Below are 115,343 nucleotides of genomic sequence, written 5' to 3' on the forward strand. Positions count from 1 at the left end.
ATCGTGCTTCGACAGCTTCTGAATGCCGGTTCCATCCGTCTGAAGCAGATTTTGGGCCAGTTCATTTTTCTTTTTCTGAAGACTTAGAATCTTTTCTTCCACCGTATTGGAACAGATCAGCCGTACCGCAATCACATTTTTGGTTTGCCCGATCCGGTAGCTTCGGTCGATTGCCTGGTTTTCAGCCGCAGGATTCCACCACGGATCTACCAGATAGATATAATCTGCCTGCGTAAGATTAAGCCCTACGCCGCCAACTTTTAAACTGATCAGAAACACCCTTACTTCTTCATTCTCCTGAAAATTATTAACAGTTTTACCCCTGTTTTTAGTCTGCCCGGTAAGGTATTCAAATGGAATTTTTTTACGTTCAAGTTCAGCTTTAAGTAAGTCCAGCATCTCTACAAATTGTGAGAATACCAGGATCTTATGATCTTTGGATTTACTCTGGATCTGCTCCATCAGTATTTCTATTTTCACGGCATGCTCATTGGAGTATCCTTCTTTTAAAAGCACCGGAGAGTTACAGATCTGTCGTAGCCTGGTAAGTCCTGTAAGAACGTGCATGCTGTTTTTATTCAGGTCATCGTCATCATTGGCGGCAATAAACTCACGGAGCTCTTTTTCATAGGCATCATAGATCTTACGCTGCTCAGTATCCATTTCACAGTAAATAACCATTTCTGTTTTATCAGGAAGCTCTTTGGCAACCTGCTTTTTTGTTCTGCGGAGAATAAAAGGCTTTATTTTCTGCTGAAGTTCCTGAGCACGCTTACCATATTCAAATTTATCAATCGGAACCGCATAAATGTCTTTAAAATACTGCTTGCTTCCCAAAAGTCCCGGACATGCAAAAGAAAGCTGGCTGTAAAGATCAAAAGTATTATTTTCAATAGGAGTTCCCGTAAGAACGATCCTGTTTCTTGAATTCAGCAGACGTGCTGCCTTGTATCTTTCCGAATCAGGATTTTTAATCGTTTGTGATTCATCAAGGAAAACACAGTTGAAACGGAAGTTTTTCAGAAAACGGATATCCGAAAGTAACATTCCGTAGCTGGTAAGGACCATCTCATATTCAGAAAAATGTTCTGTAGTTTTCAATCTGCCGGCTCCATAATGGGTCATTACCTTTATTGAAGGAGCAAATTTGTTAATTTCTTCCTGCCAGTTGAAGAGCAGGGAAGTAGGCACTACCACGAGGTTGGTAACATGCCCTCTTTTTTCCCGTTGGGAAAGAATAAATGCGATCACCTGAAGCGTTTTCCCAAGGCCCATATCATCTGCCAGGCATCCGCCGAAATTAAAACCGTCTAAAAGATTCAGCCAGTTCAGTCCGTCATGCTGATAGTCCCTCAGCACTGCATTCAACCCGGAGGGGATACTGATCTGAGGAATATCTTTAACGGATGAGAACTGAAGCGAATAAGAAGAAAGCTCTTCCTGTACCTCGTTGCTTAAAATATCCTTTTCAAACAAAGTGGAGACTTCAGTAAAATTGATCTTCGGAATTTTAAGATCTTCTTCGTCAATTTCCCCGATCCGGAAAAACTCATTCATTCTGTCGATCCATTCCTCCGGAAGAACACCAAGCGTGCCATCGTCCAGCTGTACAAATTTACTTCTGTTGCGGATCGCGCGGTGAAGCTGTTTCAGGGCAGCATCTTTCTGGCCGAAGCTTACCTTTAGCTTAGCATTGAACCAATCCAGCCCACTGGTGATCTGAATATTGACCTTTGCCTTGTGAGAGTTGAGTTTTGTGCTCTTAAGCTCATTGAACCCAAGAATAACCACGCCTTCACGTCTCCATATTTCAAATGCGTGCAGAAACCAGTCCTGATCCAGAAATTTATCTTTATGCAGATAAAAATAATCATAGCCATCCATCTGTGCTTCAAAATCCGGATGCTGCTTCATGATGAAAGACGTAAAACGGGCTTCTTCTGCCTCATTTCTTTCAATTTTAAATACATTTCCATTCTGATCCGTATCAAAAAGCTGTTTTCTGGAATACACGGGAACTTCTACCTGTCCGTATTTCATAACGGGAGTCAAAGCAACATAATTTCCCTGCTGGCGGAGGTAAATGATCCGCTCATTCTGATGATTTTTCTCTTCAAGCTGTACTGGCGTTGCAGGCTGTATGTAGCTATAATTGATGTGGATACGTTCTTCCAGAGAAGAGAGAACGTTCTTCATGAATGCTTCGTATTTTGAGGCATGAACAAGCAGAATCTCATTATTGGCTTTGAAAAACTTAATTACCCGGAGCATATCAGGATCATCTGCAAAACTGAAAGTATTCCTGCTATAAACAAAATATTCATTCCTGATCATTATGTTTTTAAAAGGAATAGATATATCATTGAATTCCAACGCTCCGGTCACCTCATAAAAAGGTTCCTTTCTAAATACGCTAAGCTGTATTTCCGCCTGTAAAATTTCAAGATGTACCGGAACAAGAGATTTTGATGAAACAGCCTCGGACAGTACACGGTCATGATAATAGGTTTCCAGTCCGAGCGGATTCTGTACGATCAGCTTGAGGGCTTCCAGTTCGGCTGTATTGTAATCTTCGTTATAATTATTCTGAAACGCTGAAACTGCAGTGAAAAATTTGATATGCTGCGGTTTTTCGGCTTTCCAGATAAGCTGCATGGCATCAACAGGCTGTACAGGGTTTTTGAGTTTTCCAGCCTGCGTACGTTCAGCTTCCATGAGCGAAAAATTCAGATGGCTGTAATAGCGGTGTCTTCCGATGACCAGTATTTTTCTTTTTCCACTGTCTTTTAATGCTAATTCATCGACTATTGAAGAACGTTGGGGAAGAAGCTGCTGCTTAAAAACATCTTCATCGATAGGCAACATTTCTTTGATCTTAGGCCTTACTTCAATTTTATCATCAGCGTATACCAGTTCGAAATAGCGATCAAGATCGGGATCATTTTCTAATCCATAGCTTTTGGCTTTAGCAATAAACAGTTTCTTACGAAGGAACGGATCAAAAAAAGTCCTGAATTTTTTCTCCTCTATGATGCAGTGAATGATTTCTGCCTGATGCTCACAAAGTTTGTCTTTAGGACTGTGACAGGTACACGTGCTTACTATAGAGCTGTCTATCTGGCTGACAGAAACTTCCGGAAAATCTTTTAACGGAGATCTTTTGGTAAAAATCCCGGTATTATTTTCGATGGCAGCAGGATAAATATCATGAAAATCCCTGAGCTCCAGGAATCCACTGCCCCAAGTATGTTTCAGAAGATCATACACAGAAAGTATACTGATGCTTGTATTTTCAAGAATAAAGGCTGCCATAAGCACGCGAATTTACAAAAAATGGCAACAACAATCTAAAGTATTGAGGATGAAGTGAAAATCCAATGGCAGAAAGCGATTTGAGGGATGCTGGCGTTTCATTCTATGCTCTGAATACCAATATAAATATTCAATTCTATTTTATCATACGATTAATAGATATTTTATCGTTATTATTGTACAATATTTGAATTCATGAAAAACCAAATGAATTTAAGAAGATTATAATTTTTTTTTAATGACAAGCAAGATTATAGGAGTCGGCAATTATATTCCGCCGGAAACAATTACAAATTTATTTTTTGACCAGCATCATTTTATTAATAAAAACGGAGAGTCATTAAAGGAAGCGAATGATATTATTGCCAGAAAGCTCAAGGAAATTACCGGCATCGAAGAAAGAAGATATGCATCTGAGCATCAGGTGACCTCTGATCTGGGACTGATTGCGGCCCAGAGAGCAATAGAAAATTCAAAAATAGATCCGGAAACCCTGGACTATATTATATTTGCCCATAATTTTGGAGATGTCCGCTTTGGTACTGTTCAGTCGGATAGTGTTCCCAGTCTGGCTTCAAGAGTAAAGCACCTGCTGAAAATCAAAAATAATTTCTGTGTGGCCTATGATGTGCTGTTCGGGTGTCCGGGCTGGATTGAGGGAGTGATACAGGCTAATGCATTCATCAAATCCGGTATTGCCAAACGATGCCTTGTTATTGGAGCAGAAACCCTTTCAAGGGTAGTAGACATTCATGACAGAGACAGCATGATTTATGCTGACGGTGCAGGAGCTGCTATCCTGGAAATCAGTGAAGATGACAAAGGAATACAGTCCCATTTATCTGCTTCTTACACCTTAACTGAAAAAGACTTCCTCTTCTTTGGCAAGTCATACAATAATGAAAGCTGTCCTGATACGAAATATATCAAAATGGACGGCAGGAAAATCTACGAATTTGCCCTTGTGAATGTAGCAGATGCTATGAAGAAATGTATGGATGCAAGCGGATATTCTATAGACCAGCTCGACAAAATTATTATCCACCAGGCTAATGAGAAAATGGATGAGGCCATTGTAAAACGTTTTTACCAGCTTTATGATTTGCCAATGCCGGAAAATATCATGCCGATGGTTATTAATAAATTAGGAAACAGCAGCGTAGCTACCATTCCGACTTTGCTTACCATGATTTTAAATGGAGAACTTCCTTCCCATGAAATAAAAGAAGGACATGTGGTTTTATTTGCCTCTGTAGGAGCAGGGATGAATATCAATTCATTTGTCTATAAATTTTAATATAACCTACTGGAACGAGAATTACAGTGATATACTGCTCATTTCTCTTCTTTTGAAAAAAGACCCGGATTTTATAATCCGGGTCTTTCATTATGGCTCAGTAAGCTGTTCCGGAAACTATAAATTATTTTAAAATCCATTTTGGCTACACGTTAGTCCAATTTGGCAACTTCAGCCTTTATTCTATTCCTGACCTTTGTCCTGTTAATTTAATACAGAACAAAAATGAAAACAATTTTTATAACAGGCGCTTCAACAGGATTAGGAAAAGCGGCTGCCCAATTATTTCAAAGCAGAGGCTGGAACGTTATTGCAACCATGAGAAACACTGAAGCAGCTTCTGAGCTTGCCGATTTAGACAATGTAACCCTGCTTCCTTTGGATGTTACCAATCTGGAGCAGATAAAATCGACCGTAAATAAAGCCCTTGAACTGGGGGATGTGGATGTGGTGTTCAATAATGCCGGATATGGGCTTATTGGTCCTTTGGAAGCATTAAAGGATGAGCAGATCTTAAAGCAGCTGGATACCAATCTTTTGGGGGTGATCCGGGTAACGCAGGCTTTTATTCCATATTTCAGAGAGAAAAAGAGCGGAATGTTTATTTCTACTACCTCAATCGGAGGACTTATTGCATTTCCTTTGGGTTCAACCTATCATGCAACCAAATGGGCGCTGGAGGGTTGGAGCGAAAGTCTATCTTATGAACTGAATAAATTCGGCATTGATATCAAAACCGTCTCTCCGGGAGGAATTAAGACCGATTTTGTAAGCCGTTCTTTAGATTCGGCAACGAGTCCGGCTTATGAAGAGATTACCAATTCCCTTTTTTCCAGTATGGAAGAAATGATGGAAGCGGCTTCTACACCGGAACAGATTGCTGAAGTGGTATATGAAGCAGCTACAGATGGCAAGAAGCAGTTAAGATACGTAGCAGGAGAGGATGCAAAAGCATTATATGCCCAGCGTCTTGAACTGGGAGCTGAAGCTTTCAGGGAGCAGTTTGGCAAACAGTTTATTTAAGGTATTTTTAAATATTGAGACGGCATAGATTTTATTTATGCTGTCTTTTAATTCAAATATTTAATACATTTATATCATGGAAAAGAAGGATAATACACCTATGAAAATTTCGTCCATATCGGAGCTTCACGACCTGCTGAAGCTTCCCAAACCGCTTCATCCGTTGGTAAGCCTGGTAGATAACACGAAAATGATTGTGAATAAGGAATTGCTGAACAGAAGCTTTTACCTGAATTTTTATAAGATTTCGTATAAGTTTTCTGAACATGGAAAAATGGGCTACGGACAGGGATATTATGATTTTAATGAAGGAGGCATGATGTTTACAGCGCCGGGACAGATTCTTTCTACCGATGCGGATGCAGAATACTGTGGATATACGCTGCTGGTACATCCGGATTTTATACGGACCTATCCTTTGGGCAAGAACATTAAAAAATTCGGGTTCTTTTCCTATGATACCAATGAGGCACTGCATCTATCTGATCAGGAAAAAACAATTATCACCGGATTACTGGATAATATCAGGAATGAGTTGAATACAGCCATTGATGAAGTCAGCCAGGACGTTATTGTGTCTTATATTGAGGTTCTGCTGAATTACAGCAACCGCTTTTATAAAAGACAGTTTATCACCAGAAAAGCAGTCAACAGTGATGTTTTATCTAAAATGGAAGTTATACTGGAAGACTATTTCAATAAACAGGAAACATTAACCAAAGGAATTCCCACCGTGGAATTCCTAGCCTCAGAAATGAACCTTTCACCCCATTATCTGAGTGATATGCTCCGGAATCTTACGGGACAGAATGCTCAGCAGCACATTCATGAAAAACTGATCGAGAAGGCTAAAGAATATCTTACAGCTACGAATTTTTCCGTATCGGAAGTGGCATATGCTTTAGGGTTTGAGCATCCTCAATCATTCAATAAACTTTTTAAAAAGAAAATGGAAAAAACTCCTTTAAGCTACAGACAGTCATTTAATTGAGATATTTCGTAGTGTGAGTAATAATGGTAATCAAATTGTGGCCTCACCAGGAATCGAACCTGGATCTAAAGTTTAGGAAACTTCTATTCTATCCGTTGAACTATGAGGCCATGGAAAAATAAAAATACTAATTAATTTAAATAAATAAAAATTTTTCACAGATAATGGCTTATTAAAAACTGAATAGGTATAAAAAAGAATCCGCTCTTTAGGAGCGGATCCAGTAGATAAATACATCTCATTTTTTTAATTAGACAACAATAAAAAAGCACAGCCGACGATGCTGTGCTTAAATTTTTATTTCAAATTTAATTGCAATTTCAAAGCTGAAAAAAGCAAAAAATGATTTCATTTCAGTTGTATTACATAGTAAATGTAGTACAATTTTTAATACAAAACATGAATTTAAATGTTAAAATTCACAACTTATCCACAATTTACTGTGGATAAGCTTGTAAGTTATTGTTTTTCAGTATGATTTGAAATGTTTTTTTTCAAAATAGTTTTCCTCTTATAAATAAATACTTATCTTTGAATCATTAAAATCTCTTTATAAATATCATTATTTAATCAAGTGCATTTCTAGTACCTGATCCTAAGGTTCAAATTTCTGAACCCTGTTATTCTATTATTTAAAACCCAAAAGAAATCTGACAATAAGTGAGGCATTTCTCATTCACTATTGGGTCATATTTACAACAAAAAGAGATCATTATGAAAACAAATACAATAGCCGTAATAGGCGGCACAGGAAAAACAGGACATTACCTTGTCCAAGAGCTTCTGAAAAGAGAATATTCCATGAAGCTGTTACTCCGGACTCCTGAAAATTTCACTTTTAAAAGCCCTTTAATTGAAGTCGTAAAGGGAGATGCAAGAGATTCTGAAGCTGTGGACCGTCTTATTAAAGATTGCAGTGCAGTAATCAGCAAAATAGGACAGCCTGCCGGAGAAGAGCCGATATTTACGGATGCTACAAAAAATATCATACAGTCGATGAATTCTCACGGAATTAAAAGATATATTGTTACCACCGGTTTGAACGTCAACACCCCTTTTGATCATAAAAATGATAAGGTGAAAATAGCAACGGACTGGATGTATCAGAATTATCCAATGACTACAAAAGATAAACAGGACGAATATGAAATTCTTGTAAATAGTAATCTGAATTGGACATTGGTAAGGCTCCCGTTAATGATTCCTACTTCGGAACATTTCAAAACAGAAACGAATCTGACAGATTGTTTAGGAGAGAAAATCGGTGCGGCAGACCTTTCCCGTTTCTTGGTTTCTCAGATCGATGATGAAACTTATATTAAAAAAAGTCCGTTTTTGTATAATGTTTAAGAATTCAAAGTTCAAAGTTTAAGATTGTTAGATTTAGAACAAAAATTTTTGACCTTTATCAGAACTTAAGCGACCTTCTTATTCACAAAACATTAAATCTTTAAATCACTCAGTGTCAAAAAACTTTTTGTGTCTTTTGTGGTTTAAAAAAAGAGAGCCGGTAAATGGCTCTCTTTTTATATTTAGTTTTCAAGTTTTTCCTTGATGTACTTTGCTGTATGCGATTTTTTATCTTTCGCCAGGTCTTCCGGGGTTCCGGCAAAAACAACTTCGCCACCATATTTTCCTGCCTCCGGACCGATATCTATAATATAATCTGCAGATTTGATAATATCCGGCTGATGTTCAATAACAATTACAGAATGCCCGAGATCAATCAATGCCTGCAGGGATTTCAGTAACTTCTGGATATCATGGAAATGAAGCCCTGTAGAAGGTTCGTCAAAGATAAACAGAGTTTTATCCGTCGTCACTCCCTTGACAAGGAATGATGCCAGTTTTACACGCTGTGCTTCACCACCGGAAAGGGTAGAAGAGCTCTGGCCCAGCTGCAGATAGCCTAATCCGACTTCCTGAAGCGGTCTCAGTTTTGTGACGATCTTTTCTTCGTTATTGTCTTTAAAGAATTCCAAAGCTTCATCCACTGTCATATGAAGAATATCGGAAATGCTTTTCTCATCGAACTTCACTTCCAGGATTTCATTTTTAAAACGGGTACCTTTACATACTTCACATTCAAGCTCAATATCTGCCATGAACTGCATGGATACGTTGATAACGCCTTCTCCTTTACATTCGTCACATCTTCCGCCGTCTACGTTGAAAGAGAAATGTTTAGGCTTATAGCCCATCATTTTTGAAACTTTCTGCTTGGCAAAAAGATCCCTGATGTCATCATATGCTTTCAGGTAAGTTACCGGATTGGAACGTGAAGATTTCCCGATCGGATTCTGATCGATGAGCTCAATATTTTTAATCAGTTTCTTTGGAAATTCTACAGAGTCGTAATCTCCCTTTTTGCCACCCATTCCAAGCTGGATCTGGATATCATTGGTTAAAATTTCCTTCATCAGCGTAGATTTTCCGCTTCCGGAAACTCCAGAGATCACCGTAAGGCTTTCCAGAGGAACATCTACGTCTATATTTTTCAGGTTATTCTGTCTTGCTCCCTTGATGTAAATCCATTCCTTGGCTTTTCTGCGCTTTTTAGGAACCTCAATTTCCATTCTTCCGGTTAAATATTTTGAAGTAAGTGTATCAGCATTTTTAAGATCATGATAATCTCCGGCAAATACAAGTTCACCACCCAGATAACCTGCTTCCGGGCCAATATCTATAATATAGTCAGCAGCTTTCATGACGTCTTCGTCGTGTTCAACCACGATTACGGTATTTCCCAGGTCACGGAGGTTTTTTAAAACTCCGATCAGGTTTTCGGTATCTCTTGAGTGAAGTCCGATAGAAGGTTCATCCAGTATATAAATAGAGCCTACCAGTGAACTTCCCAAACTTGTTGCAAGGTTAATCCTCTGACTTTCACCTCCTGAAAGGGTATTGGAGGTTCTGTTTAATGTTAAATAACCTAAACCGACTTTTAATAAGAACTCAATACGGGTTTTGATTTCGTACAATAATCTTTTGGCCACATCCTGATCATGTTCAGAAAGTTTCAGTCCGTCTATTAAAGGATACAATTCATCAAGAGGAAGCTCGATCATAGACTGGATATTGTGTCCGTCTATTTTTACCCAGCTCGTTTCTTCGCGCAATCTCAGGCCTTCGCAGGTAGGACAGAGCGTTTTTCCTCTGTATCGCGAAAGCATAACGCGGTACTGAATCTTGTACAGATTTTCTTCAAGCATTTTGAAGAAATTATTAATAGAAGGAAAGCTGCTTTTACCGTCACCTTTCCATAGATAATTTTTCTGCTCCTTGGTTAATTGATGATAGGGCTTATGGATAGGGAAGTCTTCCGCTTTTTTAATGAATGCTTTTTTCCATTCACTCATGCTTTCTCCTCTCCAGGCAACGACTCCATCTTCATAAACGGATAGTGTTTTATTGGGAATAACCAGATCTTCATCTATTCCAATCACTTTTCCGTATCCTTCGCATGCCGGACATGCTCCGTAAGGATTGTTGAAACTGAAAAAATGAACATTCGGTTCAAGAAATTCCATACCATCCAGCTCAAATTTATTGGAAAATTCTTTTATTTTTCCGGTATCTGCATTTTTCAGAGCACAATAGCCGTGACCTTCATAAAATGCCATCTGGATAGAATCTGCCAGTCTTTGAAGGAAGCTTTCGTCTTCTTCATAAGAAAAACGGTCGATCACAAGATTAATGATCATTCCTTTTTCAGGAGTAAAGCCGAAGCTTTCCAGATCTTCAATACCGGCTACATTACCGTTGATTTCAAGTCTTGTGAAACCGGCAAGTTTTAAAACATTCAGGGCTTCTTTAAAATTATCTGCATCATATTCCAAAGGAGCGGTCAATAAGAACGAAATATCTTTTTTTGATGCTTTGATAAAATCGATCACGTCAGAAACAGAATCCTTTTTCACTTCCTCGCCTGAAACCGGAGAAAAAGTTTTCCCGATCCTTGCAAAAAGAAGCTTCATATAATCGTAAATTTCCGTTGAAGTTCCCACCGTAGAACGGGGATTGGAAGAAATCACTTTCTGCTGAATGGCAATGGAAGGAGCGAGCCCTTTGATATCATCCACTTTCGGTTTTTCCAGTTTACCCAAAAACTGACGTGCATAAGAACTTAAACTTTCTACATATCGTCTCTGTCCTTCTGCATAAATGGTATCGAATGCCAGGGAAGATTTTCCGCTGCCGGAAACCCCCGTGATCACGATCAGTTTATTTTTCGGGATCAGTACATCTATGTGTTTCAGATTGTTAAGATGGGCATTCTTAACGAAAATCTGTTTTTTTATATCTATTTCTACTGTTTTAGTCATGTTTTATTTATTCATAAAAGTATTACTGACTGTGGTCAGTGTGACTGTTTTTTGCCGTAATTCTGCCTTCTGATAAACTGTTTTGTATCCTTCCGGAAAATTGGCATCGATGAAAATACCTGTAAGTATGGAAAGATGAATATTCAAAGCAAAATTAAGACCCACAAAATTACGAAATTTTAGCGAAAATAAGACGTTTAATATTTACTGACAGATAATTATATTCAATAATAAACCAGCCCATAAAAGTAAAATATTTCCATTTTCAGGCAGAAAAAAAATAGATGGATAAGCCGTTAACAGCCATAAGATTGTATTAATCACTTCATGATTATTAAATTGAAAAATAATTTATGATTTTCGTTATGTTTTTGCACTTTGCTCTTGTTTTGTATTTTAAAATTATTTAAAATTGTATTTATAAATATGTAATATAGAAATGAGAAAGTTATTCAGAGATCTTGTTACACATTTAATGAGAAAAAGATAAAGTTACTACCCTCAAAAGATGCAGTATATCCTACTGCATCTTTTTTATGATATCTATCATTTGTCTTTCTTCGGGAACTCCCTTACTTTTGGGTCCGTTATTAAAGAAACTGACTCAAAACAAAACGGGACTATTATGATCAAGAAGATTGGAAGTATATTTTTATTAGGTTCAATGCTCTGTGCTCATGCGCAGGAAAAAACTACAGATATTGAAAGCATTGAATTTCAGGGGAAATTTATTACTACTCCTTATAAAAGCGCCAATCAGAATATTACGGTTATTACGAAAGAAGATATTGCCCATTCTCCTGCGAAAAGTATTGATGAAGTTCTTCAGCAGGTTCCGGGAATGGACATCAGAAGGAGAGGAGCGAATGGTGTACAAAGTGATATAGGCTTCCGGGGAAGTTCTTTTGAGCAGGTATTGCTGTTGCTGAATGGCATCAGGATGAATGATTCCCAGACCGGGCACAATTCCATGAACATACCGGTAGATATGGATGATGTGGAAAGAATTGAGGTCATCAAAGGTCCGGCTGCCAGAAGATTCGGGCAGAATGCTTATGCCGGTGTCATCAATATCATTACGAAAACAACTCCCGGAAAACGGGTGAAAATAAGTGCCGAAGGCGGAGATTACGAAACCTACGGCTTCGGATTCAATGCGCAGCTGGGAAATGAAAAATTTTCCAATTCACTTCAGGCTAATTCCGCCTCATCACAGGGCTATATGTACAATACGGATTATGAGATCCGAAATGTTTTCTATCAAAGCAAACTGAATATTAAAAACGGTGATCTGAAGCTGCAGGCGGGTTTTTCTGAAAAGAAATTCGGGGCTAACGGTTTTTATGCCTCTAAAAGTGCTACCGAACAATATGAGGAAACGCAGGCTTCTATTGTAAGTTTAGCCCATCAGCAGACTTTTGGCAATCTGAAACTAAGCTCGAATGCATACTGGAGAAGAGGACAGGATATGTACCTGTATGACAGGAATAAGCCGAATGGTTACAGAAATATGCATATTGGGAACAATGTAGGCGGAGAAGTGAATTCCAGCTACCAATGGGGATTGGGAACTACCGGTGTCGGTGTGGAACTGAGAAAGGAGTTTCTGGCCAGTAACAATTTAGGAGAAAGAAACCGTTTTGTTTCGCAGGTTTTCTTTGAGCATCATTTTTCATTATTGGATAAAAAGCTGAACATCAGTCCCGGAATCTCCTGGGCCAATTATTCCAAAGAAGGAAATTTCTTTTATCCCGGTTTGGATGTAGGATATAATTTCAATCAGAACAATAAAATCTACGGGAATATTGCCAGAGTTCACAGGGTTCCTACATTTACAGATCTTTATTATGTAAGTAAAACGGAGCAGGGAAATCCTGATCTGCTTCCGGAAAATGCGGTTTCATCGGAAATTGGTTACCAGTACCAGGACAGTAGGATTTTGGCAAAAGTGAGCGGATTTATGAGAAACTCCAACAATTCTATCGACTGGGTTAAAAAAAGCATGACCGATCCGGTATGGTACGCTCAGAATGTAGGAAAAATAGATACAAAAGGAATTGAAGCAGAATTGAGCCACAGGGTTTTTGACTGGCTGAAGTATACAGCAGGATATACTTATCTGGATAGCAAAATGAAAGAGTCCAATGAGTTTGTCTCCAGGTATATTCTTGATAATCTGAAGCATCAGGTTGTTGCAAAGCTTGAAACCAGATTCTTGCAATATTTTACGAACGAGCTGGTTTACAGGTATAATGAAAGAATGAATCTCGGAACTTATAACCTTCTTGATGAAAAACTGAGTTTTGCGAAAAAAGATTTTTCAGTATATGTGCTGATCAATAATTTGACGAATACAAAATATACGGAAGCTTTCGGAGTTGAAATGCCTCAAAGATGGTTTCATTTAGGCTTCTCCTATACGATCAATATTAAGTAAATGTTAATTTGAGATGAATGAAAGTTAATATTAACAAATTGTTAAATAATTTATTTTTGCAAAAATTTTTTATGAAACTTTTTTTAAGTCTGAGTTTACTTTTGAGTATGACCTTTTTAAAAGCACAGGACCACGTTTCCAGCTTCAATGCAGTGACTCTAACCTATAAGTTTCATCCGAAATTTTTCCTTTATGCCGAAGGTCAGCTGAGAGGCAACGAAGATTATACCTACCCGGATTATTACGAGATCAAAGGGGGAGTGGGATACAATCTGACCAAAAATCATAAGCCTTTTGTTGGCCTTGGGAGATACGTGAACTATAAAGAACACAGCCTGAGCAGAGAGGAGTTCAGGGTATGGTTACAGGACGTGATTGATCTCAAAAAAGGGATCGTCAAGTTTGAAAACCGTTTCCGTGCAGAGAAAAGCTGGTTCTATGAGCCGGCAACAGATAAAGCTTCTCAAAGAATGCGTTACAGATATCGTCTGAACATCAGTGTTCCTCTGAATGCAAAAACCGTTAAAAAGGGAACTGTTTTCGTGAATGCTTATGACGAAATCTTCCTGGTAAGCCCAATGAAGCCTACTTTCGCGAGAAACAGGGTATACGGTGGTTTTGGCTATCAGATTGATGATTATTTCGGGATCCTGATGGGGTATCTTTGGCAGCGCGAATTCGAAGCAAAAGGTAATAAAAACCTTCACTTTATCTATCTGGCTTTAAATATTAACATCGACGGTACAAACCATCCTACAAAAACATATGATTTCCCTGGAGCGGATTAATATTTCTCTATCAGATAATGGTAGGCTTTTAAGTATTTGTTGAACCTTTTGATATCTTTAGGGGTAAGCTCCCTGTTTACTCTTCGGAGATCCATATTGTCGCGGAGATCATTAAGCTTTACAGCGACCGCCAGAGATGACCTTTCTGTTCTTTTAACGAATTCATCGTAATCTTCTTCAGGGTCGAATTTGGTAAGGCAGCTGATGGCAAAAATAATGTATTCCGGAAACCCCTCGGTTCTTAGATAATCCAGACTGAATTCTTCAGGGTGGTCCTCTACAACGTCGTGCAGTACACCAACGATCTTTTCGTCTATTGTTTTACCGTATTCCATTACGCGCATCACGTGAGCTATGTAGGGAACGTGGTATTTGTCGGTTTGACCTTTATGTGCTTTATCAGCTATTTTTATGGCTCTGTTGAGCATTTCTTCTTTTGTCATTTCTAATAGAAAATAGAATACAAAAATAAAAAATGCCTTAAAAAATAAGACATTTTTATTGAGAATATTTTAAGGAATATCAAATAAGCTGATTTAGAGATAAAAAGTTAAGAAAAAGGCTAGAAGATGGAAGCTGGAGGATGGAAGTTACTATTGGCCGGTATTAACAATTTCTTTTAAATTTATTGAAGTAGTTTTATAAAGATTACTAAAAAACACCCTGTGTTTCTATCTTTGGACTTCAATAACCTCCCTCTTCCAGCTTCTGACTTCCTTACATCATGATAAAAACTGAAATGTCTTATCCCGGACTCAGTTTAAATAACGGTTTCATCCTCTACTGAAGCACCTGGCGCGTTGTTTTTTACAGATTCTATACCGTTTTCCATTCCATTTTCAGATTCATACATCTGGCTGGTGCCTATGATCTGCCCGTTTCCGGCTTTTAAATTGAAATAGCAGCGGCCGTCCTTAGCTGTATTTCTTTCAAATTTTGAATCATCCTGTGAATTGGTGCGTACAGATTCTATTCCGTTTTCACATGAGGATTTTGAGCCATACCCCTGGCTGGTTAAGATCACCTGTCCGTTTCCGGCTTTCAGATTGAATTTGAAGTCACTGTCTGTTCTCTTCGAGATAATAAATTTTCCCATAGGTTTTATTTTTGTGTTTGATGTTTGTTAGCTTTTTATAAAATTAGCAAAAATTATTGAAATTTAAAGCGATTTGAAATTCCATTGAGTATTAAATGTTAATTTATATTCCTTAATGATCACTTTTTTCGGAAAAGTAATGGTAAGTTTTAAATTTTCATTATTGTCATCAATTTTATTTGAAATGATGACTGCAGAAAAATAGGCGTTGTTTTTTTGAGCCCTCCATTTTTCAAATTCCTGTTTATCTTCTTTAATGAGTCTGAAAGCTTCGTCATTCATTTTGACCTTTTCCTTTTTGATCCAAAACATATTTAAGCTTAAATAATTGGGATGTTCTGCCGCCAGTTTTTTTATTTCATCTATAATAAAGGATATTTAAAAAGCGCCTCAAAAAAAATGAGACGCTTCAATCAAAATTTATGTTATAAAAGACTAATAAGCTCCTTTAGCAATATAGTGTGCTGCTACTTTTTCAGTTAAAGCCACTACATTCGGATGGTTGGTATATTTTGTGAATCTTCTTAATCCTGAAAGCATCATTCTCTGCTCGTCACCTTCAGCGAAAGAAATAATTCCCTCTTTAGCGGCTACGATGATCTTTTCAACTGCTTTGTAAAGGTTAAGCTGAGCCATTGCTGCTTCTACAGAATCAGGAGAGAAATGTTTCTCAGCTCTTAATATAGCAGATTCTGCCATGTAGATCTGGTTAAGAATTTCTGAAGCATTCAGTAATAAATGCTGTTGTTTCTCAATATCCGTCATGAATTTCTGAAGAGCGGCACCGGAAACCATCAGGAATACTTTCTTAAGGTTTGCGATAATAGCTTTCTCTTCACTCATGAATGCTGAATAATCAGGAACTTCAAATGAAGGAATTCCCATTAATTCTTTGCTGATGGCCATGGCAGGAGAAAGCAGATCCAATTCTCCTTTCATTGCTTTTTTAATCAGCATTCCAACAGCTAAAAGACGGTTGATTTCGTTGGTTCCTTCATAAATTCTTGCAATTCTTGAATCTCTCCATGCTGCTTCCATCGGCATGTCTTCAGAGAATCCCATTCCACCGTACACCTGGATTCCTTCGTCAGCAGTATGTTGTGTTAAATCTGATACGAAAACTTTCAAAATAGAAGCTTCCACAGCAAATTCCTCAACACCTTTCAATTCAGCCTGCTGGTGATTCATTCCACCGGCAACCAATTCATTGATTTTATCTTCAACATCTTTAGCTGCTCTGTAAGATCCGGCCTCCGCAACGAAAATTCCTGTTGCCATTTCTGCCAGCTTCTTTCTGATTGCTCCGAAAGTAGAGATAGAAACGCCAAACTGCTTTCTTTCGTTGGAGTATTGAAGAGAATGGTTTAGGATTCTTCTCTGCCCGTCAAGGTTGGCAGCTGCCAGTTTAATTCTTCCAACATTCAATGCATTCAGAGCGATTTTGAAACCGTTGTTTCTTTCGCCTAAAAGATTTTCAACAGGAACTTTCATATCATTAAAGAAAACCTGTCTTGTAGAAGATGAGCGGATTCCTAATTTATGTTCTTCTTCACCGAAAGTAAGCCCTTCGGTTCCTTCTTTTTCTACGATGAAACCTGTGATGTTCTTATCATCATCAATTTTAGCAAAGACAATGAAAATTTCCGCAAAACCAGCATTGGAGATCCACATTTTTTGTCCGTTGATGATATAATGTTTCCCGTCTTCAGAAAGTTTTGCTCTTGTTTTTCCTGAATTAGCGTCTGAACCAGCATCAGGCTCAGTCAGACAGTATGCCCCGAATTTTGTTCCTGTAGCCAGATCCGGAAGGTATTTTTTCTTTTGCTCTTCTGTACCGTACAATAGGATAGGAAGTGTTCCGATTCCCGTGTGCGCGCCATAAGCTGTTGCCAGTGAACCGTTGGCTCCCGAGCAGTAATCACAGGCCAGCATTGTATTTACGAAGCCCATTCCAAGACCACCATACTCTTCAGGAACAGCAACTCCTAAAAGTCCCATTTCCCCTAACTGACGCATTTTTTCTTCAGTTAAAGCATAATCTTTTTTCTCAAATCTTTCTTTTTGAGGAATTACTTCTCTGTCAATAAATTCTTTCGCAGAGTCACGAAGCATTTTTTGTTCTTCACTCAGTTCTTCAAGACTGAAAATATCATTTGCAGGAATTTCCTTGATGAGGAATTCACCTCCCTTCAGTGTTTTATTAAGTGTATTACTCATTATTTTATGATTTTAAATTTTAGATTTTAAATTTTAAATTATTGATTCTCTGTTATAAATTTTCGGATGAAGTTTTAATGATTTTAGTCAAAATATTAATAATACTTTCAATTTCTTTCAAATAAGAGTCTATTTCAATTTGAACTAAATTTGAAGATTGATAAAGTCTTAGCCAATACTTTGTCTCCCTAGCTTCTTTATTGGCTATAGAAAGTTTTGAGATAAAATCTTTTTTAGATTGTGCAGCAATTGCTTCTTCTACATTTGCGCCAATTGAAGTTCCACAGCGAAGAATTTGTTTAGATAAAATGAATTCATTCTGAGATTTACATTGAGTATAAAATTTAATTATTCTTAAAGCAAAGTCAAAAGTTTTTATCTGAATCAAATTGTCTTCTTTGAAACTCATTTCATCTAAAATTTATAATTTAAAATCTATAATTTATTAAAGAAGTTCGAAAATACTTGCTGCTCCCTGTCCTGTACCCACGCACATAGAAACCATTCCGTACTTATTGCCGCGTCTTCTCATTTCATCAAGAAGCTGAACGGTCAATTTGGTTCCGGTACATCCAAGCGGGTGACCAAGAGCGATAGCACCTCCGTTGACATTCAGGATATCGGGGTTTAGACCTAATTCCTTTTTGATCGCTACAGACTGTGATGCAAAAGCTTCGTTCAATTCAATTAGTTCAATATCTTTTAATTCAAGACCGGCCTGTTTCAATGCTTTTGGAATCGCATAAATCGGTCCCATACCCATAATTCTCGGCTCAAGACCAGCAGCCGCGTAAGCCACTAATCTGGCTTCCGGCTCAAGACCTAATTCTTTGACCATTTCTTCGCTCATTACCATCACGAAAGCTGCTCCGTCACTCATTTGGGATGAATTTCCGGCTGTTACGCTTCCTCCATTCGCGAATACTGGTCTCAGTTTAGCCAAACCTTCCAAAGAAGTGTCTTTTCTAGGACCTTCGTCTATTGAGAAGTCAAACTTTTTAGACTGCATTTTCTGGTTTTCATCCAGGAAATTATATTCTACAGGAATCGAAACGATCTGATTGGCAAACTTGCCTTCCTGATTAGCTTTTAAAGCTTTCATATGAGACTCAAAAGCAAACTGATCCTGTTCTTCTCTTGTAATATTATATTGTTTGGCTACTTCTTCCGCTGTGTAACCCATTCCCCAGTAATAATCAGGGTTTGTTTTAGCGATATCTGTTTCCGGAACAGGCTTGTAACCACCCATCGGAATATAAGACATAGATTCTGTACCTCCTGCGATAATACAATCTGCCATTCCTGCTTGGATTTTTGCTGAAGCAATAGCAATCGCTTCACTTCCTGACGCACAATATCTGTTGACGGTAACTCCGGGAACTTTATCAGTATTCAATCCCATTAAAGAAATTAAACGGGCAACATTCAAACCTTGTTCTGCTTCCGGCATTGCGTTTCCTACGATAAGGTCGTCAATTCTGTTTTTATCTAATTGTGGAAGTTCAGCCATCAACTTTTCGATAACTGTAGCTGCCATTACGTCGGGTCTTGTAAATCTTAGACTTCCTTTTGGAGCTTTTCCAACGGCAGTTCTGAAACCCTTTACTATATATGCTTGTTTCATTTTAGAGTAGAGATTTTTAGACAAGAGATTTGAGACTCTTGCCATTTAAATTATTTTTTTATTAATATTTTCTTTAAAAACATAAATCATTTTTTGCACTTCATCAAGCCTATGTAGTAAGGGTTGATTTATTTCTTCTGAAATAAAATTCAATTTTTCACAAATTATTAATTGAGTTTGAAGTTCATAAGAAGATCCATATGCAATATTTAAAAAATAATAAAATTCCTTTTCTCTTTCTCTCCCAGCTCCTTCCGCTATATTGGAAGAAATTGAAACAGCAGACCTTTTAATCTGTGAAGAAAGTCCATATTTTTCATCGTTTGGCATATTTGCCAATGCCCTATAAACTTCAACACATAAATTAATTGAATCGTTCCAGATTTTCAATTTTTTAATATTGTGCATAAATTACCATCAGATTTAAGTTTTTATCTCTTAGTCTCGAGTCTTAAAGTCTCAAGTCTAATTCCTAAGCGGTTTTCCATTCTGCAGCATGTACTGAATTCTCTCCAGTGTTTTTCTTTCACCACAAAGCTGTAGGAACGTTTCTCTTTCAAGGTTCAGTAAATATTGTTCAGTTACAATTGTTGGTTCGGAAAGATTTCCTCCGACCATTACATTGGCCAGTTTGTCTGCAATTTTTTTGTCGTGTGCAGAAATGAAATTTCCTGTTAACATTTGATCAGTTCCAACGTAGAACATTCCCAAGGCATCTTTACCCAAAACTTTTACTTTTTGTTCAATCGGTTGAGTATAACCTTGTTCAGCCAGTAACTTTGCCACTTTTTTAGCTTCGGCGATCTGTCTGTTTTTGCTAACGGAAACGATGTCTTTCCCTTTTTCAAGAATTCCCATATCATAAGCCTCGTAAGCGGACGTGGCTACTTTACCCATAGCGATATTCATGAAAGCTTCACGAAGTCTGTTGTTTTTAACATCATCGCTGTGGAATTCTCTGGAAGTTCTCAAGGTAAGTTCTTTAGTACCACCACCACCAGGAATCACTCCAACTCCGGTTTCTACCAATCCGATATAAGTTTCTGCTGCCGCAACCACTCTGTCAGCATGCATGGTCATTTCGCAGCCGCCACCGAGGGTCATTCCGTGAGGAGCCACTACTACAGGAATAGAGGAGTAGCGTACTCTCATCATCGATTTCTGGAAATAAGCGATGGCCATATTCAGATCATCCCAGTCCTGTTCGATAGCCATCATCAGAATCATAGCAAGATTGGCTCCTACAGAGAAGTTTGTTCCCTGGTTTCCAACAACCAACCCGTCATATTCTTTTTCAGCTAAATCAATGGCTCTGTTCAGTCCGTCAAGGACTTCGCCACCCAGAGAGTTCATTTTAGAACGGATCTCAAAGTTGATGATTCCGTCACCAAGATATTCAATAGCAGCCCCTGAATTGCTCCAAAGTGTTTTGTTTTTTCTAATATTGTCTAAGATAATGAATGCATCCTGACCAGGAATTTTGTTGTATTCTCCTGAATTTTTATCCACGAAAATGCTTTGTCCTTCATCATTAACTTTATAGAAAGTCTCTACATTTTTTACCCAGTCTGAAACTTCATAGCCTGCGTCTTTTGCCAGTTCTATACCTTTCTGAACACCTACGGCATCCCAGATTTCAAACGGGCCGTTTTCCCAGCCGAAACCAGCTCTCATGGCATCATCAATCTTATAGATTTCATCAGAGATTTCAGGAACTTTATGAGAAACGTAAGCGAACAGAGCACCTAAAGATTTTCTGTACAGTTCGCCGGCCTTATCTTTACCACCAATTAAAACTTTAAATCTGTCAATTGGTTTGTCAATATTTTTAGTTAATTCTAAAGTAGGGAAAGAAGATTTACCCTGCAGTTCATATTCTAATGTATCAAGGTTTAATCCGTGGATCTCAGATTTTCCTTCTGCATTTTTCACTTTTTTGTAGAAACCCTGTTCAGTTTTGGAACCCAGCCACTTATTATCCATCATTTTCTGGATATAGGCAGGAAGGGCAAAAACATCATTGAAATTATTGGCTTCAGCACCGCTCTGGCGTACACCGTTCGCTACCATTACCAGGGTATCAAGACCTACCACATCAGCAGTTCTGAATGTAGCAGATTTTGGACGTCCGATGACAGGACCTGTTAATTTATCAACCTCAGAAACGGTTAATCCTAATTTCTGTACGTTATGAAGAAGATCCATCATGGAGAAAACTCCGATTCTATTCGCAATGAAAGCAGGAGTATCTTTAGCTAAAACTGTAGTTTTTCCTAAGAATTTAGCCCCAAAACTCATGTAGAAATCAACCACTTCCGGAAGGGTATCGGGGGTAGGAATGATCTCTAAAAGAGGAAGGTATCTTACCGGGTTGAAGAAGTGCGTTCCCGCAAAATATTTTTTGAAATCATCGCTTCTTCCTTCAATGAGAAAATGAATAGGAATTCCCGATGTATTGGAAGAAATTAATGTTCCCGGTTTTCTGAACTGCTCAATTTTTTCATAAACAGATTTCTTAATGTCAAGTTTCTCTACAACGACTTCAATGATCCAGTCTGTGTTCTTGATCTTCTGAAGATCATCATCGAAGTTGCCTATTTTAATTCTATCCGCAAATTTTGGAGAATAGAGAAGGGCAGGACTTGCTTTTTTCAGTTTTTCAAAGTTTTCAGAAGCAATTCTGTTTCTTACCACCTTGTCATCTTTGGTCAAACCTTTTTTCTGTTCAGCTTCCGTCAGTTCAAAAGGAACGATATCCAATAGAGACACTTCCACACCAATGTTGGCGAAATGTGCCGCAATACCGCTACCCATAATTCCTGAACCAAGAACCGTTACATGTTTGATTCTTCTTTTCATTATAATTTATTTTCTGTTATTTAATAATTCGTTTGCAATTTTCATGATCTCGGACATGACCTCCTTAAAGGTTTCAATTTTCTCAGGAGCAATCTTTTCCATCACCTTCTTGTTGAAATTAACGACCACTTCTTTTGACATGTTTCTTGAATTCAGGCCTTTATCGGTAAGTTTGATGATCACTTCCCTTTTATCGGCAGTGGTCTTTTCCTTATAAATATATCCGTTGTCTTCCAGAAGTTTGATGATTCTGGTCAAAGAGGTGGGTTCAATCGCCATTTTAGGACCTAAGTTTGTACTTCGGGTACCTTCCTTGGGATCAATTTTAAGAAGGGTGAGGGCTTGTACAGCTGTAGAATCGTGCTCTTGAGCAAGTTCTGTATACATTTTAGAAACAGCCAACCAGGTCTGTTTTAAAACTAAATCTACGTTTTCTATTTTTTCTTTATTATTATCCATCATTTATGTACGAATGGTGTTACCCAAATTTAGTAAATATTATGCATGCATAGTATTTATTAACGTTAAATTTTGTTAATAACCTGATAGTTAATGGATTAAATTGTATGATTAGCATAATACTATGCATGCATAGTATATGAAATACATAAAGAAAGCCTAGTATTAATGAATGTTTTTAATGAAATCAACTATTTCTTCGAAAGATTCATATTGCTGAGTAGTGTTGCCGGTGAGAATTTCCCAAAAACCGTCCTTATAGCTAAAATGCAGAGCAGAAAGGTCTTTTTCGGAATTTTTCTGCAATAAAGAATAAAGCATTTCTTTGTGAACCTCCGGTGCATTAATAGAAGGCGGAACAAAATTTTCATTTACCTGGAATAATGCAGCATTGGTAAGTTCATCATGCTGAAGCAATATATCTTCTACAAGACCGGAGAAAAGCTGATTATCCTTTACATACCAGATTTTGTCCGCAAATTCTTTGGCCAGCCTCCAGTCGTGGGAAGAGAATAATATGATTTTATTTTGCTCCTTAGCCAGCCTTCGAAGCGTCTTTAAGATAATGAGTTTGTTTTTCTCATCGAGATGGGTTGTTGGTTCATCCAGAATAATAACCGGAGAATTCTGAGTGATAGCCCGTCCGATAAATGCTTTCTGCAGATTTCCGTCTGAAAGGTTTTTGAGAAGAGTATGTTTATACTGATCCAGATCCAGTTCATTAATAATATGTGTCACTTCATCCCTGTCTTCTTTTCTGAGTTCAAAATAAAAAGGGTAGTAGATGTATTTTCCCAATGAAATAAGATCTTCAACAGTATAATGCTGAGGAACATTTGACTTTGAAAAAACAACAGCGATATTTTCTGCAATTTCTTTAACGGAAAGGTATTTTATGTTTTTTTTATTAATTGAAATCTCTCCACTTACAAGGGAAGTCTGATGTAAAACAGATTTGATAAGCGTCGTTTTTCCTACACCGTTATTTCCTATCAGAAGACATACGTCGCCCAGTTTCAGATCTGCATGAGCATTTGAAATTAAAGTGGTGTCGTAGCCTATGTTGGCCTGTCGGATTTCTAGGTGCATTGATTTGTTGTTAATTGCAAAACACAATTCTTTTTACAAAAATACTGTTTTTAAGGAGCAATGAATTTGGTTTTTACCAAATTTCATATGGATTTATTTATAAAAAATTTACAATTCTTGTAACTCCATTTTTGAAAACATCGGATTGGAAATTGCCTCAAAGACAATCTTTGATAATTCGTTTTCTGTCATTTGTGTTGTTTTTGTATTTAATTTTGTTGGTTAATCGCAAAGGCGCAAAGTTTTTTAATCTTTATGCTGCTTTAATGCGCAAGAAAATCAAAGATTTTCAGCAAGCACGGTATCAATTCATTCAGCAATAATTTTGCAATACAAAATTTTATCAAAGATAAAATCCTTGTGTCTTAAAACAAAATCATGAAAAATTTCTTCGCGCCTTTGCGATTAACCAACAAAGTAGATAATTTATAAATCAGCGAGCAAATAAAAAATAAATTCCCGCAGATTTGTCAGATTACAAAGATCTTATTTACGGCTTAAAATTCACAATTAAACCATTCACTTATTCACCGTCAAACCTTATTCTGCTTCAAAAGCATCAGTAAAATCACAGGAATTCCGAATACAGAACTTATCACATTTATAGGAATCTGTGTTTTTTCTGCTATTATGGAGAAGAGCATCATAATCAGCATTCCAAGAAACATATTCAGGATCCATTGCTGCCATAATCTGGAAGGATTATAAACCAGTCTGCAGAAATGCGGAACAATGATCCCAATAAACAAGATAGGTCCAAGGAATGCAGTTATAGAAGCAGAAAGGAGAGAAGAGGCTGCAATGATCAGGATTTTGAGCTGACGAAGATTGACTCCCAGACTCTGAGCATAGGAAGTTCCCAATGAATTCCCAATCAATGGCTTTATCGTTTTAAAACAAAAAAACATTCCAATGAAAACGAGGATAGACAATACATAGATCTGGTTTCTGGTCACCATATTATTAGCCCCGAAAGACCATAAAATATAATTTTTGAGGCTTTGGTTTTCTGCATAGAACTGTAATAATGAAACTACAGCACCGGCAAATGCTGAAACAAGGAATCCAAAAATGATAAGATAAGATTTATCCTGAAATTTATTTGACATGGAAAGGAGTACCAGCATCAGAATAAGGCTTCCTGCAATGGCCGAAAGGCTCAGAAAACTGTTCTGTAAAAATTCCGGGATCAGAAGATCGTGGGAAAAGAATATATAAAAAGCTACAGACAAGCTGGCAACAGAAGTAATTCCTAAAATATCCGGACCGGCCAGAGGATTCTGAAAATATTCCTGCATCAGAAAACCGGATGTCGGAATTGATATTCCCGCCAGAAGCATCACCAGAACCCGGTTGATACGGATTTCAGCGATCTGGCTTTGAGCGGAATCTTGAAAGAAATCCTGCAGATTTAAATTTAAAAATCCTGTGTTCAGGTTGATAACTGCAGCAAGAATAATAGCAGTAGTCAGCAGTAAACACAGAATCTTGAATTTTTTTGACATGATCAGAAAGAATCTGGATGTTTTATTTTAAAAGAGCATCAATTTTAGAATTCAATACTTCTTCGGTCATCATTCCTAGATATTCGTCGACTTTATCTCCTTTTCTCAAATAAGTAAAGGGAATTGAGCCGCCGTCCCATTGTTTGAAATTGTTAGTGAAAAAATTGGCGTCCAGCTTCTGGCCATCCAAAAGGATGATATTTGCTGAAAGATTATTTTCCAGTGCAAATTTTTTCACAGAAGTATTCCATTCAGACTTATCATCAAGGTTGATAAAAGTAAACTTTACCGGCTTATCTTTTAATTCCTCCATTTTGTTCTTAAAATGAGGAATTTCTCTCATACACGGACCACACCATGTCGCAAAAAAGTTGGTCACATATAAAGTGTCATTCTTCTGAGCTAAATATTTTCCGAGGTTTTCCGGAGAAAGTTCCTTAGATGTGTAAGCTGACGTTTCAGAAGCTGTATTTTCCGTAACGGAAACTGAGTCTGCCACGGTAGTAGCATCGGTTTTTGGGGCTTCTTTTTTACAGCTGTAAAGAGCCGTGAGAATAAGCGTGGATAAAATTATCTTCTTCATAAATTATTTTTTGACTATTTTTGAATTGAAGTATGGAACAACAAATCTATAAAGGGAAACTGATACAGTTTCATCCGTTAAAAGTAGCGAAAAAGGAACAACTGACCAAAAATACTTTTTCTCTGGAATTGGAGATTCCCGGGAGTTTGAAGGAGAATTTCAAGTTTGAAGCCGGACAATTTGTAAGCATAAAATTTATCGCTCACGGTAAGGAAATCATTAATGATTATTCAATGACTTCAGCTCCTTATGAGAAAAAAATATGCCTGGGAATCAAAGTGAATTCTCCTGATGGAGCCACTTCGGAGCTGTTCAAAAATTATAATATTGGAGATGAGCTGATGGTAGGAGAACCTTCCGGAAGGTTTACGCTTGTCTCCAAACCAAGCGAATTCCGGACGATTGTTGCTTTTGCAGCTGGAATAGGAATCACCCCGATCCTGAGTCATTTTAAAAATATCCTTCATACGGAACCACGCACCAGGCTTTTTCTATTTTTTGGAAACAAAAGCTCTGAAGAAGTTATTTATAGGGAACAACTGGATAATCTTGCGAGAACGCACGGTGAAAGACTTCAGATTTTTTACTTTTTTTCAAAGGAAAAAACGGCAGACCAGTTTTTCTACGGAAGGCTGGATGAAAGGAAGCTGAACTTAATCATCAATCAAATTCTCCATCTGGATGATACAGACGAAGAATCTACCATCTGGGATGCAGTAGATGAAGTGTTGATATGTGGGAAGGGAGAGATGATTAAATCGCTGGCAAATGCATGCTATCACCATGGAATTCCGAAAAAGAATATTCATTTTGAGCTTTTTGAAGAATATAATGATGATATTTATCCTGTAGAAAAAGAATTTCCGCTGATTGAAAATGTGGAAGTCAAGTTTAAAATGCTTGGAAAAGAATATGAAACCCATCTTCCTGATAACCGGGAGAAGATCCTGCAACAGCTTTTAATCCAGAATTTTCCGGTTCCTTATTCATGCAAATCCGGAATATGCGGAAGCTGCGAATGTTACCTTGAAGAAGGAGAAGTAGAACTGCTTGAAAATGAATATCTGACTGAAAAAGAAGAAGCACAAGGTAAAATACTGGCATGCATGTCCATTGTAAAAAGTAAGAAAATAAAGCTTAACTTTGACCTTAGTTGAGAATAATCAGGAACATATTTAACTTGGGAATGGTATCAGCAGAAATAGGAATTCTGCTGATATGTCTTTGTAATGCATGGGTTTTTGGGCTTACCAACGGCCGTACCTACACCAAGATTTCTAAAATTCCCCCACGGGAAGTTGCACTGGTACTGGGAACTTCTCCCAAGATGAGATCCGGCCAGTCCAATCCTTATTTTACAAAAAGAATGGATGCTGCGGCACTTCTTTATCACCATGGTAAGATCAAAAAGATTATTGTAAGCGGAGAAAAAAGCAGAGGATATAACGAGCCTGCTGCCATGAAAAATTACCTGGTCAATCAGGAAGGGGTCCCGGAAGACATTATCATAGAAGATCCGAAAGGATTCAATACTTATAAAAGCATTCTGCGATGTAAAGATGTTTACAAAAAGAAAGATGTGATCATTGTATCACAGGGCTTCCATAATCTCCGTGCCTTGTTTTTTGCAAGAAACAACACGATGAATGCCCTGGGTTTTGATGCGCAGGATGTCAGCAAGCCTGAAAGCTACTACAGAAACCAGTTCAGGGAAATACTCGCCCGAGTGATTGCTGTAGTCTATTTCATACTGGGAATTTCTCCGGATTAGAAAGGATATCCGAACGCGATATTCAATGTTGGTTTGAAAGGCTGGAAATGCCTGAATCTCCATCGTTCCCCATCGGGTTTATTCGGATCATATATCTTATAGGCTAGATCAAGTCTGAAAGTAATGTAGGCAACATTTACCCTTAACCCGAATCCACTGCCGATCCCCATTTGTCCTAAGAATTTATTGAATTTGAATTCATCACCGTAGCCATCATTATAGTTTTTAAGACTCCATGTATTTCCGATATCTGTAAATAAAGCTCCTTCATACATTTCATTGAAAGGAATTCTATATTCAATGTTGGTAGTAAGCTTTACGTTATCAGTCATATAAGTACGGACTCTCTCATCCACCTGAGAGTCTGCCGGACCCAATCCTCCAAAGGCCACCCATGCTCTGATATCATTGGATCCTCCGTTGAAATAAGATTTGATGACAGGCATATTGGTGGAGTTTCCAAAAGGAATACCCACCCCGATGAACTGTCGTAAAACCAGAGTCTGGTTACCGTTGAATTTAAAATATTTCCTTGTATCAATATCGAATTTTACAAACTGCGCATAAGGAATCCCAAAAATGGTTCTTTGCGGGCTTGTTATAACGCCACCTTCATCCCTTTTTTGATTGAAGATGCTTAAAATATTACCCGCAAGCTCTACCTTACCATTAAAATAGAATGCATTAGGATAATCTTTTTTACCAATCTCATTGTAAACGAAATTATAGATCATCGACGAAATAAGAACGTCCTGAGTCTGTCTGTCTTTATTTACAAGGGTTCCTTTGAAGGCGGTAAGGAGATCCTGTCCCTGCTGGTCAAGAGTTCCCTGATAGTTTGCATCATCAACAATCTGTTTCGAAACATTGTCAAGGCTTAGCTCCCCGGAAAGGTATTTTTGCCTGGTAACAGGATCATAGGCGAAATAGCTTGCAAGTATATCATCCTTTATGATTTCATCATTACTGAAATAGTCATAATAAGCATCTTTATTTTTTGTAAGGCTGATCTGTGTATTAAAAAGAGTCAGCCTGTGTGACACCTGATCGTTGACATTCGCCTGGTAATTTAATCCCGTATTGAAGTTTACCCTTCCCAATCCGATATTATTCTGTACAGAAGCCCCTAAAAGGATAGAGGAGGTCGGGGTATATCTTTTAGGAAGAAGTTTATAATAATTGAACGGAAGCAGAAGTCTTGGGAAATTAAGAGAAGCCTGAGCCGAAATCTCATAGGCAAGCTCCCTTTTACTAATGTCCTTTGTACTTCTGATAGATCCGAACGTTCCTGAAATGCTTGTTGAAAGGTTTTCTGCCCCCCGGAAAACATTCCTTGTGGTAAGATCTACAGAAGGGGATATCCCAAGATTCAGAATCTGAGAATAGTTGATATCTGTTCCCAGTTTCAGCTCATATTTAGGAAGCGGTTTCAATAGATACAGAACATCAACGATGCTGTCATTAGGTGAAGTACCGCCACCTCTTCTTAAAGAATCTCTTGCCTTCAGAATACTGAAGTTATTCATGGCGATGAAATTCCTTTTCGTAAGATCCAGAGCTTTCTGGTCATACACTTTCTTACTGTCTACTATCACGGCTCTCCATAAAGAAGACGTTTTATAGCTGTCGTCCATTTTATGGAATCTTATTCTCCTTAAACTATCTTTAACGGTATTTTTCGGAAAATCGCCGGCCTCGTTCACAATGGCCACATCAATATTTCCAATGGTTGCCACTTTATAAGGATGGTCGGCAGAATCTTTATGGATCTCCAGGGTAAGAGGAACCTGTTTTCTGCTTTTCAGGGAATCTGCTACGAAATAGATCTCTTCATTGGAACTGTTAAACCTATAGTATCCGTTTTCCCGCATCAGTTCGGTAATTCTTGTCACCTCTTTTTCAAGAACAGTCTGGTCTAGCCTCTGGCCGGATCTTATCAGACTCTTATCAAGTTTTTGCCAGTACAGGCCTTTCACAGTGGGATCTGTAATATTGTAATAATAATCTTTAATATAGGTAGGATCATTATGCTTAATGAAATAATTAACGGCAGCCTTCTTGGACGCAGAATCCATAGAATGCTTGAATTTGACATCGGCATCCCAAAATCCTCTGTAGACAAGCCTCTTCTCAATAGATTCAGCACTTTTTTCACTTCTTGTCTCATCGAGTATTACAGGCGGGTTTCCCCAGCTGTGAAGCAAACGGTCCAAAAACAATGTTTTTCCTACGCTGCTTTTCATATTATATTTAATGAAAAGGGAGTCTCTGAGTTTCTGATTTCTCATTTCACTGGGATAAGTCATGTACTCATTGAGCAAAGTATCATATTTAGGATTGGCCATATTGTAAAATCCTAACCCCAGCGGTATGAAAAGGAGTTGCTTTTTATTGGGCTTCTGCTGGACATAATCTTTCAGTTCATCATCGAAAGATTCTTTCTTGTCTTCAAACTTAAAGTTGTTCCTGGTAAGCAGATATTCGCCGTCCGGAACTTTTTTAGTTGTACTGCACGCATAAAGGAGACCAACAAATGTTGCAAATGAGATAATTTTATAATATTTTTGAGGAGAATTCTTATAATGCTTACAGCTCATACAATAAAAATTTTACAGTCTTTAGATAAAAAGAAGTTCAGACAAAAATACAATTTGTTTTTGGTTGAAGGTAATAAAATCATTTGTGAACTTTCTGAATCCAGATTTAAAGTTAAAGAAATATTTTCTACCGATCCGCAAAAATTGGACCGGACAGATGCACCCGTTATTCAGATCACTGAAAATGAGCTGAAAAAAATCAGTTTCCTTAAAACGCCTAAAGATTCTGTTGCAGTTTGTTATCTGCCCGAAGAAGAAGAAAAAAGGGAGGACAAGGATATTCAGCTGGTTCTGGACGGTATTCAGGATCCGGGCAACCTGGGCACGATTATCCGCCTGGCAGACTGGTTCGGAATAGAACAGATTATCTGTAGTGAGGATACCGTGGATGTTTACAACCCTAAAGTGATTCAGGCTACCATGGGCTCTTTTACCCGGGTGAATATCATGTATACGGATCTCGTTGAATATCTTTCAAAAACGGGGAATATCAATATCGGAACCGATATGGAAGGGGAAAATATCTATACTTTTGAAAAACCTGAAAAACTCAACCTTATTCTGGGTAATGAAGGAAACGGAATGAGACCCGAGACAGAGAAATTCCTTCAGCAGTGTATTACCATTCCGAGATTCGGCAAATCCCAGTCTACAGAAAGTCTGAATGTTTCTATGGCAGCAGGAATTATTTTGGGGCAACTGTTTTCTAAATAGAAATTAAGAAACTAGAAGTTAGATATTAGAAATTAGTTGATGGAAGTCTAAAATATCAGTATTAATTTAGAATATCTAATAATGAAATATTTTATTTCCCAGGAAAACTTCTAACCTCTAATATCTAACTTCTAGTTTCTATATCAACTGTTCCAGGCTTGAAACACTCTTATTTTTTTGGTATACTTCCAGTTTCTTTCTGACATATTTAAGGGCAATAGGAGCCAGGTAGATCATAGCTGCACCCAGAAGTTTTTTCTTCCAGTTAGAGCTCTTCATGTTGTTTTTGGCGTAATTTCCGACCAAAGCAGTAATTCCCAATTTTATCAGACTGTCTGTCACATTACCGCCTAATGCAGTACTGGCAATTCCTACAGCCGTTTGTTTATTGATGAACATATCTTTTACTTCGGAAGTCAGATGTCTGGCAATGACATCTTTTCGGAGAACTACTTTTTCATCACCGTCATCATCTACTTTTTCCTGCAGATACTGATCTGTAAGGCCATTTGTGAATGCACTCAGGCTTTCTTTTGTATTCTTAAAGGTAAGAAGGTTTTCCAGATCATTGATCTCGCTTTTAAGCAGCTTTTTCTTTCTTCTTAATTCTTCGATGCTTTCGTAATTTCTGCCCATAGCTTAATGATTTAAAAATTTAATAACCTGATTCGCAACAACATTCACAATCTTATTTTTAAAAGCAATGATAAATGCCATTACCACAACATAAAATCCGGCGACGATCAGAAAACCGTAAGAGGTATTATCCATCGCCTTGCCAATAAGAAATGCCATTCCAAAGTTAAAAAGGATAATAAAAAAAGTAAAAGCAACTAGCAGCACTACAAAGTAGGTAATGAGCCCTGCAGAAAGAGAAGATTTTTCTGTAGCTTCAATTTTCAGAAGATCTATTCTCTTTGATGCATATTCTTTAATAGTCTCTATCATTGTTTTTTTTTAAAGTTACAAAAAAAGGAACTTTCGTGCAAAAAGTTCCTTCCCATAATTTACTCAAAAAATAAACTACTTATTTTTTAAGATCGTTCAGTTCCGCTTCTACATCCTTTACTACGTCTGCAGTTTTGGAAACAATCTGATCTTTGTATTTGTCATATCCGTCTTTTACCGTATGGGCTACACTGCTGGCTGTTTCTTTGAAAGTAGAAGAGATATTGCTGTACTGGTCTTTTACTTTTTCAGAAACCTCGCCGTATTTGTTTTTAGCCTGGTCTTTTAGGTCGCCTGCTTTATCTTTGATTTTTTTTCTAGTTTCTTTACCTTCTTCAGGCGCATAAAGCATACCTAAGATTACACCTGCTGCAGCACCTGCAAGAAGTCCTGCCAATATACCTGCTGTATTTTTTCCGTTTTTCGACATTTTAAGCTTTTTTAATAGTTAATAAATATTAGTTTTTACTGTGTTAAAATCTACAATTTGTATACCAAAGGAGGGATTATGCCTATTAAAAATTGTTAAATCTTTTTAATGTGAGATAGAATCAGATCTATGGTTTCGTCTTTTGTAAGTGTTGTATTGTCAATAACGATGGCGTCTTCAGCCTGTTTTAAAGGGGCGATTTCCCTTTCACTGTCGATCTTGTCACGGTCTATAAGGTTTTGTTTCACCTGCTCTCGGTCTGCCTGGATTCCCAGACCTGCCAATTCAAAATACCTTCTGTTGGTTCTTTCGTCAATGCTGGCAGTAAGAAAAAATTTATAGTCCGCATTTGGCAGAACTACTGTCCCTATGTCACGTCCGTCCATAATAATGCCACCCTTTTCTGCCAGTGAACGCTGAGAATGAAGAAGAAAGTCTCTTACTTCTTTCTGTTTGGCAACAATACTTACATTGTCAGAAACCTCTGTGGTACGGATCTGCTTGGAAATATCAATATGATTTAGGTAAAGAATCAGTTCGTTGTCATTGTTTCTGAATTCAAGCTCGATCTGATCTAAAGAAGAGAATAATTTCTGGAGATCGATGGAGCCGTTCTCATCCATGCAGTTCTGTATGGCAAACCATGTAATCCCCCTGTAAAGTGCCCCGGTATCCAGATGTATAATACCCAGTTTATCGGCAATGACCTTGGAGATTGAACTTTTTCCGGTAGACGAGTACCCATCGATAGCTATTACAGGTTTTTTCATACCGCAAATTTCAAGAATTTTTTTAAAAAATCAAGGTTGTCCAGAAAAAAATCTACATTGTTATGTAAATTTTTGTGTTGAAATTACTCTCCCGCATGGCTGCTAAGGTCCATAGAAATGCCTATCTGGTTCACGTTGGATGAATTATGATAACGGATATGGGCATAATCTATGCGGAATCTTCTTAATTTAATTCCAAACCCGCCTGAAAGTCCCGAAAAGTTTCTCTGATCTGCCACAGCAAGTTCGTTTCCTCTTTTCGCATTATATCCAAGCCTGATATTGAAGTTTTTTTCCGGGAAAAGTTCTGCTCCTATAGAAAAGTGGTCTGCCAGCTTTCTTCCGAAACCTACTTCCTGACCGTTTACATTATATTCCGAAGAAATATCAAACTGCTGAAGATCGTGGGCCGTAATGGTAACGGCAAGCGGAATGGCTTTAAGAATTCTTGTGTATCCGAGATCTACCCTGAACGGAAGATTTTCCCTGGTCCCGTTGAATGATTTCAGCTGAAATCCAAAATTTCTCATGACAAGAGAAAGGACTTCTTTATTCTTTTTATTATGATAGGTAACTCCTGCTGTTCCGGAGATCGCAGAAGAAGTATAGTTGTCAATTTTTGAAGTGATGAAATTGATGCCACCGCCAATAGTCCAGTCCTCTTCGAACTGATAAGCATAACCTGCGCCTATTGCTACGTCTGAAGCTTTGAATTCACCGTTTTGTTCACCGCTTTCATCGGTTCTGGGAATGCTTCCGTAAGTCATGTACCTGGCATTGATGGTTGCCATATGTCCATTATCAAAGTCTCTGGCATAGGCAACAGTTCCGTATTTGGAATCAGCAAGATAAGCTGCGGCATTCACAGAAAGCTGTTTGTCTGAATCTTTATTTAATAGAGCTGGGTTTGCAATAGCAAAGGAGACATCATAGTCTCTGATAGAAATTGCATCGCCGCCTAGGGCAGCCTGTCTGGCAGATACAGGAATGTTTAAGAAAGGATAAACATTTGTTCCTGTTTGCGCATAAGAAACAATTCCTGACAGAAATAATGAAAAAATGACAATTTTCTTCAATTCAATTTATAATTAATGCAAAAATAATCCTTTTTCGTACTTATCAAAATATTTCTGACATTATTTCTGCGTAATATTTTTCTTTATTCAATATTTTTAATGATTATATTTGCAAAATCTAATTTCGGAGAAAATTACTCCGGTAAAGCTTATTAAAAATTAAAGATGAAATATAAAAGAATCCTTCTGAAACTGAGTGGTGAGGCCTTAATGGGGAACAGACAATATGGTATAGACAATGAAAGACTGCAGGAATATGCCGCAGAAATCAAGAAAGTAGTAAAAAAAGGCTGCGAAGTTGCAATTGTCATCGGAGGAGGAAACATTTTCCGTGGAGTAGCAGGCGCTGCAAAAGGAATGGACAGGGTACAGGGAGATTATATGGGAATGCTGGCAACTGTGATCAACGGAATGGCTCTTCAGGGAGCGCTGGAAGATGCAGGGATCAAAACGAGACTTCAGTCTGCTATTGAAATGGACAAAGTAGCTGAGCCTTTCATCAAAAGAAGAGCCGTAAGACACCTTGAAAAGGGCAGAGTAGTAATCTTCGGAGCCGGTACAGGAAACCCTTATTTTACAACGGATACGGCAGCAACTTTGAGAGCTATCGAAATTGGTGCAGATGTGATTTTAAAAGGAACCAGAGTAGACGGAATCTATGATATGGACCCTGAAAAGAATGCGGATGCTGTAAAATACAACTCACTGTCGTTCGACGAGGTATATGCTAAAAATCTTAAGGTAATGGATATGACTGCCTTTACTTTAAGCCACGAAAATAAATTGCCGATCATCGTATTTGATATGAATAAGGACGGGAATTTAGAGAGAATTGTGGATGGAGAAAATGTAGGAACCTTAGTGGATTTGTAGGTGTGGGTTAGGTAATTGAAAAATTTAAATATTTAATAATTTAAAGATTTCTCATTACTAATCATTTATCACTTATAACTCTTCATTTATAAAAATGTGTAATTTATCAAATTTTAACTATATAATGGAAGAATTAGATCTTATATTAGAATCTGTAAAGCACGACATGGACGCCGCTGTAAAGCACTTGGATCATGCATTTCAAAGAATTAGAGCAGGACGTGCTTCTACAGCAATGGTTCAGGATGTGATGGTGGAATACTACGGAGCTCCGACTCCTATCAACCAGGTTGCCAATGTTTCTGTACCGGATGCCATGACTATTTCTATTCAGCCTTGGGACAGAACAGCGATTGGTGCTATTGAGAAAGCGATCATCAATTCAAACTTAGGCTTTGCACCTTCTAATAACGGGGAAAATATCATTCTTAACGTTCCGCCTTTAACGGAGGAAAGAAGAAGAGAACTTGCAAAACAGGCTAAGGTAGAAGCTGAAAGCACTAAAATAACAGTAAGAAATGCAAGACAGGACGGGTTGAAAGAACTTAAAAAGCTGGAAGGTATTTCCGAAGATGTTGTAAAGGGTGTGGAAGATGAAATCCAGGCTTTTACGGACAAATATGTAAAGCTTTGTGACGAGCATCTTAAGACGAAAGAAGCTGAAATTATGAAAGTATAATTTTCAGATTTATCAATATATAAAGCACCTTTACAGGTGCTTTTACTTTTTATAATAAGAGAGTGGTTTTAAAAATAGCAACCGCATTTCCCATAATTTTTACAAGCTCCGGCTTTCCATCACTCACCGTTACTTTTACATTCACTGTTCCCAGACGGTTAATTTGCTCACCTTGTCTTCCATTAAATTCAAAATATTCCCCCTGAACATCTACTAATTTATTCTGAACAAGATATCCGCCTAAAGGACCATTTGCATTTCCGGTTACAGGATCTTCGGTGATTCCTATAGCAGGAGCAAACATTCTTCCGTAGGTAAGAGTTTCCCTATGATCAGAATCAAATGTAAATACAAAATAACCATTACATCCGATTTCATTACTAAGCTTAACCAGGGCGCTCATATCCGGTTGGAGTTCGTTCAGGATCTTTCTGCTTTTAATGCCTATCATCACTTTTGAATGGCCGGTGGATGCAATTTGAATCGGACAGTTTTCTTCAAGGTCAGAAGAACTCAGATGTAATGCAGAAAGCAGTTTTTTTGTTTGGTCATCATCAAAGGCCGGGCTTAATGTAAAAGCTCCCTGTGTCATGGTGATCTGGTAATCATGGTCTGTTTTTTCCACTTCAACAGGAAGAATTCCAATTTTAGTACTGATGCGCAAAATGCAGGATTCAAGATGATCTTCCAGTGCTTTAGCATAAAGTGCAGCAATGGTAGCATGTCCGCATGAAGGAACTTCTATGGATGGGGTAAAATAACGGATAGTATAATCACTTTCAGCATTCGCAGAAGAAAAAATAAAGGCTGTCTCTGAATTATTGAGTTCTCTTGCTATTGACTGCATATCTTCATCACTTAGTCCGTCTGCATTAAGAACTACACCGGCAGGGTTTCCTTTGAACTTTTCTGTCGTAAAAGAGTCTATCTGATAAATTAGTATTTTATTCATTTCAACGATTAATAAGGCGTATTAAATATAATTAAAAGTTTTGTTTTTTCATTGGTATTCGGGAATTAAGTACAGTTTCTTACTCTTTCAAAAGATGATCCTGTTTATAGATTTTTGAGCGCTTTGGGATATGAAAATCAAAAGGAATAGGGAATTCGGAAATAAAAAAGAGACTTTTCGGGGAAAGCCTCTCTGTTTACTTTTTTATTTACAATTCTCGTTGTAATCTGTAATAACTTCTTCCACAATTTCCGGGACATTAGACATTACATCGTCAATCTGACTTTTGATCAGTTTTCCTAATCCGGATCTCTTTTTTTCATCATTTTTAAGCGAAGCATAAGAGCCGCTTGTTAACTTGCCTTTTGCATAGCTACAGTCTGCAATAATTATTTTGGCTTTGGCTAAAGTCAGTTCCTCAATCTTACCTCCTTTTTTTGAGTAAATGTAAGAAGGGGAATTTCTCATTCTTTCTGTTTCCTTTTCCGCTACAGCGATCTGGCCGCCGGCAGAGAATGTAGTAGGGTAGCCGTATAATTTATAGACTTTGATCTTGCCGTCTTTCACTACTTCTGCAAACTGATTACTTTTTGTAAGGTTGTTGAATGCTTTGATATTTCCGCTTAAACCTCCGGTGGCTGTATTGAAGCCTTCTTTGGTGTTGGTGTACTTAATCATTTCAAAATGTCTCTCATCATTGTTTTCATCAAAAGCAACATATTCTTTAATATCGTCCGGATCAAGGGTCTTAAACTTTTGTTTCTTCTTAGCCTTATCAACATCTGACGCTGCAACGAATTTTACTTTTTTCTGATTGCTCCAAGGATTCATGGCATCTCCGTTCAGCCTTACGATCCCTTCGATTTTCTTTCCGCCTTTATCAATGATATAACCGTATTTTTCATCGGTTCTCAATTCATAATCTGTGTTGTCTTCCTGTGCATAGGCATTGAATGATATCAATGTAAACAGGCTAAATAGTAAGATTTTCTTCATGTAATTATCGTTTTTTGTCATTTTTTGTAAATATAGCTTTTTATACCTTATGACAAGACGAAATAAATACTACAACCTCCCATAAAAAAGACCCGGGAGATCCGGGTCTAAATATTTTTAAATTATTCAATTTTTAAATCTTTAAATAAAGAATTACTGATATCTCTGATGTTCTTTATTTTTCGAGAATCTCTTTGTGATCGGTTTGAACAGTGCTTTATATTTTTCGGCATCAAACAGCTGAGAATCGGTAAGCGCCTTGTACGTCATCCAAATTCCGAAAGGAAGAAGGATAAGATTAGGAAGCCAAGCTGCCAGATAAGGGCTCATTCCTCCTCCCCATGCAATATTTTCAATACCAAGGTTCATCACATAGAAAATAATGAAAATAATGATGGCAATGATTACGGGAAGTCCCATTCCTCCTTTTCTGATGATGGATCCTAAGCTGGCTCCGATCAGGAAAAAGATGATACATGTTACAGAATAAGAAACAATTCTTTGCTGGTAAATAACGACTTTACTGAAATATTTCACATTTGAACTGAATTCATTCTTTTTACCCATGGCTGTAGATTTAAGATTATCCAGCCTGTTATAGGCATTAGAAATAATCTCCAGCTTTTTCTGTTCCTTTACCGTATCCAGTTTGATTTGCTGTTTTGCAACCGCTTTGGATTTTGTTTTATCCATATAGCTGATCACCGAATTAGTCTGGCTCAAAACATCGGCACCAATATTCGAAAAGAATTCAGCGTTCTCTTTCTTGTTTTTAGCAACGGTTTCATTAAGCTGTCCATACGTCTGGAAACGGTAGTCATCTGTGATCTGCTCCTTTTCAATAGCCTTGTTAATGACTTCACTGATGTCAAAATGGGAAACTAAGGTATCGAACTTAATAGCCTGATCCGGCTGTTTCAGTCTTACATTTTCACCTTTTCCTGCGAAATTGTCTTCAAATATATAACCGTTATAAAGCTCCAGCTTCAGGAAATTTTTATTGGCTGCCGGGACAAATTTTCCTTTTTCTGCCACAATAGATTGCTGATTTTCATAGGTGCTGGCTTTTCTGTGCACGAAAACTCCTTCAATGTTTTCCCCATTTTCCCCATAGATCTTATCAAATTTCACCATATATCCCGGAAGCTGGTCGATGAATTGCCCCGGTGTAAAGTTTAAAGCAGGTTTGGTTTGTGCAATATTGAAAAGCATATTCTTTGCCTTCTTCTGAAAGTCGGGAATGATGTTATTGGAAAAAAAGAAAAGCATGACTGCCAATACCGTTGCAACTCCCATAAGAGGTGCCATTACCCGTGTCAGAGAAATTCCTGCGGCCTTCATTGCAGCAAGCTCATACCGTTCTCCAAATTCACCGAAGGACATAATACTTGCCAGAAGAATCGTAAGTGGGAGCACCAGACTGATCACACTCACCCCAAGGTAAAAAAGAAGCTTAAGGATCTGCCAGTAGCTTAATCCTTTTCCCATAAACTGTCCCAGCTGAACCCAGATAATGTTTACAATAAAGATGAAAAACAAAACACTGAATATAAAGAAAAACGGGCCAAAGAAGGTTTTTATGATATATCGGTCTAGTATTTTTAGCATGCGTCAAAATTAATCAAAAAGCCACAAAGTTTACTTGTGGCTCTTATAATTTTTATACTTTTTATTGAACAGGTGAAAAAATGGAGTGCTCTTTTCCTTTTTTCAACTTTTAAAGTTCTGTGATGATGTAGTTTTTAAACTTATTCTTGTCAAAAACAAACATATTAGGATCCAGTGTCTGGTTTTCTTTATATTCTTTGATAGCAATTACAGCTACATCTTTATTGTTTCCGTGCTGCTCCAGTTTTACCATCTGCTTTTTCGCAGAATCTATAAAAAGGTAGACGTGTTGGATTCCGTTGGATTTCACAGGGGTCAACTTAATAAAATCTGCATTTACTCCGTTGACATTCTTTTTCCCGTTATAAGTTACGTTGTAATCATTTCTGTAGGTTGAAAGATAATTGATAGGGGAGAACATGCTGCTGCTTCCGTTAGGTTTTGCAATGGTTACCTCCATATCATCTGCATTGATGTTGTAGATTTTGCTACCGTCGAAGATCTGTTCCGTGTCCATAATCTTCAGCTTATATTTATCACCTGCAGAATAGTAAATTCCCGGTTCTGTTTTGGTTACCTGCCCATTCACGCCAGTTCCGAAAGAAAATTTGAAGTAAGAGTTCTTTTTGGACTTGTAGTTGGCTGTGACATCGTCAAGAATTTTTTTAGCTTTTGCATCAATTTTCTGTGCATCAGCAAATCCTACAGCACCTATTACAAAACTTCCGACTATAACTTTTGAAATAATATTTTTCATTTTCTTATTTAATAAACTTTAAACATTCTAATGCTTCAAGGTTTAATTTATAAAGCATTTTTCCTTTAACTACGCAAATCTTCCAAAAACTGTTCCAAAGAATGAAGGTCACTGATAATCACCTCTCTTGCCTTTGCTCCGTTAAATCCTCCTACAATACCGGTAGCCTCAAGCTGGTCCATAATTCTTCCCGCTCTGTTGTACCCCAGTTTCAGCTGTCTCTGCAACATGGAAGTAGACCCCTGCTGTGTAGAGACGATGATTCTTGCTGCTTCTTCAAATAAGGCATCCTTTTCATTCGGATCAAAAGCACCTACTGTACTGGTAGAATCTTCGGAAACAAATTCCGGAAGGAGGAATGCAGATGAGTAACCTTTCTGTTCGCCGATATATTCTGCTAGTCTTTCCACTTCTGGCGTGTCCACGAAAGCACATTGAAGTCTTAAAATCTCATTTCCGTTGAAATAAAGCATGTCACCTTTACCGATCAACTGGTCTGCCCCCGGAGAATCCAGGATCGTTCTGGAATCCACACTGGAAATTACTCTGAAAGCAGCTCTTGCCGGGAAGTTAGCCTTGATCATACCCGTAATTACATTTACAGAAGGTCTCTGCGTAGCAACAATCAGGTGAATCCCTACGGCTCTTGCAAGCTGCGCAAGTCTGGCGATAGGAAGCTCAACTTCTTTACCTGCCGTCATGATAAGATCAGCAAATTCGTCTACAACCAATACAATATAGGGAAGAAAACGGTGTCCGTTCTCTGGATTTAATTTTCTTTCCGTAAACTTTTTGTTGTATTCCTTTAAGTTCTTACAGAATGCGTTTTTAAGAAGATCATACCTTGTATCCATTTCTATACAAAGCGAATTCAGTGTATTAATTACTTTATTGGTATCTGTAATGATTGCTTCATCAGCATCCGGAAGCTTGGCCAGATAATGTCTTTCAATCTTTGAGTATAATGAAAGTTCCACCTTTTTAGGGTCTACCATAACGAATTTCAGTTCGCTCGGATGTTTTTTATAAAGAAGAGAAGTAAGAATGGCATTAATACCTACGGACTTACCTTGTCCTGTAGCACCTGCCATCAGTAAGTGAGGCATTTTGGCAAGGTCAGCCATGAACACCTCATTGGAAATCGTTTTCCCGAAAACTACCGGAAGATCCATATCTGTATTCTGGAATTTGTGGGAAGCAATGACAGAACGCATGGAAACCATCGTAGGATTTTTTCTCGGCACTTCAATCCCGATTGTTCCTTTTCCAGGCATTGGGGCAATAATTCTGATTCCTAAAGCGGAAAGATTCAGGGCAATGTCATCCTGAAGTTTTTTAATAGCTGACACCCTGATTCCGGCTTCCGGTACAATTTCATATAAAGTCACTGTAGGACCAATTGTTGCTTTAATCTCGGAAATTCCAACATTAAAGTTCTTTAAAAGTCCAACAATCTTGTTTTTATTTTCTTCTAATTCTTCCTGGTTAATCGAGATTTCTTCGTTACCATAGTCTTTTAGCAATTCCACTGTAGGCATCTGGAAACCTGCCAGATCAAGTTTATGATCATACAGGCCATGCTTTTCTACAAGCTCCTGAGATTTTCTGTCCGAATCATCCAGTACATCTATTACCGGAGCGATCTCAACATTAAACTTAATATTATCCTGAGCTGGTGATGATACGGGAGGAGCCGGAGTAACGGCCGGGCTCACCGGTGTGATATCAAAAGCCTGTTCCGGAGTTGAAGTAGGGAAGGCTGGCTTGGTATTTAAATGTAAGCTCACAGGTTTTTCTTCCTCTTCGAAAGAAGTCTGGTTAGGCGTTACAATAGGTTCTAAATTTGTTACAGGCTGAACTTCAGGAAACCCTTTAGGAATGCTTACAGGTTCCTGTTCTTTAGTTTTTGCTTTATTTGAAACATCTGTAACGGTAACATTGAGACCGGCTTCTGCAGCTTCTTCTTCAAGTTCGGCATCCGCTTCAAAACTTTCTTCTGAGCTTGGCATCATCGATTTAACTTTACCGATCGTGCTATCATTGATCTTGTCCAGTTTTGCTTTAATAGAGCTCGGACGGAGATTGAATTCAAGAATGAAATATAAAAGGATGCTTGAAACAAGCACCACCCACAGTCCTACAGGGCCGATGATGGCATTCAGATAATCCATAATCTGGTATCCGTAAACACCTCCCAAAACACCCTGTCCTTTAGTGACTGCCCCCATAAAAATGGGAAGCCAACAAATAAAAAACAAAGAATGTCCGATAGTTTTCCAGGGCTTAAAAGTCCTTTTTTTAAGAATTAAGGTTCCCACTACCAAAAATAAGAAGGCGATAATAAATGATGCGATGCCTATGCTTTCGAAAATGAAAATATTTCCCAGCCAGTCGCCCACCTTCCCAAAGATATTTGAAGATTTTATCGTTTTATCGGTCATAGTTCCTGCCTGGCTCTGATCTGCCTTCCAGTTCATCAAATAAGAGATGAAAGAAAATGCCAGAACGACAGAGAAAAGTATAAAGGTAAGCCCGAAAAATATACGTGGCTTAGATAGTATTCTGCCTTTATCAGGCGATTCAGTCTGTTTTGTCTGTGTCTTTTTATCCATAATATCAATGTGGCAAATTTAATGTTTTTTCAACATTAATAGAATCTTTTTTTGTTCAAAAAGATAGCGTAATTTAGGGTTAATTTTTTAAAATTATACAGCGTTTTAAGATATTTTTTTTCATTGAAAAGCACTACAGCAGGTGCTTTTGAGCTACATCAAATGCATCAGCTATTGCTCCACTAATTTTGTTCCATAAAATGTAAAAGTGTAAAAATTTATAAAAATATGATCAAAAAACATCATGGTCTTATTTCGTTAACACTGATCAAAATCGAACTGACTGCAAATCCTTAGCTATTCCGGAATTTCATGGTCCTAAAATTGAGTTTTCTTTAATGGATTTTATCTTATTAAGAATGGTTCAAAATAACTAAAATAGGCCTTTAAATGACAAAAAACAGCTTTTTTTAGCCTCTTTGTTGTTTATCATCCTTATTTTTGCAAGTCAAGTAAAATAAATCATGAAGAAGCTCCAAGATATTCTTATCTCAACCAGAACAATGGCTGTGCTGTTATTGGTGTATGCATTTGCGATGGCTTATGCAACGTTCTTAGAAAACGACTACGGAACTCCTACAGCTAAAGCTCTAATTTATGAAGCAAAATGGTTTGAATTAATCATGTTTCTGCTCATTCTCAACTTTATAGGAAATATCGCAAGGTACAGACTGTGGAGAAGAGAGAAATGGCCGGTTTTGGTCTTTCACCTTGCCTTTATCCTTATTTTTATAGGAGGTGCTATTACAAGGTATATCAGTTTTGAAGGGACAATGCACATCAGAGAAGGCGAAACTTCCAATGAGATTGTGACTGACAAAAATTTCTTTAAAATCCAGATTGAAGAAAAAGGAGATATCCTTAATTATCAGGATGTTCCTTATCTCATGTCTCCACTGCATAAAGACTTTAAGGCAACCTATGATTTCCACGGAAAGGAAATAAAAGTGTTTACAAAAGACTACATTCAGAGAAAAAAAGACAGTCTGATTGCAGAGCCAAATGGTGCGGAATACCTTCACCTGGTATCTACAGGAACTACCGGAAGACAGAATATTTACATCAAACCGGGAGAAACAAAATCCATCAACGGAACTTTGGTAACGTTCAACAGAGCGATTGAAGGTGCAGTAGAATTCAAAAAAGAAGATGGAAAATTATTCATTAAAACTCCTGTTGACGCAACCTTTATGACCATGGCAACACAGGCCACAGGAAGTACAAAGAAAGATGAATTCCAGCCTTTGGTGCTGAGAAGTTTATATACCATCAACGAATTGAAGCTGGTTGTTCCGGAAGGTCTTAAAAAAGGAAGGCTTATGGCTTTCGAAGGTGATAGAAAGAAAGATGCTATGGTACCCGATGTAATGAGAATAGAACTTCAGGGGCCAAAAACAAAACAAATGGTAGACCTTTCCGTAGAAAAAGGAAACCCGAATGCATACAAGCAGGTGACCATGGACGGTCTCAATATTATGGTAGGTTTCGGACCTAAAGTCTATAATACACCTTTTGCATTGAAGCTTGATGATTTCGTAATGGAAACCTATCCGGGAAGTTCATCTCCAAGTGCTTATGAAAGCCACGTAAAGATCATTGACGAAGGAAAAGAAACTCCGTATAAAATTTACATGAACCACGTTCTTAACCATAAAGGATACCGTTTCTTCCAGTCAAGCTTTGATCCGGACAGAATGGGAACTGTACTTTCTGTAAACCACGATTTCTGGGGAACAATTATTTCCTACATCGGGTACGGACTTCTGTTCTTAGGAATGTTTGTAATCTTCTTCTGGAAGGGAACTCACTTCTGGAAACTGAATAAAATGCTGACCGATGTTAATAAAAAGAAAGCAGCAGCAATACTTTTAGTGCTATTAAGTTTAGGCTTGAACGCACAGAAAATTGAAACACACGGTACAACCGACGGAAGCAGAGACCATGTACATGTAGAAGGTGACGGACACACTCATGTACCGGCTCCGGAAGCAGCTCAGCCTTCTCAGGGAACAGCACCAGGCCAGAATTCTCTGGCAGCGCCACTGACCAAAATGAAAAAAATCTCAGCAGACGAGATTATCGCCAGAAATAAAATCAGCAAAGAACATGCAGATAAATTCGGATATCTTCTGGTACAGAATTTTGACGGTAGGATTGTTCCAATCAATACAGAAGCTCTTGATGTTTTAAGAAAATTATACAAAAAAGACGAATTCAAAGGAACAGACGGAAAGTCTCTTACAGCTAACCAGTGGTTCCTGTCAATCAATACGGATACTCCGAGCTGGACCATGGTTCCTATGATCAAAGTAGGAACGAAAGGAGGGGATGAATTAAAGAATAAAACAAAAGCAGATGATGAAGGGTACACTTCGCTGATGAACCTTTTCCCTGCAGATGCTAATGGTAATCTGACCTACATCCTGGAACATGATTACAACACGGCATTCCGTAAAAAACCTTCTGAACAGACCAATTATGATAAAGAAGTAATTTCTGTAAACGAAAGAGTGCAGATCTTCAACGAGTTTTTCAGCGGTCAGTTCATGAGAATTGTTCCAGTGAAAAACGATGCCAACCATACATGGCATTCATGGCTTGATCAGAAATTCGAGCCGGATATGGAATCTCAGCAGGTGATGGGGCCTTATTTTGCAGAAGTTCTTACCGCTCAGCAGACAGGAAACTGGAGCAAAGCTGATGCTGAACTGGCAAAACTTTCAGATTATCAGCAGAAGTGGGGTAAAGCAGTTGTTCCTGCAAAATCTAAAGTGGATCTTGAGGTTTTCATGAACACTGTGAATATCAATTTCAAATTATTGATTTTCTATACCATAATAGGTGGATTGTTATTGATCTTAGGATTTGTAGAATTATTCAAATCAAATAAGCTTTTAAATAAGATCATTAAAGTGATCATTGCTATAGGTTTGGTTGGGTATTTATGTCACTTCTTAGGTCTTGTAGCAAGATGGTATATTTCGGGACATGCACCTTGGAGTAACGGGTATGAGGCCATTATCTTCATCTCATGGGTAGGTATTACGGCAGGGCTTATTCTTTATAGAAATGCCAATGCCCTGATTCCTGCTGCAGGATTCATGGTGGCGGTTATTATGATGGGATTTGCACATGGAGGTTCGGCTCTTGATCCGCAGATCACGCCGCTTGTTCCGGTACTGAAATCTTACTGGCTGATTGTTCATGTAGCGATCATTACGTCAAGTTACGGCTTCTTTGCCCTCTCAATGATTATTGCGGTGATCTGCTTAGTATTCTTTATTATTGCCAACAAGGATACACACAGGCTTCACCATGATACGACATTAAAAGAATTAACTATCGTTTCTGAAATGTCACTGACGATCGGTCTTTTTGCCTTAACGGTAGGAAACTTCTTAGGCGGTATCTGGGCAAATGAATCTTGGGGAAGATACTGGAGCTGGGACCCGAAAGAAACGTGGGCCTTCATCTCTATCATGGTATATGCATTTGTATTGCACATGAGATTGGTTCCTGGGTTAAGAAGCAGATGGGCATTCCATGTAGCCACAATGTTTGCTTTCTGTTCTATGGTAATGACCTACTTCGGAGTGAACTATTACCTGAGCGGGCTTCATTCCTATGCAGCAGGAGATCCGGTTCCGGTTCCGGCCTGGGTATATATAGGATTGGGAACAATGCTTCTTTTGTCAGCAGCTTCTTACTTCAAGTTTAAAGTTTTAACAAAAAAATAAAACTTCTTACAATATAAAATCAAATCCTGGAATTCATTTTCCGGGATTTTTTTTGTGCTAAGGGGATGCGGGATACGTGTTTTAGCGTTTGATTTTAACTCAAAAACCGGCATCCGAAAAAAGTCATCACCTATCACTCAAAATTCAAAACTAATTCATACCTTTATGATATCAAAATAATATCAAATTAAATTACAATCATGGAAAAAGTGTTAAAGCCCATGTCAGGCTATCTGGCATTAGTATTCTGCCTGGTTTTATTTGCCGGAGCGGTATATTTTTTTATTTCCGGAGTTGAGCAAAGCATTACGTTCGTGATCCTTGCGATGCTATGCTTCCTGCTGTTCTGTTTCTTTCTGAAAGGATTAATGATTATTCAGCCAAACCATTCACGGGTACTGAATTTCTTTGGAAAGTATGTAGGAACTGTAAAAGATAACGGACTGTTTTTTATCAATCCTTTGTACTCTTCACAGAAAATGTCATTGCGTTCAGAAAACCTTCAGGGACAGACTCTGAAAGTAAATGACAAAATGGGTAACCCTATTGAAATCGCTGTGGTTATGGTTTGGAAAGTAGGAGATACTTATAAAGCAGCTTTTGATGTGGAGCGCTATTCGGACTTTGTAAGAATGCAGAGCGAAGCTGCGGTGCGTCATTTGGCGATGAGCTTTCCTTATGACAATTTAGAAGACGATCATGCACCTATTACTTTAAGAGAAGGTGGTGATAAGATCAATTCTATTCTGGAACAGGAACTTACAGACCGCCTTTCAAAAGCAGGAATTGTGATACAGGAAGCCAGAATTTCACACCTTGCTTATGCTTCGGAAATCGCAGGAGCCATGCTTCAGAGACAACAGGCAACAGCGATCGTAGCGGCAAGAACTAAAATTGTGGAAGGTGCCGTTGGAATGGTGGATTTGGCTCTGAAAAAACTTTCAGAGGAGAATATCGTAGAGCTTGATGATGAAAGAAAAGCAGCTATGGTCAGCAACCTGATGGTGGTGCTTTGCGGTGAAAAAGCAGCACAGCCCATTTTAAATGCAGGAACTCTTTATTAAAGAGAGAATGAAGAAGGAATACTAAGATTTCATATACAAAATTAGCTGAGAGCCTGTGTAAACAGGTAGAAAAGTTTATTCAAAACGAAATCTTTGCGTCTTTTGCGTTATTAAAAAAGTATTACTAAACAGGCAAAGAGAAAATAATGAAATCGGAAAAAACTTCAAAATCCACTGAAACCAAAGGCAAAAAATCGTTCGTCATAAGAATCGATGAAGCTACCTACAAGCTGGTGGAGAAATGGGCGAATGACGAATTCAGGAGTGTGAACGGGCAGATCGAGTATCTGCTGCATCAGAGCCTGGTTAATTCAGGAAGGAAAAAGAAAGAAGAAGAATAGAGATGAGCATTGGTTTTTAACCAGCCAATAATATTAAAACAAAAAAGCAGAGAATTTTTCTCTGCTTTTTTATTTTATACAACTTTGAAGCGTATCCGCTCCAAAATAGAAGATAACAAGCCAAATCAAGCCTTTGATCGTGAAAAAAGCAAATCCTGCCCAGCCTACACGCTTGAACCACTTTTTGAACTTAGAGTGGTTATTTTCCGGTAAATTTTCCATGTCTGAATGTCAAAAGATTACATCACAAAGATAAGCATGTTTATAATTAGTCCAAATAAAAAGCATGTTAAAAATTAAAATTTTGAGGTTCGTATAATATTTCTATCTTTAGAGGAAACGAAAAGTAAACATTTTATGTCTAAAAAAGTAAAGGATTTCGGAATCGAAAAAACACTCAAAAACCTTGGTATTAAAGAAGAAAATAAAGGGACTTCAGTGGGCGGAAAATATTTTGCTTCGGGAAAAACGATAGAAAGTTTTTCTCCCGTAGATGGCAGACTAATCGCTAAAATTAAGACATCCGGAGAAAGTGATTATGACAAAGTAATTGAGACGGCTCAGAAGGCGTTTCAGGAATTTAGATCCATCCCTGCTCCTAAAAGAGGGGAGATCGTTAGACAGCTAGGTCAGAAATTAAGAACATATAAAGATGACCTTGGAAAACTGGTTTCTTATGAAATGGGTAAATCTCTTCAGGAAGGCCTTGGAGAAGTTCAGGAAATGATTGACATCTGTGATTTTGCTGTAGGAGTATCCAGACAGCTTCACGGCTATACCATGCATTCGGAAAGACCTGGTCACAGAATGTACGAGCAGTATCATCCGCTTGGCGTTGTGGGAATCATTACGGCTTTCAACTTCCCGGTTGCCGTTTGGGCATGGAATACAGCTTTAGCCTGGATCTGCGGAAACGTTACCATCTGGAAGCCGTCAGAAAAAACACCATTATGTGCTATCGCTTGCCAGAACATTATGTCTGAAGTATTAAAGGAGAACAATCTTGCTGAAGGTATTTCAAGCGTATTGGTTGCTGATCATGAGATCGGGCAGAAACTGGTTGATGATAAAAGGGTTTCCCTGGTTTCTTTCACAGGTTCTACAAGAGTGGGAAGAATGGTTTCGTCCAAAGTGGCGGAAAGATTCGGAAAATCGATCCTGGAGTTAGGCGGAAACAATGCGATCATTATCTCTAAAGATGCAGACATCGACATGTCTATCATCGGAGCTGTTTTCGGAGCTGTAGGTACGGCTGGACAGAGATGTACGTCCACAAGAAGATTGATCATACATGAAAGCGTTTACAACGAAGTAAAAACAAGATTGGTAAAAGCTTACGGACAGTTGAAAATAGGAAATCCGTTAGACGAAAATAACCATGTAGGACCGCTTATCGATGTAGATGCAGTGAATCAGTATGAAGAGGCTATCAAAAAATGTAAAAAAGAGGGCGGAAAATTTGTAGTTGAAGGAGGTGTTTTAAGCGGAAAGGAATACGAATCAGGATGCTATGTGAAGCCATGTATCGCAGAAGTGAAAAACTCTTATGAGATCGTTCAGCACGAAACTTTCGCGCCGATCCTGTATCTGATCAAATATAAAACACTGGAAGAAGCTATTGCTATCCAGAACGATGTTCCTCAGGGATTGTCATCTGCTATCATGACGCAGAATTTAAGAGAAGCAGAGCTGTTCCTTTCTCATGCAGGTTCAGACTGCGGTATTGCCAACGTAAACATCGGAACTTCTGGTGCTGAAATCGGAGGTGCTTTCGGAGGTGAAAAAGAAACCGGAGGCGGAAGAGAATCCGGTTCAGACGTTTGGAAATACTATATGAGAAGACAAACCAATACTATAAATTACACCGCTCAACTTCCTTTGGCACAAGGGATTAAATTTGATTTGTAAAAATTTAGTTTAAATCAATTTCAAAAAAACTAAAAATTAATAACCTGAATGTTTAAAAACTTTTAATCATTCAATTATTAAATCACACAACTATTTTAATTATGGAACAAACAATTGATATAAAAGTAAATAAAGTAAAAGAAACTGTAGGAAGACACGTTTTGGCAGACGGTTTTGATTTTGTGATGGATATTGAAAAATCTCACGGATCATGGCTGTATGACAAGCTTACCAACAAAGAATACCTGGATATGTTCTCTATGTTTGCATCGGCATCCATTGGTTACAATCACCCTTATCTTGTAGAAAGATCGGAGTGGCTGGGGAGAATGGCCGTGAACAAGCCTACTTTGGCAGACGTGTATTCAGAAGAATATGCTCACTTTCTGGAAGTTTTTGAAAGAGTAGTGATTCCTGAAGAACTGCAGTATGCTTTCTTTATCGAAGGTGGAACTCTAGGGGTGGAAAACGCAATGAAGGCATGTTTCGACTGGAAAACCCGTAAGAATTTTGAAAAAGGACTTCAGACAGAAGCTGGAATCTGTATCCATTTCAGACAGGCATTCCACGGAAGAAGCGGCTATACTTTAAGCTTAACCAATACTTCGGATCCCCGAAAATATCAGTATTTCCCAATGTTTGACTGGCCAAGGATTTTAAACCCTAAGCTTTCATTCCCGATTACGGAAGAAAATTTAGAGGAAACTATTAAAAACGAAAGACTGGCTCTTCTACAGATTGAAGAGGCAATTCTTATGAATCCTGATAAAGTGGCGTGTATCATCATTGAGCCCATCCAGGCCGAAGGTGGTGACAATCACTTCAGAGACGAGTTCTTAATGGGACTGAGAAAGCTTTGCGATCAGAACGAAATCTTACTGATCTTTGATGAAGTTCAGACAGGTATTGCCATCACAGGAAAAATGTGGGCATTCCAGCATTTCACAGCAAAACCGGATATTATTTCTTTCGGGAAAAAAGCCCAGGTTTGTGGTGTTCTGGCTAATAAAGAAAAATTTGATGAGATCCCTAATAATGTTTTCAGAGAAAGCTCAAGAATCAATTCTACGTTCGGAGGAAACTTTATCGACATGCTTCGTTTCCAACTGGTAATGGAAGTGATCGAAAAGGAAAACCTGGTTGAAAATGCAAGAGTGGTTGGAGATTATCTTTTGGAAAGATTAAAAGAGCTGGCTCAGAAATATCCTGATAAAATCTCAAATGCAAGAGGGAGAGGCCTTATGTGCGCCATTGATCTTCCTTCTGCAGAGCAGCGTAACCGTTTGATGAACGAGCTTTTCAAGGATGGACTGATTATTCTTCAGTGTGGAGATCAGTCGCTTCGTTTCAGACCGCATCTGAATGTTACTCAGGAAGAAATTCAATTGGCTCTTGATAAAATAGAAAACAATATTAATAAAATTTAAATTCAAAGATTTGTAATTTTAAAAAATACATCGTATATTTAGATACTCAAACGATATAGAATATGGAAAGAAGTACGAGAGTATCGGTTTTTGAAAGTGATAAGCCTTCAGAAATCCAGCTAATAAAGTCTAAATTGGATGATGCACAAATTACAAACAGCGTCGAAAACAATTATCTTACCTTTACGACTACGCCTACGGCAACGTCGTTAAAAATTATGGTAAAGTTGGAAGACGAGAAGAATGCATTTGAAGTTATAGATGCTTATCTTCAACAAAGTGAAAATCAATAAAACAATTTCATAATTTTAAATTTTACTACTTCGAACCGAAAATTAATTTTAATTAGTTTTCGGTTTTTTGATTCAAATAACATAAATTATTTAATAATTTAAATATTTAAAATTTAAAGATGGAGAAATTTAGAATATTGGATCGTGACTCAATTAGACTACATTATTCAATAGAGGCGGGCTTTAGCCCGTCTTAAAAATTAAAAAATTACAATTGGCTTTAGCCAAAACTTAAAAACTTATCCAAATCTTTTAAATACTTAAATCATTCAATTCAAGAAACCAACAATGAATTCAGAGACTAAACTTAGAAAAGCAGAAATTGATGACAGGGACAAAATTTGGGAAATCATCCAACAATCCATTGAAAGAAGGAAACAGGATGGAAGTACCCAATGGCAGAACGGCTATCCTAATCCAGGAACCGTAGAAAGTGATATTGCAAAAGGTTTTGGTTACGTCCTTACTGTTGATGGAGAAATTGCCGTATATGCAGCGTTGATCTTAAATGATGAACCGGCTTACAGTACTATTGAAGGAGCCTGGTTGAGCAACGGAGAATTTGTTGTTGTCCATAGAGTAGCAGTTGACGGAAAATTTGCAGGCCAGGGAATGGTAAAAAAACTATTTGACCACATTGAAGATTTTACAAGATCTCACGGAATCCAGAGTATAAAAGTAGATACAAATTATGATAATATCGCCATGCTGAAAATCCTTGAAAGCAAAGGTTATTCCTACTGTGGTGAAGTACTTTTGGCTGACGGAATGAGGAAAGCCTATGAAAAGATTATACTTTAAGCTAAAAGTTAAATCATGTTTCATTGAATTTTTAAAAGAATACCTATTTATAAACTCTATCATGTTTGTTCGTTTAGTTCTGAACTAATTTCTACTTTTGTCAAAATTTTTATATTATGCACCAAAGTATAGAAATTGATGAAAAAATTTTTCAAGATGCCGTAAAATTTTATGGCACCGTTTTCAACCTACCGCCTTTAGCTTCAAAAATTTATGCTTACCTGCTTTTCGATTATGAGAAAGTGGGAATTACTTTTGACGAATTTGTGGAAGTGCTCTCCGCAAGTAAAAGCTCCGTTTCTACCAGTATTTCATTATTGCTGAATGCGCAGCTGATTATTGACCACAACAAAATGGATGAGCGAAAACGGTATTTTTTCATCAATGATGAGTACAAGAAAATCAGATTTGAAAAAATTGTTCAAAAAATGGAGGATGAACTTAAATTACTGGATGACTTAAACAACTTTAAAAAAAATCATGATAATGAATACAACGAACGAATAGAAGCTTATAAAGCACTTTTATACAAAAACATAGAAAATATTCAGGAATCTCTTAATAAACTTTAAAATGAATAATAAGCTAGTTATACTTTCTATTGCAGCGCTTTCACTGACAGCCTGCAAAAAAGAAGCTCCAAAACAGGATGGCCCTAAACCTTACCCTGTAATTTCTGTGGAGTCAAAAAATATAGTGGGCTATCAGACCTTTCCGGCCACCATACAGGGAAGGGTTAACAATGATGTCCGTGCAAAAATCCAGGGATATATTACGCAGGTCCTGGTAGATGAAGGACAGTATGTGACAAAAGGGCAGCCATTGTTTCGTCTTGAAACCAATATCCTGACTGAAAATGCTGCCGCTTCCAAGGCAGGCATAGGTGCCGCAGAATCTACAATTGCAGCAGCACAGGCTTCTGTAAATGCAGCACAGGTAGAGGTCAATAAGCTGAAGCCTCTTGTTCAGAAAAATATCATCAGTAATGTACAGCTGCAGACAGCTCAGGCTAATCTGGCCCAGGCTCAGGCCCAGCTGCAACAGGCGAATGCTGCAAAAAGACAGGCCGTTGCCAATTATAAAGGAGTAGAAGCCAATATTGAGTATTCTATCATCCGTGCCCCTATTTCCGGAGTGATCGGAAGACTTCCACTGAAAGTGGGAAGCTTGGTAGGACCAACCGACCAGACTGCACTAACAACGATATCCGATACTTCCGGAATTTTTGCCTATTTCTCAATGAATGAAAAAGAATATTTTGATTTCCTTGAAAAATCCCCAGGTGCATCTATGCCCGAAAAGATTAAAAACCTTCCGATGGTAGAACTGCAGCTGGCCAACGGAAGCCTTTATCCTGAAAAAGGAAGAATTGAAGCCATTACCGGACAGATAGACCCTACCACCGGAACCATCCAGTTCAGAGTGGCCTTTACCAATGCACAGAAATTATTAAGCAACGGAAATAGCGGAACCATCAGATTTCCGCAGCACTATGACAATGTACTGGTGGTGCCGGAAAGCGCAACTTACGAGCAGCAGGGTATTGTCTATGTTTACAAAGTGGAGAAAGATACCGCTAAAAATGTTGTAGTAAATATCATAGACAGAATAGATAATCTTGCTCTTATAAAATCTGGTGTCAACAAAGGAGAAATCATTGTTGCGGCAGGTATAGGAGGATTAAAACCCGGAACAGCTGTTAAGCCTAAAAAAGTAAAAATGGATAGCCTTGTTCAATCAATAAAACCGAAATTCTAAAAAATGATTAAAAATTTTATTAACAGACCGGTTTTATCCACCGTTATATCAATTATTATTGTTATACTCGGAGTGTTAGGGCTTATCTCGCTGCCGGTCACACAGTATCCTGACATTGCACCTCCCACAGTAAGCGTTTCAGCAAACTACACTGGAGCCAATGCGGAAACTGTAATGAAAAGTGTTGTAGTACCTCTGGAAGAACAGATCAACGGGGTAGAAGGGATGGATTATATTACCTCCAGTGCCGGGAACGATGGTTCCGCACAGATTCAGGTTTTCTTTAAACAGGGAATAGACCCGGATATTGCGGCGGTAAACGTACAGAACCGTGTGGCAAGAGCGACACCGCTTTTACCATCTGAGGTAACACGTTCCGGGGTTGTAACGCAGAAACAGCAGACGAGTGCCCTGATGTATATGTCTTTCTATTCCGAAAACAAGGATCTGGATGACGTATATCTTCAGAACTTTTTGAACATCAACATTATTCCGAATCTTAAAAGGATCAATGGTGTAGGGGATGCCAACGTTTTCGGCGGTAAAAACTACTCCATGAGAATCTGGCTGGATCCTGCAAAAATGGCTGCTTACAGCATAACACCTACAGATGTTACCAATGCCATCAACGAACAGAGTAGAGAAGCAGCGGCAGGTTCTATAGGACAGAACAGCGGGAGCTCTTTTGAATACATCATCAAATATGTTGGTAAGTTCAATGATAAGGAACAGTATGATAATATCATTATTAAATCCCTTGGAAACGGACAAAGCCTGATGCTGAAAGACGTTGCTAAAGTAGAATTGGCAGGCCAGTCTTACACGGGGATCGGGGAAAACGGAAACAATCCGTCCATCAGTATGGGGATCTTCCAGACTCCTGGCTCCAATGCTCAGGAGATCATTAAAAATATTAAAGACTATCTGAAATCTGCCGAAGGTACTTTTCCGGAAGGCGTTAAATATACATTTAACTTTGATACCAATGAATTCCTTGAAGCTTCTATCGAAAAGGTAGTACATACTCTTATTGAAGCTTTTATTCTTGTATTTATCGTTGTGTATATATTCCTGCAGGATTTCAGATCTACCCTGATCCCGGCTATTGCAGTTCCGGTATCTATTGTAGGGGCATTTTTCTTCCTGAATTTATTTGGGTATTCCTTAAACCTACTGACCTTGTTTGCATTGGTACTTGCTATTGGTATTGTGGTGGATGACGCCATTGTCGTCGTCGAGGCCGTTCATGCCAAGATGGAACACGGTATTGCAGATGCTAAAAAAGCAACTGTAGAAGCTATGGACGAGATCACAGGAGCTATTATTTCTATTACTCTGGTAATGGCGGCGGTATTTATTCCGGTAACTTTTATTACAGGTCCTACAGGAGTATTCTATCAGCAGTTTGGGATTACTCTTATTATAGCCATCATTATTTCTGCGATCAACGCTTTGACTCTGAGCCCGGTTTTATGTTCACTATTTTTAAAGCCTCACTCAGAACATCATAAAGAATACAGTAATCTTAATTTCCTTCAGAAATTCTTTTATAAATTTAATATTGCCTTCAAGACAACCACTGAGCGTTACGGAAGAGGATTTGTATTCCTGTTAAGACATAAATGGGTAACCCTGATTATTTTTGCGGTTACCGGAGGTATTTTATTCTGGGCGAGCAGCACAATGAAAAAAGGTTTTGTCCCTACAGAAGACAGAGGAATTATCTTTACAGACGTTCAGCTTCCTCCGGGAGCTTCCATGGAAAGAACATACAATGCTCTGAAAACACTTCAGGCCAAAGCTTTAAAAGTTCCGGGTGTACAGAATGTCACGATTTCCACCGGTAGAGGATTCTTATCCGGGAATGGAAGTAACAACGGTCTTGCCTTTGTTAAATTAAAGCCATTTGATGAAAGGAAAAAAGATGGTCAGACCTCTGATGATATCACTAAAAAGCTATTTGGAATTGTAGGCGCTGTTCCGGATGCCAAAGTTGTATTCTTCCAGCCGCCAAGTGTACCTGGTTTTGGTAACAGTGCCGGTTTTGAGATGGTACTTTTGGATAAATCGGGTGGAGAATATGCAGATCTGGATAACAAAACAAATGAGTTCATCGGTAAATTGATGGAAAGACCTGAAATAGAATTTGCCCAGACCTCATTCAACACCAAGTATCCTCAGTACCAGATGGAGATCAATGTTCCGCTGACCAAGCAGCTTGGAGTTTCTGTAAGTGATATCCTGGCGACCATGCAGGGATATATCGGAGGTATTTATACTGCTGACTTTACCAAATACGGAAAACAGTTCAGGGTAATGGTTCAGGCACTTCCTGAAAACAGAAAAAATATTGAAAACCTGAACGAGCTCTATGTAAAAACAGGATCAGGAGTGATGTCTCCTATTTCACAGTTTGTCACTCTGAAAAAAGCATATGGGCCACAGTCTGTAAGCCGTTATAACCTGTTTACTTCAGTGAAGGTAACGGGAGCCAATTCAGCAGGATACAGTTCCGGAGATGCCATTACTGCTGTACAGCAAGTAGCAAGTGAAACGCTGAACCAGAATTATGCGGTAGAGTTTACCGGACTGACCAGAGAAGAATTAAACTCAGGATCTCAGACCCTTCTGATTTTCGGATTAAGCTTAGTCTTTGTTTACTTTATTCTTTCTGCCCAATATGAAAGTTACATCCTTCCGCTGATCGTTGTCATTTCTCTCCCTCTTGGAGTAATGGGAGCTTATTTCGGGCAAAAGATTATGGGCTTGGAAAATAACATTTATTTCCAGATCGCTCTGATCATGCTTGTTGGATTACTGGCCAAAAACGCAATTCTTATCGTTGAATTTGCTGTCCAGAGAAGACATCATGGCGAAACCATTGTCATGTCTGCCATCAATGCGGCTAAAGCAAGGGTAAGACCAATTTTGATGACTTCATTTGCTTTTATTTTCGGTTTATTACCATTGGTTCTGGCGAGTGGAATTGGTGCGGTAGGTAACAGATCTATTGCCACAGGTGCCGCAATTGGATTATTAATAGGTACAATTTTAGGATTGTTTGTAATCCCTGTTTTGTATGTGATTTTCCAAACCTTACAGGAAAAGGTGAAGCCAATTAAAAAAGAAGAAATCAATTTAGCAGAATAATATTACTAGAGATGTTAGAAGTTAGATATTAGAAATTAGTCTGGTCTCTAACTTCTAGTTTCTAGTTTCTAACTTCTAATTAAAACAAATGAAGAGTTTATTAAACATCATAAAAGGAATAACTTTTTCAGCGGTCATACTGGGCGCCATTACATCGTGCATGGCCAGAAAAGAGTATGAAAGACCGAAAAATGTTGTGGACGAAAAGCTTTTCCGTACAGATATGCTGCCTTCAGACAGTACAACGGTTGCCAATATTTCCTGGAAAGAAATATTTACCGACCCTATACTTCAAAAGCATATTTCGAAGGCTTTAGATAACAACTTGGATATCAGAATTGCCCTGCAAAGTATCAATTCTGCAGAAGCTTATTTAAAGCAAAGTAAAGCAGCCTATGAACCGACTCTAACAGTAGGTCCAGGTTATGCATTTCAGACTCAGTCTCTCAATACACAAACCGGACAATTGTTTGGACAGCGGCGTTATATCAATCAGCTTGATATTACAGCAAGTTTAGGTTGGGAAGCAGATATCTGGGGCAAAATGAAAGCTCAGGAGAAAGCTCAATTGGCTACTTATCTGGGAACTGTTGCAGCACATAGGGCTGTAAAAAGTGATTTGGTGGCATCTATTGCTTCCGCTTATTATCAATTGTTGACTTTTGATGACCAAAAAAGAATTATTACGGAGACCATCAAAGTTCGTGAGAAAAATTTAGAGACCACTAAAGCTTTAAAAATTGCAGGAACAGTAACAGAGGTTGCCGTTCAGCAAAGTGAGGCATTGGTCTTCAATGCAAAATCTTTATTGATTGATATAGATACCCAAATTCAGCTGTTGGAAAACACAATGAGCTTGCTGATGGGGGAGCCCTCTCATACCATTGAAAGATCGACATTGGAAAGTCAGAAAGTTCCTGTTGATTTAAGGCTCGGATATCCTGCCCAGCTATTGGCCAACCGCCCTGATGTAATGAGAGCAGAATATAATCTGATGAATGCTTTTGAACTGACCAATTCTGCAAAAGCTCAGTTTTATCCTACTTTAAAAATTACAGGAAGCGGAGGAATCCAGTCTCTTGATATTGACCATCTGTTCAGTGTAAATTCACTCTTTGCAAGTGTGGTAGGAGGCCTGGCTCAGCCGATTCTAAACAGAAGAGCGATTAAAACCAATTATGAAGTAAGTCTGGCCAATCAGGAAACGGCTTATCTGAACTTTAGAAAAACCGTGCTCACCGCAGGAAAAGAAGTTTCAGATGCCATCCGTGTGTTTTCTGTTCAGGATTCATTCATAGATTTAAAACAGAAAGAGCTGAATGCCTACAAAAATTCTGTAGAATATTCTCAGGAGCTTGTTAACTACGGTATGGCAAACTATCTTGAAGTGCTCAATGCAAGTGTTAACTCGTTGAATGCAGAACTTAATATTTCCAACGCAGAATACAGTAAAATGAAAGCTGCAGTAGAGCTTTATCAGGCTCTTGGTGGTGGTTGGAAATAAAAATATCCCAGCCAAAGATTTAAAAACGTATGCCACTTCTGGCATGCGTTTTTTATTGATTACACTTTCTATAGATTGTTAAAATTCTTATAAAAAGAAATATTTATTTGCATATATGTAGTAGACTACGTAGTTTTGTATTGTAAATATTTTAATAATATGAAAGCACATATTCAACAATTAAACAATACATATTCCGATCAGCTGATTGATCTGATTTTAACGATTCAGCAAAAAGAATTTAACGTTCCTATTACGATAGAAGATCAGCCGGATCTTAAACAGATTGAAAGTTTTTATATGGAACCCGGCGGAAATTTCTGGGGAGCTTTTATAGACGGTGAACTTGTAGGTTCCATAGCATTGGTTAAATTTGATGAAAGGGAAGGAGCCATAAGGAAGATGTTTGTAAAAAAAGAATTCAGGGGGAAAGAGCTGAATATTGCACAGGAACTGCTGGAAGTTTTAATTTCTTTCTGCCGTGAAAACGGAATAGAAGCCATATATTTAGGAACAATTTCAATACTGAAAGCGGCAATGCGGTTTTATGAAAGGAATCATTTTTCACAGGTTAAAAAGGAAAATCTACCAACCCGTTTTCCATTAATGGGTGCTGATAATATTTTTTATTATTTAAATGTAAACCAGACTGTATGAATATAATAGATGAATCAGGAATCCTGGCCATATCAACAAGATTGCAGCGTCTCAGCGAGCAGCTCAGAAAAGATGGTGCCATGATCTATAAAGCCTTCGGCATTGATTTTGAGCCTAAATGGTTTCCTGTGATCTTTACGCTGCACCACAAAAAAATGCTGAGTGTGGTAGAGATTGCCAACGAAATAGGATACACTCATCCTTCAACGATAAGTTTATTAAAAGAGCTGGAAAAACAGCAGCTTATCCAATCGAAAAAAGATAAACAGGATGAGCGAAAAAGACTGATCGTACTGTCTCCAAAAGGTCTTGAGCTCATCGAAAAAATGAAGCCGGTTTGGGAATTGGTCACAAAAGTACTGGGAGAAATTGCAGACAATCAGAACCATCTTTTGGCAGCCGTTAATGAAGCGGAAGAAAAAATTGCAATGCAGTCTTTTTACCAGCGTGCAATGCAGATGAAGAAAGAAATGGAATAATTTGAATATCAGCTATTTGTTAAATATAGTATTCATGCTTTTAGCTAAATTACTTCAAGCACTAAATAACAGCAAAAAAAATTAGAATAAAATCTGATAAAAAAAGTGAGAAAATATTTGGAGATGCAGTTTAAATACTTACTTTTGTACCGCTTTAAAAAAGTAGGGGAATTAGCTCATCTGGCTAGAGCGTTAGACTGGCAGTCTAAAGGTGACGGGTTCGATCCCCGTATTCTCCACAAGGCAGATGATTTAAATCTCATCAAAAATGCTTGGAACTTATTTAATCCTGTAATTCTTCGGAAATACAGGATTTTTTTATATAAAATTTCATCCTTTTAAAAAGCCTGTAATTTTTGGCAATTCGTAGAACATATTTTATCCTAAATAGTCAGAGATTGTTCACATAACAGTGTGAATATTTTTTATTTTATATTTTATGATTTGCATTAATAATCTTAATAATTTGAAAAATAATTATTCATTTTTTAATTATTGTTATTATTTTTCATTTGTTTTATCTAATTAATTATGTTTTTTCATATAGATATTTACTATATTTGTTTTAATGATGATATGTTTTTGTATTGTTAATTTAATTACAATAGTAAAATAGATTATATCAGGTATTTGTTCTGAATGGAACTAATAAACAAACATAATTATGAAAAAACTAATATTACCTATTACTTTTCTTGTAGGAGTCTTTAGTATTAAAGCCCAAGTTGGTATAAATACAGAAACTCCGGCCTCAAGTCTTCATGTAGAACCAACGAGCATTTCATCTCCTACCGGAACAGATGGAATTTTAATTCCCAAGGTAAAATTGTTTCCCGTTGCCCAGGCAAAAGGACATACTGTTTTTTTATTTCAGCATGCCACACTTCCCGATGGCTTTTATTATTGGGATGGCACAAGCTGGGTGTCTTTTCTCAGTAATTTTAATCGTCTTTATGATGATGCTATTTATGTGGTAACCGGAAGCGGATATTCTGCTTCCGGAAATACAGAAAACAATGTACAATTCAGTACATTAAAAGCTTATGATCCCACTGGTTTTTCTGTTTCAGGCAACCAGGTTACTGTAGGGAAGAGCGGAACGTATCTGATCAGTTTTAATTCAGCATTAAAAAAAACAGTAGGTACTGTAAACGAGAACAGGGCAATTTATACCTATAGAATCAAAAAGAACGGAACAACAGTTCTGACAACTTCCAATTCTTTAACTAATGAAGGAACAACTGCCACAAGTGTTGCACTTAGCGGGATTTTGGAATTGGCGCAGAATGATGTCATAAGAGTGACCATACAAAAGACTACGGAAACAGGAAGTACCGTTTATACAGGGTATGGAACCAATTGTATTACCATGACTTATCTGAATGACTAATTAATGCTTAATACTATGAAAAAGTTAACGATATTTTTTTTAACTCTGTCCTTAGGAAGCCTGTATGCTCAAAAAGGAGTAGGTATCAATACAAATACTCCACAGTCTTTGCTCGATATTCGTGCAAAAGACCCTGATACTCCGGAAAATTCTGCAGGTATGTTATTTCCTACCGTCAGCCGTTTTTCGGCTACTGATCCTGTGCAGAATCAGAATGCAATGTTGGTGTTTTTAGATAATGCCGGTACCGGCGCAGCTGGTTTTGAGGGGTATTATTTTTGGGACGATGACAAAAAATTATGGCAGTATATCTTCCAGACCAAGATTTTAGGAAAAAATCTTTTCAAAACGCTTGCTTCGGGAAGCGGCTTTCCGGTAATTGCCAGCGGAGATGCCAACATCAATGTCTGGTTTAAAGCACCATTCACATCATTGGAAGCACCGGATGCCAATTATACATTACAGAATGGGGATGTTATTATAGGGAAAACCGGGAATTATTCATTATTCTTTACTGGTGGCGTCTATAAAAATACCGGGGATATTGGTGCAACAATAACTGAAGTGGGTGTTTTTATAAATAATGGGGCCAGCCCTGTACTTATCTCCAAATCACCTTTACCGGCAGCGGATAATGCTAAAAGAAGTACCAATCATACTATTTCGGATATAATCACACTAACCAAAGGGCAGAGGATCTCCGTACAGACGAGGAGAACCAATTCCTGTGATACTGCAGTTGGTCCGGAGTCTGTGTATACCCTAACCTTATCTTATTTAGATTAATGATTATGAAAAATATTTCAATTTTACTTATATTGGGTAATTTCTTTTGTTTTGGACTTCTGAGCGCTCAGGTCGGAGTCAATACCAATACACCCAAAACTACGCTGGAAATCAGGACGACTGATAAAGATAATCCTTTGAGCAATGAAGGCGTGATTATTCCCAGGGTAACCTCGCTGAATGTAACGAATGCCAAAGCACATGGATTACTGGTTTTTCTTGATTTTGAAGATCCACTGACTCAGACTATTGAAAGAGGTTTTTACTGGTGGAACAATACAAGCAATTCGTGGATTCCATTTTTTTCTATGAATAAGATGACAAAGGATAAAACCATTACTTATGTAAGCTGTAAGAATGCATTTGATGAAGGAGCACTGACTTCTGCATCAACCAATGTAAGAACCCTTGGTTTTGACATTAATACGCTTATTGCCAATGACACAGGAAATTTTGACGTCAATGCATCCGGAGAACTGGTTGTAAAGAAAGCAGGAACGTATCACGTACAGGCTGTGATCTCACTTCATAGCGTCAATAATGGTGTAAATGCTGCAAGAGATGCCTACGAAGGGGTGGTTTTGGTAAATGGTGCAGAACCTGTCCCTAATCTCCGGACTGCGTACGGTTTTCCCAGCGGGGTCAATGTTTTTGACAGCAATACGGCTATATCAGGATTTGTAACGTTAAATGTAAACGACAGGATCTGGTTCTCGATCAACAGATACTATAAAGATCCCAGCTTTACAGATCCTGCTACAATTACCCCTAATGGAGACCTTTCTAACCTTACTTTAAGGTATATGGGAAGCTTTTAAATGGAAAGAGTTAGTGTAATGTGATAATCAATTTGTTCGAACTGTAAGATAAATGACAAATAACTCTTAATATAGTTTTCTTTATCAATTGTGTTTTTATCTCCGGATTTTCCGGAGATTTTTTTGTTCAATATACAAACAGAGATTATAAAAATTGACAGAGGCAAAAAGTACAATTCTAAGCGAAGGCCGTCCATTGTTGAACCTGAAGGATTAAGCCAACTTTGTACTGTCAAAAAATAACAACAAATAAATATTTAAAGAACATGAAAAATTTAATTTTAACCATCGGATTATTTACAACTTTAATGTCCGGAACCGTATATGCACAGCAATCAGGGGTAACACGCACAGATCTTCAAAGACATACTATTGAAGCTGCAGGCTATGAAACTATTCAGGCACGCATAGACCTGGAGCCGGGCACTTCTGTCGGTATGCATTCCCATCCCGGGGAAGAAGTTATTTATGTGCTTGAAGGTATATTTGAATACCAGTTAGAAGGTGAGCAGCCTGTAATTCTCAAAGCAGGCGAAGTACTTTTTGTTCCGGCCGGTAAGAACCATTCCGCAAAGAATATTGGAGAAGTGAAAGCCTCAGAACTCGCAACATATATTGTCAGAAAAGATAAGCCTCTGCTCTTGTTTAAAAAATAACCAGTTTTATCAAAAAGCTATTTGGGATATTGTAAAAGAAGGTTTTGATGAATAGTCTGATAAACTGTTTCAATGGGTAGTTCTTAACTTATAAAGTAAGGATTACCCATTTGTTTTATGGAGATTGAAAAATACCAATTTCAGAGAGCAAAATTCAGGCAAAACAAAGAAAAATCAGTAGCATTGCTGACTTTTAATTTATTAATTTTACAAACAGATGTTTAACACGAAGAAATTAACAACAATCTTTTAAATCTGCAATGATAAAGGAATTTTCATACAAAAAATTTGGTAACCTGGAATTCAGTAAAACCTCAATTCAAAACGATTCTCTTACGACAATAGATGAACATATCAAAGTCCTGTTCATTCCCAAAAATGCTATTATCCAGGTGGATTTTCAGGAAATCGAAATGAAAACCGACAGCTTGTTATTCATTAATCCTCATGTCATTTTAAAGCCCTGTGAAACCATTGGCGGTCAGCTAATGCATTTTAACCGGGATTTTTATTGTGTGGAAATCCATGATCAGGAAGTGGCGTGCGATGGTATATTGTATAATAATGTGTTTGAAATTCCTTTTATAAATTTAAACGAAGAGCAATCCGCTGAAATTCAAAAGATCATCAGAGATATACAGTCTGAACTGAGAGATGAAGATTCCGGTACAGAAGAGATGTTAAGGACATTGCTAAAACTGATTATTCTGAAATCTACCCGTATCTGGAAACAGCAGCATCAGTTATCTGACCAGGAGCAGCAGGCTGATGTTCAGTTTTTGAGAAAATTCAGCAAATTGGTGGAGCAACATTATAAAACGCTTCATACTGTTGCTGATTATGCAGATCTGCTGTGTGTTACCCCGAAAAATTTGAGCAAAAAAATAGGATTAGTTAGCAAGGACACGCCTAATGAAATTATAAAGAACCGTATTATTCTCGAAAGTAAACGGCTTTTAGCCCATACAACAATGAACGTGAAGGAAATTGCCTATAGCCTGAATTACGAAGACGATGCTTACTTTGTCCGCTTTTTCACAAAACATGTTGGCATATCACCAACCAGCTTCAGAAAACAGTTTTAAAAATCACTTTTTATCTACCATACCAATAAAGCACGATCTGTCAGATTGTGCTTTTTCCATATATATCCTGAATCTCTGAAGACTGCTTTAGACCTCATACACCTAGTCAGGCAAAAAGTGCAATTCAAAGCGAAAACTATCCATTGATGCGACCTTACAATTACCCCAACTTTGTACTATCAAAAAATAACAACAACTATAACAACAACTAAATATTTAAAGATCATGAAAAATTTAATTTTAGCAATCGTATTATTTACAACATTAATTTCAAGCCATGTATTTTCGCAAACAAAAAGAACTCCTGCATCCTTTGGAAGGGAAGAATATATTGAAGTAGAAAAGAATGTACGGCTTCATGTAACTGACCTCGGTGAGGGCGAGCCTATTGTTTTAATTCACGGATGGCCATTGAGCGATGCCATGTATGAATATCAATATGCCGACTTTATTCAAAAAGGGTACCGGGTGATTGGGATTACATTAAGAGGATTCGGACTATCTGATAAACCCGGAGGTAAGTATAACTATGATGTTTTCGCAGATGATATCAAGGTTGTTTTAGACAAACTGGAAATCAAGAATGCAACAATCGGAGGATTTTCCATGGGAGGTGCAACGGTTATTCATTATGTAGCCAAATATAATGCAGCTCATGTTTCCAAAATGGCATTGTTTGGAGCAGCAGCACCAATCTGGACAAAACGCGCAGACTTTAATTATGGTTTATGGACCAAAGAGGATGTTGATGGACTGATTCATCTCAACAATACAAACCGCCCGGAGCTATTCGCCACATTCGGTAAAATCTTTCCTGCGAATGATACCAGTGTATCCCAGGGGCATGGAGCATGGTTAGGAAATATTCAGGCTCAGGCATCACCTTACGCTATGGCAGAAGGATTAAAAACTTTAAGAGACACCGATTTGCGCAGTGATTTGAAAAAAATAACAATTCCAACACTGATCTTACACGGTAAGTTAGATAAAATCTGTTCTTATGATCTTGCTGAACAAATGAAAGCTTCACTTAAAAATGCCACTTTGGTACCTTTCGAGAAAAGCGGCCATGCACTTTTCATCGAGGAACTGGAAAAATTTAATAGCGAATTATTCAACTTCATCAAAAAGTAATGGAAAAAACAAAAGAGGTTAGTTTGCAAAAGCTAACTTCTTTTTTATCCCGTAAAATCAACTAACATGAGCAAATTTATATTTTTACTGCTTTCGCTGACATTGCTGTCATGCAGTATAAAAAAAGAAGTTATGACGGTAAAACATGCTGATTTACCAAAACCCATAGGCCCATATAGCCATTCAACCCATTATGAGAATTTGATATTTGTTTCAGGCCAAATCGGATTAGATCAAAAAACAAACAATTTGAAACCTGGAATTGAAGAACAGACAGTTCAGATTTTTGAGAACTTAAAGATGATCCTTGAAGACAATCATTCTGATTTTGAACATATCACAAAAACAACCGTTTTTATCACTGATATGAACCATTTTGAAATAGTGAATAAAATATACAGCAGATATTTTCATCATCATTTCCCGACAAGAAGCACCATTCAGGTAGTGTCTTTACCTCGAAACGCAAGTATCGAAATCGAATGTATAGCTGTTAAAAAAGAACGTTAAGGTCATTGCATGTCATCAACTTCCACCAAAAGAAAATACTAATGCCGAAACCTCTTATTTAATCAAGGCATAATTATAAACAAATGCTAAAAAAATGGATAACCGGATTTATAACCCTGATTATCCATTATCTTATTTATAAAGTGTTAATCCTAACCGCATTTGCAAAAATAGTCTGACCTGTAATCCACCGGCCGGCCGTCAGTAAAAAATTACAAAGCATACAATGCAGCTTTTTATTCTAATATGTGCTTAGTTACTTCTTGAGCGTGAGATGGATAAAAGGTAAACCAGATGGGCAAACATGCTTCTTTTCACAGATTCTACTTTGATGTCACCTGTGGTCTGGTTAATTGTGGCTACCAGATCCGCATTACATTGCCCGGAGAAAGATCCGCTTCCTAAATAGTTGGCTGCATTGGCAACGGGGTAGGAGATTCTGGGATAATCAGGAGCGACCTGTTCGGCAGCCGTCGATCCACCCACATAACCTTTGTTATCAATAAAACGAGCGGCCCAGGTTCCTAAAAACTGCCCATTAGCCGTATTAATTGTTTGTCCTACCACGATCTGTGTATCTATGGCGCGGTTAAAACCGGCACACGAACTGTAGTGATTGACATTCACCGTGCATGAAGATGCATTATCTGTCGGCTGAAAGCACTTACCTTCATAAACGGTGAGCCTTTGTTCAGCGGGTGACATAGAAGTGTTCAATAATGCTTTCGGGGAGAAAACCTCTTCAGGTGAAATTAATATTAAAACGCCCTGAGGATCTGCTGCAACTATTTTTCTTTCCGCATTGGCCAGACCTCTCACCCGAACCAGCCCGTTGACATCCAGAGTATGGGAAGGTGATTCTGTATTAATCCCTACCTGGGATTTAAGACTGGCGGAAAAGGCTATTGCAACAAAAAATATTAATCCTGTTTTCATCTTATTATTTTGAATTTTAATGGTTATAGATTTTTCACTAAAGTAAGAAATATTTATAATTCTGAAAAAAATTATATAAATTATTTTTAATAGGAAAAAATATTAAAATTCAGAATAAGAATATTAAGTAAACGCATCAACCTATAATCGAATGGTCATATTCTATACTATATTTTAATAAGTAGGGAGTAGTTGCTTCTTTTCATTTGATAAATAATTATATTTTTAGCCAAAATATACCGTTTATTCATAAAAATATAAACGGCTGATTAAAATTCAGATAATCCGAATGAAAAAAATTAGTAGATTTGCACCGAACAAGCCGTAAAAACATTAAACACTGATTCATTTTTCTATTTTTCTAAAGTGGAATATGAATAAATAATAATAAAATTTGATTAGCTTATAAACTATTAGAAACTATGAAGAAACTTTTTTTACTTCTTTTAACAGCTTTTTTATTTATCGGATGCAGCTCTGATGATGATACTATTTATGATTATATAGGAACATGGTCGGGAAAATATACCGGAAGCGATAACGGGACCTGGAATCTTGTGGTTGCCAGTGATGGGAAAGTAACCGGAACAATGCATTCCACAGTTAATGACGAAAATTATAATATTTCCGGAAACTTAACTGATACCGGAGACCTTACTGCTGTAGTCGGGCTTCCTTCCGATGGAGAATTCAAAGGAACCCTTTCAAGAGAGAAAAATGGAAACGGAAACTGGACAAACGCTGTTCCTACACCGGCCAGATCCGGAACCTGGACAGGAAACAAACAATAAAAGAAAGCCTGCAGATCAATCTGCAGGCTTTTTTATTTTAAACAAATCCCATATAGGTAATATTTTCCTTTTGCCTGAACACTAAAAAATAAAGCAGAAGTTTATCATCCTGGAAATGCTTTTTAAAGTGGATTTCTTTTTCCTGATGTATCAAAAGCTTATCTTCAAAATATTCAGCAGAGTATATTTCAAGGTCAGGCTGTATGGTGATCATTACTATTTCATCTGCAGACAGTTGATCGGCTACATTCAATACCATACCTTCCTTTTCTTCAAAAACAAAAAATTCACTGCCGAAATTCTTTTTATTTCCAAATTTAAATTCCTTAAGCAGTGCTATTCCTCTTTCAGTAAGAAGTCCGTTTTGTACCGTTCTTTTTCCCTTCTCTGAAACCGTATCTAAATCTTTGATTGCCGTCATCAGCTTGGCAAACCTTTGGTAGAGCAGAGGCTCATCACATTCTTTTATATAACTTTCAATACAGCTCCGTATTGTTTTGCCGGCTTTCGAACAGTGCCCGAATTCAGAGCTGTTCTGTCTTACTTTCTCATAAGCAGGGCTTTTTTTGAAGGCCGTTTTATTAAATCCGCTTTTTTTCCGCACTACATTTTTTCCGTTCAGGCTGTAAAAAACCAGATCGCCTACGCCGCCTTTAATCTTTATCAAACTTTCGTACGTTGCCATATTACAAAATTGAATCAAATATACTAATAAATATAACAATTTTTAATTTTAACATATATTTATTATATAGTTGTAGTATAGTTATACTATAGTTAAAATATAAAAATGTATATTTGTTCCATAATTAGTTACTTCATTTAAAATCAGATGACTATGATACCGGGATTATTTGAAAAAAACTTAAGAATAAAACAGCTTTCCGTTCTGGTAATTGCCTCTGTTATCACAGTTTCCTGCGGATCTTCAAAGAAGGTATCTTCCAAAAAAAATACAGGAAATAAAACCGTTGTGAAAGCTGAAAATCTCAGAAAGCTGGAATCAAAATTTAGTGGAAGTATTTCCAGGCCAGTCAGCGATATCCTGAAAGATGCTGAAAAGTATCTCGGAGCACCTTATAGATTCGGAGGAAATACGTCTTCAGGTTTTGACTGTTCCGGATTTACCGTAAAAGTTTTTGAAGAAAATGATTTTCCACTTCCACGTCGATCAACAGATCAGGCTGATGCCGGTAAAAAGATCGACATCAAAGAGGTAAAGCCCGGAGATCTTCTTTTCTTTGCAACAGCCGGGGGAAGCAGGGTTTCCCATGTAGGTATCGTTCATGACATCGGAGCAGACGGAGAAGTGAAATTCATTCATGCTTCCACCTCAAAAGGGGTGATTATCTCTTCATTGAACGAAAAATACTGGAATAAGGCTTATCTCCACGCCCAGAGAGTCCTATAATAAGACTGTAATTTGTGAATGACAGTATAGTGAAACAATAAATGAAGGCGATGCAAGGTCTGTGACTTAACTTGTATACTATTGCAATCTTTTGTATTTTTGGCCTTCAGAACTGTGGGAAGCTGCAGGGATAATTTATATTAAAATCAAACAAGAAACATGTCGTTACAACAAACTATTGAAAACATTTGGGATAATAAAGATTTATTACAGAACGAAGACAGCAAGAAAACAATAAGAGAAGTTATTTCTTTATTGGATTCTGGAGAACTTCGTGTTGCTGAGCCTACAGAAAACGGATGGCAGGTGAATGAGTGGGTAAAGAAAGCCGTAGTAATGTATTTCCCGATCCAGAAGATGGAAACTATTGAAGTGGGTCCGTTTGAATTTCATGACAAAATTCCTTTGAAGAGAAATTATGCTGAAAAAGGAGTAAGAGTTGTACCGCATGCAATCGCCAGAGAAGGATCTTTCGTTGCTTCAGGAGTTATTCTGATGCCGTCTTATGTCAATATCGGAGCTTATGTAGATTCAGGAACTATGGTGGATACCTGGGCTACGGTAGGAAGCTGTGCACAGATCGGTAAAAATGTTCACCTGAGTGGCGGAGTAGGTATCGGTGGTGTATTGGAGCCTTTACAGGCAGCTCCTGTTATTATTGAAGATGATTGTTTCATCGGTTCAAGATGTATTGTCGTAGAAGGTGTTCACGTAGAAAAAGAAGCAGTATTGGGTGCTAATGTTGTGCTGACAGCTTCTACAAAAATTATTGACGTTACAGGCGACCAGCCGGTTGAGATCAAAGGAAGAGTTCCTGCCCGTTCAGTAGTAATCCCTGGAAGTTATACAAAACAGTATCCGGCCGGAGAATATCAGGTTCCATGTGCATTGATTATCGGCCAGAGAAAAGAATCTACAGATAAAAAAACATCCCTTAATGATGCTTTAAGAGAGAATAATGTAGCGGTATAAGCTATGCTTTCTCTAAATTTTGAAGTTTCATTTTAAAATTTATACAATAAACCCTGAATAGTCATTTAGGGTTTATTTTATTTATACCTTTAAAGAGTTAAAAAAGCTTATTAAAAACTTTGATATGAAAATTGCCTTCGATGCAAAACGTTTTTTTCACAATACGTCCGGATTGGGCAATTATTCAAGAGACCTTGTCAGGATTCTTTCTCAATATTATCCTGAAAACGAATACCTGCTGCTGAACAAAAACAGTTCAGAAAGGGGCAAAGAAATCCTGGAAAGACCGAATGTCCGGTTTGTATCCACCTCAAAAGGAAATCTTTCCCGACAGCTTAAAATGGGAAAAGACGCCCAAAAACAGGGAGCAGATATATTCCATGGACTTTCTGGCGAACTTCCGTTGAAGTGGGGCAAAGAACCCATCAAAAAAATCGTTACGATCCATGATCTGATTTTCATGAGATATCCGCAGTATTATTCCTTTTTTGATCGAAAAATACACCTTTGGAAATTTAAAAAAGCCGCATCTTCAGCAGATAAAATCATTGCTATTTCAGAGCAGACGAAAAGAGATATTATCACCTATTTAAAAGTCCCTGAAAGCAAAATTGAAGTTATTTATCAGGGATGTCACAAAGCTTTTAAAGAACAGCAGTCCAATGAATTTATTCAGGTGGTAAAGGAGAAATTCAACCTTCCGGAAAGATATATTTTAAATGTTGGAACCATCGAAGACCGCAAGAACCTTCTCAATATCGTTAAAGGAATCAGTGGAACAGATATTCCGTTGGTTGTCGTTGGAAGAAAGACTACCTATTATAAAAAAGTAGAAGATTTTATCAGGAAAAACAAGATGGAAAAACAGGTGATTTTTCTGGAAGGGGTTTCCATGGATGAACTGGCTGTGATTTACAAGCTGGCAGACATATTTGTGTACCCGAGCTTTTTCGAAGGCTTTGGAATTCCTGTAATAGAAGCACTTTTTTCAAAGACAGTAACCATTACAAGCAATGCTAGCTGCCTGCCGGAAGCAGGAGGAAAAGACTCTGTCTACATCGATCCTTCCAATTATCTAGATATCAGTGCCAAGATAAAATTTCTCTGGGAAAATGAATCCGAGCGAAAACGCCGTGCAGAAAAGAGTTTCGAGTTTGTTCAGAAATTTAATGACGAACCTATTGCAGCGCAGCTGATGGATCTTTACAAAAAAAATCTGTAAAAAAACTTTGCAGTTTAAAAATAAATCCTACATTTGTACCACAATTCAAAACAATGAAACCGAATTTTTTAACACTTCATCATTACTATCATCATCTCTGCTAAGACGGAATTGGTTGATATAAACATGTGTTAAAATCAAAAATAATTAAAACCGTCTGAGTAAACAGACGGTTTTTTGTTTCCCGAATTCTTCCGGAAGTATCCACAGATCAGTTTTCGTTTACTCAGATTTATCTTAAAACAATACAATGAGTAAATTAAAAATTGCGATCCAGAAAAGCGGCAGACTCTATGAAGACTCCTTACAGCTCCTCAAAGACTGCGGCATTTTCGTCAACAACGGGAAAGACCAGCTTAAAGTTTCCGTAGACAACTTTCCGATGGAGATTATGTATCTCAGAAATTCCGACATCCCACAATACCTTGAAGATGGAGTGGTAGATATTGCCATTGTCGGAGAAAACCTCCTGGCTGAAAAACAGAAGAATATTCAGATTGTTCAGAAGCTTGGATTTTCAAAATGCCGTGTTTCCCTGGCTGTTCCCAAAGAAGTGGATACCGATGACCTGTCCTATTTTCAAGGCAAAAAAATAGCGACTTCCTATCCCAATACCCTCAAGAATTTCCTGGAAGAAAAAGGAATTACTTCCGAAATCCATATCATTTCCGGTTCAGTTGAAATAGCCCCGAATATTGGTTTGGCAGATGGTATCTGTGATATTGTCAGCTCAGGAAGCACCTTATTTAAAAACGGACTGAGAGAAACCGTTACCATTCTGAAATCAGAAGCTGTTCTGGCAAAGACATCGCTGCTTGATGCACAAAAGGAAGCTGTCCTGGATAAATTCCTGTTCAGAATTAAATCCGTTTTAAAAGCCAAAAACTCCAAATATATCCTGATGAACGTTCCTGATGATAAAATTAGTGACATTGCTTCGGTTCTTCCCGTAATGAAAAGTCCTACCGTTATTCCTTTGGCTGAAAAAGGATGGAGCAGTATCCATTCTGTAATTGATGAAGAAAGATTTTGGGACGTGATCGATGAGCTGAAAGAAAACGGGGCCCAGGATATACTCATTATTCCAATCGATAAAATGGTTATTTAATTATGAAAATATACAGATATCCAGAAAGAAAAACATGGCCGGATCTGGTACAGCGACCGGTTTTTGAACGTGAAGAAATATCCGGACTTATTACCGGAATATTTGAATCTGTCGGAAAAGAAGGAGATCAGGCACTTATTGAATTCAATAAGAAATTTGATAAGGCGGTTACTCCACAAATTACAGTTTCAGAAACAGAACTGGAAAATGCAGAAAATGAAATTTCTGAAGATTTAAAGAAGGCCATTCAGCAGGCAAAAGAAAATATTTCAAAATTCCATGCTTCCCAAATCGTGGAGACCCAAAAAATTGAAACCGTAAAAGGAGTAACCTGCTGGAGAGAAAACCGCGCCGTTGAAAAAGTAGGGATCTACATTCCGGGAGGAACAGCTCCTTTGTTTTCAACAGTCCTCATGCTTGCAGTCCCTGCAAATCTGGCAGGATGCAAAGAGATTATTCTCTGTACACCACCGGATAGCAACGGGAATATCAATCCGGCTATCCTGTTCACAGCAAAGCTTTGCGGGATTACGAAAATCTTTAAAACCGGAGGAGCGCAGGCTGTAGCAGCAATGACTCTGGGAACGGAAAGCATTCCTAAAGTGTATAAAATTTTTGGGCCAGGAAATCAATTCGTTGTTGCAGCGAAAGAATATGCACAGCGGTATGGTGTTGCCATTGATATGCCTGCGGGTCCCAGTGAAGTTCTTGTTATTGCAGATAATAAAGCCGTTCCCGATTTCTGTGCTGCAGATCTTTTGTCACAGGCAGAACACGGAAGTGACAGCCAGGTTGTTTTTATAACGACAGATTTTAAAATTTTCACCGAAACTATTGAAGCTGTTGAAAAGCAGGTTAAAAAACTTCCAAGGAATGAGATGGCTGGCCAGGCGTTGGATCACAGTCTTTTTATTCTGGTCAGTTCTGTTGATGAAGCTCTGGAATTCAGTAATCTGTATGCTCCGGAGCACCTTATCCTCGCATTGGAAGATTTTGAACCATATATTCCCGTAATCAGCAATGCCGGATCTGTTTTCCTCGGCAATTATTCCTGTGAAAGTGCCGGGGATTATGCCAGCGGAACCAATCACACTTTGCCTACCAATGCTTATGCAAAGAACTATAGCGGGGTTTCTCTCGACAGCTTTATCAAGAAAATTACCTTCCAGCACCTTTCTAAAGAAGGACTGAAGAAAATAGGAAAAACAATAGAAGTAATGGCAGAGGCAGAAGGCCTTATCGCCCATAAAAATGCAGTATCTATCAGATTAAAATAATACAATGAAAGAATTTAACCTCCATACTTTAGTAAGAAAAAATATACTGAGCCTACAGCCTTACATCAGTTTCAGAGATCATAATGAGTTTAATGCTCCGGTAATGCTGGATGCGAATGAATGCCCGTTCGGGGAATTCAATAGATATCCGGATTCTACACAAAAAAAACTCAAAAAAAAGCTGGCAGAGCTTAAAGGTGTTTCATCCGATCAGATTGCATTAGGAAACGGAAGCGACGAACTGATTGATCTGATCATAAAAATCTTTTGCGAGCCTAAAAAAGATGCTATTCTGATGATGAATCCCTCATTTGCCATGTATGCCTTTTACGCTGCAGTGAATGAAAACGAAGTTCTAAAACTGGATCTGGATGAAAATTTTGAAATCGTAAAAGATGATTTTTTAAAGATTACTAAAGAACGCGAAATCAAAATTTTCTTTCTGTGCTCCCCAAATAATCCGACAGGAAACAGTGTACAGGACATTGAATTTTTTGTTCAGAATTTTAAAGGTATTGTTGTCATCGACGAAGCTTATATTGAATTTTCCGAAAACAAATCAGGAATTGAGCTGCTGAAGAAATACTCCAATTTAATTGTTTTGCAGACATTTTCTAAAGCCTGGGGAACAGCCGGGGCAAGAGTAGGTGCAGCTTATGCTTCCCAAGAGATCATCCGGTTTATCAATACGGTTAAAGCTCCTTACAACGTAAATTCTCTAAGTCAGGAACTTATTCTGAACCTTCTGGACGATAAAAATAAGCTTAAGGAAAATGTTGATAATGTGCTCAGTGAAAGAACCTGGGTGCAGGAGCAGTTTAAAACCATTCAATGCATCGAAAAAGTATTTCCGACAGACGCCAATTTTTTCCTGATCAGAATAAAAAATGTTGAAGAAGTCTACGATAGAATGCTTGAAGAAGAAATTCTGACCAGTAAAAGAGCCCCTGTGATTCCGGACTGCATCAGGATCAATATAGGAACCCGTGAAGAAAATGAAAAATTAATCAGTGTTTTAAAAGGAATAGCCTCATGAAAAAAGTATTATTTATAGACCGTGACGGAACGCTTATCATAGAACCGCCCGAAGATTTTCAGGTAGATTCACTGGAAAAGCTTGAGTTTTACCCCGGAGTATTTCAGAACCTTTCCAAGATTGCCAGGGAAATGGATTACGAACTGGTGATGGTAACCAATCAGGATGGTCTGGGAACTGAAAGTTTTCCTTATGAAAATTTTATCAAGCCGCAGGAAAAAATGCTGAGGACCTTTGAAAACGAAGGAATCCTTTTCAGTGATATTCTGATTGATAAAAGTTTTGAACATGAAAACCTGCCTACCAGAAAACCTGGAATCGGAATGCTTTCAAAATACATCTATGGAAGTTATGATCTTAAAAATTCTTACGTTATCGGAGATAGGATTACAGATATTCAACTTGCTCATAATTTGGGAACTAAAGCTATTTTTATCAATGAAAACTTTAATGAAAATGCGGCGCTTACCACAACAGACTGGTCTGAGATCTACCGCTTCTTAAAACAGGAATCAAGAAAGGCTAAAGTCTACCGAAAAACCAATGAAACCGAGATTGATATTGAAATAGATCTTAACGGGAAAGGAATTGCTGAAATTTCCACCGGCCTTCATTTTTTTGATCATATGCTGGATCAGATTGCCAGACACGGAAATTTGGATCTTAAAATTAATGTTAAAGGAGATCTCCAGGTAGATGAGCACCACACAGTTGAAGATACGGGAATTGCTTTAGGTGAAGCCTTTATAAAAGCGCTGGGAAATAAAAAAGGGATTGAAAGATATGGTTTCCTGCTTCCGATGGACGACTGTCTGGCTCAGGCAGCCATTGATTTCGGAGGCAGGCCCTGGATCGTTTGGGACGTTGATTTTAAAAGAGAAAAAATAGGGGATGTGCCTACAGAAATGTTCTTTCACTTCTTCAAATCATTTACAGATTCTTCAAGATCCAATCTGAATATCAAAGCGGAAGGCAGTAATGAGCACCACAAAATAGAAGCTGTTTTCAAAGCATTTGCAAAAGCCGTTAAAATGGCAGTGAACCAGTCGGACAGCAGTTTTAATTTACCATCAACCAAAGGAAGCTTATAATTATGATCGCTTTGATAAAATATAACGGAGGAAATGTAAGTTCGGTCCAGAATGCCTTGGATCGGCTGTGTATAGGCTCTATCATTACAGATGATCCTGAGCTGATCATAAAAGCGGATAAAGTCATTTTTCCGGGCGTTGGAGAAGCTTCTTCAACCATGAAAGTCCTTAAGGAAAAAGGTCTGGATACACTTATTCCAAGCCTTAAGCAGCCTGTTTTGGGGATCTGTCTGGGAATGCAGCTGATGTGCGGGAATAATGAAGAAGGAGATGCAAAAGGAATGGGGATTTTTGATGTAGATGTTAAACAGTTTCCTCCTGAAGATCTGGTTCCCCATATGGGTTGGAATACCATTTCTGGACTGAAATCTCCACTGTTTTCAGGGATTGAAGAGAACAGTGATGTTTATTTTGTTCACAGCTATTATTGCGGGCGGTCAGCAGCTACAGTTGCGGAATGTGACTATATTCTGCCATTCAGTGCTTCCCTGCAGAAAGATAATTTTTTTGCGGTACAGTTTCACCCGGAAAAATCGGGACTAACAGGCAGCAGGATATTAAAAAACTTTATAAAATTGTAAATGATGAAAATTATTCCAGCCATTGATATTATCGACGGAAAATGTGTCCGTCTTTCAAAAGGGGATTATTCCACAAAAAAAATATACAGTGAAGATCCTGTAGAGACGGCCAAAGAATTCGAAAGCTTTGGAATCCGGTTTCTCCACCTGGTAGATCTTGATGGTGCGAAATCCAAGCATATTGTGAACCAAAAAGTATTGGAAAACATAGCCAGGGAAACCTCGCTTCATATTGATTTTGGAGGCGGATTAAAGACGGGGGATGATATAGAAACTGCTTTTAATGCAGGAGCAAAGCAGATCACTCTCGGAAGCATTGCCGTACAGAACCCGGAATTCTGTCTTGAAATGATTCAAAAATATGGTAATGACAGGATTATTTTAGGGGCTGATTGTGAAAACAGGAAGATCAAAACATCCGGCTGGCTGGAAGAAAGTACTTTAGATATTATAGACTTTCTGCTTCAATATCAGGAAAAAGGAATCAGCCAGACGATCTGCACCGATATTTCAAAGGATGGAATGCTGGGAGGGCCATCTACAGAGCTGTACAAAGAAATATTGGGTAAAACCTCGGTAAAGCTTACGGCCAGCGGTGGAATTTCCTGTATTGAAGATGTATACAGCATGAAGGAGATCGGATGCTCGGGAACAATTATCGGGAAGGCCATTTATGAGGAAAAAATAAGTTTACCACAACTTCAGAAATTTATTGAAAATGCTTAAAAAAAGAATCATTCCCTGTCTGGATATTAAAGACGGAACTACGGTAAAAGGAATTAATTTTGAAGGGCTCCGAAATGCCGGAGATCCGGTAGAGCTTGCCGTAAAATACGAAATGGAAGGTGCCGACGAGCTGGTTTTTCTGGATATTACGGCAACACTGGAAGACAGAAAGACATTTGCAGATCTGGTAAAGAAAATCGCCAGACAGCTGAGCATCCCGTTTACCGTTGGTGGCGGAATTTCTTCTGTGGAAGATGTCAGGAGACTTCTGGAGGCCGGAGCAGATAAGATCAGCATCAATTCTTCTGCCGTTAAAAACCCGCAGCTTATCCATGAGCTTGCCGGAGAATTCGGAAGTCAGTGTATTGTGGTCGCTATTGATACCCGTTTTACAGACGGATCAGATCTTGTCTATGTCCGAGGCGGAAGATTGGCCACCAGTTTAAATACCGTAGATTGGGCCAAAGAAGCAGCATCTTTGGGGGCCGGGGAGATCTTATTAACCTCAATGGATGGTGACGGGACAAAAAACGGATTTGATATCCGTATCACAAAGCTGGTTTCAGAGGCTGTATCTATTCCTGTGATTGCATCGGGGGGAGCAGGAAGCGCAGATGATTTTGTTCAGGTATTTCATGAGACAAAAGCCACAGGAGCTTTGGCAGCCAGTATTTTCCATTTCAATGAAGTACCTGTTCAGGAATTAAAACAACATTTAAAAACCCAAAAAATACCCGTACGATGAAAATAGATTTTGATAAAAATAACGGACTTGTCCCGGTAATTATCCAGGACAGCAGAACACAGCAGGTGCTCATGCTTGGCTACATGAATGAGGAAGCTTTAATAAAGACAGAAAAGGAAGGTATCGTCACCTTTTTCAGCCGTTCCAAAAACAGGCTCTGGACAAAAGGAGAGGAATCCGGTAATTTCCTGACTGTAAAAAATATAAGCATAGATTGTGATCAGGATACAATTTTAATACAGGCTGTTCCCAAAAATGCAGTCTGCCACACCGGAAGCTTCAGCTGTTTCGGTGAAAAGGAAAGCAAAGGCTTCTTATATGAATTAGAAGCAAAGATTGCCGAAAGAATTGATCATAAGACAGAAGGTTCCTATACGTATTCCCTTTATCAGAGAGGCATCAATAAAATGGCTCAGAAAGTGGGAGAGGAAGCCGTAGAACTCGTTATTGAAGCTAAAGACAGCAATGATGATCTTTTTAAGAATGAAGCCGCAGATTTGCTGTACCATTTTCTGATCCTGCTTAAAGCAAAAGGATTTGCAATGGAGGATATTGAGAAAGTTTTGCAGGGCAGAGACAGATAAGGCAGAGTGGAAAATCATCAATAAAAAAGCAGGAAGAAAATTCTTCCTGCTTTTTTATTAGATGTATGGTTTCAGATTATCTTTCAATTAGAATTTTCCGTACGGCAGTCTGACCATCAGCTTTAATAACACCAGTATAGGCCCCTGCAGCCAGTCCTGAAACATTAATCAGCTTTTCGTTGGACGTTCTAAGGAGTGATTTACCTGAAAGGTCTGTAATTTCGAAACTGAAATCTTTTCTGCCCGTGTCAGGAAGTTCAATGTTAATGGTGTCTTTGGAAGGATTAGGATAAATGGATACGGTTTCAAGGGAATGATTTGGAACAGTTTCCTTTGCTCCCAGTATAATAGAATTTGCAGAAGTGGCAACGGCAAAATGCTGCAGCGCTCCCACCGTTGCTTTTCCTATTTTGTAAATATAAACAGGGTCTGTATTTGCAAAAGTATCATCAATGGAATGCGGATAAGTACTTCTTATTTTTTCAAAAAAACCAGTGATCACTTCACCTTTTCTTTCGAATGGGATGTAATCAGTATCCTCTGCGGGATCCACAGCCGTCAGAAGAGGAGAATATAGTGCCGTACAATTTCTGAGCTGCTGCGTTACTGCTGCCGAAGCTGCATTATTGCTTGTTGGCCCTGCCAGGTCCTGATCACAATAGACTGTATTATTGTTGTTGCCCATAACACCGCCTACCTGGTCAAGATTGAACACCAGCTTGATGTCCAATACCCTTGTTCCGTTCTGGTAAGCCACATTATTGGCATAATGAGTGCTTCCTCTCAACCCCTGTTCCTCGCCGGAAAAATGGATGAACTTAATAGAATATTCGGTGGGAATATCTTTTAAAATCCTTGCTGCTTCTAAAATAATAGAAGTTCCGCTTCCGTTATCGTTCACCCCCGGACCATAGATGCTGTCAAAATGCCCGCAAATGATCACATATTTATCAGGATAAAGCGTTCCTGTTTTAGTAATGACCAGATTTTTAGAGCTTGTACTCCCAAATGTGAAAGGATCTTCTACGATCTGACTGGCAGAATATCCAAATGAAGTATACTTATTTTTCAGCCAGGTTAACGCATTGGCATTTTTGAGTGAACCTGTAGTTTTGATGCCCAGGTTTGAGAACTGCTGTAAGTTCGTGGTAATATTGGTTTGTGAAACCAGATTGGCCCTGTCCTGATAAGCCTGGATAAAAGTCTGGGCTTTACTGCTGAATACAGCCAGACAAGCAGAAAAAATTGTGATTGTTTTTTTCATTTTAATTATTTTAAGATTGTGGTGATTGATAATGAATCCAAACAATAAAAGCCCCGGCTAAAAGACGGGACTTTAAGGGGTATTTACTTTTCAATAATGATCTTTCTGGTAACACTGGAACCTTCGGTTTTAACAGTGCATAAATAAATTCCGTTATCTAAGTGTGAAACATTCACCTGAGACTGATTTTCTGATTTCAATACAGAAAGTCCCTTCAGGTCAGTAATTTCAATAGTGAAATCTTTTATCGTGGGATCAGGTAATTCTACTGTTAAAATATCCTGGGCCGGGTTTGGATAAATTTTTACAGATTCCGGTGATTTTAATGGCTTTTCTTTACCTGAAACTGCTGTAACGGTGGAAGAGGCTGTTGCGAAGTGCTGCATGGCACCTACCGCGGCTTTAGCTACCTTAAATACATAAACAGGATCCACATTGGCAAAGGTATCATTCACGGTATGCTCAGTATAACTTCTGGTATATTCATAAAAACCGGTGATCACATATCCCTTTTGTTCAAATGGCATATAATCTGAGGAATAGGCATTGGAAATACTGGTCTGAAGAGGAGAGTACAGGGTAGTGCATGTGGCCAGCTGCTGTGTAACGGTATTGGAAGCTGCATTGTTTCCGGACTGGCCGGAAGTATCTCTTTCACAGATGATTTTACTGTTGAGATTGCCCAGTTTTCCTCCAACCTGATCCAGATTGAAGACCAATTTGATATCCAGTTTTTTCACCCCGCTTTGGTAAGCAATATCATTGGCATAATGAGAACTTCCGTACAAGCCCTGTTCTTCTCCCGAGAAATGAATAAATTTGATGGAATATTCCGTAGGAACATCTTTTAAAATTCTGGCAGCTTCTAAAATAGCTGAAGTTCCGCTGCCGTTATCATTTGTTCCGGGGCCTGTAATCGTATCGTAATGTCCGCAGATGATCACAAACTTATTAGGGTAAAGGGTTCCTGTCTTGGTAATGACAAGGTTTTTCGAGCTTGTACTTCCAAAAGTGAAAGGATCCTCTACAATCTGGCTGGCAGAATACCCGTAAGAAGTATATTTGTTCTTGATCCAGGCCAGGGTATTGGCATTATTCAGTGATCCGGTGGTTTTTACCCCTAAATTGGAAAATTCCTGCAGGTTGGTGGTAATATTGGTCTGGGAAACCAGATCGGCTCTGTTTTTATAGGCCTGAATAAAGGTTTGGGCACTAAGGTTTCCGGCCGCTAATGCAGCCCATAAAAAGGTGGTCAGTTTTTTCATATTAAATATTTTGGTGGTGTGTGATTATTTTTCTATGATTATTTTTTTGGTGATGCTATTTTGATTAGATTTTACAGTGACCATATACGTCCCACTGGTCAGGCCGGAAGTATTTATTTTCTTTTCGTTCTCTGCATTTAAAATTAAGCGGCCATTCATGTCGCTAATTTCTACCTTAAAGCTATTGTGGTTCTTTGGTAATTCAATATTTAAAACATCACGGGCCGGATTAGGATAAATCCTGATTGATTCTAATGCGTTTTTAGTCTGCACATCATCTGTTGCCAGGGTAACGGTTGAAGCTACTGCAAAATGCTGCAATGCCCCTAAAGCTGCTTTTCCCACATTAAATACATAAACAGGATCTACATTGGCAAAAGTATCATTAACAGTATGTTCATTATAGCTTCTGGTTGTTTCATAAAATCCTGTAATAATGTCCCCTTTATTTTCAAACGGCATATAATCCGAACTATAGGCATTTGACATGGTCGTCTGAAGCGGTGAATATAGCGTGGTACAGGTTGCCAATTGTTGGGTCATCGCCAATGAAGCTGCGTTATTTCCGGTTTGTCCGCTCTGGTCGCTTTCACACTTGATATTATTATTTACATTCCCCAGTTTTCCTCCAACCTGATCGATATTAAATACAACTTTCAGATTAAGCTGGCGTACATTATTCTGGAAAACAACATTATTTACATAGTGTGTACTTCCCAAAAGATTCTGCTCTTCACCGGAAAAATGAATAAATTTCACAGAATATTCCGTAGGAACATCCTTTAAAATTCTGGCTGCTTCCAGCATAATAGAAGTTCCGCTACCGTTGTCGCTTACTCCGGGGCCAACTATGGTATCATAATGACCACAGATGATCACATAAGTGTCTGGATATACGGTTCCTGTTTTGGTGACAATTAAATTTTTTGAAGTGTTGCCGTTATAGGTGAAGCTGTCTTCTGTGATCTGGCTTACATCATACCCGTAAGACTGGTATTTTGTTTTAAGCCAGTTCAGCGCGTTTGTATTTTCCAGAGTACCTGTGGCCTTTACACCAAGATCTCCAAAGCTCTGAAGGTTGGCTGTAATATTGGCCTGGGATATCTTATCAACCCTTGTTTGATAAGCCTGTATAAAATTCTGGCCCTGAAGGCTGTAAGCTGATAAAGAAAGGACTAAAAGAGTCGTTATTTTTTTCACTTTTAACTAAAGATTTATAGATTTAATAATTCAGCAAATGTAGATAATAAAAATCAATTTTATTTTATGCAAAATGAAAACTTTCCCATATGATTTCTTTTTTTCAATACGCTTTCAGAATCACTAAATTTTTACAACTTATATGGGAGAATAAGATAAAAAAAATCCCGGACATAGCCCGGGATTTATATTGATAACAAAAAATTCTACATTATTTTACTTGATCTACAACTGCTTTGAAAGCTTCAGGGTGATTCATTGCTAAATCAGCTAAAACTTTTCTGTTAAGCTCTACGTTGTTCTTTTTAAGAGCTCCCATAAACTGAGAGTAAGACATTCCGTGCTCTCTGGCACCCGCGTTGATACGAGTAATCCAAAGTGATCTGAAGTTTCTCTTTTTCTCTTTTCTTCCACGGTAAGCATATTGCATTGCTTTTTCTACCGCGTTTTTAGCTACCGTCCAAACGTTCTTTCTTCTACCGAAAAAACCTTTAGCTTGCTTAATAATTTTTTTTCTGCGAGCTCTTGAAGCTACTGCATTTACTGATCTTGGCATAATTTAAATTGTTTTTTTGAAAGGGGCGGCAGCTAAACTGCTCTTAGTGGCACCATTTCAGGGTTAAATTGTTGAATTGTTTGAATTCTTATAAACCGAATATAGATTTATAAAAACTACTTAATGGCTAATTGACGTAGAACGCTTTTTGTATCCACAGCTGCAACGTAAGAAGTCTGCGTAAGATTTCTCTTCTGCTTAGTTTCTTTCTTAGTTAAGATGTGGCTTTTGAAAGCATTCTTTCTTTTAATCTTCCCAGTTCCGGTAAGTTTAAAACGCTTTTTAGCACCTGATTTCGTTTTTAATTTTGGCATTGTTCTGCTTTTTTATTGTTTTGTTATCAATATCTTGTCCTTGATTCCTTCGTAAACTTAGGAATAACAGTTGGCAAAGATACAAAAAAAATCAATCCGAACTTTCATAATCTGTGATTTTGTCGGACTGATATAAAACCGTCTCTGTTAAGAGACGGCTATAAGGTAAAAGTGATTTCTATTATAGGAAGTCTTCAACGATTATATCATTTCTTTCTTCGTTATTCCCCCCTAAAATAACTTTAATTCTGAATCCTGAAGGAATTGCTGCCCCTGTTCTTGAGTAAAGCTGAAGTTTTACATGAGGATTGGCCACATAATAGTTAACTGCAGTATTGGAACTCCAAAGAGGATTCCCATCCCTGTAAATAACCATATTTCCGTCGTTCTGTACGATAAGCCTTGGAGTACCCGAGCTTCTGTATGTATTGGAATGCCATATTACATTGGTAAGTCCCGGTCTTTCTCTGTATAAAACCAGATTATTATCCGTCTGCATAATGAACCGGTAAGTGCTGCCATTATACTCCATACTGATTGATTGTCCGGCTTCTAATATCTGAGGATGATTAGTGCTTTCTTTTAAAAGTGTATAACGTGTAAGATCCAAAATACGGGATTCACTGTTTTTATTTGCAGTGGCGTGCTTTTCATTTTGCACATTCGTATTCACATGGTCAAGAGTATCATCCTGAACGCAAGATGCAAGAAGCACCGGAAGACTTAATAAAGTCAGTAATTTAATTTTCATAGGTTATGATTTACAGGACAAATATAAAAATTATCATATTAAATCACAAGTATAGGATTAAATTAATTTGCTTAAATCCTTTATTAATGGGCATTTTAAGATATTAATTAAAACACTTTTTAGTGTGTTTTAATTACAAAACCGTCACTTTTTCAAATGACGGCTTACAATTTTATAATGCAGGTTTATTATGATTGAAAAAATGATAATAAATCTTTATTAATCGTTTCTGCTTCTGTAGTGGGCATTCCATGCGGAAATCCGGGATAAGAAATTAGTTTTCCATTTTTAAGAAGGGTAGCGGCAATTTTACCTGTAGTTTCAAAAGGAACGATTTGGTCATCTTCGCCATGAAGAACCAGAACAGGGACTTCAGTGCTCTTAAGGTCTTCTGTAAAATCAGTTTCAGAAAAAGCTTTAATACAGTCATAATGAGCTTTGATAGATCCCATCATTCCCTGTCTCCACCAGTTTCTCTGGATGCCTTCAGAAACTTTAGCGCCTTCTCTGTTATACCCGTAGAAAGGGAAGGTAAGATCAATATAGAATTGTTGTCTGTGATGAGCGGTATTATTACGGATATCATCAAACACAGAAATAGGGACACCATTCGGGTTGTTTTCATTCTTAACCATAATTGGCGTAACGGCACTTATTAAAACTGCTTTTGCCACTCTTCCTTTGCCGTATTGCGCTACATAACGGATCACTTCACCACCTCCGGTAGAATGTCCTACGTGGATGACGTCCGTAAGGTTTAATGCGGTCACAATTTCGTCAACATCTGACGCATAAGTATCCATATCATGTCCTTCCGGAGTCTGTTCGGATCTTCCGTGGCCTCTTCTGTCGTGTGCAATTACTCTGTACCCTTTCTCTAAAAAGAATAACATCTGCGCATCCCAGTCATCGCTGGATAATGGCCATCCATGATGGAAAAATACCGGCTGTCCTTTTCCCCAGTCTTTGTAATAAATCTCTGTTCCGTCTTTTAATCTAAGTGTACTCATTGTTTTATTATTTAATAGGTTATTGATTGCGCAATGGATGTCACCATTTGTTAATTACAATACAAAGGTATATTTATATCTTTCAATGAATATTGATGTAGGATAATATTTAATAATAAATTAACAAATTACAAAACAGAAAAACCTCAAAATACTTTGAGGTTTTTATATGATAGGTAACAGACGTTCAGTCTGTTAAAACTATTTAGCTGGTTTTTTAGGACTCATCATCATGATCATTCTTTTTCCTTCAAGTTTAGGAAGCTGGTCTACTTTTCCAACATGCTCCAGTTCCTGGGCAAGTTTTAGAAGCAAAATTTCTCCCTGATCTTTAAAGATAATTGAACGTCCTTTAAAAAATACGTAGGTTTTTAATTTTGAACCTTCTTCAAGAAACTTTTCAGCATGCTTCTTCTTAAATTCATAATCATGGTCGTCGGTCTGAGGTCCGAAACGGATCTCTTTTACAACCACTTTTACCTGCTTAGCTTTTAGTTCCTTCTGCTTTTTCTTTTGCTCGTATAAAAACTTTTTATAGTCTAATATTCTTGCAATGAAAGGCTCAGCCTTATCGGAGATTACTACCAGATCAAGTTCCTGCTCTGTGGCAAGTTGTCTTGCTTTGTCAATCGGATAAACTCCCGGCTCTACGTTATCGCCCACCAAACGAAGCTCTCTCACACGAATTTTATCGTTGATCAAGTGTAAGTCCTCCTGTACCGGACGTCTCTGTGGGCCCCTGTTGTTAAATCTTTGTGCTATTGTATTATAATTTTATTGGTTAATTACTATTTTATCTTAAATTAAAAGATTGAGGAATTAAGAGATTGAAAAATTACTAAGCGTAAATCAATCTTTTAATCATTAAATTTTTTAATTAAATTTTATATCGCTGCCTCTTTTTTAAAGTAAGAAACAAAATCCTCCATATTCATGACTCCAAGATCGCCTTCTCCACGTCTTCTTACAGAAATTGTGCCGTCATTCTCCTCATTTTCACCGACAACTAGCATGAACGGAATTTTTTTCAACTCCGCATCACGGATCTTTTTCCCTGTCTTCTCATTCCTGTCGTCAATCAGACCGCTAATATCGTGATTTTCCAAAAATTGTGAAACTTTTTTTGCATAATCTACATATTTTTCACTAATCGGTAGAATAATGAACTGATCAGGACTTAGCCATAACGGGAAATCACCTGCAGTATTTTCTAAAAGAATCGCGATAAAACGTTCCATAGAACCGAATGGTGCTCTGTGAATCATTACCGGTCTGTGCTTCTCATTATCGTTTCCGATGTAGTGAAGATCAAATCTTTCCGGTAAGTTGTAATCCACCTGAATGGTTCCCAGCTGCCATTTTCTTCCTAAGGCATCTTTTACCATGAAATCCAGTTTTGGACCGTAGAATGCAGCTTCACCATATTCTACAATCGTTTTCAACCCTTTTTTCTCTGCTGCATTAATGATTGCGTTTTCGGCCTTTTCCCAATTTTCATCGGAACCGATATATTTTTCTCTGTTATCAGGATCTCTTAAGGACACCTGAGTTACAAAATCTTCAAAACCTAATGATTTGAACACATAAAGCGTTAAATCAATTACCTTTTCAAATTCTTCTGAAAGCTGATCCGGAGTACAGAAAAGGTGAGCATCATCCTGAGTAAATCCACGAACTCTTGTCAATCCGTGAAGCTCTCCGCTCTGCTCATATCTGTAAACAGTCCCGAATTCTGCATATCTCTTTGGAAGATCCCTGTAGCTCCATTGTGAAGTTTTGTAGATCTCACAGTGGTGAGGGCAGTTCATAGGCTTCAGCATGAATTCTTCTCCTTCATTTGGAGTTTTGATAGGCTGGAAGCTGTCTGCACCATATTTATCCCAGTGTCCGGAAGTTACATACAGCTCTTTTGACCCGATGTGCGGTGACATTACGAACTCATAACCTCCTTTTTTCTGAGCATCAGAAAGGAAATTTTCCAGTTTTCTTCTTAAAGCAGTTCCTTTCGGCAGCCATAGCGGAAGACCGGCACCCACTTTTTCAGAGAATGCGAAAATGCCCAATTCTTTACCCAGCTTTCTGTGGTCTCTTCTTTTAGCTTCTTCCAGTTTTTCAAGATACTCAGTAAGTTCTTTCTGTTTAGGGAAAGAAATTCCGTAAACTCTTGTCAACTGAGGATTTTTTTCATTTCCTCTCCAGTAAGCTCCCGCTGCATTCAGAATCTTAACAGCTTTTACAATACTTGTATTCGGAATGTGACCTCCACGACATAAATCCGTGAAATCATCATGTGTTACAAAAGTAATTTCTCCATCATTAAGATTGGATATAAGCTCTACTTTGTAAGGATTATCCGCATATGTTTTTAATGCCTCTTCTTTAGAAACAGGATATAAAGAGAATGTTGAACCTTTTTTGGCATTTTCCAAAACTTTCTTTTCAATCTTTTCAAAATCCTTTTCCGATAAACTTTCGTCCCCGAAATCCACATCATAGTAGAAGCCACTTTCAATGGCAGGTCCTATCGTTAGCTTAGCATCAGGATAAAATTCAAGGATAGCCTGCGCCAGAAGGTGGGCAGAAGAATGCCAGAACGCTTTCTTTCCAAGATCATCATTCCATGTCAACAATTGTACCGTTGAATCCGTGGTTATAGGTGTGGTCGTTTCTACTTGTTTGCCGTTTACAACTGCGGAGATGGTATTTCTAGCCAATCCCTCGCTTATAGATTTCGCCACATCTAAAGGAGTAACTTCTCCTTCGAATTCTTTGACACTATTGTCTGGAAGTGTAATTTTTATCATTGTTTACTAAGAAATTTTAAGTTGCAAAAATACGCATTTTTTAAATAATATGCTATTTTTAAAGTATATTTGAAGTAAGAATTGCTGTTGAATCTTCAAATTTAGATTCGTTATTTTAAATGTACTCATTCCCAATCTAAATTTCACCTGGAAAAACATATTGAAATTCCCGGTATTTTACAGTAATAATGCTGTGAAAATGAGATTTTTTTGCGCAGTAATTTACAGCAATTCAAAAGAAATGATAATGTACGATGATATGAAAAACTTTACTATTGACCTGCACTGCGATTTACTATGCTATTTATTAAAAGCGGGCTCAACAATTGACGACAGAGAGTTGGGATGCTCACTTCCGTATTTAAAAGAAGGAAACGTGAAGCTTCAGGTTATGGCAATATATGCTTCAACCGGTGCAAACAGTACTGTTGAGGGAGTAAAGCAGAGTGAAATATTTTCAGACCTTTTAAAGAATGAAAATTTCTTTCTGTTTGAAAACGGAAACTATAAAAACACTGAAAACGAAGATCGGGTAGGCATTATAGCCTCCATCGAAAATGCATCGGCTTTTTGTGATGAAAATGACACTCTGGAATCAGGATTTAAAAACCTGGAAGAGATCATCAGGAACACAAAGAGAGTTCTTTATCTGGGGATCACTCACCATACTGAAAACCGTTTTGGCGGCGGGAATAATTCTGAAGCCGGCCTGAAAAATGACGGAAAAGTCCTGATCGATTATATTGCAGACCGAAGGATTGCCATCGATCTTTCCCACACGAGTGATCAGCTGGCTTATGATATCCTAAATTATGTAGACCAAAAAAATTACAAAATTCCTGTTCTGGCAAGCCACTCCAACTACAGAAGTATCCAGGACAAAAAGCGAAATCTTCCGGATGAACTGGCGAAAGAAGTGATTAAAAGGAAAGGCCTGATCGGGCTCAACCTTATCCGGGAATGGCTTGACGAAAAGAATCCTGAGAGGCTATATGAACATATCCGATACGGGCTTGATCTGGGAGCAGAAGATGTTATTGCATATGGTGCAGATTTTTTCTACGATAAAGGCCATCCGGATAAATCCCGTTATCCTTTTTTCTTTGAAGGATATGATAATGCTTCATTATTTAATATTACCAACAGCAGAATTGAAAAAGATTTTTCCACAGAAATAATGGAAAAGATCAGTCATAAAAATGCATTGGACTTTATAGAAAGGATTTAAGTGTTGATCCGACTTTCAGGCTCCTCAGCCATCTGATACTCTTTGCATTTGATTATAAAAACGAAAATCCTGTAGTTGGCTGAAACTATTGAAGCATCTGCAGGATTTTTAACTCTTCCTCTTATATCTCACTTTCTGTTTGATAATCTCAATCACATCCACATTTTTCACCTTAGATTTCACCCATCCATGGATGTCAATATAGAACAGTGATCTCCTGTAATATTCATTTTTAGAAAATCCATCAAGCACTTCATCAAAAGCATCAAAAGCTTTATGATGCTGATCTAATACCAGACTGTTAATGTTTTTAAAAAACTGAATGCTTTCAAAATGAAATGCTTCCGGTTTCTTCATTTTTCGGGCAAATTTAAGGGTAGAATTGATGAATTCATCATAGTCTTCATCATTTCCGGATTCATATTTCGCCATCAGGATCAGGATCCTTGTGTGGAATAGAAGATCTTCCTGAACATTGCCCTTACATTCCACAACCTTCATGGAATATTCGATGGACTTTTTAAACTTTTTGCTTCCGAAAAACATGGCTGCCATTTTCAGGTAAAGGATCATAAAATGATGCTCGTCAATTTTTTCCCGAAGTCTTTCCATCTTCAGTTCAATCTCAGGGATAAGTTTTGTCCCTGTGAAAAATTCACCTTTTACAAAATGAATATTCATTAAAGTATTGTAATGGGTAAGAAAGATCAGTGCCTGCAGATTTTCGTTCTGGGCAAAATTCTGTGAATTGACCATCGCATTGAAATGCTCAAAATGCTCTTCCAGGATATCAATATTTCCATAAAGGAACAGAATTTTCAGCAGGTAAGTGTTTCCTTTGATATACCACACCGGATGACTGATGATCATCTCCGGTTTTTTGTGGAACAGATCTACCCACTGATAGGCATATTTCAACGTGTATTTGTAATCCTGAAGTAATTGGTTTTTCCAAACATGAGCTTTGAAATACCAAAGCTTTTCCGTGAAATTCAGCCGATCTAGTTTAATTTTCTTAATCTGATCATTGAACAGATTTAATACTTTTTCCCGGTCTGTATCATTTTTTACATAGCCATACGTAAGCATTTCACTGTATAACTTCAGAGAAAGGTTAGACAGTTCCGTTGCATAATGATTCTGCCTGCTGATTTCGGTAGACTGCTCAATCAGTTCATCGGCACGCCCCTCAATACTTCGGGTAATAAATTGTGATTCAATGACTTTTTCAAGATTGATAATCTCTGACGCAATGCTTTTTTCATCCAGCTCCAATGCAGACTGTTTGGTTTTGTCCAGTATTTTTAAAGCCTGTTTATAAAGCCCTTTCTGGTAAAGAATATTGGCAAAATCAAGCTGCTCACGAAGCTGTATCCTGTAGTTCTGGTGACTGGGATTCATTCGTAAGCTTACGAGGATCTGTTTGTACAGATGGGCTTTCAGGTTGGAAAGCTGCTGCTTGGTAGAAATTTTTTTCTCAATGATGATCTGCTCATCATATTCCTTCATCTTATCCAGTTCCGAGAAGAGGAGCAGAAATTTAGCATCAACATTAATTCCGAGACGGTTCACATACAGCCTGAACTGTCGTTTCTCAGAAGTGGTTAATGACTTAATCAGTACAAACAAAAAATCTTTCTGCAATTCTGCCATTGTAAATTTATAAAATGTAATAAATTGATTATTAAGTAAATGCGGTTATTTTTCCGGCTATTGAATATTGTAATTTTCAGACAAGATGAAAACGTAAAAATATTGTAAGCAGTAGTTTTGATCAAAATTAAGTAAAAAACTTCATTATGAATTCCGAAAAAATCGAAATTTTTGATACGACGCTGAGGGATGGGGAACAGGTCCCCGGATGTAAACTGAATACAAAACAAAAACTGATTATAGCAGAAAAGCTCGATATGCTAGGGATTGACGTAATTGAAGCTGGTTTTCCGATTTCAAGCCCCGGAGATTTTGAATCGGTTTCAGAGATTTCAAAGCTGGTAAAAAATGCCAAAGTTTGTGGACTGACAAGAGCCAATAAAAAAGATATTGATACCGCTGCCGAAGCATTGAAATATGCAAAAAAGCCACGTATCCATACAGGAATCGGAACTTCTGATTCTCATATTAAATATAAATTCAATTCAACCCGTGAGGATATCCTGGAACGGGCAGTAGAAGCCGTAAAATATGCCAAAAGCTATGTAGAAGATGTGGAATTTTATGCAGAAGATGCGGGAAGAACAGATAATGCCTACCTAGCAAGAGTCTGCGAAGAAGTAATTAAGGCCGGAGCTACTGTTTTGAATATCCCGGATACAACAGGGTATTGCCTTCCTGAAGAATACGGTCAGAAAATAAAATACCTGAAAGAAAATGTGAAAGGCATGGAAAAAGCAATTTTGTCATGCCATTGCCATAATGATTTAGGGCTTGCTACAGCCAATTCGATTGCAGGAGTTATCAACGGAGCGCGCCAGATTGAATGTACGATCAACGGCTTGGGAGAACGGGCCGGAAATACAGCTTTGGAAGAAGTAGTCATGATTTTAAAACAACATAAGGATCTGAATTTCCATACAGATATCAATTCAAAAATGCTTAATGAAATGAGTCTGATGGTTTCTGATCTGATGGGAATGCCGGTACAGCCGAATAAAGCTATTGTAGGGGCCAATGCTTTTGCACACAGCTCAGGAATTCATCAGGACGGTGTTATTAAAAACCGTGAAACGTATGAGATCATTGATCCTGCAGAAGTAGGCATCGGTGCTTCATCTATTATTCTTACGGCAAGAAGCGGTCGTTCCGCATTGGCGTACAGGTTTAAGCACATCGGTTACAATGTCACTAAAAATGAACTTGACTTCTTGTATCAGGAATTTTTAAAAATCGCTGACCGGAAAAAAGAAGTTAAAAATGATGATCTGTATATGATCATGGAAACATGCAGCCGGAAAATAGGATAGTATTGATTTAACAATCAAGGAAAATTGAATATGGACAATAATAAAAAGACACTTTTTGACAAAGTTTGGGATGCCCACGTTGTAGAAACAATTCCAGACGGACCTCAAATCATTTATATAGATAAACACCTGATCCATGAGGTAACCAGTCCTCAGGCCTTTGCAGAACTTGAAGCCAGAAATCTTGACGTTTTCAGGCCAAAGCAGATTGTAGCTACGGCAGATCATAATGTTCCGACCCTTAACCAGGAACAGCCCATTCGTGATGACCTGTCCAGAAACCAGGTAGAACAACTGACTGAAAACTGCAAAAAAAACAATATCGAATTATTCGGATTGGGACATCAGTATCAGGGCATTGTACACATTATAGCTCCGGAACTGGGAATCACTCAACCGGGAATGAGTATCGTATGCGGAGACAGCCATACTTCTACACACGGCGCTTTTGGTGCCATTGCTTTTGGGATTGGAACCAGCCAGGTTGCGCAGGTTTTTGCCAGCCAGTGTCTGCTGCTTAATAAGCCAAAATCTATGAGGATTACAGTCACTGGAAAACTCAATGATAATGTTCAGGCAAAAGATGTGATTCTTTACATTATTTCCAAAATCGGGACCGATGGCGGAACAGGGCATTTCTGTGAATATGCAGGAAATGTCTTTGAGGAAATGTCTATGGAAGGAAGGATGACAGTCTGCAATATGAGTATCGAGATGGGTGCAAGAGGCGGAATGATCGCGCCTGACCAGACTACTTTTGATTACGTAAAAGGAAAAACATTCGCGCCTAAAGGAGAAGAATGGGCCGATAAACTGGCCTATTGGAAAACCCTGAAAACAGATGAAGGTGCTGCTTTTGATAAAGAACTCACATTTGATGCTTCGGATATCTTTCCAATGATCACCTACGGAACCAATCCGGGAATGGGAATTTCAGTGAATGAAGCCATTCCTGTTCCCCAGAATGAATCCGAAGAAAAAGCGCTTCACTATATGGGGCTGAAGGCCGGGCAGGAAGTCTCAGGGATTAAAGTGCAGCATGTATTTATCGGAAGCTGTACCAATGCACGGATAGAAGATTTCCGTTCTGCAGCAGCCTATATTAAAGGAAAAAATAAGTCTGAAAATGTAAAAGCCTTAATCGTTCCCGGTTCTCAACAGGTTGTAAAACAAATCTATGAAGAAGGGCTGGATAAGATTTTTAATGATGCGGGATTCCAGATCCGCCAGCCCGGATGCTCAGCATGTCTGGCGATGAATGATGATAAAATTCCCGAAGGAGAGTACTGTGTTTCAACCTCAAACAGGAATTTTGAAGGCAGGCAGGGACAAGGGGCCAGAACTATTTTAGCCAGTCCGCTTACTGCAGCTAAAGCAGCTATAGAAGGTAGAATTTCAGCTTTTGAAAGCTTAAACTAGAAGAAAAATAATTTTTTAGAATATATTTTAACCACAAATACACAAAAAGGTATACCATTTTAGCCATTCTTGGTTTGCAAAAAGAGCATTTATTTTTTTGAAAATCCATGATTTTATTAGTTTGAACTTCTATACGGTACCTTTTATTATTTTCTGTGTCTTTGCGGTTCTAAATCCAATAATATTACAATACATGCAAAAATTAGTCATCATAAAATCCACTGCAGTTCCGTTACCCGCAGAAAATATAGATACAGACCAGATTATTCCGGCAAGGTTTCTGAAAAGTATAGACCGAAAGGGTTTTGGTGAAAACCTGTTCAGAGACTGGAGGTATAATATCCATACAGGAGAGCCTAATGCTGATTTTGTACTGAACAGCCCCAGATTCAGCGGAAAAATTTTAGTGGCAGGAAATAATTTCGGATGTGGAAGCAGCAGGGAACATGCAGCATGGGCATTAACGGATTATGGATTTAAAGTAATTATTTCCAGTTATTTTGCAGATATCTTTAAAGGAAATGCCTTAAATAACGGACTCCTTCCGGTAAAAGTTTCTGAAGAATTTTTAAAAGAAATTTTAGAAGGAATTAATGAAAATCCGGATAATGAAATTGCTATTGATGTAGAATTACAGTCTGTTAGTTTTAAAGATACAACCGAGACTTTTGAGCTTGATTCCTATAAAAAAATCTGCCTGTTGAACGGCTATGATGATATTGACTTTTTAATCAGCAAAAAACAGGTGATACAACAATTTGAACAAAAAACACAAAAGTATGAGCAACAGTTATTTTAAAATAGCAGTTCTTCCCGGCGACGGGATCGGACCGGAAGTGGTCAGTGAAAGTATTAAAGCATTGGATGCCGTGGCAGAAGTTTTTAACTGCCAGTTTCATTTTTCCTATGGATTGATGGGCGCCGAAGCTATTTTTAAAACTGGTGACCCTCTTCCCGAAGAAACATTAAAGATCTGTAAGGATTCAGATGCCGTTCTTTTTGGAGCCATTGGAGATCCGGTTTTCGACAATAATCCTGAGGCAAAAGTAAGACCTGAACAGGGATTGCTGAAGCTCCGTAAAGAGCTGGGGTTGTATGCTAATATCAGGCCTTTGAAAACCTATGCCTCACTGATCGATAAAAGTCCTTTGAAAAGGGAGATCATTGAAGGAACAGATATTCAGATCTTCAGAGAGCTTGTGAGTGGTATTTATTTCGGTGAAAAATTTACAGATCCGGATGGTAAATATGCCTATGATGTCTGTAAATACAGCACGGAAGAAATTATTCCTATTGCCCATATGGCTTTTAAGGAAGCTGAAAAAAGAAAAAAGAAGCTTACGCTGATCGACAAAGCCAATGTTTTGGATACTTCAAGGCTTTGGAGAAAGACCTGCCAGAAAATTGCCTCTCAATATCCTGATGTACAGTTGGATTATATATTTGTTGATAATGCAGCTATGCAGCTTGTTCTGAACCCCAAGCAGTTTGATGTTATTCTTACCGAAAATATGTTCGGAGATATTATTTCTGATGAAGCAAGTGTTATTGGCGGTTCCATCGGGCTCTTACCATCAGCATCAATAGGTGAGGAGAATGCCTTGTTTGAGCCGATCCATGGTTCGTATCCTCAGGCCAAAGGAAAAGGAATTGCCAATCCTGTTGCCTCTATCCTGAGCACAGCCATGATGCTTGACTACCTTGATCTTCCTGAAGCTGCTGACAAATTGAGAAGGGCAGTGGAGCATGCTATTGAGAACAGATATGTTACAGTAGACCTTAATGCTGAGCAGCATTATTCCACAAGTGAGGTAGGAAGCTTTATCACGGATTATATTAAATATTCTGAGAAATCTTATTACAATATTGAAAATATCAAGATCGGAAAATCTACGATCGTATAGTTTTTACTTAACAGTTCACATAAATAATAGATTAGTTAGAAAGGTTCTGTCTCGAATGAGGCGGAATCTTTCGTTTTTATCTGCTTAAAGATTTACAAGAACATGCTTTTTAAACCACAAAAGTTCTTTTATTTTTTTAACCACTTTAGAGCACTTTAGTTTTAAAATTTTTATATCCTGAAAATATTAAGTACACATAAACCTAAAATCAAAAATTTTAATATAACTTAAGTGTACTTCGTATGCGTAATGTATTAACCTTAAAATAACTAAAGTGTTCAATAAGCTTTTGTGACTTTTGTGGTTTAAAATTTCCAATAAAAAAGGTTCTACTCGTGAGCAGAACCTTTTCGTTTATTTTTTAGTATTATCCGTTTTTCCTGATTTGTTTTTCGAGGATTTCTGAACATCTTCTTTATCAATATCAGGTGGATTGCTTTTTTCTGATGAAGCAGGAATATTTTGAAAATCCTGATTCTGTTTTTTCGTTTCTGCTGAATTGGCAGATTCCTTTTTTTTGTTGTCTTCTGAATTCATAGCTTTACATTTTTAGAGTCCTAAAACACCGAGCTTGCCGGTTTCATCTTCTATGGTATAATTCAAGGCTTTTGCCAAAACGAAAATATTATTAAGATTTTCCATTAATTGTTTGCGGCCTTCTGTTCTCAACTGATTCTCATTAATAGATTTAACTGCAGTTTCCTTAGCTTTCTGAGTCACATTTTTAATATCTTTTTCTGAGATTCTGTTGAAAAAAGAATCGTCCAGCGACTGGATCTCAACGCTTGGTGTAATTCTTATTTCTGCATCAGGAAGCTCGGTGATTACCAGTTTTTTGTTGATAGAATCTACTTCTATCTTCATTTTATTAAGATCATAAGAAACCTGTGCATTGGTCTTGGTATAAGTAATAATACTGTTGTTCGACACTTCTTTTCCAAACACCTCGTAGCCCATCTTGGTTTTCTGCATGCTGGATACATTCTGTTCCATGACCACCATTTTGTTCATTTTTAAAATCTGGTTAGTCAGGATATAATAATCCGATTTTTCCGTCTTTCCACCAATGTTGAAACATGATTTAAACCCGAAAAAAAGGATCAGCATAACAAGAATTCCCGCCGCAAATGATATGATTACTTTGTAATTTCTCAACTTTATTTGTTAAAAATTTCTTTGATTACAGAACTATCGTCTTTTTTCAGAATTTCAGCCAGATCTCTTTCAATATATCCTGTTTTAGGCATTTCTATGATCCTCCCGATTTCTTTACCATATCTTTCAACAATAATGGTAGGAACTTTCTGGATGTTATAACGCACCTCGTCTCCGGTAGGAGATTCTTTTTTACGGTTAACAGCAATGATTGTCAGCTTATTATCCGGATATTTTAATTCCTCAATAATCTTCATCAGTCTTGGAAAATCTCTGTGGCTGTCTTCACACCATGTTCCTATAAAAACCACAAGAGAATAGGTATTGAACTTGGCTTTCTTTAATTCAGCAATCGCTTTCTGATCAATAGCATATTCATCATGCTCCTTCACATACCAGTCTGCATAGGGAGCCTTTAAGAATTGTTCTTTGAACTGATTTCCCAAAAGCATTTTGCCATCGTTCTGAGTTTCTACTTCACGGTTCATCACCACTTTCTGGGCACTGAACTGCTGGGAAGCCAAAACAAGACATGAAATGGCAACAATATTGGTAATAAATTTTTTCATATTATTTTTCGATAATTGTTTTTAAATCTGCAGGGGAGTAGTACTTATTCTTAAGAACTTTATGGTCTGCTTTTCTGTAGACATTAAATTTCTCTCCTGACTTTTCATAAAAAGATTCTACCTCTTTTTCTTTATAAAATGCTACAGTTTCCTCTGCCTGTTCTGCATTATCGCATGCTTTAGACATATTGGAACGCTGTACTTCGTTGAATAGCTCTACAAATTTATTGCCAAGTCCGAATTCCAGAACGGCTCCGCTTAAAACATACTGAAGATCGCAAAGGGCATCAGCTATTTCTACAATATCGTTATCAGCGATAGCCTGCTTTAATTCATTTAATTCTTCCTGTAAAAGTTCAACTCTGAGGTTGCATCTTTCCTGAGACGGAATTTGGGGTGTATCTAAAATTGGGGCTTTAAAAGTGGTGTGGAATTCTGCTACCTGGTTCAGACTGTCAATTTTATCCATTAATTTTATTATTTACAGCAAAGATAGAAAACGATTTTGGAAAATTTGTAATACTCATTAGATATCTGTTCTTATAAAAGGTTAAATAACCGTTGCCTGCAAAGATGTTTTCACCAAAAATCCACAGCTTAAACTGTGGATTATATTTTTAAATTTTGAAATATATTAATGAAATTTTTGAACCTTTAATTCTAAACCATTAAGGATGATTAAGCTTTAAGGATATTAAGATGAGCTTCACTGTTTTAAGGATTTACTTAAAAAATCCTCTTGATTTTTCTTAACTTCCCTTAATTTCTTCACTTCTCTTAATGGTTTAAAAATATAAACAGCTATTCCAGTTCTTCATATTTCCAGATACCGGAAATGTTTAAAAGTGTTAGCCCCGGCTGCCATTCTCCGTAACTGAATACACAGAAGTATTTTGAATGGCAAAATCTGCAGTCTGTTCCAAAATATAAAGTAGGTAAGTCATTTACCGTTAACTCTCCGAGATACGATATTCTACGGGAAGTTTTAGTAACGATTTTTTTTTCTAACAATTCATCTTTTGATAATACCTGATCATCATTGTAAATCTGAAAAATCGGGAATCCGGATTTATATGGGAATATTTCAATGGAATTCTCCTGACTGCAATCACAACATGTAAATTTTGTTTCAGCTGCCGGGATTATTTCATCATTGCTGAAATGATTTTTGGCAATGGCTGCCTGGCTGATGAGTTTTATTTTTTTTGATATTGAATACATCTGAGTTTATTTATTGCTGAATCACTGTGCCTACCTGGTTATTGTATTTTCCGCTCGGGCTTTTTTTGATGGTAATCTTTACATATCCTTCTTGTGCGAGTTTATTCCATGTCTTCTGATAGCCTGTTGCCACATCAATCGGGATTTTCCACATGGTCTGTTTTCCTCCGCCGATCTGGTTAAACCAGGGAATTACATCTGCCGTTTGAGATTTGAAAGGTAGTAAATTATTCAGAACATCTATTTCGTAATAGAAATCATATTTGTTTTCAGGCTGGTTTAAGGCTCTTTGTGAGAAAGTATAGACATATCCATTTACGATAGGGCTTGTAAAGCTGCCTCCCAGAGTAGGAACCCCTGTTCCGTCATAGCTGCCCACAGCTCCGCTGTATCTGTCGAATTTTTGTCCGGCCTGGAACGGAACATCATCTACAATATTATAGCCACCGTTGGCAGGTGGCCATCCTCCATTGAGATTATTTGCCTTAAAAAGCGCTTCCAGATCACTCCATTTCCCCTGTTTATATAAATCAAAAGCCTGATTTCTGATTGCCTGACTTACCGTTCCGGCCGGATCATAAGTTAAAGCGAATTCATCTGCATTTTTATAGAATACATGGGTAACGATTCCCGTAGGCTGATCGGTTTCTTCATTGTCCGAACTGCAGGCAACTGAAAAGAATACGGTTGTCAGTAAAAAGAGATACTTAAATAAATGTTTCATGGTAAAAGTTTTATGGTTATTTTATTTTTTAAACAGGATCATATGATATTTTTTGCACGCAATAGTATATGTCCGTTTTCCTATAAAATGGTAACGAGAGAGATATGACAAGATATTTTCTGCGACCTGGCTTTTAAAGCACACAACCTGGTTCTAAGAATCGGGATTAAAGAGAAACAATTGCATCGCCATCAGCCAGAAATCCGGTCCCGGGCTTATCTCAAATACTGATTGGGCAAACGATACAATGAAGAAGTAATTTGAATGGTAAATTTAAATCAAAATTTTAAATATTAATTAATTTTTTAACAATAAAACATTATGTAAGTTTTTAATGCATTAATAATCAGTTTTAGAATATTTTATACTAGTTGTTTTCAATAAAAAAGACTGCCCGATAAGGCAGTCTTCATAGTGTTTACTTAATAATGGTTATTAATTTTTAATGAATCTCTTGGCAGCTTCTCCAACCTGGATCATGTAAGCACCTTTAATAAGTCCGCTTACATTTACACTGCCTCTTTCCAGTTTTCCTGAATTGATTAGTTTTCCACCCATATCGAAGATTCTGTAATCTTCAGATGTCGTATTTGAGATATGTAACAGGTCTCTTACAGGGTTTGGATACACCTTGATATCAGTGATAAGATCTTTGGTATCAAGAAGGTCTCCTTTTCCTGAAGAAACAATATTCAGGGTATAGTCTTCAACCTGGCCATAAGTATAAGCTTCACATGAAGAAGTAGGTACAGAACTGTACTTCATCATGACTCTCATTCTTGTAGAGCCAACAGTGGCAGTGGCAGGAATTGTAATACTTCCTGTTACAGGAGTGGTTGTAGAACCTGCTTTAGACCAAGCTAATTCTCCGCTGTCTGTAAAGTCGCCATCGCCGTTATAATCGATATACACTGCATAAGCTTCGCTGTAAACCGTAGATGTCCACGTAGGAGTTACAGAAATAGTATAAGCGCTTCCTCTTGTTACATTGGTAGAAACAGAAGTGAAGTTTTCATATCCGGCAGTTCCCGTCGAAGTATTGTTAATGGTTCCGAATTTCACATTTCCAATTCTTTCATCCGCTGTATTGCTTGCAGAAGATGAACAGTAAGTTACTGTACCTCCGGAAAGTGTTGTAACACTTACTGTATTGCTTGAAGGCGATACATTTCCTGCTGCATCTTTAGATTTAACAGTAAAGCTGTACGTTGTGGCAGGCGTTAAACTTGTTACCGTATATGTTGTAGATGCTGTGGAACCAATAAGTGAAGCACCCTGATAAACGTCATAACCTGTAACCGCTACATTATCGGTAGCTCCGCTCCAGGAAAGATTGGTTGTGGTAGATGTAGTCCCGGAAGCCGCAAGGGTAGGAGCTGTAGGGGCAACAGTATCTGTACCACCGCCTGCATTGACAGTAATATTGGCATTATTAACATCAAAGAAGATATGGCTTGAGCCTTTTACCATAATTCTTCCGGTTGTAGTAGACGAATTAGGAATGGTTACCGCCTGAGTTCCATCGTTAGGTGTTCCTGCAAGAAGGGTAGTCCATGTATTTCCGCTGTCTGTTGACCAAAGAATATCTACATTGGCAGCATTTACTCCATTGGCTGTGGTTCCCGCTACATTCCATGTTACGGTTTGTGAGCTTCCTCCTGAATAGGTAGTGGCTGAATTCTGTGATGAAACGCTGAAAGGTCCGGCAGTTCCGTTTACTGTGATCAGAGCATCATCAGAATTATTTCCTGAACCTCCGGCTCTGTTATCACGGACAGTAAATCTGAAATTTAAAGATCTTGCTACATTGGATAAAGCTTCCACTGTGATCTCTGAACCTGCTGTAGTGGTGCCTCCCGTTAAGATAGATGCCATTCTTGGGAAATATCTTGTTGGAGAAGTCGTAGGAGTCCATGATCTGAAAGTAGGACCTGATGCTTTGGTAGCGCTTGCTGCAGAGCTTGCTCCGGTTTGGGATGATGAAGCATTGTCCATCTGTTCCCAGATATAAGTTAATGAATCTCCGTTAGCATCGGTTCCTGTGCCTGTAAGCACGAACGGTGTTCCTTTAGGAATAGTATAATCAAGACCGGCATTAGCTGTAGGAATGGCATTTCCCGTAGAAGTGCTTACCGGACATGTTTTAGCTTTGATATTATTGGTGATCTGCTGGATGCTTATTGCATGGAAAAATGCATCGGAATGAGGTTGGATATCCTGCGCAGTAATCCCTGCATAGCCCATAATGGTTGATCCTGAGCCAGGTTCCATATTAGCGCCGGTTCCTTCATTATTCATAGAGAAAGTGTGGTTTCCTCCAAATTGATGCCCCATTTCGTGAGCAACATAATCGATATCAAAGTTATCTCCTGAAGGAATAGCATCTGCCGGAGAGGTATATCCGCTTCCTTTTGAACCGTTCGTACAGATACAGCCGATACAGCCCGCATTTCCGCCGCCTCCTGAAGCTCCGAATAAATGCCCGATATCATAATTGGCTTCTCCGATCACGGAAGTCAGTGTACTTTGAAGCTGTGAGTTCCAGTTGCTCATTCCTGAAGCGGCAGAATATGGATCCGTAGAAGCGTCTGTATAAATTACAGCATCATTGTTGGAAATCAGGACCATTCTTGCTGCAAAATCTTTTTCAAAAACACCGTTTACACGGGTCATTGTGTTATTAATGGCAGCAAGGGCATTCGCTTTAGTTCCTCCAAAATAAGTAGTGTATTCTCCGGTAGTTGAAAGAGCAAGTCTGAATGTTCTCAGTTTGGCATCATCTGCATTGGGTCTGGCAGCAAGGGTATTGGATACTCCTTTCTGTGCTACATCAATAACGGTACATTCAAATTTATTGAGATCATCTTTTTTGTCTGATTTTCTGTATACAACATAAGAAGAAAGATCTTTAGCATAAGGTTCAATAAAAACTGCAGATTTGTCACCATAGATCTCCATAGAAGAAAGACCGAGTGAGGAAATACTGAAATAAACAGTTGAATTGGAATCTGTCAGGCCTTCGCCTACATAAGATTTAATATCCGGATATTTCGCGGCTAACTGAGGGTCAAAGTTTGAATTTTCTCTCACTTTAAAATTTTCCATTTTTCCTTCAGAATTAGGAAAAGAAATGATAGTTTCTGATTTTTCTCCCGGAGCAAGCCTTTTGGGGGCCTTGTTGAGAGCGTTTTTCAATCCTTCGAAATCTAAGCTGTAGATTTTCGGATTATTAATTGAGGTTTTGTTTTCAAAAATGTTTGAAGGTGCTTTTTTTGAACCTTCACTCCAGAGACGGTCAGTCTGCGCGAAAGAAATGCCTGTAATAAGAAGCATTCCAATCATGGATAATTGTTTTTTCATAAATCATTTATTTAGATTGTGGAATATCAAAGCTAATAAAAAATAATTTACGAAAAACAAAAATATTTAAGAATAATTTAGAGTATGCGTTTAATTTATTATGCGATACATTGAAAATGTATTATCTCAAAAAAAGAAAATAGCATACGCAAAATACGTATGCTATTCAATTATTTACAGAATAAATCTAATTACATTTTATCATCGGCAGTAGGTCCGTAAAGTCCGGGAACTTTATTTCCTGTCGACCTTAAATACACTACAAGCTCTCCTCTGTGATGATACAGGTGATTGTATAAAAACCCTCTGATTACCTGTATTTTCTGGGCAGGAGGGAAGATAACGTTTCCGTTCATTTCCATTTTCCACTCATTAAAATACGTGTTTTCATCAGAATTTTCTAAAACTTTCTGAGCTTTTGCAACATTTTCTTCAAATTTCGCTACAATATTCTCAATCTTAGAAATATCTCCTTTATCATACTGGTAGTTTCCCATATCGAAAACATCCAGGTTAAAGGTAGAGTCGTACCAATTGTACACTTCAGCAATGTGGGACGCAAGTTGTCCTGTTGTCCAGTTTTTCTCGGATGGCTGCCAGTTTAAGGCACTGTCCGGAATTGCTTTTAAAATTTTTCTGGTATTTTCTGCTTCATGCAGAAATTCACCTAAAAGAGCTTGTTTAATCATTTGTGTAAATATTTTAAGTTATTTTGTTATATCTCTTCCGATTACCATTCTCTGGATCTCTGAAGTTCCTTCACCTATGGTACATAATTTAGAATCTCTGTAGAATTTCTCAGCAGGGAAGTCTTTTGTATATCCGTAACCTCCGAAAATCTGCACAGCATTGTTAGAAATTCTTACACAGGCTTCAGAAGCATATAGTTTTGCCATTGCCCCTTCTTTAGTCATCTTCTGTTTGGCATTTTTCAGTGTTGAAGCTCTCTGGATCAGAAGTTCAGCTGCATCAATTTCCGTAGCCATATCAGCCAGCATAAAGTTGATCGCCTGGAATTCAGCGATTGCTTTTCCGAACTGATGTCTTTCTTTAGCATATTTTAAAGCCGCTTTGTAAGCACCTCTTGCTGTTCCCAAACTTAAAGCTGCAATAGAAATTCTGCCTCCGTCCAGAATTTTCATAGCCTGTTTGAATCCTTCTCCTACTTCTCCCAAACGGTGAGAATCCGGTACACGAACATTATCAAAAATAAGTTCAGCTGTCTCAGAAGCACGCATTCCCAGTTTGTTTTCTTTCTTTCCTGAACTAAAACCAGGCATTCCTTTTTCCAGAACAAAAGCAGTAGAGTTATTTTTAGCTCCTATTTCACCTGTTCTTGTCATTACTACGGCAATATCTCCTGAAATAGCATGTGTGATGAAGTTTTTAGCTCCGTTGATGATCCATTCGTCACCGTCTTTTACAGCAGTGGTAGACATACCTCCTGAATCAGAACCTGTATTGTGCTCCGTAAGTCCCCATGCTCCGATCACTTTTCCTGAAGCAAGCTGCGGAAGCCATTTGTTTCTCTGCTCTTCATTTCCAAACTCATAAATATGATTGGTACAAAGTGAATTGTGTGCAGCTACAGAAAGACCAATAGACGGATCTACCTGAGAGATTTCATCCAGAATAGTCACATACTCATGATAACCCAAACCGGAACCTCCGTACTGCTCAGGAACTACAATCCCCATAAATCCCATTTCACCCAGCTGATGAAATAATTCTTTAGGAAATGTCTGGCTCTCGTCCCACTCCATAATATTCGGTCTGATATTTTTCTCAGCAAATTCTCTTGCTGTTTCTGCTATCATTTTAATGTTGTCAATAGTCTCTGTGTTCATATAGATAAAATAGTTAGTTCCCAAAGATAATTAAATTGACGGAAAGCCAAAAATAATTATTTAGCTCATAGGACTATATACGCAATATTTTAATAATCAATTTTTTATATTTTAACAATTAATGATTTTTTAATAAAAAATCCAGAACTTCAAATGTTTTAATTTACTATTTTAGTCACTAATTTTTGCGGAATGAAAAAACATTTACTACCTGTTATTTTGATTTCATCACTTGCTGCTGCCCAGGTTCCTGCGGGATATTATGACGGAACAGCGGGACTTACAGGCTATGCACTGAAATCTAAGCTACACGATATTATTTCTGAGAAGAATGTCAACTGGCATTACGGTGATTTACCCAATCTATATAATCAGACAGATTTAGATAAGTATTATGATCACGGACCAACCAATACTACCATTTTATTGGATATTTATTCGGAGATTCCTTCTGGTCCTGATTCCTATGAATATACATCGGCAAACTTAATAAGCACTTCAGGATCTGAAGGTTTAGGCTTCAACAGGGAACATGTTTTACCGCAGAGTACTTTTAACAGTGATTATCCCATGTATTCTGATTTACATTTTGTGATCCCTACGGATGCAAGAATCAATCAGCTTAGAAATAATTATCCTTATGGTATTGGGAATTCTACGGTTCATTATACATTTACAAACTCATCTAAAATTGCCAATAGTGCTATTCCCAATTACGTTTATACCAATAGGGTATATGAGCCAGTTGATGAATTCAAAGGAGATATTGCGAGGATGCTGCTTTATTTTGCTGTAAGATATGAAGATAAACTGCCTTCCTTCAATTACTCAACCAATATCAACCCTGCCATAGACCGGTCTCCCCTGGATGGAACCGCAGAGCGGGCTTTTGATCCTGCCTATATTTCGATGCTTCTTCAATGGCACCTTCAGGATCCTGTATCTCAAAGGGAAACAGACCGCAATAATGCCATCTATACTATTCAGAAAAACAGAAACCCGTTTATTGACAACCCTCAATGGGTGAATTCCATCTGGGTACAGACCCCTGATGCTGTGGCGCCACAGGCTCCTTTAAATTTAAATTCCATTCAGTCCGGAGCTTATTTTACTCAATTAATATGGTCACCAAGTACAAGTTCAGATGTTATCGGATATAATATTTATCAGAATGGCGTTTTTTTAACCACCACAAAATCTTCATCAGTAGTTATTGACCATCTGACACCCTCCACCTCTTATACCTTTACCGTAAGAGCATATGACCAGGGTTACCTGCAATCTTCTGACAGCAATTCAATCACAGTATCCACATCAGCCGCTGACACAAATGCCAGGGATCTTTTTATCGTTAAATATATTGAAGGGACAGGTAATAACAAAGCTCTGGAAATTGCCAACAGAACCGGCCATGAGGTAGATTTAAACAATTACAGTATAAGAGTACAATATTATAATAATACAACCAGCTCTTATTATTTCGGTAACAGTTTTGAACTTGAAGGGAAAATACCCAATAATGAAAATTTCGTCATTCTGAACCCTAAATCTGCATTGTCATGCTATACCGATAATGATGCACGGTTTCTTACAGCAGGTGAGGCTTTAACTTTTGCAGGTACTCAATATGTAGAGCTGGCCTATAAATCAGCAACGGTTGATGCTATAGGAAGTAAATTTGTGAGTAATGCATACGGAGATGTTTCCCTTTACAGAAAAACTACGGTGAGCCAGCCAACAACTACTTTCACTATCGGAGAGTGGGATTCTTACGCTGCTGATTACTGCCAGAATCCAGGGACATTATCCACAACCGAACTGATGACTTCCAATAATGAGTTTAAAATATATCCAAACCCTGTTTATGATGATCTTTTCGTAAGTGGAGAAACTCAGGATATTAAAATGGCTCAGGTATTGGATACTTCAGGAAAAATAATCTACACGGAAAAAGATCCGTTCAGAAATAAGCAGAATATTTCCGTGCAACATCTTTCAACAGGATTATATTTCTTAAAACTTGATGATAGAGCCTATCAGTTTATCAAAAAATAACAGGTAACTGTCATTGCGAGCGGAGCGGAGTAATCTATAGAACATTTTCAACATTATTAATAGGAAATTGCTTCACTCCGCTCGCAATGACATAAAATATGCGTATAAAGTTGCTGTTTAAAGCATCATTGATATAAGCAGATTCACTAATAATCAATATCTATAAGTGTTTCTGCTTATATTTTTTATTTATAAGTAATTATGCTTATATTTGCACAATGATAGCGGTCATAACCGGTGATATTATAAATTCACAGCATGCAGACACAGAAGTTTGGATCACCAGACTCAAGAATCTCCTGGAAAACTGGGGAAGTTCACCGCTCGCATGGGAAATTTACAGAGGAGACGAGTTTCAGCTCAAATGCAGTATAGATGAAGTATTCTGGCGTTTCCTAGCCATTAAGTCCCTTATTAGAAGTCAGGAAAATTTAGATGTAAGAATTGCCATAGGCATTGGAGAAGAGAATTTTTCCTCAGACAAAATCACCGAATCCAACGGAACAGCTTACGTGCATTCCGGAAGACTGCTGAACGACCTTAAAAGTGACGGTCACACCGTTTCTATAAAAACCTCAAACGAAGCCGTAGACAGGGATCTGAATATCCTCCTGAAATGGTCTTCAAAAGATTTCGACAACTGGACGGTAGCTACGGCAGAGATCATTCATGAAATGGTCATGAACCAGGATATCACACAGGAAGACCTCGCCAGGAAGTTTGCAATTTCACAGTCCTCGGTAAGTCAGAGACTGAAGCGCGCCAACTACGATCTTATCGTGGAAACTAATCAATATTTTAGAAAGAAAATCTCAGAACTGTAAGCATGATCTTTACTAAACTCATATTGGCACATCTACTCGGAGATTTTATTCTTCAGCCAAATTCTTGGGTTGCCGATAAGGAACGCCGTAAGCTGAAAAGCCCGTACTTGTATCTTCATGTTCTGATCCATACCGTTTTAAGCTTTGTTTTTCTATGGAATACGGATCTGTGGTGGGTTTCATTGCTGGTCGGGATCTCTCATTTTATTATTGATGCTTCAAAACTGATCTTCCAGACTGTAAAAAATAAGAAAAGATGGTTTTTCATAGATCAGTTGCTGCATATTCTTGTCATTGCCGGGATCTCATTTTATTTCAAAGAATTCAGTTTTGATTTTCTGCAGAATCAACAATTTTTGAAAATATTGATAGCTGCAGTGTTTCTCACAACACCAGCTTCAATTTTTATTAAGATAATATTGTCTTCCTGGACTCCAGCTCCGGAAACACAAAGCAGCATACAAACAGAATCTCTGTCGAGTGCAGGAAAATATATAGGAATATTGGAACGTCTCCTGGTTTTCACTTTTATTATGGTAAACCATTGGGAAGGCGTAGGTTTTATGGTTGCTGCCAAATCGGTTTTCAGATTCAGTGATCTGGCACAGGCCAAGCAGAGAAAACTGACGGAATACGTACTTATTGGTACACTACTGAGCTTTGGAATGGCAGTTTTAACGGGAATTTTAATTAAGTAATATAAATAAATCTAACTAATACGAATTTAGAAATGGAAAAGAAAGAAATGTTGTACGAAGGTAAAGCAAAACAAGTATTTGCTACCGATAATCCTGATCAAGTAGTAGTACGTTTTAAAGACGACGCTACAGCATTTAATGCTCAAAAAAGAGGATCTGTTGATTTGAAAGGTGAAATGAACAACGCCATCACAACTTTGATTTTTGAATATTTAAATGAAAAAGGGATTAAGACTCATTTCATTAAACAATTGAACGAAAGAGAGCAATTGGTAAGAAAAGTATCAATCATTCCTTTGGAAATGGTAGTAAGAAACTATTCTGCAGGAAGCATGGCTCAAAGATTGGGAGTGGAAGAAGGAATTAAATCTCCGGTTACCATTTTCGATATCTGCTACAAAAAAGACGAATTGGGAGATCCGCTTATCAACGATCACCACGCCGTTTTCTTAGGTGCTGCAACCTATGAAGAGCTTGATGAAATGTATGAACTTACTTCTGATATCAACGAAATACTGATTGACCTTTTTGATAAGATGAATATCATCTTAGTTGATTTCAAAATTGAATTAGGAAAAACTTCTGACGGTGAAATTATCCTGGCAGACGAAATTTCTCCTGACACATGCAGACTTTGGGACAAAGATACCATGAAAAAACTGGATAAAGACAGATTCAGAAGAGACTTAGGAGAAGTTACTGAAGCGTATGTAGAAATCTACAACAGGCTGAAAACTTTACTGAATAAATAAAGTTTAGAAGTTAGAAGTTAGATATTAGAGGTTAGTATGAAATCGCACAGGATAGAAGATCTTAAAGTTTGGAGCAAATCAATGGCTTTGGTAAAAGAGGTTTATCTGATTACTGCAGAACTGCCTAACGAAGAGAAATTTGGCTTGTTATCTCAAATTAGAAGATGTGCCGTTTCAATACCGTCTAATATTGCAGAAGGAGCAGGAAGAAATAATAAGAATGAATTTTATCAATTCCTCGGAATTGCGTTTGGTTCGACCTATGAATTGCAAACTCAGTTACAGTTATTAATAGATTTAAATTTTATTTCTGAAACTAAAATTCTTCCCTTAAAAGAACTTTTAGCTGAGATACAGAAAATGATTTATTCATTAAAGACAAGTTTAAAATTATAATTGAAGTTAACTTAGACTAATTTCTAACATCTAATATCTAACTTCTAATTTAGAAAAAATAGAAATGAAAAGTTTAGACATTCATAAAAGTGAATATTTAAAACAATTTGAAACTCAAACCTACGGAAGAAATCTCTTCAGAACGCAGGAAGAAGAAAGACTGGACGCTCCAAATGAGGAGTGCGGCATCTTCGGAATGTATTCTGATAATGATCTTGATACGTTTTCTCTTTCACAGTTCGGGCTTTTTGCTTTACAGCACAGGGGTCAGGAAGCGTGCGGTATTTCTGTTTTAAAAGACGGAAGAATTACCAATATGAAAGATGAAGGTTTGGTTTTGGATGTTTATAAAGAGATCCAGGATCCTGAAGCTTTTATGGGAAATTCTGCAATCGGACACACTCGTTATACGACTGCAGGAGACAAAAAGAAGTATAATTTCCAGCCATTTTTCGCAAAAAACGAATATGACCAGATTATTCTTTCTATAGCGCATAACGGTAACCTTACCAATGCGAGAGAATTAAAAAATGAACTGGAAGCTGAAGGCGTAGTTTTCAGAGCTACTTCCGATTCTGAGGTTATTTTAAGATTAATTCAAAAAAATCTTGACTTAGGACTTCGCGGAGCCATTAAGGCGACCATGGAGAAAATTGAAGGCGCTTATTCCGTAGTGGGAATGACAAGAAATAAATTCTTTGCTTTCAGGGATTTCAACGGAATCCGTCCTTTGGTTTTAGGAGCTGTTAACGAAAAAACTTACGTTGTAGCTTCCGAATCTGTTGCTTTGGATGCCGTAGGCGCCCAGTATGTACGTGATATCCTTCCGGGAGAGATTATCTATACCAATGAAAATGAGCCTGGAAAACTTCAGTCTTATATGGTTAATGAAGCAAAAGGAAAACAGAGAATATGTTCTTTTGAGTATATTTATTTTGCAAGACCTGACTCTACCTTAGAAAATATCAACGTATATGAAATCAGAGAGAAATCCGGTGAAAAAATCTGGGAGCAGGCTCCTGTAGAAGCTGATATAGTTATTGGGGTTCCGGATTCCGGAGTTCCGGCAGCTATTGGTTTTTCCAAAGCTTCAGGAATACCTTTCCGTCCGGTTCTGATCAAAAACAGATACATCGGAAGAAGTTTTATTGTTCCTACACAGGAAATGAGAGAAAGGGTAGTGAACCTTAAGCTTAATCCTATCATTTCTGAGATCAAGGACAAGAGGGTTGTGATCATAGACGATTCTATCGTAAGAGGTACCACCTCTAAGAGATTAGTGAAAATTCTGAAAGATGCAGGAGTAAAAGAGATCCACTTCAGAAGTGTTTCTCCACCTATTATTGCCCCATGCTATTTAGGAATCGACACCCCTTCAAAAGATGATTTGATTTCGGCCAACATGACTACCGAAGAGCTTAGAGATTATCTGGGTGTAGACTCTCTGGAATTTTTAAGCACGGACAGCCTGAAAGAGATTTTAGGATCTTCCAACCACTGTTTCGGGTGTTTTACAGAAGAATATCCGGTAGGAAAAGGAGAGGAGATAGAATTATTTAATTAATATTCTGCGATTAAAATAAAAAAAGGAGCCAGGCATTGAGTCTGGCTCTTTTTATTTTTATAAATGTATCAAAAGCTTAATATTCCTTTATTATACAGTAGAAACACAAATTCTAAATTTGTTCTTTTAAAATTTTACGATATGAAGAACGTATTTTTAACGGGTGCTTTTCTGATATTGGCCCAATGGTATTCCTCTCAGTCTTTCGATAAACAGGCACACCGCGGGGGAAAGTCCTTGTATCCCGAAAATACAATTCCGGCCATGAAGAACGCCTTAAAAATGAATATTACAACGCTGGAAATGGATCTGGCTGTCACAAAAGACAAAAAAGTAATTCTTTCTCATGACGCTTTTCTTTCTCCTGAGTTGATAACAAAACCGGATGGAACTTATATTCCCAAAGATTCGGGTTTTTACTATAAAATTTATGAAATGCCTTATGCCAAAATTAAAACATTTGATGCAGGCTTAAAGAAACTTGATAACTATCCGGATCAAAAGAAAATAAAGGTTCAAAAACCTCTCTTTTCAGAGGTAATAGATGCATGCGAGGCTTATTCCCGTACCCTGAAAAGACCTTTACCTTTTTATAATATTGAAACCAAAACACGTCCTTTTTCCGATAATATATTGCATCCGGAACCAAAGGTTTTTGTAGATCTGATGATGGGCATTATTCTAAAAAAAGGAATTCAGGACCGGGTAATTATTCAGTCGTTTGACCCCAGAACACTGGAAATTATCCATAAACAATACCCTAAGATCATGACTGCTTTACTCGTGGAAAAGGTTGATGATAAAAAGCTGGTACAGCAGCAGGCTCATTTCAAAAATATACCTGCAGAGAAATTCAGGCAGTATCCTGATCATCTGAATGGCTTGGCAGGAGATATGAAATTCCTGAGTTTTACCCCAACCATTTACAGTCCAGATCACACACTTGTTACTTCAGAGCTTGTGAAGGAATGCCATGCGCTGGGCATGAAAGTTATCCCTTGGACCGTCAATACCAAAGAAAGATTAAAACAATTAAAAAATATGGGAATAGATGGAGTGATCAGCGATGATCCACGAATATTTGAATAATTTGAGTGTACGGGATTGAAGGTCGGAGCGTTTTTGGGTTTGAGAGTATAGCGCGTAAATTATAGTTGCTGATTCCTATAAAAGTCTCATGTTGTTTTAAATATGACGTCTAAAATCTTTCTCTAGATCAGTAAAAACGAAAGTCCGGACTTAAAGATTTTAAGTCCGGACTTTACTATAGGTTAAATAATTGATTGTCCTCTATTAGAATTTATAATTCAAGCCTAACTGAAACGCTCTGTGGTTCAATGGCTCAGTACCCTCAGGCTTTTGGTTTCTCATATCCGTAAGACTGTTGATGTATCTTGCGTTGATCCCAATATTTTGAGTGATATCATACCCAAGACCTAAACCAAGACCTAAGTTAAACTTGTTAACGTTATCTTTATTAATGTCTTCAGAGTTGGATACAGACTGAGTGGTTGTAACGCCTCCTTTAGTCGTAGAAATAGTACTGTTTCCAGAATTTTTTCCGTTGATGAAATAACTGAACTCAGGACCTGCTTCTACATAAAATTTCTCTGTAGGTCTCATTTGTACCATTAAAGGAACTGAAATATAGTTCATGGTAGTTTTGTAATCGCTTTTTGTTTTAATATTGGTATCACCAACAGTTACATCAGTGGAAGAGATTACACTTTTCGCTCCTAACTGGTTGTATAAAACTTCCGGCTGTAAGCTGAATTTCTGAGAAAGTGGAATATTAACTAAAACCCCCGCATGAAATCCGATTTTCTGGTTGTTAAGGCTTAATTTCTGCTCACTGAAATAAGATGAGTTTCCACCTGCTTTAATACCGAATCTGATAGGCTGTGTTTCTTTTTTGATTGGCTCTGTGCTTACTGTTTTTGTTTCTTGAGCAAACGTCATCATGCCAGCAGCAACTGCCAACCCTAGAAATAACTTCTTCATAATTTTATTTTTTAATTTTACTATTTTACTTTTCACCTGATTTTTCAATCAGACTTGATTTATTTTGCAAAATGCTTGCCAAACTCCAAAAACCCTTATTTAAAGGGCTTCTATAAAGGTTTTTAATATTGCTTTGTCTGTGTTTTTAACTGTTTTTTAAGAAAAATTATATTATGAAAATTTGTTTTTGAAACATGATTGTAAGTAAAATTGATTTTATGTTGATGATTTAACACAGAGTTAAAATTGAAAAAAATCAAAAAAACAGCAATTGAAAATATTGAATTTTGTCTCCCTGTCAGGATACAAAATAAAAATGCCGGACCCAAAAGATCCGGCATTAACTTGAAAATAATATATCTTCTATTTGAATTTATAGGCTAAACCAATCTGTAATGCGTTGTTTCTAACGGCATCATATGGATTGTACTTGTAGATATCTGTAACTCCGGCCGTAAATCTGGCTGTAACTGCAAGATTTTGAGTGAAGTAATAACCTGCGCCGATACCTATTCCAAAATTGAATTTATTGAATACATCCATGGCAATTTTATCAGAATAGCTATGTGTACTGCTTGCTCCGTCCTGATTACTGGTTTGAGTAAGGTCTCCTTTGGATCTTCCACCCAGAAGGAACCCGAATTCAGGACCTGCTTCTACATATAACTCAGGCAAGAGATTGTACTGAAGCATTAATGGTACTGAAAGATAACTTAAAGAAAGGGTTTCTTTATTGTCCATTCTGGCTTCAGGAATATCATAGTTGATGGTGCTTTCTATTTTTGAGCCCAATCCGTTATACAATATTTCCGGCTGAACACTAAATTTCCCCGAAACCGGGATATTGACAAAAGCTCCCGCATTAAACCCTATCTTTGCCTTTCGCTCATAGGTTGACCAATAATAAGTATCTTCACTTCCATCAGTATGAGAAGAAATGTTCATCCCGCCTTTTACTCCAAAAGTAATAGGAGATTTAGATGCAGTCTCTGTTTTTTCCTGTGCAAACACCAATGAGCCTGCCGTAACGGCTAATCCTAAAAATAATGTTCTCATATTATTATTTGAATTTGTAAGCCACACCCACCTGGAAGGCATTATTTCTAACGGTATCTGCACTGTTTTCCTTAAAGATATCTGTAATACCTGCAGTAAATCTGGCCGTTACCCCAAAATTCTGTGTAAAATAATATCCTGCTCCAATCCCGATTCCGAAATTGAATTTATTATATAAATCTTTAACAATTTTTTCTGAAAATGTTGTTGTCTGCGTAGTCGTAGTATTTCCGGAAGTTTTGGTAGTGGTAATATCACCTTTATCTTTTCCTCCTAACAGAAATCCGAATTCCGGTCCTGCCTCTACATAAAGCTGAGGAAGGATATTATACTGTACCATTACAGGTACGGCAAGATAACTCAGTGTTTTTTTATAATCTACTTCTCTGCTGTATCTGTCAGAATTAATGTAGTATACTTCTCTTTCTTCAGTTTTTGAACCTAACTGGTTAAAAAGCAGCTCCGGCTGAATGCTGAATTTCTCTGCTACCGGAATATTGGCAAATACGCCTGCGTTAAAACCAGGCTTTAGTGTCTGGTCATTATCGTACTGATCCACTTTGCTTATTGTTGATGCATTGAATCCGGCTTTAACCCCAAAAGTAACGGGTGCAGAAGACTTAGTTTTTTCCTGAGCATTAACCGAAAGGCATGCTGCAATTGCTAATCCTACAATTAGTTTTTTCATGATTATAAAGTTTTAACTTATTTCTCCGTACTTCAGCAAAATTCCCGCCAAAGAGAATAAAATGACAAAAGTCATGTTAAAGGCGAAAAAGCCAGGCTTAAATGAATAAACCTGACCTTTTCTATTTGAAATCAATTTATATGAATAAACTTTGCTGCAGACATTCAAAATATCAATACTTTCAGCTTATGTACTATAGACAAACTTCTTGCCAAAACAGATTAAAATATTGACCATAAAAAAACCGAATTAAATAAATTAATCCGGCTTTCTATTGAATATAAAATTTGTTTCTGAATATTAAAGCTTACTATTTGAATTTATAAGCTAATCCTACCTGGAATACATTGTTTTTTACTGCATCAGATCCGTTAGGTCTGTCTTTAGCAACGTCTGTAAGACCAGCAACATATCTTGCTGTAAGTCCGAAGTTAGGAGTGAAATAATATCCTGCACCGATACCAATACCAAAGTTGAATGTTTTCAAATCATCTTTGTAGTTATCGGAAGTAGAAGAATTTCCGTTATTTTCGTTTTTTATCTTGTTTTTTGCACTTACCAAGAATCCGAATTCCGGACCAGCTTCTACATAAAGATTAGGGATCAGGTTGTACTGGAACATTACCGGTACTGCGATATAATCTAATTTAGTTGAAGAAGAATACTTAGTACCTAATAGAGTGTAATCTGCTTTTGCACCATATTGAGAGTACAATACTTCCGGCTGAACACTGAATGATTCTGCTACTGGAATATTAGCAAATACACCTGCGTTGAAACCGATTTTAGATTTTTGATCATCCAAACCTTCGTCTTTAGAAAGAGAAGATACGTTCATTCCACCTTTTACACCAAATGTTACCGGGTTAGAAGAAGATGATGGAGTCTGCTGAGCAAATGCTAATGAACTTGCAGTTACTGCCAATCCTAAAATTAACTTTTTCATAACTTTAATTTTTTTAATATTTTACTATTTCTAATTTTAAATTTTACTACTGCCAAAAACTTACTACTGAGTTTGACGCAGAGTATCTTTCAAATTGCTTGCCAAAAACAAATAACATGATAAAAGTCAGTAAAAAAAAGCAGCTCAAATTATAAGCTGCTTTAATTTAAAATATTGATTATTAATTATTTACAATAAAAAACAAACGTTTGTTTAGAGATAATCTAAATTATTGACTCCATTGAAATAGTAAAGAAGAATGATTGTTTTGCCTAAATAATTTAAGCATTATTCAATTTTCTGTAAAAATCCAAAGACTTCAAGATGTTTTCCTCACTGCATTGGTGGTCGTAGGTACACGAACCGATTCCTGAGACTAATGAAAAATTAATTTTGCGGTCCGTATTCTTTTTATCGTTCAGCAAAAGTGCAGTAATGCTTTC

General features: G+C 37.7%; 106 protein-coding genes and 2 tRNA genes (2 of these 108 cut by a window edge). 56 read left to right on the forward strand and 52 right to left on the reverse strand.

Going from position 1 to position 115,343, the window contains the following annotated elements:
- Positions 1 to 3,312 carry the 5' portion of a DEAD/DEAH box helicase gene (locus AC4IFE_RS07550; RefSeq protein WP_490756035.1) on the reverse strand. The gene continues 30 nt to the left of window position 1, outside the view, so the window shows 3,312 of its 3,342 coding nt (coding positions 1-3,312); it begins with the start codon at positions 3,310 to 3,312; its stop codon lies off the left edge, out of view.
- A 238-nt stretch (positions 3,313 to 3,550) separates the two neighbouring features.
- On the opposite strand from AC4IFE_RS07550, the gene AC4IFE_RS07555 reads away from it, so the two are divergent.
- The 3 genes from AC4IFE_RS07555 to AC4IFE_RS07565 all read left to right on the forward strand — a co-directional run bounded on the left by AC4IFE_RS07555 (position 3,551) and on the right by AC4IFE_RS07565 (position 6,623).
- Complete coding sequence (locus AC4IFE_RS07555) at positions 3,551 to 4,609, forward strand: 3-oxoacyl-ACP synthase III family protein (protein ID WP_490756037.1); 1,059 nt, start codon at positions 3,551 to 3,553, stop codon at positions 4,607 to 4,609.
- A 225-nt stretch (positions 4,610 to 4,834) separates the two neighbouring features.
- Entirely contained in the window at positions 4,835 to 5,632 is a 798-nt protein-coding gene (locus AC4IFE_RS07560; RefSeq protein WP_490756039.1) for an SDR family oxidoreductase, read from the forward strand.
- Between the two features lie 76 nt (positions 5,633 to 5,708).
- Positions 5,709 to 6,623, forward strand: a complete 915-nt coding sequence (locus tag AC4IFE_RS07565; RefSeq protein ID WP_490756041.1) for a helix-turn-helix domain-containing protein — start codon at positions 5,709 to 5,711, stop codon at positions 6,621 to 6,623.
- Between the two features lie 38 nt (positions 6,624 to 6,661).
- Here AC4IFE_RS07565 and AC4IFE_RS07570 read toward each other — a convergent pair.
- Positions 6,662 to 6,733, reverse strand: a tRNA-Arg gene (locus AC4IFE_RS07570).
- Positions 6,734 to 7,337: 604 nt separating this feature from the next.
- Between AC4IFE_RS07570 and AC4IFE_RS07575 the strand changes: the two genes are divergently transcribed.
- Complete coding sequence (locus AC4IFE_RS07575) at positions 7,338 to 7,973, forward strand: NAD(P)-dependent oxidoreductase (protein WP_490756042.1); 636 nt, start codon at positions 7,338 to 7,340, stop codon at positions 7,971 to 7,973.
- A gap of 182 nt (positions 7,974 to 8,155) precedes the next feature.
- On the opposite strand, the gene uvrA is transcribed toward AC4IFE_RS07575, so the two are convergent.
- Positions 8,156 to 10,948 carry an excinuclease ABC subunit UvrA gene (uvrA, locus tag AC4IFE_RS07580; RefSeq protein ID WP_490756044.1) on the reverse strand — a complete coding sequence of 931 codons (2,793 nt, stop codon included), beginning with the start codon at positions 10,946 to 10,948 and terminating at the stop codon, positions 8,156 to 8,158.
- 508 nt (positions 10,949 to 11,456) lie between these two features.
- Here uvrA and AC4IFE_RS07585 point away from each other — a divergent pair.
- Together AC4IFE_RS07585 and AC4IFE_RS07590 are read left to right on the forward strand one after the other, a co-directional pair.
- On the forward strand, positions 11,457 to 13,385 hold the full coding sequence (locus AC4IFE_RS07585) for a TonB-dependent receptor plug domain-containing protein (RefSeq protein WP_490756046.1): 1,929 nt from the start codon (positions 11,457 to 11,459) through the stop codon (positions 13,383 to 13,385).
- Between the two features lie 71 nt (positions 13,386 to 13,456).
- Complete coding sequence (locus tag AC4IFE_RS07590) at positions 13,457 to 14,173, forward strand: DUF2490 domain-containing protein (RefSeq protein WP_490756047.1); 717 nt, start codon at positions 13,457 to 13,459, stop codon at positions 14,171 to 14,173.
- On the opposite strand, the gene AC4IFE_RS07595 is transcribed toward AC4IFE_RS07590, so the two are convergent.
- From AC4IFE_RS07595 to AC4IFE_RS07650, 12 genes are all read right to left on the reverse strand, one after another.
- The gene (locus AC4IFE_RS07595; protein WP_490756049.1) at positions 14,170 to 14,616 is read right to left on the reverse strand and encodes a phosphohydrolase; all 447 of its coding nucleotides are present in this window, start codon (positions 14,614 to 14,616) and stop codon (positions 14,170 to 14,172) included. The two genes, AC4IFE_RS07590 and AC4IFE_RS07595, sit on opposite strands and share 4 nt — an antisense overlap.
- 317 nt (positions 14,617 to 14,933) lie before the next feature.
- Complete coding sequence (locus AC4IFE_RS07600; protein WP_490756050.1) at positions 14,934 to 15,269, reverse strand: YegP family protein; 336 nt, start codon at positions 15,267 to 15,269, stop codon at positions 14,934 to 14,936.
- Between the two features lie 63 nt (positions 15,270 to 15,332).
- On the reverse strand, positions 15,333 to 15,581 hold the full coding sequence (locus AC4IFE_RS07605; protein WP_490756052.1) for a hypothetical protein: 249 nt from the start codon (positions 15,579 to 15,581) through the stop codon (positions 15,333 to 15,335).
- A 123-nt stretch (positions 15,582 to 15,704) separates the two neighbouring features.
- The gene (locus AC4IFE_RS07610) at positions 15,705 to 17,486 is read right to left on the reverse strand and encodes an acyl-CoA dehydrogenase FadE (protein ID WP_490756053.1); all 1,782 of its coding nucleotides are present in this window, start codon (positions 17,484 to 17,486) and stop codon (positions 15,705 to 15,707) included.
- A 52-nt stretch (positions 17,487 to 17,538) separates the two neighbouring features.
- Positions 17,539 to 17,895 (reverse strand): four helix bundle protein, encoded by a 357-nt coding sequence (locus tag AC4IFE_RS07615; protein WP_111953172.1) that lies wholly within the window; start codon positions 17,893 to 17,895, stop codon positions 17,539 to 17,541.
- 36 nt (positions 17,896 to 17,931) lie between these two features.
- A complete protein-coding gene (locus AC4IFE_RS07620) occupies positions 17,932 to 19,110 on the reverse strand; it encodes a thiolase family protein (protein ID WP_490756055.1) in 1,179 nt (392 codons plus the stop codon).
- Positions 19,111 to 19,155: 45 nt separating this feature from the next.
- Positions 19,156 to 19,500, reverse strand: coding sequence for a four helix bundle protein (locus AC4IFE_RS07625; RefSeq protein ID WP_490756057.1), 345 nt, complete (start codon positions 19,498 to 19,500; stop codon positions 19,156 to 19,158).
- Between the two features lie 75 nt (positions 19,501 to 19,575).
- On the reverse strand, positions 19,576 to 21,969 hold the full coding sequence (locus AC4IFE_RS07630) for a 3-hydroxyacyl-CoA dehydrogenase/enoyl-CoA hydratase family protein (protein WP_490756059.1): 2,394 nt from the start codon (positions 21,967 to 21,969) through the stop codon (positions 19,576 to 19,578).
- A gap of 6 nt (positions 21,970 to 21,975) precedes the next feature.
- On the reverse strand, positions 21,976 to 22,428 hold the full coding sequence (locus AC4IFE_RS07635) for a MarR family winged helix-turn-helix transcriptional regulator (RefSeq protein ID WP_034727924.1): 453 nt from the start codon (positions 22,426 to 22,428) through the stop codon (positions 21,976 to 21,978).
- Between the two features lie 165 nt (positions 22,429 to 22,593).
- Positions 22,594 to 23,517, reverse strand: coding sequence for an ABC transporter ATP-binding protein (locus AC4IFE_RS07640; RefSeq protein ID WP_490756060.1), 924 nt, complete (start codon positions 23,515 to 23,517; stop codon positions 22,594 to 22,596).
- Positions 23,518 to 24,050: 533 nt separating this feature from the next.
- Positions 24,051 to 25,022: an iron chelate uptake ABC transporter family permease subunit gene (locus AC4IFE_RS07645; protein ID WP_490756062.1), complete on the reverse strand. Its 972-nt coding sequence runs from the start codon at positions 25,020 to 25,022 to the stop codon at positions 24,051 to 24,053.
- A 22-nt stretch (positions 25,023 to 25,044) separates the two neighbouring features.
- Positions 25,045 to 25,605 (reverse strand): TlpA family protein disulfide reductase, encoded by a 561-nt coding sequence (locus AC4IFE_RS07650; protein ID WP_490756064.1) that lies wholly within the window; start codon positions 25,603 to 25,605, stop codon positions 25,045 to 25,047.
- A gap of 32 nt (positions 25,606 to 25,637) precedes the next feature.
- Here AC4IFE_RS07650 and AC4IFE_RS07655 point away from each other — a divergent pair, with 32 nt between their 5' ends.
- Together AC4IFE_RS07655 and AC4IFE_RS07660 are read left to right on the forward strand one after the other, a co-directional pair.
- The gene (locus tag AC4IFE_RS07655; protein ID WP_490756066.1) at positions 25,638 to 26,762 is read left to right on the forward strand and encodes a 2Fe-2S iron-sulfur cluster-binding protein; all 1,125 of its coding nucleotides are present in this window, start codon (positions 25,638 to 25,640) and stop codon (positions 26,760 to 26,762) included.
- Positions 26,763 to 26,791: 29 nt separating this feature from the next.
- Positions 26,792 to 27,376: a SanA/YdcF family protein gene (locus AC4IFE_RS07660; RefSeq protein WP_490756068.1), complete on the forward strand. Its 585-nt coding sequence runs from the start codon at positions 26,792 to 26,794 to the stop codon at positions 27,374 to 27,376.
- Here AC4IFE_RS07660 and tamL read toward each other — a convergent pair.
- On the reverse strand, positions 27,373 to 29,973 hold the full coding sequence (gene tamL, locus AC4IFE_RS07665) for a translocation and assembly module lipoprotein TamL (protein WP_490756070.1): 2,601 nt from the start codon (positions 29,971 to 29,973) through the stop codon (positions 27,373 to 27,375). The genes AC4IFE_RS07660 and tamL overlap by 4 nt on opposite strands.
- Between tamL and AC4IFE_RS07670 the strand changes: the two genes are divergently transcribed.
- On the forward strand, positions 29,959 to 30,687 hold the full coding sequence (locus tag AC4IFE_RS07670; RefSeq protein WP_490756072.1) for a TrmH family RNA methyltransferase: 729 nt from the start codon (positions 29,959 to 29,961) through the stop codon (positions 30,685 to 30,687). The genes tamL and AC4IFE_RS07670 overlap by 15 nt on opposite strands.
- Positions 30,688 to 30,825: 138 nt before the next feature.
- Here AC4IFE_RS07670 and AC4IFE_RS07675 read toward each other — a convergent pair whose 3' ends face one another.
- The 5 genes from AC4IFE_RS07675 to porQ all read right to left on the reverse strand — a co-directional run bounded on the left by AC4IFE_RS07675 (position 30,826) and on the right by porQ (position 33,911).
- Positions 30,826 to 31,323 (reverse strand): phosphoribosyl-ATP pyrophosphatase, encoded by a 498-nt coding sequence (locus AC4IFE_RS07675; RefSeq protein WP_490756074.1) that lies wholly within the window; start codon positions 31,321 to 31,323, stop codon positions 30,826 to 30,828.
- 3 nt (positions 31,324 to 31,326) lie between these two features.
- On the reverse strand, positions 31,327 to 31,635 hold the full coding sequence (locus AC4IFE_RS07680; protein ID WP_490756076.1) for a phage holin family protein: 309 nt from the start codon (positions 31,633 to 31,635) through the stop codon (positions 31,327 to 31,329).
- A 79-nt stretch (positions 31,636 to 31,714) separates the two neighbouring features.
- Positions 31,715 to 32,065: a YtxH domain-containing protein gene (locus tag AC4IFE_RS07685; protein WP_116011764.1), complete on the reverse strand. Its 351-nt coding sequence runs from the start codon at positions 32,063 to 32,065 to the stop codon at positions 31,715 to 31,717.
- Positions 32,066 to 32,160: 95 nt separating this feature from the next.
- Positions 32,161 to 32,835: a (d)CMP kinase gene (gene cmk / locus AC4IFE_RS07690; RefSeq protein ID WP_490756078.1), complete on the reverse strand. Its 675-nt coding sequence runs from the start codon at positions 32,833 to 32,835 to the stop codon at positions 32,161 to 32,163.
- Positions 32,836 to 32,918: 83 nt separating this feature from the next.
- Entirely contained in the window at positions 32,919 to 33,911 is a 993-nt protein-coding gene (gene porQ / locus AC4IFE_RS07695) for a type IX secretion system protein PorQ (protein ID WP_490756080.1), read from the reverse strand.
- Between the two features lie 165 nt (positions 33,912 to 34,076).
- Between porQ and pyrH the strand changes: the two genes are divergently transcribed.
- Both pyrH and frr read left to right on the forward strand, forming a co-directional pair.
- Positions 34,077 to 34,784, forward strand: a complete 708-nt coding sequence (gene pyrH, locus AC4IFE_RS07700) for a UMP kinase (RefSeq protein WP_306842357.1) — start codon at positions 34,077 to 34,079, stop codon at positions 34,782 to 34,784.
- Between the two features lie 124 nt (positions 34,785 to 34,908).
- The gene (gene frr, locus AC4IFE_RS07705; RefSeq protein WP_490756083.1) at positions 34,909 to 35,463 is read left to right on the forward strand and encodes a ribosome recycling factor; all 555 of its coding nucleotides are present in this window, start codon (positions 34,909 to 34,911) and stop codon (positions 35,461 to 35,463) included.
- Positions 35,464 to 35,512: 49 nt separating this feature from the next.
- On the opposite strand, the gene AC4IFE_RS07710 is transcribed toward frr, so the two are convergent.
- From AC4IFE_RS07710 to AC4IFE_RS07730, 5 genes are all read right to left on the reverse strand, one after another.
- Positions 35,513 to 36,415 (reverse strand): PhzF family isomerase, encoded by a 903-nt coding sequence (locus AC4IFE_RS07710; protein ID WP_490756085.1) that lies wholly within the window; start codon positions 36,413 to 36,415, stop codon positions 35,513 to 35,515.
- Positions 36,416 to 36,619: 204 nt separating this feature from the next.
- Positions 36,620 to 37,411, reverse strand: coding sequence for a hypothetical protein (locus AC4IFE_RS07715; RefSeq protein ID WP_490756086.1), 792 nt, complete (start codon positions 37,409 to 37,411; stop codon positions 36,620 to 36,622).
- A 153-nt stretch (positions 37,412 to 37,564) separates the two neighbouring features.
- Positions 37,565 to 39,019, reverse strand: coding sequence for an LptF/LptG family permease (locus tag AC4IFE_RS07720; protein WP_490756088.1), 1,455 nt, complete (start codon positions 39,017 to 39,019; stop codon positions 37,565 to 37,567).
- Between the two features lie 109 nt (positions 39,020 to 39,128).
- Positions 39,129 to 39,776 carry an outer membrane lipoprotein periplasmic chaperone LolA1 gene (gene lolA1 / locus AC4IFE_RS07725; RefSeq protein ID WP_490756090.1) on the reverse strand — a complete coding sequence of 216 codons (648 nt, stop codon included), beginning with the start codon at positions 39,774 to 39,776 and terminating at the stop codon, positions 39,129 to 39,131.
- A 65-nt stretch (positions 39,777 to 39,841) separates the two neighbouring features.
- Entirely contained in the window at positions 39,842 to 42,388 is a 2,547-nt protein-coding gene (locus AC4IFE_RS07730; protein WP_490756092.1) for an FtsK/SpoIIIE family DNA translocase, read from the reverse strand.
- Positions 42,389 to 42,852: 464 nt separating this feature from the next.
- Here AC4IFE_RS07730 and ccsB point away from each other — a divergent pair, with 464 nt between their 5' ends.
- From ccsB to AC4IFE_RS07835, 21 genes are all read left to right on the forward strand, one after another.
- Positions 42,853 to 46,125: a c-type cytochrome biogenesis protein CcsB gene (gene ccsB, locus AC4IFE_RS07735; protein WP_490756094.1), complete on the forward strand. Its 3,273-nt coding sequence runs from the start codon at positions 42,853 to 42,855 to the stop codon at positions 46,123 to 46,125.
- A gap of 200 nt (positions 46,126 to 46,325) precedes the next feature.
- Entirely contained in the window at positions 46,326 to 47,189 is an 864-nt protein-coding gene (locus AC4IFE_RS07740; RefSeq protein ID WP_490756096.1) for an SPFH domain-containing protein, read from the forward strand.
- A 146-nt stretch (positions 47,190 to 47,335) separates the two neighbouring features.
- Complete coding sequence (locus tag AC4IFE_RS07745; protein ID WP_490756098.1) at positions 47,336 to 47,530, forward strand: type II toxin-antitoxin system antitoxin; 195 nt, start codon at positions 47,336 to 47,338, stop codon at positions 47,528 to 47,530.
- Positions 47,531 to 47,887: 357 nt separating this feature from the next.
- Positions 47,888 to 49,438: an L-piperidine-6-carboxylate dehydrogenase gene (gene amaB, locus AC4IFE_RS07750; protein WP_490756100.1), complete on the forward strand. Its 1,551-nt coding sequence runs from the start codon at positions 47,888 to 47,890 to the stop codon at positions 49,436 to 49,438.
- Between the two features lie 101 nt (positions 49,439 to 49,539).
- A complete protein-coding gene (gene lat / locus AC4IFE_RS07755) occupies positions 49,540 to 50,865 on the forward strand; it encodes an L-lysine 6-transaminase (RefSeq protein WP_490756103.1) in 1,326 nt (441 codons plus the stop codon).
- A 62-nt stretch (positions 50,866 to 50,927) separates the two neighbouring features.
- The gene (locus AC4IFE_RS07760; RefSeq protein ID WP_111953226.1) at positions 50,928 to 51,158 is read left to right on the forward strand and encodes a DUF2007 domain-containing protein; all 231 of its coding nucleotides are present in this window, start codon (positions 50,928 to 50,930) and stop codon (positions 51,156 to 51,158) included.
- Between the two features lie 288 nt (positions 51,159 to 51,446).
- Entirely contained in the window at positions 51,447 to 51,959 is a 513-nt protein-coding gene (locus AC4IFE_RS07765) for a GNAT family N-acetyltransferase (protein ID WP_490756104.1), read from the forward strand.
- 116 nt (positions 51,960 to 52,075) lie between these two features.
- Entirely contained in the window at positions 52,076 to 52,531 is a 456-nt protein-coding gene (locus tag AC4IFE_RS07770) for a transcriptional regulator (protein ID WP_490756105.1), read from the forward strand.
- A 1-nt stretch (position 52,532) separates the two neighbouring features.
- Positions 52,533 to 53,717 carry an efflux RND transporter periplasmic adaptor subunit gene (locus AC4IFE_RS07775; RefSeq protein WP_490756106.1) on the forward strand — a complete coding sequence of 395 codons (1,185 nt, stop codon included), beginning with the start codon at positions 52,533 to 52,535 and terminating at the stop codon, positions 53,715 to 53,717.
- 3 nt (positions 53,718 to 53,720) lie between these two features.
- Positions 53,721 to 56,867: an efflux RND transporter permease subunit gene (locus AC4IFE_RS07780; protein ID WP_490756107.1), complete on the forward strand. Its 3,147-nt coding sequence runs from the start codon at positions 53,721 to 53,723 to the stop codon at positions 56,865 to 56,867.
- Between the two features lie 88 nt (positions 56,868 to 56,955).
- On the forward strand, positions 56,956 to 58,371 hold the full coding sequence (locus tag AC4IFE_RS07785; RefSeq protein WP_490756108.1) for a TolC family protein: 1,416 nt from the start codon (positions 56,956 to 56,958) through the stop codon (positions 58,369 to 58,371).
- Positions 58,372 to 58,530: 159 nt separating this feature from the next.
- On the forward strand, positions 58,531 to 59,028 hold the full coding sequence (locus AC4IFE_RS07790; RefSeq protein ID WP_490756109.1) for a GNAT family N-acetyltransferase: 498 nt from the start codon (positions 58,531 to 58,533) through the stop codon (positions 59,026 to 59,028).
- Positions 59,025 to 59,507: a MarR family winged helix-turn-helix transcriptional regulator gene (locus AC4IFE_RS07795; RefSeq protein WP_490756110.1), complete on the forward strand. Its 483-nt coding sequence runs from the start codon at positions 59,025 to 59,027 to the stop codon at positions 59,505 to 59,507. The genes AC4IFE_RS07790 and AC4IFE_RS07795 overlap by 4 nt, the downstream gene beginning before the upstream one ends.
- A gap of 165 nt (positions 59,508 to 59,672) precedes the next feature.
- Positions 59,673 to 59,746 (forward strand) — tRNA-Ala (locus tag AC4IFE_RS07800).
- Positions 59,747 to 60,171: 425 nt separating this feature from the next.
- The gene (locus tag AC4IFE_RS07805; RefSeq protein ID WP_490756112.1) at positions 60,172 to 60,897 is read left to right on the forward strand and encodes a phage tail-like protein; all 726 of its coding nucleotides are present in this window, start codon (positions 60,172 to 60,174) and stop codon (positions 60,895 to 60,897) included.
- A gap of 15 nt (positions 60,898 to 60,912) precedes the next feature.
- Complete coding sequence (locus AC4IFE_RS07810) at positions 60,913 to 61,683, forward strand: phage tail-like protein (protein WP_490756113.1); 771 nt, start codon at positions 60,913 to 60,915, stop codon at positions 61,681 to 61,683.
- Between the two features lie 5 nt (positions 61,684 to 61,688).
- A complete protein-coding gene (locus AC4IFE_RS07815) occupies positions 61,689 to 62,501 on the forward strand; it encodes a phage tail-like protein (protein WP_490756114.1) in 813 nt (270 codons plus the stop codon).
- Positions 62,502 to 62,767: 266 nt separating this feature from the next.
- Positions 62,768 to 63,157, forward strand: coding sequence for a cupin domain-containing protein (locus AC4IFE_RS07820; RefSeq protein ID WP_490756115.1), 390 nt, complete (start codon positions 62,768 to 62,770; stop codon positions 63,155 to 63,157).
- 260 nt (positions 63,158 to 63,417) lie between these two features.
- The gene (locus AC4IFE_RS07825; RefSeq protein ID WP_490756116.1) at positions 63,418 to 64,242 is read left to right on the forward strand and encodes a helix-turn-helix domain-containing protein; all 825 of its coding nucleotides are present in this window, start codon (positions 63,418 to 63,420) and stop codon (positions 64,240 to 64,242) included.
- A 225-nt stretch (positions 64,243 to 64,467) separates the two neighbouring features.
- Positions 64,468 to 65,376 (forward strand): alpha/beta fold hydrolase, encoded by a 909-nt coding sequence (locus AC4IFE_RS07830; protein ID WP_490756118.1) that lies wholly within the window; start codon positions 64,468 to 64,470, stop codon positions 65,374 to 65,376.
- A gap of 132 nt (positions 65,377 to 65,508) precedes the next feature.
- Positions 65,509 to 65,886 carry a Rid family detoxifying hydrolase gene (locus AC4IFE_RS07835; protein ID WP_490756120.1) on the forward strand — a complete coding sequence of 126 codons (378 nt, stop codon included), beginning with the start codon at positions 65,509 to 65,511 and terminating at the stop codon, positions 65,884 to 65,886.
- Positions 65,887 to 66,138: 252 nt separating this feature from the next.
- On the opposite strand, the gene AC4IFE_RS07840 is transcribed toward AC4IFE_RS07835, so the two are convergent.
- Complete coding sequence (locus tag AC4IFE_RS07840) at positions 66,139 to 66,822, reverse strand: hypothetical protein (RefSeq protein ID WP_490756121.1); 684 nt, start codon at positions 66,820 to 66,822, stop codon at positions 66,139 to 66,141.
- Positions 66,823 to 67,244: 422 nt separating this feature from the next.
- Between AC4IFE_RS07840 and AC4IFE_RS07845 the strand changes: the two genes are divergently transcribed.
- Positions 67,245 to 67,613: a hypothetical protein gene (locus AC4IFE_RS07845; RefSeq protein WP_490756123.1), complete on the forward strand. Its 369-nt coding sequence runs from the start codon at positions 67,245 to 67,247 to the stop codon at positions 67,611 to 67,613.
- 37 nt (positions 67,614 to 67,650) lie between these two features.
- Here AC4IFE_RS07845 and AC4IFE_RS07850 read toward each other — a convergent pair whose 3' ends face one another.
- Complete coding sequence (locus tag AC4IFE_RS07850) at positions 67,651 to 68,298, reverse strand: hypothetical protein (RefSeq protein ID WP_490756124.1); 648 nt, start codon at positions 68,296 to 68,298, stop codon at positions 67,651 to 67,653.
- A gap of 153 nt (positions 68,299 to 68,451) precedes the next feature.
- Between AC4IFE_RS07850 and AC4IFE_RS07855 the strand changes: the two genes are divergently transcribed.
- The 11 genes from AC4IFE_RS07855 (at position 68,452) to hisIE (ending at position 78,366) form a co-directional block, all read left to right on the forward strand.
- A complete protein-coding gene (locus AC4IFE_RS07855) occupies positions 68,452 to 69,024 on the forward strand; it encodes a C40 family peptidase (protein ID WP_490756125.1) in 573 nt (190 codons plus the stop codon).
- Positions 69,025 to 69,183: 159 nt separating this feature from the next.
- On the forward strand, positions 69,184 to 69,996 hold the full coding sequence (locus AC4IFE_RS07860) for a 2,3,4,5-tetrahydropyridine-2,6-dicarboxylate N-succinyltransferase (RefSeq protein ID WP_490756127.1): 813 nt from the start codon (positions 69,184 to 69,186) through the stop codon (positions 69,994 to 69,996).
- Positions 69,997 to 70,120: 124 nt separating this feature from the next.
- Positions 70,121 to 71,218 (forward strand): glycosyltransferase family 4 protein, encoded by a 1,098-nt coding sequence (locus tag AC4IFE_RS07865; protein ID WP_490756129.1) that lies wholly within the window; start codon positions 70,121 to 70,123, stop codon positions 71,216 to 71,218.
- 250 nt (positions 71,219 to 71,468) lie between these two features.
- A complete protein-coding gene (hisG, locus tag AC4IFE_RS07870; RefSeq protein ID WP_490756130.1) occupies positions 71,469 to 72,326 on the forward strand; it encodes an ATP phosphoribosyltransferase in 858 nt (285 codons plus the stop codon).
- Between the two features lie 2 nt (positions 72,327 to 72,328).
- The gene (gene hisD, locus AC4IFE_RS07875) at positions 72,329 to 73,603 is read left to right on the forward strand and encodes a histidinol dehydrogenase (RefSeq protein ID WP_490756132.1); all 1,275 of its coding nucleotides are present in this window, start codon (positions 72,329 to 72,331) and stop codon (positions 73,601 to 73,603) included.
- A gap of 4 nt (positions 73,604 to 73,607) precedes the next feature.
- Positions 73,608 to 74,639 (forward strand): histidinol-phosphate transaminase, encoded by a 1,032-nt coding sequence (gene hisC / locus AC4IFE_RS07880; RefSeq protein ID WP_490756133.1) that lies wholly within the window; start codon positions 73,608 to 73,610, stop codon positions 74,637 to 74,639.
- Entirely contained in the window at positions 74,636 to 75,730 is a 1,095-nt protein-coding gene (gene hisB / locus AC4IFE_RS07885; protein ID WP_490756134.1) for a bifunctional histidinol-phosphatase/imidazoleglycerol-phosphate dehydratase HisB, read from the forward strand. The genes hisC and hisB overlap by 4 nt, the downstream gene beginning before the upstream one ends.
- Before the next feature lie 2 nt (positions 75,731 to 75,732).
- On the forward strand, positions 75,733 to 76,311 hold the full coding sequence (hisH, locus tag AC4IFE_RS07890) for an imidazole glycerol phosphate synthase subunit HisH (protein WP_490756136.1): 579 nt from the start codon (positions 75,733 to 75,735) through the stop codon (positions 76,309 to 76,311).
- 3 nt (positions 76,312 to 76,314) lie between these two features.
- The gene (gene hisA / locus AC4IFE_RS07895; RefSeq protein WP_490756138.1) at positions 76,315 to 77,037 is read left to right on the forward strand and encodes a 1-(5-phosphoribosyl)-5-[(5-phosphoribosylamino)methylideneamino]imidazole-4-carboxamide isomerase; all 723 of its coding nucleotides are present in this window, start codon (positions 76,315 to 76,317) and stop codon (positions 77,035 to 77,037) included.
- Positions 77,030 to 77,782 (forward strand): imidazole glycerol phosphate synthase subunit HisF, encoded by a 753-nt coding sequence (gene hisF / locus AC4IFE_RS07900; RefSeq protein ID WP_490756140.1) that lies wholly within the window; start codon positions 77,030 to 77,032, stop codon positions 77,780 to 77,782. Before hisA ends, hisF begins: the two co-directional genes overlap by 8 nt.
- Positions 77,779 to 78,366 (forward strand): bifunctional phosphoribosyl-AMP cyclohydrolase/phosphoribosyl-ATP diphosphatase HisIE, encoded by a 588-nt coding sequence (gene hisIE, locus AC4IFE_RS07905; RefSeq protein ID WP_490756142.1) that lies wholly within the window; start codon positions 77,779 to 77,781, stop codon positions 78,364 to 78,366. Before hisF ends, hisIE begins: the two co-directional genes overlap by 4 nt.
- A gap of 76 nt (positions 78,367 to 78,442) precedes the next feature.
- On the opposite strand, the gene AC4IFE_RS07910 is transcribed toward hisIE, so the two are convergent.
- The 9 genes from AC4IFE_RS07910 to thrS all read right to left on the reverse strand — a co-directional run bounded on the left by AC4IFE_RS07910 (position 78,443) and on the right by thrS (position 87,530).
- Entirely contained in the window at positions 78,443 to 79,630 is a 1,188-nt protein-coding gene (locus AC4IFE_RS07910; RefSeq protein WP_490756144.1) for a M28 family peptidase, read from the reverse strand.
- Between the two features lie 83 nt (positions 79,631 to 79,713).
- A complete protein-coding gene (locus AC4IFE_RS07915) occupies positions 79,714 to 80,895 on the reverse strand; it encodes a M28 family peptidase (RefSeq protein WP_490756146.1) in 1,182 nt (393 codons plus the stop codon).
- Between the two features lie 24 nt (positions 80,896 to 80,919).
- Complete coding sequence (locus tag AC4IFE_RS07920; RefSeq protein ID WP_490756148.1) at positions 80,920 to 82,095, reverse strand: M28 family peptidase; 1,176 nt, start codon at positions 82,093 to 82,095, stop codon at positions 80,920 to 80,922.
- A gap of 211 nt (positions 82,096 to 82,306) precedes the next feature.
- Entirely contained in the window at positions 82,307 to 82,651 is a 345-nt protein-coding gene (rplT, locus tag AC4IFE_RS07925) for a 50S ribosomal protein L20 (protein ID WP_034705993.1), read from the reverse strand.
- A 116-nt stretch (positions 82,652 to 82,767) separates the two neighbouring features.
- A complete protein-coding gene (gene rpmI / locus AC4IFE_RS07930; protein WP_047453167.1) occupies positions 82,768 to 82,965 on the reverse strand; it encodes a 50S ribosomal protein L35 in 198 nt (65 codons plus the stop codon).
- Positions 82,966 to 83,146: 181 nt separating this feature from the next.
- Positions 83,147 to 83,716, reverse strand: a complete 570-nt coding sequence (locus AC4IFE_RS07935; protein WP_490756151.1) for a hypothetical protein — start codon at positions 83,714 to 83,716, stop codon at positions 83,147 to 83,149.
- 188 nt (positions 83,717 to 83,904) lie between these two features.
- The gene (locus tag AC4IFE_RS07940) at positions 83,905 to 84,726 is read right to left on the reverse strand and encodes an alpha/beta fold hydrolase (protein ID WP_490756152.1); all 822 of its coding nucleotides are present in this window, start codon (positions 84,724 to 84,726) and stop codon (positions 83,905 to 83,907) included.
- Positions 84,727 to 84,927: 201 nt separating this feature from the next.
- A complete protein-coding gene (gene infC, locus AC4IFE_RS07945) occupies positions 84,928 to 85,428 on the reverse strand; it encodes a translation initiation factor IF-3 (protein ID WP_172617123.1) in 501 nt (166 codons plus the stop codon).
- 182 nt (positions 85,429 to 85,610) lie between these two features.
- Complete coding sequence (gene thrS / locus AC4IFE_RS07950) at positions 85,611 to 87,530, reverse strand: threonine--tRNA ligase (protein WP_490756153.1); 1,920 nt, start codon at positions 87,528 to 87,530, stop codon at positions 85,611 to 85,613.
- A gap of 199 nt (positions 87,531 to 87,729) precedes the next feature.
- Here thrS and AC4IFE_RS07955 point away from each other — a divergent pair, with 199 nt between their 5' ends.
- The gene (locus tag AC4IFE_RS07955) at positions 87,730 to 88,758 is read left to right on the forward strand and encodes a dipeptidase (protein WP_490756155.1); all 1,029 of its coding nucleotides are present in this window, start codon (positions 87,730 to 87,732) and stop codon (positions 88,756 to 88,758) included.
- Between the two features lie 108 nt (positions 88,759 to 88,866).
- Here AC4IFE_RS07955 and AC4IFE_RS07960 read toward each other — a convergent pair whose 3' ends face one another.
- The gene (locus AC4IFE_RS07960) at positions 88,867 to 90,411 is read right to left on the reverse strand and encodes a hypothetical protein (RefSeq protein ID WP_490756157.1); all 1,545 of its coding nucleotides are present in this window, start codon (positions 90,409 to 90,411) and stop codon (positions 88,867 to 88,869) included.
- A gap of 146 nt (positions 90,412 to 90,557) precedes the next feature.
- Between AC4IFE_RS07960 and AC4IFE_RS07965 the strand changes: the two genes are divergently transcribed.
- The 4 genes from AC4IFE_RS07965 (at position 90,558) to leuB (ending at position 95,044) form a co-directional block, all read left to right on the forward strand.
- Positions 90,558 to 91,721: a 2-isopropylmalate synthase gene (locus AC4IFE_RS07965; protein WP_490756159.1), complete on the forward strand. Its 1,164-nt coding sequence runs from the start codon at positions 90,558 to 90,560 to the stop codon at positions 91,719 to 91,721.
- Positions 91,722 to 91,751: 30 nt separating this feature from the next.
- Entirely contained in the window at positions 91,752 to 93,140 is a 1,389-nt protein-coding gene (gene leuC / locus AC4IFE_RS07970; protein ID WP_490756161.1) for a 3-isopropylmalate dehydratase large subunit, read from the forward strand.
- Positions 93,141 to 93,333: 193 nt separating this feature from the next.
- Positions 93,334 to 93,939: a 3-isopropylmalate dehydratase small subunit gene (gene leuD / locus AC4IFE_RS07975; protein ID WP_490756163.1), complete on the forward strand. Its 606-nt coding sequence runs from the start codon at positions 93,334 to 93,336 to the stop codon at positions 93,937 to 93,939.
- On the forward strand, positions 93,920 to 95,044 hold the full coding sequence (gene leuB / locus AC4IFE_RS07980; RefSeq protein ID WP_490756165.1) for a 3-isopropylmalate dehydrogenase: 1,125 nt from the start codon (positions 93,920 to 93,922) through the stop codon (positions 95,042 to 95,044). The genes leuD and leuB overlap by 20 nt, the downstream gene beginning before the upstream one ends.
- A gap of 354 nt (positions 95,045 to 95,398) precedes the next feature.
- On the opposite strand, the gene AC4IFE_RS07985 is transcribed toward leuB, so the two are convergent.
- The 9 genes from AC4IFE_RS07985 to AC4IFE_RS08025 form a co-directional block, all read right to left on the reverse strand.
- Positions 95,399 to 95,581 carry a hypothetical protein gene (locus AC4IFE_RS07985; RefSeq protein WP_034730159.1) on the reverse strand — a complete coding sequence of 61 codons (183 nt, stop codon included), beginning with the start codon at positions 95,579 to 95,581 and terminating at the stop codon, positions 95,399 to 95,401.
- Between the two features lie 12 nt (positions 95,582 to 95,593).
- Positions 95,594 to 96,199 carry a DUF4230 domain-containing protein gene (locus tag AC4IFE_RS07990; protein ID WP_490756167.1) on the reverse strand — a complete coding sequence of 202 codons (606 nt, stop codon included), beginning with the start codon at positions 96,197 to 96,199 and terminating at the stop codon, positions 95,594 to 95,596.
- Between the two features lie 2 nt (positions 96,200 to 96,201).
- The gene (locus AC4IFE_RS07995) at positions 96,202 to 96,768 is read right to left on the reverse strand and encodes a TlpA family protein disulfide reductase (protein ID WP_490756170.1); all 567 of its coding nucleotides are present in this window, start codon (positions 96,766 to 96,768) and stop codon (positions 96,202 to 96,204) included.
- Position 96,769: 1 nt separating this feature from the next.
- Positions 96,770 to 97,237 (reverse strand): pyrophosphohydrolase domain-containing protein, encoded by a 468-nt coding sequence (locus tag AC4IFE_RS08000; protein WP_073063272.1) that lies wholly within the window; start codon positions 97,235 to 97,237, stop codon positions 96,770 to 96,772.
- A gap of 332 nt (positions 97,238 to 97,569) precedes the next feature.
- Entirely contained in the window at positions 97,570 to 97,989 is a 420-nt protein-coding gene (locus AC4IFE_RS08005) for a hypothetical protein (protein WP_490756172.1), read from the reverse strand.
- A 10-nt stretch (positions 97,990 to 97,999) separates the two neighbouring features.
- Positions 98,000 to 98,713 carry a hypothetical protein gene (locus AC4IFE_RS08010; RefSeq protein WP_490756174.1) on the reverse strand — a complete coding sequence of 238 codons (714 nt, stop codon included), beginning with the start codon at positions 98,711 to 98,713 and terminating at the stop codon, positions 98,000 to 98,002.
- Between the two features lie 435 nt (positions 98,714 to 99,148).
- Positions 99,149 to 102,073 (reverse strand): zinc-dependent metalloprotease, encoded by a 2,925-nt coding sequence (locus AC4IFE_RS08015; protein WP_490756176.1) that lies wholly within the window; start codon positions 102,071 to 102,073, stop codon positions 99,149 to 99,151.
- Between the two features lie 191 nt (positions 102,074 to 102,264).
- Positions 102,265 to 102,762, reverse strand: a complete 498-nt coding sequence (locus AC4IFE_RS08020) for a DinB family protein (protein WP_490756178.1) — start codon at positions 102,760 to 102,762, stop codon at positions 102,265 to 102,267.
- 18 nt (positions 102,763 to 102,780) lie between these two features.
- Positions 102,781 to 103,920, reverse strand: coding sequence for an acyl-CoA dehydrogenase family protein (locus AC4IFE_RS08025; protein ID WP_490756180.1), 1,140 nt, complete (start codon positions 103,918 to 103,920; stop codon positions 102,781 to 102,783).
- Positions 103,921 to 104,112: 192 nt separating this feature from the next.
- Here AC4IFE_RS08025 and AC4IFE_RS08030 point away from each other — a divergent pair, with 192 nt between their 5' ends.
- The 7 genes from AC4IFE_RS08030 (at position 104,113) to AC4IFE_RS08060 (ending at position 111,298) form a co-directional block, all read left to right on the forward strand.
- Positions 104,113 to 105,975, forward strand: coding sequence for an endonuclease (locus AC4IFE_RS08030; RefSeq protein ID WP_490756182.1), 1,863 nt, complete (start codon positions 104,113 to 104,115; stop codon positions 105,973 to 105,975).
- 218 nt (positions 105,976 to 106,193) lie between these two features.
- Complete coding sequence (locus tag AC4IFE_RS08035) at positions 106,194 to 106,799, forward strand: SatD family protein (protein ID WP_490756184.1); 606 nt, start codon at positions 106,194 to 106,196, stop codon at positions 106,797 to 106,799.
- Positions 106,800 to 106,801: 2 nt separating this feature from the next.
- Positions 106,802 to 107,497 (forward strand): DUF3307 domain-containing protein, encoded by a 696-nt coding sequence (locus AC4IFE_RS08040; protein WP_490756186.1) that lies wholly within the window; start codon positions 106,802 to 106,804, stop codon positions 107,495 to 107,497.
- Between the two features lie 32 nt (positions 107,498 to 107,529).
- Positions 107,530 to 108,249: a phosphoribosylaminoimidazolesuccinocarboxamide synthase gene (purC, locus tag AC4IFE_RS08045; protein WP_047402036.1), complete on the forward strand. Its 720-nt coding sequence runs from the start codon at positions 107,530 to 107,532 to the stop codon at positions 108,247 to 108,249.
- A 36-nt stretch (positions 108,250 to 108,285) separates the two neighbouring features.
- Complete coding sequence (locus AC4IFE_RS08050) at positions 108,286 to 108,645, forward strand: four helix bundle protein (protein WP_490756188.1); 360 nt, start codon at positions 108,286 to 108,288, stop codon at positions 108,643 to 108,645.
- 64 nt (positions 108,646 to 108,709) lie between these two features.
- On the forward strand, positions 108,710 to 110,209 hold the full coding sequence (purF, locus tag AC4IFE_RS08055) for an amidophosphoribosyltransferase (protein WP_490756190.1): 1,500 nt from the start codon (positions 108,710 to 108,712) through the stop codon (positions 110,207 to 110,209).
- 141 nt (positions 110,210 to 110,350) lie between these two features.
- Positions 110,351 to 111,298 (forward strand): glycerophosphodiester phosphodiesterase family protein, encoded by a 948-nt coding sequence (locus AC4IFE_RS08060; protein WP_490756192.1) that lies wholly within the window; start codon positions 110,351 to 110,353, stop codon positions 111,296 to 111,298.
- Between the two features lie 204 nt (positions 111,299 to 111,502).
- Here the strand turns inward: AC4IFE_RS08060 and AC4IFE_RS08065 are convergent, their stop codons facing one another.
- From AC4IFE_RS08065 to aroB, 5 genes are all read right to left on the reverse strand, one after another.
- Positions 111,503 to 112,210 carry a porin family protein gene (locus tag AC4IFE_RS08065; RefSeq protein ID WP_490756194.1) on the reverse strand — a complete coding sequence of 236 codons (708 nt, stop codon included), beginning with the start codon at positions 112,208 to 112,210 and terminating at the stop codon, positions 111,503 to 111,505.
- Between the two features lie 363 nt (positions 112,211 to 112,573).
- The gene (locus AC4IFE_RS08070) at positions 112,574 to 113,266 is read right to left on the reverse strand and encodes a porin family protein (protein ID WP_490756196.1); all 693 of its coding nucleotides are present in this window, start codon (positions 113,264 to 113,266) and stop codon (positions 112,574 to 112,576) included.
- A gap of 4 nt (positions 113,267 to 113,270) precedes the next feature.
- Positions 113,271 to 113,954, reverse strand: a complete 684-nt coding sequence (locus tag AC4IFE_RS08075) for a porin family protein (protein WP_490756198.1) — start codon at positions 113,952 to 113,954, stop codon at positions 113,271 to 113,273.
- A 310-nt stretch (positions 113,955 to 114,264) separates the two neighbouring features.
- Entirely contained in the window at positions 114,265 to 114,900 is a 636-nt protein-coding gene (locus AC4IFE_RS08080) for a porin family protein (protein WP_111953330.1), read from the reverse strand.
- 281 nt (positions 114,901 to 115,181) lie between these two features.
- On the reverse strand, positions 115,182 to 115,343 hold the 3' portion of the coding sequence (gene aroB / locus AC4IFE_RS08085; protein ID WP_490756200.1) for a 3-dehydroquinate synthase. Its footprint extends 885 nt past the window's final position; only the last 162 of its 1,047 coding nucleotides appear in the window; its start codon lies beyond the right edge, outside the window — the gene reads right to left on this strand; it ends in the stop codon at positions 115,182 to 115,184.

The organism is Chryseobacterium sp. UF-81, from assembly GCF_058245105.1.

Coding starts and splice junctions, on each gene's coding strand:
- AC4IFE_RS07590 (WP_490756047.1), top strand. CDS start 13,457: ATGAAACTTTTTTTAAGTCTGAGTTTACTTTTGAGTATGACCTTTTTA.
- AC4IFE_RS08065 (WP_490756194.1), bottom strand. CDS start 112,210: ATGAAGAAGTTATTTCTAGGGTTGGCAGTTGCTGCTGGCATGATGACG.
- purF (WP_490756190.1), top strand. CDS start 108,710: ATGAAAAGTTTAGACATTCATAAAAGTGAATATTTAAAACAATTTGAA.
- AC4IFE_RS07810 (WP_490756113.1), top strand. CDS start 60,913: ATGAAAAAGTTAACGATATTTTTTTTAACTCTGTCCTTAGGAAGCCTG.
- AC4IFE_RS07670 (WP_490756072.1), top strand. CDS start 29,959: ATGCTTACAGCTCATACAATAAAAATTTTACAGTCTTTAGATAAAAAG.
- AC4IFE_RS07855 (WP_490756125.1), top strand. CDS start 68,452: ATGATACCGGGATTATTTGAAAAAAACTTAAGAATAAAACAGCTTTCC.
- AC4IFE_RS07965 (WP_490756159.1), top strand. CDS start 90,558: ATGAATTCCGAAAAAATCGAAATTTTTGATACGACGCTGAGGGATGGG.
- AC4IFE_RS07740 (WP_490756096.1), top strand. CDS start 46,326: ATGGAAAAAGTGTTAAAGCCCATGTCAGGCTATCTGGCATTAGTATTC.
- AC4IFE_RS07820 (WP_490756115.1), top strand. CDS start 62,768: ATGAAAAATTTAATTTTAACCATCGGATTATTTACAACTTTAATGTCC.
- AC4IFE_RS07575 (WP_490756042.1), top strand. CDS start 7,338: ATGAAAACAAATACAATAGCCGTAATAGGCGGCACAGGAAAAACAGGA.
- AC4IFE_RS08015 (WP_490756176.1), bottom strand. CDS start 102,073: ATGAAAAAACAATTATCCATGATTGGAATGCTTCTTATTACAGGCATT.
- AC4IFE_RS07865 (WP_490756129.1), top strand. CDS start 70,121: ATGAAAATTGCCTTCGATGCAAAACGTTTTTTTCACAATACGTCCGGA.
- purC (WP_047402036.1), top strand. CDS start 107,530: ATGGAAAAGAAAGAAATGTTGTACGAAGGTAAAGCAAAACAAGTATTT.
- cmk (WP_490756078.1), bottom strand. CDS start 32,835: ATGAAAAAACCTGTAATAGCTATCGATGGGTACTCGTCTACCGGAAAA.
- AC4IFE_RS07645 (WP_490756062.1), bottom strand. CDS start 25,022: ATGTCAAAAAAATTCAAGATTCTGTGTTTACTGCTGACTACTGCTATT.
- AC4IFE_RS08040 (WP_490756186.1), top strand. CDS start 106,802: ATGATCTTTACTAAACTCATATTGGCACATCTACTCGGAGATTTTATT.
- amaB (WP_490756100.1), top strand. CDS start 47,888: ATGTCTAAAAAAGTAAAGGATTTCGGAATCGAAAAAACACTCAAAAAC.
- AC4IFE_RS08075 (WP_490756198.1), bottom strand. CDS start 113,954: ATGAAAAAACTAATTGTAGGATTAGCAATTGCAGCATGCCTTTCGGTT.
- hisA (WP_490756138.1), top strand. CDS start 76,315: ATGAAAATTATTCCAGCCATTGATATTATCGACGGAAAATGTGTCCGT.
- rplT (WP_034705993.1), bottom strand. CDS start 82,651: ATGCCAAGATCAGTAAATGCAGTAGCTTCAAGAGCTCGCAGAAAAAAA.
- AC4IFE_RS07765 (WP_490756104.1), top strand. CDS start 51,447: ATGAATTCAGAGACTAAACTTAGAAAAGCAGAAATTGATGACAGGGAC.
- AC4IFE_RS07610 (WP_490756053.1), bottom strand. CDS start 17,486: ATGAGTAATACACTTAATAAAACACTGAAGGGAGGTGAATTCCTCATC.
- AC4IFE_RS07910 (WP_490756144.1), bottom strand. CDS start 79,630: ATGAAAAAAACAATCACAATTTTTTCTGCTTGTCTGGCTGTATTCAGC.
- AC4IFE_RS07720 (WP_490756088.1), bottom strand. CDS start 39,019: ATGCTAAAAATACTAGACCGATATATCATAAAAACCTTCTTTGGCCCG.
- AC4IFE_RS08005 (WP_490756172.1), bottom strand. CDS start 97,989: ATGTATTCAATATCAAAAAAAATAAAACTCATCAGCCAGGCAGCCATT.
- thrS (WP_490756153.1), bottom strand. CDS start 87,530: ATGATAAAAATTACACTTCCAGACAATAGTGTCAAAGAATTCGAAGGA.
- AC4IFE_RS07770 (WP_490756105.1), top strand. CDS start 52,076: ATGCACCAAAGTATAGAAATTGATGAAAAAATTTTTCAAGATGCCGTA.
- AC4IFE_RS07850 (WP_490756124.1), bottom strand. CDS start 68,298: ATGGCAACGTACGAAAGTTTGATAAAGATTAAAGGCGGCGTAGGCGAT.
- AC4IFE_RS08035 (WP_490756184.1), top strand. CDS start 106,194: ATGATAGCGGTCATAACCGGTGATATTATAAATTCACAGCATGCAGAC.
- AC4IFE_RS07840 (WP_490756121.1), bottom strand. CDS start 66,822: ATGAAAACAGGATTAATATTTTTTGTTGCAATAGCCTTTTCCGCCAGT.
- hisD (WP_490756132.1), top strand. CDS start 72,329: ATGAAAATATACAGATATCCAGAAAGAAAAACATGGCCGGATCTGGTA.
- AC4IFE_RS07600 (WP_490756050.1), bottom strand. CDS start 15,269: ATGGGAAAATTTATTATCTCGAAGAGAACAGACAGTGACTTCAAATTC.
- AC4IFE_RS07555 (WP_490756037.1), top strand. CDS start 3,551: ATGACAAGCAAGATTATAGGAGTCGGCAATTATATTCCGCCGGAAACA.
- AC4IFE_RS07585 (WP_490756046.1), top strand. CDS start 11,457: ATGCAGTATATCCTACTGCATCTTTTTTATGATATCTATCATTTGTCT.
- AC4IFE_RS07745 (WP_490756098.1), top strand. CDS start 47,336: ATGAAATCGGAAAAAACTTCAAAATCCACTGAAACCAAAGGCAAAAAA.
- rpmI (WP_047453167.1), bottom strand. CDS start 82,965: ATGCCAAAATTAAAAACGAAATCAGGTGCTAAAAAGCGTTTTAAACTT.
- AC4IFE_RS07915 (WP_490756146.1), bottom strand. CDS start 80,895: ATGAAAAAACTGACCACCTTTTTATGGGCTGCATTAGCGGCCGGAAAC.
- hisG (WP_490756130.1), top strand. CDS start 71,469: ATGAGTAAATTAAAAATTGCGATCCAGAAAAGCGGCAGACTCTATGAA.
- AC4IFE_RS07845 (WP_490756123.1), top strand. CDS start 67,245: ATGAAGAAACTTTTTTTACTTCTTTTAACAGCTTTTTTATTTATCGGA.
- AC4IFE_RS07955 (WP_490756155.1), top strand. CDS start 87,730: ATGAGATTTTTTTGCGCAGTAATTTACAGCAATTCAAAAGAAATGATA.
- ccsB (WP_490756094.1), top strand. CDS start 42,853: ATGAAGAAGCTCCAAGATATTCTTATCTCAACCAGAACAATGGCTGTG.
- AC4IFE_RS07995 (WP_490756170.1), bottom strand. CDS start 96,768: ATGAAAAAATTTATTACCAATATTGTTGCCATTTCATGTCTTGTTTTG.
- leuC (WP_490756161.1), top strand. CDS start 91,752: ATGGACAATAATAAAAAGACACTTTTTGACAAAGTTTGGGATGCCCAC.
- AC4IFE_RS07940 (WP_490756152.1), bottom strand. CDS start 84,726: ATGAGTACACTTAGATTAAAAGACGGAACAGAGATTTATTACAAAGAC.
- hisF (WP_490756140.1), top strand. CDS start 77,030: ATGCTTAAAAAAAGAATCATTCCCTGTCTGGATATTAAAGACGGAACT.
- AC4IFE_RS07655 (WP_490756066.1), top strand. CDS start 25,638: ATGGAACAACAAATCTATAAAGGGAAACTGATACAGTTTCATCCGTTA.
- AC4IFE_RS07565 (WP_490756041.1), top strand. CDS start 5,709: ATGGAAAAGAAGGATAATACACCTATGAAAATTTCGTCCATATCGGAG.
- hisIE (WP_490756142.1), top strand. CDS start 77,779: ATGAAAATAGATTTTGATAAAAATAACGGACTTGTCCCGGTAATTATC.
- AC4IFE_RS07685 (WP_116011764.1), bottom strand. CDS start 32,065: ATGTCGAAAAACGGAAAAAATACAGCAGGTATATTGGCAGGACTTCTT.
- AC4IFE_RS07715 (WP_490756086.1), bottom strand. CDS start 37,411: ATGAAGAAAATCTTACTATTTAGCCTGTTTACATTGATATCATTCAAT.
- AC4IFE_RS07790 (WP_490756109.1), top strand. CDS start 58,531: ATGAAAGCACATATTCAACAATTAAACAATACATATTCCGATCAGCTG.
- AC4IFE_RS07630 (WP_490756059.1), bottom strand. CDS start 21,969: ATGAAAAGAAGAATCAAACATGTAACGGTTCTTGGTTCAGGAATTATG.
- AC4IFE_RS07605 (WP_490756052.1), bottom strand. CDS start 15,581: ATGTTTTGGATCAAAAAGGAAAAGGTCAAAATGAATGACGAAGCTTTC.
- AC4IFE_RS07680 (WP_490756076.1), bottom strand. CDS start 31,635: ATGATAGAGACTATTAAAGAATATGCATCAAAGAGAATAGATCTTCTG.
- hisC (WP_490756133.1), top strand. CDS start 73,608: ATGAAAGAATTTAACCTCCATACTTTAGTAAGAAAAAATATACTGAGC.
- lat (WP_490756103.1), top strand. CDS start 49,540: ATGGAACAAACAATTGATATAAAAGTAAATAAAGTAAAAGAAACTGTA.
- AC4IFE_RS07960 (WP_490756157.1), bottom strand. CDS start 90,411: ATGGCAGAATTGCAGAAAGATTTTTTGTTTGTACTGATTAAGTCATTA.
- AC4IFE_RS07640 (WP_490756060.1), bottom strand. CDS start 23,517: ATGCACCTAGAAATCCGACAGGCCAACATAGGCTACGACACCACTTTA.
- AC4IFE_RS08000 (WP_073063272.1), bottom strand. CDS start 97,237: ATGGATAAAATTGACAGTCTGAACCAGGTAGCAGAATTCCACACCACT.
- AC4IFE_RS07775 (WP_490756106.1), top strand. CDS start 52,533: ATGAATAATAAGCTAGTTATACTTTCTATTGCAGCGCTTTCACTGACA.
- AC4IFE_RS07805 (WP_490756112.1), top strand. CDS start 60,172: ATGAAAAAACTAATATTACCTATTACTTTTCTTGTAGGAGTCTTTAGT.
- AC4IFE_RS07815 (WP_490756114.1), top strand. CDS start 61,689: ATGAAAAATATTTCAATTTTACTTATATTGGGTAATTTCTTTTGTTTT.
- pyrH (WP_306842357.1), top strand. CDS start 34,077: ATGAAATATAAAAGAATCCTTCTGAAACTGAGTGGTGAGGCCTTAATG.
- AC4IFE_RS07985 (WP_034730159.1), bottom strand. CDS start 95,581: ATGAATTCAGAAGACAACAAAAAAAAGGAATCTGCCAATTCAGCAGAA.
- leuD (WP_490756163.1), top strand. CDS start 93,334: ATGCAAAAATTAGTCATCATAAAATCCACTGCAGTTCCGTTACCCGCA.
- AC4IFE_RS07795 (WP_490756110.1), top strand. CDS start 59,025: ATGAATATAATAGATGAATCAGGAATCCTGGCCATATCAACAAGATTG.
- AC4IFE_RS07635 (WP_034727924.1), bottom strand. CDS start 22,428: ATGGATAATAATAAAGAAAAAATAGAAAACGTAGATTTAGTTTTAAAA.
- hisB (WP_490756134.1), top strand. CDS start 74,636: ATGAAAAAAGTATTATTTATAGACCGTGACGGAACGCTTATCATAGAA.
- AC4IFE_RS07830 (WP_490756118.1), top strand. CDS start 64,468: ATGAAAAATTTAATTTTAGCAATCGTATTATTTACAACATTAATTTCA.
- AC4IFE_RS08050 (WP_490756188.1), top strand. CDS start 108,286: ATGAAATCGCACAGGATAGAAGATCTTAAAGTTTGGAGCAAATCAATG.
- AC4IFE_RS08070 (WP_490756196.1), bottom strand. CDS start 113,266: ATGAGAACATTATTTTTAGGATTAGCCGTTACGGCAGGCTCATTGGTG.
- AC4IFE_RS07760 (WP_111953226.1), top strand. CDS start 50,928: ATGGAAAGAAGTACGAGAGTATCGGTTTTTGAAAGTGATAAGCCTTCA.
- AC4IFE_RS07825 (WP_490756116.1), top strand. CDS start 63,418: ATGATAAAGGAATTTTCATACAAAAAATTTGGTAACCTGGAATTCAGT.
- AC4IFE_RS08020 (WP_490756178.1), bottom strand. CDS start 102,762: ATGATTAAACAAGCTCTTTTAGGTGAATTTCTGCATGAAGCAGAAAAT.
- AC4IFE_RS07675 (WP_490756074.1), bottom strand. CDS start 31,323: ATGGGCAGAAATTACGAAAGCATCGAAGAATTAAGAAGAAAGAAAAAG.
- AC4IFE_RS07660 (WP_490756068.1), top strand. CDS start 26,792: ATGGTATCAGCAGAAATAGGAATTCTGCTGATATGTCTTTGTAATGCA.
- hisH (WP_490756136.1), top strand. CDS start 75,733: ATGATCGCTTTGATAAAATATAACGGAGGAAATGTAAGTTCGGTCCAG.
- AC4IFE_RS08030 (WP_490756182.1), top strand. CDS start 104,113: ATGAAAAAACATTTACTACCTGTTATTTTGATTTCATCACTTGCTGCT.
- uvrA (WP_490756044.1), bottom strand. CDS start 10,948: ATGACTAAAACAGTAGAAATAGATATAAAAAAACAGATTTTCGTTAAG.
- AC4IFE_RS07560 (WP_490756039.1), top strand. CDS start 4,835: ATGAAAACAATTTTTATAACAGGCGCTTCAACAGGATTAGGAAAAGCG.
- AC4IFE_RS07860 (WP_490756127.1), top strand. CDS start 69,184: ATGTCGTTACAACAAACTATTGAAAACATTTGGGATAATAAAGATTTA.
- AC4IFE_RS07710 (WP_490756085.1), bottom strand. CDS start 36,415: ATGAATAAAATACTAATTTATCAGATAGACTCTTTTACGACAGAAAAG.
- frr (WP_490756083.1), top strand. CDS start 34,909: ATGGAAGAATTAGATCTTATATTAGAATCTGTAAAGCACGACATGGAC.
- AC4IFE_RS07650 (WP_490756064.1), bottom strand. CDS start 25,605: ATGAAGAAGATAATTTTATCCACGCTTATTCTCACGGCTCTTTACAGC.
- AC4IFE_RS08060 (WP_490756192.1), top strand. CDS start 110,351: ATGAAGAACGTATTTTTAACGGGTGCTTTTCTGATATTGGCCCAATGG.
- AC4IFE_RS08025 (WP_490756180.1), bottom strand. CDS start 103,920: ATGAACACAGAGACTATTGACAACATTAAAATGATAGCAGAAACAGCA.
- AC4IFE_RS07615 (WP_111953172.1), bottom strand. CDS start 17,895: ATGAGTTTCAAAGAAGACAATTTGATTCAGATAAAAACTTTTGACTTT.
- leuB (WP_490756165.1), top strand. CDS start 93,920: ATGAGCAACAGTTATTTTAAAATAGCAGTTCTTCCCGGCGACGGGATC.
- AC4IFE_RS08010 (WP_490756174.1), bottom strand. CDS start 98,713: ATGAAACATTTATTTAAGTATCTCTTTTTACTGACAACCGTATTCTTT.
- lolA1 (WP_490756090.1), bottom strand. CDS start 39,776: ATGAAAAATATTATTTCAAAAGTTATAGTCGGAAGTTTTGTAATAGGT.
- AC4IFE_RS07595 (WP_490756049.1), bottom strand. CDS start 14,616: ATGACAAAAGAAGAAATGCTCAACAGAGCCATAAAAATAGCTGATAAA.
- AC4IFE_RS07935 (WP_490756151.1), bottom strand. CDS start 83,716: ATGAAAATTAAATTACTGACTTTATTAAGTCTTCCGGTGCTTCTTGCA.
- tamL (WP_490756070.1), bottom strand. CDS start 29,973: ATGAGCTGTAAGCATTATAAGAATTCTCCTCAAAAATATTATAAAATT.
- AC4IFE_RS07780 (WP_490756107.1), top strand. CDS start 53,721: ATGATTAAAAATTTTATTAACAGACCGGTTTTATCCACCGTTATATCA.
- AC4IFE_RS07730 (WP_490756092.1), bottom strand. CDS start 42,388: ATGGATAAAAAGACACAGACAAAACAGACTGAATCGCCTGATAAAGGC.
- AC4IFE_RS07785 (WP_490756108.1), top strand. CDS start 56,956: ATGAAGAGTTTATTAAACATCATAAAAGGAATAACTTTTTCAGCGGTC.
- AC4IFE_RS08080 (WP_111953330.1), bottom strand. CDS start 114,900: ATGAAAAAGTTAATTTTAGGATTGGCAGTAACTGCAAGTTCATTAGCA.
- AC4IFE_RS07620 (WP_490756055.1), bottom strand. CDS start 19,110: ATGAAACAAGCATATATAGTAAAGGGTTTCAGAACTGCCGTTGGAAAA.
- AC4IFE_RS07835 (WP_490756120.1), top strand. CDS start 65,509: ATGACGGTAAAACATGCTGATTTACCAAAACCCATAGGCCCATATAGC.